We start from the raw sequence: 114914 nt of genomic DNA on the forward strand, positions 1-114914 counted from the left end.
CACCGTATTGTGCTTGTTGTTCGCGTAATCCCGGAAATTGACCGTATTTAGCTCGACTAAGCCTTTTTCCCGTGCCTTCCCCAAAATACTCGAAGTAAAGACCCCGTCGAACATCGCTGGAAAAAGCGTCAGCACATCGATTCTCATAGGTCAAGCAAGCCTTCCATCAGGCGGACCGTAACCTTCTTCTCGTTTATGTCGACGTTCAGCACGACATCGTCGATATAAGGAAGCAGCAGCGGTTTGCCGGCCGGACGCTTGATGACCCATACGTCATTCGCTCCGGGCGACAAAATTTCCGAGATCGCACCCAACTCTTCGCCTTCTTCCGTAATGACTGTACAGCCGATAATTTCGTGATAGTAGTACTCGTCTTCGGGAAGCTCGGATAAGTATTGTTCTTCGACTTTTAACAGCCAGCCTTTATATTTTTCCACTTCGTTGATGTTTGTGAAGCCCTGGAATTTGATGATGAACATGTTTTTTTGCTCTCGGGCCGCTTCTACCGTAACAGGGAGCTGCGTCCCTTGCTCGGGATGGACAAAGACCAGCTTGCTGCCTTTGGCAAAGCGCTCGTCCGGAAAATGCGTTTCCGGTACGATTTTAAGCTCGCCGCGGATGCCATGCGTATTGACAATCTTTCCAACCGTATACAACTTTTCGCTCATAGGACCCTCCCGGGTTTGGAATAGGAGCTTATAGGAAGAGAAAAGAGTTAGGATCAGCTCCTAACTCTCATGTTTCCCTTATGACACGATTTCAACCGAAACACGTTTCGGTTCTTTCACTGCAGCGGATGTGACTACGGTGCGAAGCGCCTTGGCAATACGTCCTTGCTTGCCGATCACCTTGCCGACATCGTCAGGGTGTACCGACAGCTCAAATGTAATGCTGCGGTCATCCTCGACCGTATTCACGCGTACTTCTTCAGGATGATCCACCAACGCCTTGGCGATAACGGTAATAAGATCCTTCATCGTACCCTCCGAATCTTACAGATTACTTCTGCAGTTTAGACTCGTGAAATTTTGTCAAAATGCCAGCTTTGCTGAACAGGCTGCGAACCGTATCGGAAGCTTGTGCACCGTTTTGGAGCCATTTCAGTGCTTTTTCCTCGTCGATATTCACAACGGCTGGTTGAGCAACCGGATTGTATGTGCCAATCTCTTCAATGAAACGACCGTCACGCGGGGAACGGGAATCCGAAACCACCACGCGGTAGAAAGGAGCTTTGTGAGCACCCATACGCTTCAGACGAATGCGAGTTGCCATGTATATCACCTCCTCAATAGAGTTAAATATCGTTTATCTCAAAACGGGAATTTCATCCCGCGTCCGAGCTTCTTGAGGTTCTTCAGCTGCTTGGCCCCTTTGGGCCCCATCATGCCGGAGAACTGCTTCATCATCTTGCGCATATCTTCGAACTGCTTGATAAACCGGTTGACATCCTGCACGGAATTGCCGCTGCCCGCAGCCAGACGCTTGCGTCGGCTCGGACTGAGCAGATCCGGATTTTGCCGTTCTTCTTTCGTCATCGATTTGACGATCGCAGCGACGCGAGACATTTGCTTATCGTCGACTTTGACGTCTTTCATGCCCTTGATCTTACCTGCGCCCGGCAGCATGTCGAGCAATTGGTCCAACGGACCCAGCTTCTTGACCTGCTCCATCTGCTCCAGGAAATCGTCAAATGTGAATTCCGCGGTACGCAGCTTGCGTTCCATTTCCTTCGCCTTGTCGGCGTCGATGCTCGCTTGCGCTTTCTCAATCAGGGTGAGCATATCGCCCATGCCAAGAATCCGCGAAGCCATCCGCTCCGGATGGAACGGTTCGAGCGCATCCAGCTTCTCGCCCATCGCGGCAAACTTGATCGGGCAGCCGGTAACGGCTTTGACCGAAATCGCCGCACCCCCGCGTGTATCGCCGTCGAGTTTCGTCAGTACGACACCCGTCAGCTCCAGTTGTTTATGGAAGCTTTCGGCTACGTTGACCGCGTCTTGCCCTGTCATCGCGTCGACCACCAGCAAAATCTCGTCGGGGCTGACCGCTTCGACGATTTGTTTCAATTCGTCCATCAAGCTTTCATCGATGTGAAGACGGCCCGCGGTATCGACGATCAAATAATCGTTGTTATGATCCTTCGCATGCTGCAGCGCCTGCTTCGCAATCTCAACCGGGCTTACTTTGTCGCCCAGCGAGAACACCGGAACCTTCAGCTGCTCGCCCAGCACTTGAAGCTGTTTGATCGCAGCCGGACGGTAAATGTCGCCTGCCGCCAGCAGCGGCCGGTGGTTTTGCTGGAGCAACAGCTTCGCGAGCTTGCCGGTCGTCGTCGTTTTCCCCGCGCCCTGCAGACCGACCATCATAATGACCGTCGGCGGCTTGTTCGCCCGCGCCAGCTTGCTTTGCGTCCCGCCCATCAAGGCCGTCAGCTCTTTATTTACAATATCGACGACAACCATCGCCGGAGTAAAGCTTTGCAGCACTTCTTGCCCGATCGCCCGTTCCTTCACCTTGGCGATGAATTCCTTGACGACCTTAAAGTTGACATCCGCCTCAAGCAGCGCAAGCCGTACTTCCCGCAGCGCCTCGTTTACATCGTCCTCGGTCAGCTTGCCTTTTCCTCTTAGCTTACTGAATACACTTTGCAGCCGGCTGGATAGTCCTTCGAATGCCACAGGTCGTCACCACCTTTCGGAGGGAATATGTTAGTCCAATTCGTTAAGCTTTTCCACAACGGCCTGAATCTCCATGCGTTGAGGCTCCGGCAGACTGCCGCTAAGCGCCTCAAGCTGCCGCAGAAGCCGCTGCCGTTCTTCATGCTTCTCCAGAAGCCGCAGCTTGCCTTCGCAATCCTCAAGTACCGATTCGGCCCGTTTAATATGTTCGTAAACCGCTTGACGGCTGATGCTGAATTCCGATGCGATCTCGCCAAGCGAATAATCATCGTGAAAATAATGCTTCAAAAACATTTGCTGCTTTTCCGTCAGCAGCCGCTCATAGAAATCGAACAGCAGATTAATCCGATTCGTCTTTTGAAGGACATTTTCCTCCGTCATTCGTGCCTCACCCCCGTTAAGGTAAAACACTTTACAGCAAATCAACCTCACTTATCATACTGAAACTGAAGAGGGATGTCAAGCTTTTCTCCTTGTCAGGCAAAAAGCCGGCTTATTGACCGGCTTTTTCCTCTTCTTTTTCCGACTCGGCAATCCATTTGCTGAACAGCGCATGCACGAACTGATCGGAGTCGAACGCTTGCAGATCGTCCATTTTCTCGCCGAGGCCGACGAATTTGACCGGCAGCTTCAGCTCCTGACGGATCGCGACGACAATGCCACCTTTTGCCGTTCCGTCCAGCTTGGTCAGCACCAGGCCGCTCAGACCGGATTTCTCATCGAACAGCTTCGCCTGCTGCAAAGCGTTCTGTCCGGTCGTCGCATCGAGCACCAACAGCACTTCGTGCGGCGCTTCCGGCACCTCGCGGCGGATGACGCGGTAAATTTTATTCAGCTCTTCCATCAGGTTGACTTTGTTCTGCAGCCGGCCCGCCGTATCGCAGAGCAGCACGTCCACGCCGCGCGATTTGGCCGCATGCAGCGCGTCGTACATGACCGCTGCCGGGTCCGATCCCGCCTGCTGCTTGATCACGTCGACGCCTACGCGGCGTCCCCATTCTTCCAGCTGCTCGATCGCTCCGGCACGGAACGTATCTCCGGCGGCAAGCAGCACTTTTTTACCCTGGGATTTCAGCATATGCGCCATTTTGCCGATCGTCGTCGTTTTGCCGACGCCGTTGACGCCTACGAACAAAATGACCGTGAGGCCGGATTCGGCCATGCGCAGCCCGGTTTGCTCCTGCCCTTTGAGCAGCGCGATCAGCATCTCGGACAAAATCGGCTGCAGCTCGCTCGGGTTCTCGATTTTGCGTTTGCGGACTTCGGCCCGCAGATCCTCGATCAGCTTCAGCACCGTGTTCACGCCCACATCGGCGCCGATCAGAATTTCCTCCAGTTCCTCATAAAAATCCTCGTCGATTTTTTTGCGGCGGGAGAACAGATCCTCTACGCGCTCGACAAACACGTCTCTCGTTTTGGCCAAGCCTTCCTTGAATTTATTCGTCACCGTTTCGGCTTTGGTCGAAATCGCTTCTTTCAATCGTTTAAAAAAGCTCACGGGGCACCTACCTCAATCTCAATATATCGGCATCAGCCGGCTTCCATAATGGCTTCGTCATCTTCCAGACGGACGGATACGAGCTTCGAAACGCCGCCCTCTTCCATCGTCACGCCGTACAGCACGTCGGCTTCCTCCATCGTGCCTTTGCGATGCGTTACGACGATAAATTGCGTCGACATCGAAAATTCGCGCAAATATTCGGCAAAGCGCGTCACGTTCGCCTCGTCCAGCGCCGCTTCGACCTCGTCCAGCACGCAGAACGGCACGGGTTTGACGCGGATGATCGAGAACAGCAGCGCAATGGCCGTCAGCGCCCGTTCGCCGCCGGAGAGCAGCTGCAAATTTTGCAGCTTTTTACCCGGAGGCTGCGCTACGATCTCAATGCCCGTATCAAGCAAATTGTCCGGCTCCGACAAAATGAGGTCGGCCCGGCCGCCGCCGAACAGCTTGCCGAAGACGACGACAAAATGCGAACGGATCGCATCGAACGTGGAGCGGAACCGTCTTCCCATCTCCTCGTCCATCTCGCGGATCACGAGATAAAGCGCTGTTTTGGCCTCCACCAGATCGTTCTTCTGCTCCGCCAAAAACAAGTATCGCTCGTTAACACGCTGATACTCTTCAATCGCCCCGAGGTTGACTTCCCCGAGAATGGCGATTTCGCGCTTCAGCTCGCGAACTTTATTTTGGGTGCCCAGCACATCCTCCGGCACGGGATAGCGCTCTTTCGCCAACTCATAGCTGAGCTCGTAATCTTCGGAGAGCTTTTTGAGCAGGTTCTCCAGCTCCACGTCCAAGCGGTTCACCCGAACCTCCGTCTGATGGAGCTGTTCTTCGATCTGCCTGAGCTGGGTGCGCTGCTCCTTGGTTTTGCTTTCCTCGGCTTCGAGCTTGGCCACCCATTGCGCCCGCTCCGCGCGCTTCATGTCCAGCTGCTCCGCGCATTGCTGCTTCTTCAGCTTCAGATCGTTCAACTGCTCGATCTGCTGCACGGATTCCTGCTCGTGATTCGCCATGTCGGAGTCGAGCTGCCGCTCCAGCTCGCAGTTCGTTTCCAGCTCGTGCTTGATCGTCTCCAGCTCATTGCGGGAACGACGCTCCTGCTCGTGCAGCGACTGCTTCTCCTGCGATTGCGCCGCCACCTTCACCTTCAGATCCGTGAGCTGCGTTTGCAGCTCCTCCTTCTCCGACTCGCTCGCCTTGCGGCGGATTTCGGCGTCGCGGATCGCCTGCTGCAGCTCGGCCTCCTGCCGCTGCAGCCGCTCCTGCGCCTCAAGAGCTTCCGTCCGGCGGCGCTCCAGATCGCTGCGCTCGGCCGCCAGCGTTTCGCCGTCGGCGCCGTACAGCGCAAGCTGCTGGGCCACCTGCTTCGCTTCATGCTCCAACGGCTCAAGCGAGGCGCGAATCTGCTGCTCCTCGATCCGCCGGTTCTCGCCTTCCACCCGCAGCTCGTCCAGCTTGCGCGTCGTTTCGCCGATTTCGCGGCGCAGCTCCTCCGCTTTGGCCCGGAAGCTTTTCAGTTGGGTTTCGGACAGTGAAATGTCCTTATCCATATCTTCAATTTGCCGTTGACGGCTCAGAAGACTGGTCGTTTTCTTCTGCTGGCTGCCCCCGCTCATCGAGCCGCCGGGGTTCACGACATCGCCCTCCAGCGTGACGACGCGGTACCGGTACTGCACCCGGGCCGCGATCCGGTTAGCAACCTCCAGCGTATTCGCAATGATGACATTGCCGAGCAAGCTGCCGGCAATTTGCCGGTACGTATCTTCAAATTGCACCAAATCGACGGCGATGCCGACAAAGCCTTCCATCCCTTGAATCTGGCGCTGTTCGCCCTCCGGAATGGACCGGCTGCGAATAACGTCCAGCGGCAAAAATGTCGCCCGGCCGAGCTGCCGGCGCTTCAGGAAAGCGATCGCATCCCTGCCGTTCGCCTCGTTATCCACGACGATGTGCTGAAGCGCTCCGCCCAGCGCCGTCTCCATGGCAACCTCCACATGGGCTGGCACCTTGACGAGCTCCGCCACCGCGCCGCGAATGCCGCGCAGATCGCCGCGGTCCTTCGCCTTCAGCACTTCCTTGACGCCATGCATAAAGCCGTCATAGTCGTTCGCCATCTCGCGCATCGTATCGCGCCGCGACACCATGGAATCGATCTTCTGCTCCCACTTGCGGACGGCGGCCTGCGCCTCTTCCGAAAGCGTCTGCTTCGATTTCAATCCTTGGCTGAGCTCCAAATACTGATTCCGCACCTCCGCGATCTCGGCCACGGCTTCTTCGAGCTTCTTCTCCAGAGCCGCCTTGCGCTCCGCGATGCTCTCCTGCTGCTCCTGCCACTTGCGGTGCTCGTCGTCGAGCCGGTCCAGCCGGCGGCCAAGCGCTTCAAGCTGCTGCTCGGCATACCGCGCTTCATTGCGGGCATTGGCGGAGTCGTTCAGCACTTCGAGCAGCTCGCCCTTCAGCCGCTCTTCCTCCGCGCTGCTGATGCCTCCCGTCACGCCGAGCAGCCGGTCTTCCTCGGCTTTCAGCCTGACCTGCGTCTCCGCAAGCTCCGCTCCGATCACCGCAATTTTGTTGCGCAGTTGAGCAATTTCAGCCTCTTTATCAAGCACCCGCTGCTCTTGCTGGACGACAGAAAGCCGAATCTGGTTTTTATTGGAAGCGTAGTTTTTTTTCCGCTCCTTCAACACCTCGCCCTGGCCTTCGCATTTCTCAAAATCCTCACTGAGCTGGAGCAGGTGCTGCTGCAATCCTTCAATCTCTTCCTCCAGCCGCCGTGTTTCCCAGCGTTCCTTCTCCAGCTCGGCGTCCTGCTTGCTGATCACGCCGGACAATTCACGCTGCGATTCGCGAAGCTTCTCAAGCTGTGCGTTCGTCTCCGTCCAGCTTGCGTAAATTTGCTCGATCTGATGGACATACATCGCGATCTCGCTGGATTTGAGCTCTTCTTTCAGCTCCTTGAAGCGCACTGCCTTCTCCGATTGCACGCGCAGCGGATCCAGCTGGTCTTCCAGCTCCGACACCAGATCGTGGATGCGCAGCAAATTTTGCTCCGTTTCCTGCAGCTTCTTTTCCGTTTCGCGCTTGCGCGATTTATATTTGACGATCCCCGAAGCTTCTTCAAAAATACCTCGGCGGTCTTCCGATTTCGTGCTCAAAATTTCTTCAATGCGCCCCTGCCCGATAATCGAGTAAGCTTCCTTCCCGATCCCCGTGTCCATAAAGAGCTCGGTAATATCCTTGAGCCGGCAGGGCTGCTTGTTGATCATATATTCGCTTTCCCCGCTGCGATGCACGCGCCGGGTAACCGTCACTTCGCTGTAATCCAGCGGCAGCGACTGGCTCGCATTATCGAGCGTCAGCGAAACTTCGCCGTAATTGACCGCTTTGCGGGCATCGCTTCCGGCGAAAATAATATCTTCCATCTTGCCTCCGCGCAGCGACTTGGCGCTTTGTTCGCCAAGCACCCAGCGGATGCCGTCGGAGATATTGCTTTTTCCGCTGCCGTTCGGCCCGACCACCGCCGTAATTCCTTGAACGAATTCCAGCTCGGTCCGATCGGCAAACGATTTGAAGCCCGAGAGCTCGATACGTTTCAAAAACAACTTGGCTCACCTCTTACGGCTATTGTACCATATTCCGGACCTATAGTAGATACCGTCCCATACAACAGTTCGGCGATCTACTCGCAGGCTGCGATTGACTGGCTGTCGTCTGAACCTGAACGAGATCGTTTTCGACAAACAGTCACGTTTTCCTGCAAAAAAAAGAGTGACGGCCCGCTATACGGCCGTCACCTTCTGCGAACTTGCTTTATGGCTGATCCACCTTGACCTCTAGCTTCGTGAGCGCTTCGGCGGCCGCGTGCTGCTCCGCTTCCTTCTTGGAGCGGCCGAGTCCCCGACCGAGCATTTCCTCATGAAGATATACTTCCGCCGCGAACTCCCGCTCGTGCGCAGGTCCGCGTTCGTCTACGATTTTGTATTCCAAGGGGCCCATATTATGCTGCTGGGTATGCTCTTGCAGAATCGTTTTGTAATCCGCCGTTAACAGACGCCCTTGCTGAGGCAGGCTTGGAAACATATGGCGGCTAAGAAAAGCGCGCACCGGCTCCAAACCTTGGTCCAAGTAAAGTGCACCGATGAACGATTCGAACACATCTGCGAGTAGTGCCGGACGGGTTCGACCGCCGGTCAGCTCCTCTCCTTTGCCGAGCAGCACATAAGATCCGAAGTCGAGCTGCTCGGCGAAGCCGACGAGCGAGGGCTCACAGACGATGGAGGCCCGCAATTTGGTCAATTCGCCTTCCGTGCGATCCGGATATTTGTCGAACAAATATTCCGATACGGTCAGCTCCAGGACAGCGTCGCCGAGAAACTCCAGCCGCTCGTTGTCCTTGCATTGGCCGATGCGATGCTCGTTCACGTAGGAAGAATGCGTAAATGCCTGCCGTAGAAGGTCGGGACGCCGGAATGAAATCCCCAGGTCCGCTTGCAGCTGTTTTAAGTTGCGATGCATATCTAATCACCTTCGTATAAGCAATTTGTTTCGTGGAGATTGAATACATACAACCAACTCCACGAAACAATGTTATAGTTTGGCCAACCCCGTGAAGTCTATGCCCTTAAGCCTCGTACTTTTGCAGGATGACCGTTGCGTTGTGGCCGCCGAAGCCGAACGAGTTCGACATCACGATTTGCAGATCGGACGGGCGCGGCGTATTCGGCACGTAATCCAGATCGCATTCGGGATCCTGATTGTCGAGATTGATCGTCGGCGGGATAACGCCATGCTTCAAGGCCAGTGCGCAGATGAGCGCTTCCACGCCCCCCGCTGCGCCAAGCAAGTGACCCGTCATCGACTTGGTCGAGCTGACGGCCAGCTTGTAAGCGTGCTCGCCGAACGCCTGCTTAATTGCGGTCGTCTCCGATTTGTCGCCGATCGGCGTCGAAGTGCCGTGCGCGTTGATATAATCGATCGCTTCAAACGGAATGCCAGCGTCTTTCACGGCTTTGACCATGCAGCGGGCAGCACCGTCCGGATCCGGATCGGTCATATGATGCGCGTCTCCGCTCATGCCGTAGCCGATCACTTCGCCGTAAATGCGGGCTCCGCGCTTCTGCGCATGCTCCAACGATTCCAGAATGAGAACGCCGGCGCCTTCGCCCATGACAAACCCGTCGCGATCCGTATCGAACGGACGGCTCGCTTTTTCCGGCTCGTCGTTGCGGGTCGACATGGCGCGCAGCGCGCAAAAGCCTGCAACGCCCGTCGGGCTGATCGTCGCTTCCGCGCCGCCGCAGATCATGACGTCCGCATCGCCGCGAAGGATCGTCTTGAAGGCGTCTCCAATGGAGTGCGTACCTGTCGCACAGGCGGTTACAGCCGTGCTGTTCGGTCCTTTGGCTCCCGTTATCATCGAGATTTGCCCTGACGCCATATTGGCGATCATCATCGGAATAAAGAACGGGCTGACCCGCTTCGGTCCCTTTTCGAGCAAAATCTTATGCTGCTCTTCCCAAGTCGACAAGCCGCCGATCCCCGAACCGACATAAACGCCGACCCGTTCCGGATCGGTATCTTCTTTCACATTCAGCCCTGCATCCTTCAACGCTGTCATGGTGGCTGCTACGGCAAATTGCACGAAGCGGTCCATGCGGCGTGCTTCTTTTTTGTCAATGTAATCTTCCGGATTGAAATCTTTAATTTCGGCGGCGATCCGTGTCGGATATTCGCTGACGTCAAACGATTCAATTGCGCTGACGCCGGATTTTCCGGACATCAGGTTCCCCCAAAAGGTTTCAAGATCGCGTCCAAGCGCAGACATCACGCCGAGACCCGTAATAACGACTCTTTGTTTCATGCTGTAATTCACCTCTATCGTAAATAACCTTCGTTATGTACTTCATTCGTAAGGGGGTAAGCTTGCTAACGCGCAGTTAGGCACGGAATGGAGATAAGTCCCGTTTATCCAAGAAAAACGGGACTTATGCATTTACGTATGAGATTTTATGTACTCAACTACTTGACCTACAGTAGTGATCTTCTCTGCATCTTCATCAGAGATTTCCATATCAAACTCATCTTCCAATTCCATAACCAATTCCACGACATCGAGAGAATCGGCACCTAAATCATCTTTAAAAGAAGCCTCAAGGGTCACTTCCGCTTCGTCAACGCCGAGACGGTCCACAACGATGCGTTTTACGCGATCCAAAACGTCGGACATCCGGTTCACCTCCTCTTTGGTATTATACTTAACTTATGGACAAAATGCCATAGTAAAGCCTCGCTGAGTGCGAAAAGAAACGATTTTCGCCAAAAAATTCAATTTTTGCGGCAACTCTGGCAGTGCGATTCAATTGCCCGCACCTCCGCCCATTGTTGCCGCAAGCCGCGCTACATATACATGCCGCCGTCGACATGAAGCGTTTGTCCCGTCATATAGGATGAATCGTCGGACGCCAGGAATACCACCGCCTTGGCAATGTCCTCCGGCCGGCCGAGACGCGCGAGCGGAATTTGCGTCATGAGCTGCGAGCGCTGATCTTCCGACAGCTTGTCGGTCATATCGGTCTCGATGAAGCCGGGCGCCACACAGTTGACGGTGATGCCGCGGGAAGCAAGCTCCTTCGCCGCCGACTTGGTCATCCCGATGACGCCTGCTTTGGCAGCGGCATAGTTCATTTGCCCGGCGTTCCCCGTCGCTCCGACAACGGACGAGATGTTGACGATCCGGCCGAAACGCTGCTTCATCATCGGGCGCGTAGCCGCTTTTACACAGTTGAATACGCCTTTCAGATTCGTCTCGATCACTTGATCGAACTCCTCTTCCTTCATGCGCATAATCAGGTTATCCCGCGTAATTCCCGCGTTATTGACCAAAATATCGATTCGGCCGAACGCTTCCAGGACGAGCTTGAACATCTCTTCGACTTCCTGCACGGAACCGACGTTCGCCTTCACCTTAAACGACTTCCGTCCCAGCGCTTCGATGGCCTGCACAACTTCCGCCGCTGCCGCTTCGCTGCCCGCGTAGTTGACGACCACATCGGCCCCCGCTTCCGCGAGCCCGATGGCGATGGCCCGGCCGATGCCGCGAGAGGCGCCGGTAACCAGTGCTACCTTACCCGTTAGCATGCGCTAATCCCTCCCATGAATAATCGTTTATTCCGTCGTTTCCAGCTGAAATTTCTCGATGGCTTCCAGACTGTTGATGGAATACACTTTCGCGCTGCGGTCGATCTTCTTGATCAGCCCTGCCAGAACGGTGCCGCTGCCGATTTCGACAAATGTGTCCACGCCCTGCCCGAGCAGCCATGCAACGCTGTCTTCCCACAGCACGGAGGAATGTACTTGATCGATCAACAGCTGCTTAATTTCGGCCGGTTCCTGCACCGGCAGCGCCGTCACGTTGGCAACGACCGGAACAGCCGCCGCTTTCATTTCAACGGACTCCAGCACGCCGCCAAGACGCTCGGAAGCGGGTTTCATCAACGATGAATGAAACGGCCCGCTAACCTCAAGCGGAATCACGCGTTTCGCGCCGGCTTCTTTGCCGCGTTCGGCGAGGGCCTGCACCCCTTCTTTGCTGCCGGAAACAACGATCTGTCCCGGGCAGTTCAGGTTCGCAAGCTCGACGACGCTTCCTTGCCCGCTGATGTCCGAGCACAGCTGCCGCAGCGCTTCGCGCTCGGCGCCGAGCACGGCTGCCATAGCGCCTTGTCCACTTGGCACCGCCTGCTCCATAAACTCGCCGCGTGCACGTACCGTACGGACCGCGTCTTCAAAGCTTAGCACGCCTGCAGCCACCAGCGCACTGTACTCTCCGAGACTGTGCCCGGCGGTATAATCCGGCTGAAGGCCATGGCGCGCACGAAACAACTCCAGGTAGGCTATGCTGGTTGTAAGCAGCGCAGGCTGCGTATTAACGGTAAGCTTCAGCTCTTCCTCCGGACCATCGAAGACGATGCGGCTGAGGGGGAAGCCGAGCGCCTTGTCGGCCGATTCGAAAATACCCCGCGCGGCGGCATCCGCTTCATAAACGTCTTTCCCCATCCCTACCGCCTGGGCCCCTTGACCCGGGAATACGAATGCGATTTTACCCATGTCTGATTCTCCTTTATTGCTGACTGCAAGCCGTTCAGGCGGACCGAAACGGCCGGTCCTGCACAAAGCTATCTAGATTCAATTCCATATCCGGAACATTTACCATACCAAGACGGAAGCGCCCCAAGTCAAGCCCCCGCCGAAGCCGACGAGCACCAGACAGTCGCCCTCTTTGACCCGTCCGGACTCCGCCGCCTCCGCAAGAGCGATCGGAATCGATCCGGCCGACACGTTGCCGTATTTGTGCAAGTTGATCATGCATTTGTCCTCGCTCAAATTCAGCTTTTGCAGCGCGGACTGAATGATGCGGATATTCGCCTGATGCGGTACGAGCAAATCCACCTCGGACTTGTCGATTCCTGCCTTGCGCAGCGCCTCTTCCGCGGCGCTCCCCATAATGCGGACGGCGAATTTGAACACCTCGCTGCCGGCCATGTAGATGAAATGCTGCTTACCTTCCAGACTCTGCGGCGATGCCGGGCAGCGGGAGCCGCCAGCAGCGACATTCAGCAGCGTGCCGCCCGCGCCGTCCGCGCCAAGCTCGAACGATTTAAACCCGCGGCCTTCCGGCACCGCTCCGAGCACAACCGCGCCTGCACCGTCTCCGAACAAAATACATGTGTTCCGGTCGGTGTAGTCCGTAATTTTAGACAAGCATTCCGCGCCTACGACAAGCGCATATTTATAGGTTCCGGTGGCGATGAAATTCGAGGCGTTGGCCAAGCTGTAGATAAATCCCGAGCAAGCTGCCGACAGATCGAAGGCGGCCGCTTTTTTGGCTCCTAGCTTGTCCTGCAAAATACATGCCGTCGACGGAAACGCCATATCCGGGGTAACGGTCGCCACGATAATTAAATCGATCTCTTCCGGCGCGATGCCCGCGTTCTGCAGAGCGATTTTCGAAGCTTCATAGGCCAAGTCCGACGACGCTTGCTCCGTGGAAGCGATGCGGCGTTCACGGATGCCGGTACGGGTGACGATCCATTCGTCGTTTGTGTCCACCATTTGTTCCAGCTCGAAATTGGTCAGTACCTTCTCAGGCACATATTTTCCCGTTCCGAGAATGCCTACAGGCTTTAAGCTGCTATTCATAATTACTCGCTCCCGTTGCTGATTTCCGCAGAAATGCTGCGGACCAAATCGTTTTTCAAAGCGACCCGGGCTTGACGCACCGCATTTTTAAAAGCTACGCCGTTGGACGAACCGTGGCTTTTGAGCACCAGACCGTTAATGCCCAGCAGAGGCGCTGCGCCATGTTCCGTGTAATCCATTTTTTTACCCAATTGGCCGAGGCCCTTCTTCACCGCCGCCGCCGCTAGCTTCGTGTACCACGTACGCATAAATTGTTCTTTTAAGACGGAAAAGATGACCGAGGCCGCCCCTTCCATCGATTTAAGCATAATATTCCCCGCAAAGCCATCGCATACGATAACGTCGCAAGGCTTCCGGAGCACGTCGCGCGACTCCACGTTGCCTATGAAGTGGATCGGCGCTTGCTCAAGCAGCGGAAAAGCCGCCTTCGTCAATTCATTGCCTTTCATCGCTTCCGTGCCCACGTTAAGGAGACCGACGCGGGGCTCGGCCAACCCATGCACCTTGCTTCGATACAAACTGCCCATGATGGCGTACTGCACCAGATGCTCCGCCGTCGCGTCCATATTCGCTCCAAGGTCGAGCGCAAGAATCCCTTCCCCGTCAACCGTCGGCAGCATCGGCGCAAGCGCCGGACGTTCGATCCCTTTGATCCGGCCGACGACCAGGAGGCCCGTCGTCATCAACGCTCCCGTATTGCCCGCCGAGATCATGGCGCCTACTTCCTGCTCCTTCACCATACGGCCGGCCACGACCATCGAAGCGTCTTTTTTGCGCCGCACCGCTTTAACCGGCTCGTCATCCGCTTCGATCGTCTCGCTTGCGTGTCTCAACTCCAGATTCGCAAGCTTCTTGCCTTGAAGCAATGGCTCCAGCACGCTTGTATCTCCAACCAGCACAATCGTCGTATCTGGCCATTCTTCGGCCGCCGCGATCGCGCCATCCACCGCTGCCTGCGGCGCATGGTCTCCGCCCATCGCGTCAATCGCTATCCGCATGAAGCTCTCCTCCTTCATGCCGATCTTTGCTCGCATGATAAATGATGAAATTCCCTTGGAATACCACTTCGTCTCCGACGTATGTAAAAACTTCGACCTTCGCCTTGCCTTTGGAGATCGAACGGACATAAGCCTTGGCAATGCACTTCTCCTGCAATCGGACCTGCCGCACGAAGCGGATGTCCGCAGCGGCGGTCAGCGCCACCTTATCGTTGATTAGCGCAACGGCCAAGGAATTGGCCTGAGAAAATATATGATGACCCCGGGCGATTTTCGTCCGGGAGAACACATGCTCTTCTCGAATTTCGAACATGGAAATGCCGCTCTTGTCGAGCTGCAGATCAATGACATCCCCGATGACTTCATGCAGCGGAAGCGAACGCACCTGATCGTACGATTGCTCCGCCATCAGCTTCATCCGCTCGCGCAGCTCGGGAATGCCAAGCTCGAGCCGGTCCAGCCGAATCGTCTGGATGCTGACTTGAAACAGCTTCGTCAACTCTTCATCCGTTATAAACGGGTTTTCTTCGATCGCTTTGGCCAACTGCTGCTGGCGCTGTCGTTTCGGAAGGCGTTCGATAACGAGCACCACCTTTTTTAGCTTGAACTAGGGAGGCCCCCACCTGATGCATATGACATGTCACTATCTCTTATGACCAAGTCACAAAGCAAAGTATACTGGATTCTGCTTGAAAAGGGAAGCGCAGGCAAACAAAAAAAATAGCACTGCACCCAAAGGTGGAGTACTATCTCTTTTGTCTGCAGGGAGATTATTGGCTAATAATCTCTCTTTTCTTGTATTGACCGCAAACCTTGCAAACTCGGTGAGCCAATTTCAATTCACCGCAATTGTCACACTTTACCATGCCCGGTACTTCCAATTTAAAATGAGTACGACGCTTGTCGCGGCGCGTTTTGGATGTTCTCCTTTGAGGTACTGCCATATTTCCCACCTCCTTCAACGAATTCAGCCTGCGTTCCTGGTTACGATCGGTCTTTAAAAAAATCCGCAAGTCCGGCCAAACGCGGGTCCACCTTCTCCGTCTTGCATTCGCAAGCCTTTTCGTTCCGGTTCGTTCCGCACACGGGACACAGTCCTTGACAATTTTCACTGCACAGCGGGATGAACGGCAGCGCCATCAGGACGCTTTCCGCCAAATAGGGCTTCAGCTCAAACCGGTCCTCGGAGACATACAACACGTCTTCCTCGTCCTGTTCCTCATCCTCGGACTCTTCCAGCTCTTGCTCTTCGCCCTTCACAAACGTCTCATGAAACGGAATCGTCAAATGCTGTCCGACCGGGGACAAGCAGCGCGAGCACGATTGCTCCACGTCAATGTCCAGTTCGCCGGTGACTTCGGCCGTGCCGGCCTTGTCCCGAGCTTCCAAACGCACCTGCAGCGGGCCGTACCCGAGCAGACTTCCGGACTTCGGCAGAATGCCTGTCAAATCTTCCGTGCCTTCGATCCGGATCGTACCTTTGGATGCCAAATCTTTCAAATGTATAAACATGAGTATCACCCCAAACAAACAAAGATTATTATATCGACTTCGGTTCCATTTTGTCAACATTTTCAGTTCATGCTATAGTGATTAATCATAATCGTAATGGCAAAAGAAGCCTGAAACCCTGAACGGGAGGAATCTTCCGCATGTCAACCGTCGGCCTTGTCGTCGAATACAACCCGCTGCATAACGGTCACTACTATCATTACCAACAATCGAAAAAGGTAACGGGAGCGGACAGCGCGATTTGCATCATGAGCGGGAATTTTCTCCAGCGCGGCGAACCGGCGGTCGTGAACAAATGGGCGCGGGCCGAGATGGCGCTCCGCATGGGAGCCGACCTCGTCCTGGAGCTGCCGGTCGCTTATAGCGCCCAGCCGGCGGAATGGTTCGCCTTCGGCGCCGTCTCCGCGCTCGACGCTACCGGGCTCGTCGACAGCCTTTGCTTCGGCAGCGAAAGCGGCGACATCAGCTGGCTCGAAGCAGCAGCCGATGTTTTGCAGGACGAGCCCGCTCCGCTGCGGGAGCTGCTGCAGCAGGAGCTGAAAGCCGGCGTCCCGTATCCGGCCGCCTACAGCCGCGCCGTAGCGCAGTTCGTACCGGGCGCAGAAAGCGAGCTCGCCAAGCCGAACAATACGCTCGGGCTGCATTACCTGATCGCCCTGCAGCGGCTTCGCAGCGGCATCCGGCCGCAAACGATTGCAAGGATGAAAGCCGAATACAATCAGACCGACATTACGGACGGGCGTATTGCAAGTGCTACCGCTCTGCGCAAGCTGCTTTTTGAGGAACGTACTTTGCATGCCCTCCGTCCTTATGCGCCTACGGCAACGCTGGATGTTTTGGAGCGGGAATGGCAGGCCGGACGCGCTCCGGTCGATTGGGAACGCTTTGCGAAGCCCCTGATGCTGCAGCTCATGCACCATACTCCGGAGCAGCTAGCGACCTTCCATGAGGTCACGGAAGGGCTGGAGCACCGCATTCGGCAGGCCCTGACCGAGACGGCAGCTCCTGGAGAGGGCTATGTCGCTTCGCTGCTGGACCGGCTCAAAACGAAGCGCTATACGCGGACCAAGCTGCAGCGTACCTTGCTGCGTATTTTGCTGAATCACACCAAAGAAGAGCTCTCTGCTGAAATACTCAGCCGAGGCGTGCCGTACCTGCGCGTGCTGGGCTTCCGTCCCAAAGGGAGGGAGCTGCTCCGACGAATGAAAACAACGGCGAAGGTGCCCGTCGTCACCAAAGTAACGGACACGCTTTCGCCGCTGCTCGCGATGGATATTCGCGCTACCTCTGTCTATGCGCTCGGATATGAAACGCCTACTCCCCGCGATTGGTTCGCGGATTACTACGAACCGCCGGTCATTGTGACGGATTAATAACTTAACTTCCCGTTTTCGCCGGCAGCTTCGCCAAATAATCCAATGCTTCGCCCATCGTAGCCACCGGAACGACGGTCATCTTGGTCCCCAATTCGTCGGCACGCTTCTTCGCGTCCGAATAATTGGGGATCGTCTGCCCGGTCGGAGCTTTATAATCCGCGGGGCTGAAAAAGATTTCGGCACCCGCCCGATCGGCCGCTACGATTTTATGCTGAATGCCCCCGATGACGCCGACATGGCCTTCTGGATCGATCTCCCCGGTTCCCGCCACCTTGTAGCCTTTCGTAATATCGCCGGGCGCCAGCCGGTTATAGATTTCCAGCGAAAACATCAGGCCCGCCGACGGCCCTCCAATGTCTCCCGCTTGAATGGTAACCTGCTGCTCTTCCGACTCGGCCTTCACACTGTGCAATTCCGCCAAGACGACCCCGAGCCCGACCCGCGAAGCTGCGGGTGCGGCGTCTGCCGGTTGTTGTGCGCTTGGGTCGGCAGGCAGCGCGGCCACAGCAATATCCTTCGTCTGGATCACGCCTTTGCGCTTGTAGCTGACCGAGACGGTGTCCCCCGCTTTTTTGCCTGCGACGCCGCCTCGCACCTCTTCCATCGTTTGAATCGGTTTGTCGTCGATTTTCACGAGGGTATCGCCTGCCTGAAGCAAGTCATGCGCCGGGACATTCGGATACACCTGCTGGATGACGACGCCATCCTTGCTGATATGGTAAGGAATTTTCAGCCGGTTATACACCGCCTGAATCGCATCCGCCTGCGAGGTGAGCATGACCACTTCCTGCCGCTGCGAATATTCCGCCTCGGACTCGTTGTTGCGGAGCAGATCCCGCTTCAGGCGCAGCTCTTCGTAGGGCCGGATGTAGGACATCAAATAGCCGAATACGGTTGCATCGGCCACCTGCACCGTGGTCAGCATGAACTTGCCTTTTTCCTCCGAAGCCTGCTTGACGTGAACCATCGGATGAATATCCTCGGCCGTCCCCGGTTTAAAAATGTAGAGCGGCAAAGGCATAAAATAAACAACGTACAAAAGCGCTATCGCTGTAAAAACGGAAAAAACGACGCGTGACGCGCGTTTCATGTGTCTAGCCTCTCCCATTGGTAGCTGTCCCCCCAGCCGTTCGCAAATGTCGTATCTCTATAAGTAGCGTACGCCTGTCAGGTCTATTCCATGCGGACAAAGCGTAAACATGTACCACTACCCCAAGCTGGAGTGATGAATCGGATGCAACGGTTACAGGTTCTCTTCTCCCCGCGCTTTACGACGCTGCTGCTTGGCGCCGCCGCGCTTGCTCTTGTCGTCAGCATCATCGCATTTCCCGACGAAGCGTTTCGCTCGTCGCTCCAGGGGCTGCAGCTCTGGTGGAAGCTGGTCTTCCCGGCCCTGCTGCCCTTTCTGATCGTAACCGAGCTGCTGCGCGGGATGGGCGTACTGCACGGACTTGGCGTACTGCTCGAGCCGCTGCTGCGCCTTTTGTTCAGGCTCCCGGGAGTCGCCGGCTGGATCGTCGCGCTCGGCTTCACGGCAGGCATGCCGGCCGGTGCCGCAGCCGTGGGCCAGCTTCGTAAGGACGGCACGCTGACCCGCGACGAAGGAGAGCGGCTGCTCTCGGTCTCTCACCTGCTGAATCCGGTCTTCCTCGTAAGCGTGGTCGGCGTCGGCTTCCTGCAAAGCGCGACGGCCGGACTTGCGCTTGCGGTCATCCATTATGCCTCTACGCTGCTCTTGGCCATGCTTCACCGCTTTCGCAACGCCCCGGCACCTCATCCACCGCCGAAATTAAAATCACGGGACAAGGGGGGCTCAGGATGGCTCAGCCGAAGCTTCGACGCATTTCAAGACGCCCGGACGCGCGACGGCCGGACGTTCGGGAAGCTGCTGGGAGATTCGGTGACGTCAAGCGTTCAGCAGCTTTTTTTGATCGGCGGATGCATGATGATGTTCTCCGTGCTGCTTCACGCCGTTTCGCTTTCGGGGCTTGTCTCCGCTGCCGCTTCCCTCGCCTCCGCACTTGGGCTTAACCGCGACAACGCTCTGACGCTTGCCCAAGCGCTGCTGGCCGGCTTTTTCGAACCGCATCTCGGAGCGTATGCCTTGTCGCAATATACAGAAGCAGCTTCGTCGGCCTTGCCGTATGCGCTGCTCAGTCTGCTGCTCTCGTGGGGAGGCTTGTCCACGCACGCCCAAGTCAAAAGCTTGACCGCGGCTTCCGACTTGCGTTACCTGCGCTTTCTGCGCTCCCGGCTTGAGCACGGCGGGATTGCTTTTGTGCTTACCTGCTTAGCTTGGAAGCCGCTCACCGATTCGCTGGGCGGAGAACAGCCCGTGCTTGCGCACTATACCGCGGTTCGCAGCGGCTGGTCTTTCGAGCACGACAGTCTGTGGCCCTTGGTCAGCCCGATGATGCTGCAGTTCGGCACAATGCTGCTTGTCCTGCTCGTGCTTTCGGTATTTGCCGCTTTTCTCTTCCATCGCCGCCGCCATCAGCGGTAAGCTTTCCTTCCGAGCTACAAGCTTCCGCTGCCGTATTTACCACGTAAGGCCCGCTCCACTTCCGGCGGAACCAAATCGACCACGGGTCCATGGAAACGGGCGATTTCTTTCACAATGCTGGAGCTTAAATACGAGTATTTCGGCGTCGACGTCATAAAGAACGTTTCGATGTCTTCGCACAGCTTGCGGTTGGTCGAGGCCAACTGCAGCTCGTATTCAAAATCGGAAACCGCGCGCAGTCCTCTTACGATGAGGTGCGCGTTTTTTTGCTTCATATAATTAATGAGCAAATCCCGGAAGCTGTCGATCTCGACGTTCGGCAAGTCTCTGGTCGCCTGCCGCAGCAGCTCCGTCCGCTCCTCCACCGAAAACAGCGGATTTTTGCTCGTATTATTGAGCACGGCAACGATCAGCTTATCGAACACCTTAGCCGCGCGATGAATAATATCCAGATGCCCGTTCGTCACCGGATCAAAGCTGCCGGGATACACAGCCACCCGCATCCCGGGGTGATCTCCAATCTCGATAATCGGATTCATTGGTACAGTCAGCTCCCTCTATTGTCGAGTTTAAATCTCTTTACCCTCGGAGCGGGTACGGTAAATCGTAATGGCAGTATCCCCATACTCGGCCCGCCTCAGCCACTCGAGCTTCCCGAAGTCCCCCTCATGGCGATCCTCCGCGTCATGCTCGACCACGATCCGCGCTCCGTCGGCCAGCAATCCGCCCTGCTGCAGCTCCTCCAGCAGCTCCCCGATCACCTTCAGCTTGTACGGTGGGTCCAAAAACACCAGATCAAAACGCGCTTCCCGCTTGGAAAGCGCTTTGAGCGCGCGCATCGCATCATTGCGGTACACTTCGGCCCGCTCCGTCATCCCGGTCGCCTGAAGATTGTGACGAATCGTGTCGATGGCTTTTTTGTCAACGTCCGTGAGCACGGCATGGTCCATCCCCCGGCTCAACGCTTCGATACTCAGCCCTCCCGTGCCCGCAAACAAATCCAGCACTTGTCCGCCGTCGAAATAAGGGCCGATCATGCTGAATACCGCTTCTTTCACTTTATCCGTCGTGGGCCGGGTCCCCATGCCCGGTACCGCCTTCAGCGGCCGCCCTTTGGCACTTCCCGATATGACTCTCATGCTGTATAGCCTTCTTTCCGCCAACTTAATATTGATATCGTATCACAAACGGAATCTTTTGCACAAAAAATCCAAAAAAATTTTGCCAGCGGATGTATATCTTTCTGCAAAAAGGATCATCCTTATATCATCGACATCCGAAAATGTCGTAGACAACCGCGGAGAAGACTTACGTTCCCCATAAGCTCTTCGTCCGGTTTCTCCTCTCCCATGAAAGGGGCTCGTCGTGAGACGGGCCCCGATTTTATTTAACACCCCTTGATCAAAAAGGGTTTGTTTAATATCTGGTCGCTTTCTTGGGGAAGCGAGATAAGAGAATAAAAATGGGACGTCGCAAAACTGCTGCCATTAACAGCAATTTGCATCGTCCCAATAGGACGTTTTACTTCTTTTTCTATCATAGAGTTGAAGCCACCTCAAGCAATAATTCCAGCAGGACGCAGTCGCCCTTCTTCCATATTACGATAGGCGGGCCCTGCCTCCGGGATCTAACTAGTGGGATGTAGACCCTCGCTTATCATATCTCAGGGTAATAAAGCCACCCTCTATACGTACCAACCCAGCCACCATATTGTGGCTCATAACGTTGTTTATATTTTTTCAAAATACCACTACACTTGCCATACCAGAATTCAAGTTCCTCCGGAACATCGTTTTCGTTCTTGTACACATCTTCTACGGTATCAACATATAAGCATTCTTCACGCTTTTTAACATGTTCTCCATATGCAGCTGGTGCAATGGAGCTAATAACTAATGCCGACAGCAAAGCCAAAGATACAATTTTTTTCATATAAAACTCCCTTCAAAAAATAAAGTATAGACAATTTAAAATATAAGATGAACACTGTACCAGCCTGTATTGGCAGCGGCATGATATTTATGATCCGCAAATAGATACATTTTGTATCACGAACAGCAGGGCAACCCGTTTAGCCAGGTCTGATCATTTTAATGTGCGTAAGTAACCTGAGCCGTTACATGCGTTGTCGGAACTCCAGGCCCAACATTATATAGTAAGAAAACAAGAATCCGATTTCGGCGCAATCAGCTCTCCTCCGGCTTCGCCCCCTGCACGGACATTCATAGAAGCAACTTGTGTTCATGACCCCCGTCGTCATGTGAAAGTAAAATTTCCGTGTATGAATAATCAAAGGGTTTTTCCGTTCTAGTATCCTTGTAATGATATGAAATTACGTTCAGTTCGGGAACATTAAGGTGAACAGTGTTCTGGTACGTTGAAAGTCCGGGCACCAGATCGGCTGCTTGATAGTCATAAAGCTTATCGCAGCAATCCCAAAAAGTCTCAGAGGGCCAGGCCAAAGCCTCCCTCGTGCCCAAGCCCGTGAAACAAACTGCTCTCAGAAGTAATGCGACTAACTTTTTTAACCCTTGCCCTTGAAAGTTAAAGCTTATCTCAAACCCTCCCGCATATTAGATTTGAAATCGTTAAGCTGCATACGTTATATCGGAAACGGACGGCGCCTTGTCCGTGTTCCTTCGTTCCGCGAATAATTAATGTAAATTATGGATTTATAGTTTAATATTACCTTTAAATATTTATAAGTAAATATGCCTCTGGGATTAGGCTTATAGTTTCAAATCAACCGTCGGAAAAATTTTAAAATAATTACTCATTAATTTTGAAAATACAGGGTAAATATAAACTCTTTGGATGCCGATATTACATTGCTGGTATTTATTCTACGAGGAGGTACATCATGTTATTAATTATTGCTTTGTTATTAATAATTGCCGGCATTATGTATTTTTTGCTCTCTTTCAGAAAATCTTACAATATTAAAGTAGTTAAAGGAGTACAGCAGCCCGGGGAAACAGACCAACAATACGAACTGCGACTAAGGAAAAAACTTAAGAGGCACGGCACAACCATATTCTTCTTGGGAGTTTTTTGTCTGGTCATGGACAGCATTTTCAAAGTTTTAGATCTAACAGAGTTTCGTTAATTATTTCTTCGCGATTTTCTTCTCAATCGTTTTAAAACCCTTCGTATCATTCCACATTTTCTCGAATTCATCTGAAAATGTTTTTGCTGCCCCTTCCTCCCGAATCACGACCAGGACCTCATCATTCGTTGTGCTAGCGGCCTTGGAGTAGTTATACGAGCCGGTGGTTACGACCTTCTTGTCCGCGATCGTCACCTTCAAGTGCATCAGGCCACTATGGCTGTTGATCTTCATAGGAATCCCGGCGCTGCCAAGGATCTTCAATGCCTCTCCCTGCGTTTTCCCTTCGGATTGAGTCTTGTCCGTAATCACACGTACTGCTACGCCGCGTTTCTTTGCATCCCGGATAGCTGCTACAATATCCGGATGCGTAATGCTGTGGATCGCAACATCTAGTGTCTCCTTCGCCGAGTTAATCACATCGATCAGAATCTTTTCAGGGTGCTGCTCCGCTTTCGTAAAAGCAGACTCTACATTCGTAGACACAGGCTGCTTCACTGCTTCTTTTGCTGTTTCTTGTGGAGTCGAAACCGGTACGGTATTCTGTTCTGGAGATGCCGCTACTTCTGGGGGTTTTGCTTGCATACAGCCTGCATTCATGATCATTATCACCAGGGCAAGGAGTCCGAGATATTTCTTCATGGCCTGTCTCCTTTACATTTTTTACCTATCGTATCACGAACTCATACAACTCCACAAATTCGACATTATGTAAAAAAATTCTCCCTAGCACGAAAGCCCAAGGATCAATCCCTTGGGCTCTCCACTTTCATGATATCCAAATAAGGAACTTTCAGCGTATCGCCGTCACGCTCTATATGTACCAGCCGGGTTCGTGGGTCCATGTTGGTGATTCGTCCCCGCACCTGCTCATCCGTCCCCCACACGGTCAAAAAAATCTCGGTCCCCTCTTCTTGAGCCTCGAACAATCGGTCACCCAGCTCCTCCAATTCAAATTCGTCTCTTGCCGGGCGTTGCGCAGCGTGTTTTTTGCTTAACGTCGGTAAGCCTATCATGATTTTCATCTCCTCTTCCAATCCATCTTCAATCCATGGCTGTCTACTGAGGTGCCCTTTGCTCCAAGCCTTGTATGACCCGAAGCTCATCCCTGCGAACTTCTACATAACCATCCTTGACGAGGCACAATACAATTTTTCGTAGTTGCTCCACCGTACGTCCGGATAACCATGAAATCCTTTTAACGTCAGGCCTTACCCAAGCTGTTTTGTATAAATTCCACAGGATTCGAAGTACGTTCTTTTCAACATCTGTCATCAACGAATTCCACTCCGATCACGTCTGCAAATTCAATTATCTGCCATTTTCATCTTAATCCTACTTTTATGTTCTAGCTTTCGACGGTTGTCGGACCCTACAGTGCATCAGCTCATGATACCCTCGATGACACGGAAACCTGCTTCACAGCTAAAATATTTTCGATCCGAATCATCCGCAGCGCTTGCCGTTGATGACAAAATGCTTTGACGATACCGTTCTCAACCGTCAACACCTCAATTCTCCGCTGCTTGGTCTTATTGTCGATATCCAAATAAATAACTTCAATAATATGGCCAATGTATCTTTCCATTCACGTTCGCCTCCAAATGAGAACATTTGTTTGTATTATATACGAACAAAATACGAACACGCAATAGTCCATTTGGTTTATACTGGATAATACAGCATAATGATGCACATCGGAGAGAAGATAACGATGTTACGAAACAGAAACGTGCATAATAGGAGATGAGTCCCAATTGCAATACTGTGTATTCTTATGAAGGAAGTGTCGCGAAACGGGCTCGAATGGTTGGTTTGTCCAAAACAAAAAAGCACCCTTTAGGCGCTGAGCTTGTTGAGAAAGAGGTCCATGGAATAGTGCCAGCAGGTGTCTCGCTAAATGGAAAAGGATAGCCCGCCAGAAGTTGATTCTGACAAACTATCCTTGTTAATAAATCTTGTCCGATTACTTCAACAACCACAGCGAAGCTGCGTTGGGCGGCTCCCAGCCGACCAGCGAAGTGTGGGCCTGACGGCACTCGTACGTTTTGCCGTTGTACGTGACAAGCGTGCCTACCGTGTAAGCCGTGTTCGGCGCCCATGCGGAAACCGCCGGACCGGAAGCCGTCTTGGCATTTACGGCATTGCTGTCGGCCGATACGTTGCCGGCAGCGTCAATCGCGCGAACCGTAAACGTATAGGACGTATCGGGCGTCAGCCCGGTAACCGTATATTCGAGCGTCGTCCCCGAAACCGTAGTCACTAAAGTCGTTCCACGATAGACCCGGTAGCCCGTTACTCCGACATTATCCGTCGATGCGCTCCACATCAGATGAACGCTGGAGGAAGTCGGCGTGCCCATCACATGCAAGCCGGTTGGAGCTGTAGGCGCCTCATTGTCTACAGGTACGGCCGGAGTCGTCACCGTGACGGCGTTGCTTGCGCCGGAGGCGTTGCCTGCGGCATCCTCGGCGCGAACCGTAAACGTATAGGATGTATTCGAAGTCAGCCCCGTAACGTTGTAATTTAAAGTCGAGCCGGAGACGGCGGCAATCAGCGTCGAGCCGTTATAAATTTTGTAGCCGGACACTCCGACGTTATCGCTCGATGCGTTCCATGCCAGCGATACGCTCGTAGCTGTAAGATTGGAAGCGCTTAAGCCCGTCGGTGCAGTGGGAGGTTGCGTATCCCCAGAATCTCCTCCGAAATTCACGTCGATAACATTATAGAAAGCATTGGCCGTATCGGCAATTTCCCAAACAGCCAGGATGACTTGATATCCGGTACGGCTAGGAACGTTGCACGTATCGGAATACGTGGAAGGAGGCTGCTTTCCGCCGTAATTTACCGAGCAGAACGGCGTAAGGTCGAACGAAGCCCGGCTAAGCGGGGCGTTCTGATCCCAGTTTTGCTTCGTAATGTAATACTTCCAGCTGGAAGTCGCATGAGCGGCAGTCAGCTTCCATGTAAACGTTTTCGTACCTGCCGTCATCGGGACCTTTGCCCAACGTGTAGCGGATTGCTGGTCAAGCTCCGGAAAAGCTCCGGCTGCGCTGGCGATTTTGCCGTCGGCAGGCCCGGCCTGCGGGAATCCTTTCGGCGCTTCCAGACTTTGCGGCTCATAAATAATCGCTCCGCAGTTCTTATTTTGCCCCAGCTTGCACAAATAGGCGCGGCCGCCCGGCGATTCAACATAACCATGGGCAAAAGCCCGGTCCGAGAACAACAGCATGATAATGGCCATCAGCAGCATCATGCCGCTGGCAACGAGCAGTTTGGATAGGGAATGATGGGGTAAACGAAGCTGTATCATATATGTTACCTCCTTATTTTTGGGGTCGGTAAGGATACTACGATCAGGCATTACCCTTTCAATCGTTCGCAATTGTCCGTTCGATCAAACCTCCTCTCCACCTAAAATAAAGCTGTGATCCCGTTTGCGGAATTTCTTGTGAGTATTGCATATCCTCCTTTCTATCCCATGTTTTTATATAAACTCGTAACGAGTCTATATATGCCGATATTCTACGAATGCCATCCATGTTCGATCTTGCTGTCAGTAGAATTGAAGGAGTCAAGTAGAGGAAAGGACACGTTGCGCATGTCTTCGGTGTCCTGTAGCTTTCAAAAGATATGACGCGATGCGGGGAACTTGATGTAAGCGATTGCGTTAATATGATCGCATGGCCGACAGATCATAACGGACTATGTAATCCACTCATAGTAATTGGAATTATATGAATAGTAAATATATAGTAATAATAATATATTACTTAAAAAATTACAATATAGTCCATGATCTAACACGAAATTACTTTTCTCCACAAATTCAACAACATAGAACGACAGACCCAAGTCCTACTGCCTAATAAACGAAGAGCGCAATCGAGCCCTTCTTTCCATAAAGGCAGCTCTCCTGCGCAGTTGCAATCAAAGACAGAGCTTGGTAGATTTAGTTTAAGCCAAAATACGCAGCCGGGAGCGAATGACGATGAGTTTTACTTTAGACAGAATCGAGAATAAAATTGAATTTTTCGAAGCTTACGATTTGAAAACGCTCGAAACCAAAATCGACGCGCAAATCGAGAATAACAAAGCGCTGCTGCTGGATGTTTTCTCGATCAGCCATCAAGTGGTGTTCGATCCGAATGCCGGGAAAATGCTGTACAGCGCCGTCGTTCATTTTAAAGTCAAAAAATAACGAATTCCGCCAAGAAAAAAGCTTCAACACACAAAGAAACCATCGGCCCCTCCGGCCGATGGCTATGATTTAAATAAACAACGCGATGCCGTCCATGACCAGTCTGAACCAGCCGACCACCGACAGCCACAGCGGAACGCTCAGCAACACCCCGAACATGACTCCTACCGAAAATCTTCCTTCCATACGCTGCACCTCCATCATTGTCCCCTTGCGCCCAAGAGCTTCTGTGATGATAAGGTAAGCTTAACAAAGTTATGTTTGGAATCTTTTAGGTCCTTGTTAGATTTTCATGAGCTTTTTGAACTAAGTCGAACTAAACTTACAACTTTTTACCCATTTTTATACGTAACCAAACCCGGCTTGCAAAAAAAAGACCCGTGCACAGCGCACGAGTCTTGCTTCTTGCGTTACTCTATTTTTCGTACAGCTCCAAGGGGAGCCGGTCCGGATCGAAAAAGAACGTAAATCGTTTTCCCGTAGTCTCGTCGACACGAATTGGCTCCACGGCGATTTCTTTGGCTTCCAGAGCCTTGACAGCCGTTTCGAGGTCGTCAACCTCGAAGGCCAGATGCCTCAGACCTCTTGCTTCCGGATAGCTTGGCCGCTCCGGCGCATTCGGGAACGAGAACAGTTCGATCTGATGACCTTCGCCGACCTGCAGATCGAGCTTATACGACTGGCGTTCCGCCCGGTACGTTTCCCGAATGACCGTCAATCCGAGCACGTGGACGTAAAAATGCTTCGACTTCGCGTAGTCCGAGCAAATGACCGCGGCATGGTGAATGTTATTCAGCTTTAGCATGACGTTGAGCACAGCCTCCTTCGGAACAAAACTTTATGTAGCCGATCAATCAATAGCTGATTAACGACGCTAGCAGCAGACCCGACGCCAGGCTCAAACAAAACGAAAAAATACCAACAGACACATTGCCCTTCGGAATTTCGGCCAGCACTTTAAACGGGGTCAGCAGTTCGAACAAGTAGAACACGATAATCTGGAACGCGATCCCGATGAGCCCCCAGACGATTAAATCGACGAGACCGACCGAATGATATACGGCGGACGCAAGAACGAGCACTTGACCGATAATTTTGCCTCCAAGATCGTATGCCGCAGCTTTGGCGGCAGCCGCTTTGGACGGATCGGACAAATCGCCGCCCTCCCGGATGAGCGCAAATTCATTGTACGGCGTCGTCAGGTTGAAAAACAAAATACCGAGTCCCATAAGCGGGACGGTCACGCCCAAATACATCAAAAAGTTAAGAATATTCCCAAACTGATCCAACGAACTCCAACTCCCCAATAAATGTTGTAATGTCAGGCTGTACTTATCTGCAGGTCTAGCCTATGACCGACGATGGCAAATAATAGGACAAATTGTTCGTAATGCTCCCGCCGACGCGCGCAATGACGGCAGAGCTTCGGCCACCGATCAAAAAGCAGCCCCAGAGCAGCCGGCCGTCGTACGGGCCGTTTAACGTTTCCACCCGGATGTGGGGCAGCTCGGCATATTGCTGGTAGACCATCGGCTGATCCCCGTATTCGTCTTCCCCGCTCGCCTCTGCAATATCTCCGCTTTCCGCATAGATCGTGACCCCGCTGCCTTCGCGTCCAAGAATCGGCTTCACCACATAAGGCGTGCCTTCGGGGAAGCACGGCTCCATAAACGTCGGCAGCATGTAGGCTTCGATCGTCTCATGCTCCTCTTCCGTGTAAAACTCCCCCGCTTGATGCAAATTCCAGATCAGCGCCTGGACCGCCTTCGTCTGGGCGGCGAACCCCGAGGGCGGATTAATGATCGCCAGCTTGCCGTCCGCTATTAATTCCAGCACATGCTCACCGGTCGGATAGCCGTCCGTATCCCGGTCTTCAGCCAGCTTCTCGATCGCATGCAGCCGGTACAACACATCGATCGGACATCTCACCGCTTCTTCGTCACCGGCTTTGGGCTGCACCCATATCCGGTCTCCCTCCACGCGGAGGTCGGATAGCGCTGCAAATTCAGCGCCGTCAATCCCGGATTGCTTCAGAAGATAGCGAGTCGTTCCGGCATCTTCCTCATGCCAATCCAGCGAGCTGAAGACGACATGCTCGGACGCATAGCCCGCTTCGCGGTACAGGTCAAGCATCCGCTTGAACGCCTGGCGGAAATCCCCGCTGCAGCCTTCGTTCGGATCTTCTTCGCCATAGGCGGCGCACACCCGGCCGTTCGCATGAAAGGCTTCGACGATCCCTGTCGGCGTATCGCTGTTAAACTCAAGCATCTTGAGCCCTTGCGGCGTCAAGGCAAAATCGAACCGCCCGATCAGCGTCGGGATGTCTTCATCGAACCGGAGACGGATGGCGCCGAACGACGCGGGAGGCAGTCCCAGTTCAGCCAAAAGCGCCGGTTCGCCCTGCTGGACGATCCGGACGGTCTTGGCATAGATACATCCTAACGCTTCGGCGGCTCCGCGCATTTCTTCTAACTGCGCACGCTCCAACCGGTATAAGCCGGCGAGCGCATATTCCTGATCGTATAAGCAGTCCCATGTAAATATACCTTCTTGCCGCAGCGGCCCATAGATCGCTTCCCGGCGTTCCTCATAAGAAGCGTCCGGCCGCAGCGTCTTTGCCATGCTCATGTCCGCACGCCTCCTCTCTGCTCGTTGCTTTTTGTCATCGTCGGACCGCCCATGGCAGCTCTGACGCTAGGAGCTTGAACTGCCGCTGCCGCCGATGCCTCCTTTGCTGATCCCGGAAGAGCTGCCCGAAGATCCTTTGTAGGAGCTGCTGCTCGACCCCGAGCCGCCGTAGTAACGCCCTCCGGACGAACCGCTGCTGCTGTCGTCACAGTAACCGTCCCCGTTACGGTCGGTACATTTCGAATCGGAGCAGCCCGCCGTACCGCCGAGCACCAGTGTCGACGCCACGAACAGCGCTACCAGTTTGCGTGTCCTGCTGCTTTTTTGCTGTTCCATTTTTCGTCACTCCTGTTTTTCCCGGTTTGAATTGCGGCTACACCGGCACGGCGTAATATACATACGTCTCCCGGTCTTCGTCGATTTCGGCGGAAGTGCGCTGCCATTCCCGGCCCTCCGCATACAAATAATTCGCCTGAAGGTTCAGCATCGCCTCCAGCGTATCGGGAAATGTAAACGTATGCACCAGCCGGTAATCTGCCGTCCATTCGCGATATTCCCTCAGCTCCATGCGAACGCCGCGGGGACCTTCCGGCTTGCTCCATAGCATCGTCCGCTCGTCAAGCGCTTCCTGCACATAAACGACATAACATTCCGGCTCCACAGCGCACGAGGTTTTCTCGTACACCTTGCCGTCCTTAATAAAATAGTCGCACGCAAATCGCAAAGCGACCTCGTCCCGGCCGATCCGGTCATAATAATACAGCAGCGGGAACGTCTCGCTGCCCTCGGCATACAAACGGTATTCCAATCGTGTCATCATGCTTCAGCACTCCTTTTCTCTCTCTCGGAAACGGGCCCTTCTCACGGAGATTCACCAAACATATACGTACAACGTGGGAAAAGGATTCGCAGTCCGCCAGTGCGGTTTATCCCCCGGCCCGGAAGCTGCATCCAAAATCGATTATAGGGTTCTGACGCGGTACGTCAAGCAAAATTTGCCCCGGATTCAGTGAAGCAACAAAAAAAGAGGCCTATGCCTCTTATCTTTGAACTTATCGAGAATGTTAAGAGAATGTTAGAAAATCCAATAAGCCAACACAATTAACTCCCGGACGCCTGCCCTTTCATGACACATACCCCGCCGATTAGCTTGCATAAGCGTGAAAAAAGCGCCGCACCAATGAACAATCCATGGCTCAGCGCTTCGGATGAATTTTTTAAATAAGCGGCTACTATCCGGGCATCCTTTTAAACGCCAAGAAAAGAAGCAGGATCATCCCGAGATAGCCGAACAGAGGATAAAGGTAAGAAAGCAGCGGAGTATAGCCGATCTGGCTGATCAGAAAGCTTCCGAGCAGAATCGTTAACACCAGCCAGTGGGTCGGGAGAACGAACAGGCTTTGAATTTGACGCGCGATCCCGAATACGTTGCCGATGATCGTCGTAAAAATTTCCCCGTAGATGACCAACAGAAACAAAATATGAACCGCTCCGCCCAGATCCCGAATAATTTCGGCCATCGGAATATCGAACGCTGCAATTTCCGGCATCCTGGAATTCATGGCCCAGTGGCTGATCAGCAGCATGAATCCAAGGGCTACGCCACCCCAGAAACCGCCCCATTTCAAGGCGCTTTCGTCCTGTACCTCGCTGCCGAGAGGCACCATCACCGCTTGGACAAAGGCAAAATTCAATGCCGCGTAGGCAAACGGGCTAATCAGCCAAGTTAGGTCACACCATGGCAGGTTTCGCCAACCGATGCTTGGAGCCGCCCCGCTTTCTCCGAACACCTGCAAAGCAATGAGAAGCATGAAACAAAGCATTAGAGGCACTACCACCGAATTTACCGCCAAAATTCCCTGCATGTCTCTGGTCATCACCAGATAACAAAGGACGATGCTGATAACAATGCCCCACTGATACGGCAGACGAAGCTGTTCCTCAAAAATGGAGCCGGCGCCCGACAGCATCACCGAAGTCATCCCGAATAAAATCGCGAACGTCGCAGCATTGGCGATTTTGCCGAACAAGCTGCCGAAAAGATAGATGTTAAGCTCCTGATAAGAAAAAGCCTGGATCCTATGCGCCAAAACCATCATCCTGGTTCCAATCCACATAAAAAGAAACGTACTGATCAAGATGCCTACGGCTCCCCATGTCCCGTAGACCGTAAAAAACTGCATAATCGACTGACCGGAAGCAAATCCGGCTCCCACCACTGTCCCAGCATATGTGGCTGCAATTTGCAAGATCGAGACCGATTTTTTAACCATAAATCCTCCGGGGGCAACCGCTTAGAATAATCTTATGCTTCATTTTATGTCCGGCAGGCTTGTATATTCCCGCTTTGTCCGACTCCTTGGGACAAACTTTTCATCTTGCTGCGGCTTCCCCACTCGTTAAAATTACGCTCCAAATATTCCTTGACAGGAATATTCCATCTAAGGTATATTTAAAACAAGATAACGGTACCGACAAACGAAACAAGACACCAGGGGTAACGCGTACCGAAAAGTACATTAGGAGGAATTTGGATGTCGAACCCAATGACGATCAAGGTAGAAGGTCAGGAACTTATTCTGGAGCGTGTGTTCAATGCGCCGCGCGAGCTTGTATTTAAAGCGTTCTCACAGGCCGAGCATCTCAAGCACTGGTGGGGACCGCGCGGCTGGACGCTTACGGTTTGCAACGTTGATTTTCGTCCAGGCGGCATCTGGCATTACTGTATGAAATGTATCGATCAGAACCAGGGCGATTTTTACGGATTCGAATCTTGGGGCAAAGCCGTGTATCAGGAAATCGTCGAAGCGGAGAAAATCGTCTACGTGGATTACTTCTCGGATGCCGACGGCAATGAAGCGGAAGGAATGCCTGCGCCTCTCATTACGATGACTTTCACAGAGTTCGAAGGCAAGACGAAGCTTGTCAACCGGGCCCAATACCCTTCTGCCGAAGCGCTCAAAACCGTTATCGATATGGGGATGGAGCAAGGAGTCACCGAAACCTGGGATCGTCTCGCCGAGCATTTGCAATCCATGCAATAAAACAAATTTTGTTATCAGCAAAGCCGTCGGCCCGGAGCCGGCGGCTTTATTTTTTAAGTATAGCGTTAAATCCACCTTGCTTTAGTTTATTAAATAAACATCCAATTACGAATTACTTAAAAATTGAATGTTTTTTATGATAATATTTAAAAAATAAAATTCATGATTATAATTATATTTATAAATTTAATTACGAGGTGGTTATTTTGGACGCAATTGATTTAACGATACTTGATGCTCTAAAAGAAAACAGCAGGATGACGGCTTCCGAAATAAGCAAAAGAGTAAATCTGTCCATTCCGGCCGTATCGGAACGAATTCGAAAAATGGAAGAAGCGGAAATCATAGAAGCCTACACCATAAAAATTAATCGGATGAAGACGAACTGCAAGCTAATGTCCTTTATTTTTGTCAATATTGATCAAACCGAGCATATCGAGGAGTTCAGAAAGTCTATTGTTCAATGCAGTTCTGTCCTGGAATGCCATCATGTTGCCGGCGAATATGATTATTTGTTAAAAGTCCTTGTGGAAGATACTCGGGCGTTGGAACATTTTATTTCCAATACGTTAAAGAACATCAAGGGTGTACTTAAAAGCAATACCATCATCTCTCTTTCTTCCTTGAAAGAAAATATAAATATTTAAAGAGGTGCTAAACATTTTTGCTAAAGGGTTCAAATTTGGAATGATGTTACAATTGGCCGTAGGCCCCATTTGTATTTTTATATTTCAAATAGCTTCATTGCGAGGATTTTTCGCGGCCGAGACCGGCGTACTCGGTGTTACTTTCATGGACGGGCTCTTTATTGTGGCCGCCATTCTCGGCATCGCAACTGTTATGGAGAAACAAAATATTAGATCGGGTATGAGACTGTTCGGGGCCGCCGTCTTATTTATGTTTGGATTGAACCTGGTGTTTAGCCTGATTGATATTCGTCTCCTGCCCAGCTTCGGTATTGCAGACTTTGGGGATACAAACCATGCATTTGTCTATGCAATCCTTCTGACGGCATCGAATCCTCTAACTGTCATTTTTTGGGCAGGTGTATTTTCAAGCAAGGTAGCCGAAGAAAATATGAAACGGAATGATATTTATGTATTCGGTTTTGGAGCATGGTTTGCAGCAATATTCTTTTTAACTCTGGTGGCATTCATGGGCAGTTTGACTCGTGAATTCATTTCGCCTTTGGTACTTCAAGTTTTGAATGTATCCGTAGGGGCAGCATTTATTTATTTTGCCCTAAAAATGGTTTTGCAAAAAAATGGTTGATCCGTTCATCGATTCGGAAATCAGACAGTTAAAGAAACCAGACGACAAAAATTATGTCTTTTATAACACAGTTGACACTCTCATCGAAAAAAACAACAAGCTTAAGGACGAAGTGCTGAGCATAGTTTTATCGCCGAAATTAAAGGATCTTCAATCCAAGTTCGTCGATGCTTTGACCTACCGCGGCAAATATTTGACGGAAATGCAAGCTGCGCATGAGGCTGCAGATAGTTATAAATATAACGAAAGCAGTTACGAAGACAATATCTCCGACATCAAGACAAACAAGCAACTGGCGCAAAAGAATACATATCCCCGCGAATTTATCAACGCTGCCTACAAGGCTGCCGATAACGCAGAGTCCAATAGAAAGTATTTGGAAAAAAGGGGGGCCGAGCAAAAAAGTCATGCAACCGAAGCCGCCAACATGCTGGCCAAGTATGTGGAATTGACGGGGGCCGAATCCGCCGATCTAACTAAAAGCGAGATCACTCCCAAACCGCTTCCAGAGAGTCCGGCGAAGCCATCCGGCGATGCGGAAAAGGCCAAGATGATGGTCGAGATTTTCCTGACGAAAAATATGTGGGCCCTCTCCTCAGACAACATCCAGGTAGTGACGCCGTATTTGAGTTCAAAAAAACACCAAGAACAGGCCAATTACATGCAATACCTGAAAAGCAAAGAGATCAAGGAATCCATGACCCTTGCCGAAGCCAAGTCGGCAGAAAAACTGGACGATTCCACCTTCATCGTTACGACATCGGAGAAGTACAACATCTCTTACGGCGATGGCAGCCGTAAAACAAAGAGCTTCACTTCCAAATATAAAGTCGTGAAAACCGATTATTACGATTATAAATTCGTGATTGACGAATTGTTCGAAGCGAAGGAAACGGAAAGCATAGACAGCTAGGATTGCTTCGACCCTCGCCTGCGAAAAACAGCCATACAAACCTCCGGATTTTGATTCCGGAGGTTTTTTGACGAAGCAAATGCCGAATGTTCCTTTACAAGAGCTTCAAACTAGTGAAGTTGAAGTGAATGGTGATAGTTTCATCAAACCGGCTGCATCACCTGCATAAACCTTCCCATCCGCTCCAGCGCCTTCTCCAAATCGATGAGCGAGGTTGCATAGGAGCAGCGAATAAAACCCTCTCCGCCCGATCCGAATACATGTCCCGGCACGACCGCCACCTTTGCTTCCTCCAGCAGCCGAAGAGCGAACTGCTCAGATGACATCCCAGTAGAAGCAATGGAAGGGAAGGTATAGAAAGCCCCCTCAGGCTCGTGACAGGACAGCCCGATTGCATTCAAGCCGGCTACAAACAGCTTGCGGCGTTCATTGTAGCTCGTCATCATCTCATCCTTGGCAGCCAAGCCATGACGCAATGATTCGAGCGCGCCGATCTGTGCAAGGGTAGGGGCGCACATGGCCGTGTACTGGTGGATTTTCAGCATACCGGCTATCAACTCGCGCGGGCCGCAAGCATAGCCTACCCGCCAGCCTGTCATCGCGAACGCTTTGGAAAAGCCGCTGATGACAATCGTACGCTCCTTCATGCCCGGCAAGGAGGCGATACTGACATGCTTTCTCCCATAAGTCAGCTCGGCATAAACTTCATCCGAAATGACAACCAAATTATGTTTGATAATGAGCTCTGCAATCGACAGCCAATCCTGCTTTGTCATAACTGTTCCGGTCGGATTACACGGATAATTGATCATCAAAGCCTTGGAATGAGGCGTAATCGCCGCTTGCAGTGCTTGCGGGGTCAGCTTGAACTTCTCCTCTGCCGTAGCCGCCACCTCCACGATTTTACCGCCATGCAGATGGGTAATCGGTTCATAGGCGATATAGCTTGGGGCCGGAATCAGCACCTCATCACCCGGATTGATCACTGCCCGCAGCGCCAGGTCGACGGCTTCACTGCTCCCTACCGTCACGATGATTTCCTGCCCGGGGTCGTAGGAAAGCGCGAAGCTGCTGGCAAAATAAGCCGCAAGCTCCTCCCGCAGCTCGATCAAGCCGGCATTTGAGGTATATTTCGTCTGCCCTTCCCGCAATGCCTGAAAGCAAGCTTCACGTACCTTTTCCGGTGTAACGAAATCCGGTTCTCCGACTCCAAGAGCGATTGTATCTCCGCCTGCTGCATTCAGATCAAAAAAAGCGCGAATTCCCGATGGCCGAATATCCCGTACACGCGAGGATAAAAACCGCCCTGTACTATCTTCACTAAACATAATGCCCCATCCCCCATTCCTGTTTCCGCTCATGGAGCGAGCTGGCAATAATACGGTCCAGCAGCTGTGTAAAGGTCATACCTGCTGCAGCTGCGCTCTTCGGAAGCAGGCTATTGGCGGTCATTCCCGGTAAGGTATTTACTTCCAGCACGTAAGGAACATCCTGACACACAATCATATCGATCCTTGCATAGACCTTGCACTGCAGCAGCCGGTAGCTGGCAAGCGCCGCCTCGCGCACACGCTGCTCAATCACGGGAGGAAGCTGGATCACCTTCTCCTCAGCGCCGCCGGCCTCATATTTCGCTTTGTAGTCGAACCACTCCGAATGAGCGGAGCGAATGCCGATAAACGGTAATGCCTCGCCATCCACAATCGAGCAGGTAAGCTCCGTCCCTTTAATATAAGGCTCAATCAAGATCACCTGATCCAAACTGCAAGCCTCCTGAACAGCCGGCAGCAGCTCCTTCTCATTATGCACAAGCTGGATGCCGATGCTGGATCCCCCCATATTCGGCTTCACAATAACCGGGTAACCCAGCTGCCCCACCGCCTGCGGATCATAATCGTCCATCCCCTGCCAGTGAAGGCCTGCAGGCGTATGCACACCCGCTGCCTTCAGCAGCATCTTGGACAGCTGCTTATTCATGCATAGGCTGCTTGCCAGGACACCGCTGCCTGTATATGGAATGCCCAGTGTCTCCAGCGCTCCCTGCACCGTGCCGTCCTCGCCATACTGGCCATGCAGCGCCAGCAGCGCGAGATCGATGCCTGCCTGCTGAACCTGCGCGATTAAATCCGCCCGCTGCTCGATCACAATTGGAACCACTTCATATCGGCTGCGATCCAAATGATGGATCATCTCTTGACCTGTCTGCAGAGAAACCTCACGCTCAGAGGAAATACCACCCATAATAACGCCAATCTTCATATGACACCTCATTTTTAAAAATCGTTATGCCTTAAGAAAGCTGCGCGCCTGTTTGCCGATGATCTGAATCCCCCGCTCGATATTTTCATCCGTTACTCGTGAAAAACCAAGCCGCAATGTATTCGTCCCTTCGCCTTCATGAATAAAAAACTTGTCTCCCGGTGTAAAAATAACACCCTGTTCTGTGCAAGCTTCCAGCAGCTGGCGTGTACTTACTCCTGACGGGAAGGTAAGGAACAAATGCAAGCCCCCGTCGCCAGACAGCTGCGCCTCAGGGAGATGCGCTTCACAGCATGCCTTCGTCAGCTCATATTTGCGCTTATATTCCATACGTGCTTTTTTTATATATTTATCAAAATTTCCATTGAGCAAATATTGATATAATATCGATTGATCGATTGTTGATGTATGAATGGTGCGTGCACGTTTTATGCTTTCCAGATTGTCGATCAGCGCCCGGTCTCCAAGCACCCACCCCACTCGCAAGCCAGGGAACAGCACTTTGGAGAGGCTGCCAATATAGATTACTCCGTTCCCTTGCCCTGCTGCCGCTATTAATGGCGCAACATGCGCTCCCGAGTAGCGCAGCTCCTCATTGAATCCATCCTCGATCACCGGAATCTGATAGCGCATCATTATTTTCATAACGGCGCTGCGCTTCGCCGGCGACATGACGATGCCTGTGGGATTGTGATAGGAAGGAGTCAAATAGGCCAGATCGAAGCTGTTTGTCTGCTTCCGCAATACCGCCTCAAGCTGCTCCACATCCATACCGTCACGCTCCATCGGAATGCCGGTAATCTCAAATCCTTGCAGCTTCAAATTTTTGATCGCTGTATGATGGGTCGGATTTTCACAAATCACCGCTCCGCGGCGCGCAGAAGGGCGCAGTGCCGACAGCACAATGTCAAAGCCTTCTGTAAACCCGCTTGTAATCAGCATATCCTTGCCGCTTATATCGACGCCCTTATTCTCCATATAACGCATCAGGTAATCGATCAGCGGCTTGTAGCCCTTGGCATAGCCGTAGTTGAGCAGCACCTGCCCTTCGATTGCCATCCGATCCATAAAGGCTCGCCTTACATCCCCCAGATCAAACAGCTGCTCATCCGGAGCGATGCTTGTGAACGAGATGGTTCCTTTTTTGGCGCGAATGCCCTGCTTCATCCTATCCAGCTCTACAGCCGATACAGCATACTCGTTCATTCTTGCCTTCCAGTCGATCTGCCAGGCGGCGGAGCCGTCAGCTCCTCCGTGATCTGCAGCCAAGTGGCCCACCATAGCGGCCACATAGCTGCCTTTGCCGGGAATCGCATACGTAAATCCGTCATCCTCCAGGCCTTCATAGGCTGCAATGACTGTATTGCGGCTCACCTTTAGCAGGCCGCTCATTTCTCGTGTGGAGGACAGCTTCTGATCCGCCTGAAGCGCTCCTTTTATAATTAAACGTTTGACGTATTCTTTCACTTGTATCGCGACCGGACGGTCACCGACGAGCTTGAAATCCTGGAACATCCTTCATCGCCCCCATCTATAATGATGGCATAGGAGACGAGAGAAAAAAAGAACCACCGCACTGGATTTTTGATCCTTCGGTGGTTCCTCCGCATTTTATCCCCTGTACTTGTTATCATCTTCCCGGCAATTTCAATTATTTACCTTTGCATAAGGAACGTGTGTTCGGTATATAATGGTTATATACGAACACATATTCGCAGGTGATGAAATGCAACGAACTGTTCTCATGGCAGATGGGCAAAGTTTTTACGCGAGTATCGAAAAAGCAGCGCACCCGGAATATCGAGATAAACCCGTTGCGGTTGGGGATCCGGCACGCAGAAGTGGAATTATCTTAGCTGCCTGTCCGGTTGCAAAATCACGCGGTGTGACTACGGCCGAAAGAGTCGGTGAAGCACTGGCCAAATGCCCGGATTTGGTCGTCATACGGCCACGAATGCAAACGTATATCTCGGTATCCCTACTCATTACGGAAATTTTCGAATCCATTACAGATCAAGTTGAACCGTTCTCCATCGACGAACAGTTTCTCGATGTGACGGGATCTTTGGCCTTGTTCGGTTCTGCTGAAGAGATCGCCCGTTTGATACAAACGCGGGTAAAGCTTTCAACCGGAGTATGGTCCCGTGTCGGTATCGGCCCCAACAAAATCCTTGCCAAAATGGCTACGGATAATTTCGCAAAAAAGAATCCTACAGGTATATTTGAACTTTCACATGACAATATCGAACAAAAACTTTGGTCCCTGCCTGTCCATCAAATGTTTATGGTAGCCGGGCGCATGACTTCCCATTTTGCTCGAATGGGCTTACACACCATTGGCGATATAGCGCGTCTCGATCTCGGTGAATTCAAAAAACGGATGCGTTTCCGGATGGGCCGGCAAAGTGACATTCAAGCGGAATATTACTGGCAAACGGCGAACGGCATCGACCCGAGTCCCGTTGTCACCGGAATGCGAAGTCAAATTAAAGTAATCAACCACGGCAGGGCATTAAAATGGCAGACCTATCGAACGATCGAAGATATTGAACCGCTTATGATCGAACTTATCGTGGAGGTTTGCCGCCGTGCTAGGCGCTACGGATATATGGGCAGAGTCGTTGCAGTGGGAGCCGCGGAAACCGACGGCTACCGGTCTTCAGGTTTCGGGAGGCAAAGAACATTGCCGCGTCCTACCCATTTGGAACATGAAATCGGCCCTGTTATACGCTCGCTCTTTTTGGAGCACTGGAAGGGCCTGCCTCTTACTCATTTGCATATTACGCTCACGGACCTTTCGAGAGATAACGTTTATCAGCTTGACTTATTTGAGGATCGAGAACGGTTGATTCGCCGTGAAAAAGCAGTCGATGCGCTAAAAGAGAGGTTTGGACCAACGGCTATTATCCGTGCATCGTCCTTGTTAAAAACGGCTCAGGCATTTGAAAGGGCAGCTCAAATAGGGGGTCATTGGGCATGAGTAAACTAGACGGGAATGGCCGCTGGCAGTCGAAAATGACGCTCACGGAACACATAGAGCAATACGAGGCGCGTAATGAACCCAAAGCTTCTCGACCGACACCTGAAGAATACACCATGGCTCGGGATTACATTCTGCTGCCTCATATGTTAACCATGATTGACCGGAATATTGAGGAAATAAGAGCCTCAACAAATATCTTAAAGCGGTTATATTTGATCGCTGCGCAAACCGTTATGAATCAAATCCATAAAGAAATGCACTCGCTGCGTCGGGAATTAAGCAAACGAAACATTAAAGTGATGAACGACGAGCAGATCGACCTCGTTATTTATTACAAAATCATATGCCGAGGTTACGAAGAACGATTCGGTATCGTTCGTGATGTCGTTCGATCGGAGATCAGTGTGCGTTTAACCAATTATGTAAAAGACGTTGCAAAATGCCTAGAGCAATACGGCAAATGAATCTTAATGAGTTGACGTGCTTAATATTAGCTATTTTGATCAAGACGTACACTGTCTTTAGACCGGGACTCCTTATCTATCAAAAGATCCCGGTCATTTTAGTTGTCACCTTGCCTTTTCCAATCATTCTAACCGCCTCCGTAAGTTCGCCAACACAATATGGAATTTATTGTAAATAAATAAGATCCGATCACTTCCTTAGGTCAAGTTCACTATGAGCATATCCTCAGATCGTGCTATAATCGGAAAAAGAAAAGCGTCCCGCCTCGGCAGAGACGGAACGCTGAAAATGGAAGCAAAGGTGAAGACGCATGCTGCTGCATAAAGGCGAAACGTTGTTTCGCCAAGGAGAAACCGGACCGCTGTACCGCATCAAGAGCGGCCTGCTTAAGATTGTCCGCATTCATGAGGACGGAAATCCCGTCTTGGTCAATATTATCGTTCCCGGCGAGACGATTCCTCATCATTCCTTGATCAGTCCGAAAGAATATTACGGGACCGCGATTGCGCTTATGACCTGCGAGATCGAAACGCTTCCCGCTCAAGAATGGTATGCCAAGCTCCAGCGGGAACCGCAAACGTGCCTTGAGATCGCCATGCTGCTGGAGAGCAAGCTGCGGATGATGCAGCAGCGAATCGATCAGCTGACGCAGATTACGCCGGCAGACAAGCTGGCGAAGCTGCAAACCTGGTTCGAAGCCTATATTGCCCCGGCCCGTTTGACCGATCTGCTAACACAGGAAGAGATCGGCCAGTTTATCGGGCTGCGCCGCGAGACGGTCAATCGTTTGCTTCGCGCTCAAGCAAGTAACCGCACCGCCTTGCAGGCCCGGGACAATAACAAGCGCTGACCACTAAGCATACAGTTCCTCTGTTGATCTGAACCGCATTTTAGCGCTGTGCCGGAGTCGTTGGTTCTCCGGCTTCCTCCAGCGAACCCGACGGTCCGAAAAATTCGTAACGCGCGTCCTCCTTGCGTACGCCCCATGCTTGCAGCATCCGGTTGACCGTCTTCATGAACGGCACCGGTCCGCAGAAATAGAACGCCGCATCCGGCGAAGGAACGACGGATTGCAGCCACTCCAGATCGATGTAGCCCTCCTTATGAAACGTCTGCTCCGTCCGATCGGCAGCGGTCGGCGATTGGTAACAAAAACGGTACGAAAAGCCCGGATGCCTGCGAGCCAGCTCTTCCACCTCGGCGCGCATCGCGTGCGTCTCGCCGTTCAGGGCTGCGTGAACAAACGTGACCTGCCGGTCCGGCGCCGTTTCGCCAAGCGCTTTCAGCATGCTGAGCAGCGGAGTTAGACCGACGCCGCCGCTGAGCAATACGACCGGGCGCAGGTCGGAGGTGTCGAGCGTAAAGTCACCGGCGGGAGCCGTCAACCATAGCGTATCGCCTTCGTTCACGTGCTCGTGAAGGTAGACGGACACTTTGCCGGCCGGGCGGTCCAGCGCACCGTCCTCACGTTTGACGGAAATGCGGTAATACGGCTTCCCCGGCGCATCGGACAAGCTGTATTGCCGAATATGCGTGTACGTCTCGCCGGGTATCTCCAGCTTCACGCTGACGTACTGCCCAGGCTCGAACGAGGCAATCGCGCCGCCGTCAAGTGGAACCAAATAAAACGACGTAATGACGCTGCTTTCCTTTTGCTTGCGCTCCACCCGGAACGCTCGGAATCCTTCCCAGCCGCCCGCCTGACGCTCGGCCTGGACATACATTTCCGCCTCTACGCCAATGAAGGCGTCGGCAATGATGCCATAGGCGGTTTCCCACGCCTGAAGCACCTCGTCCGTAGCTGCCTCGCCGAGCACCTCCCGCATGGCCGTCAGCAGCGTCCGGCCCACGATCGGATAATGCTCGGGCTTTACTCCAAGGCTCCGGTGCTTATGCCCGATCTGCTTCACCACAGGCAGAATGGCAGCCAAATTATCGATATGCACGGCGGCGGCATATACGGCATTAGCCAGCGCGGTCTGCTGACGTCCCTGCTTTTGGTTCGTATGGTTGAAGACGTTCAGCAGCTCGGGGTGCTCGGTGAACAAAATTTCATAAAATCGTTTCGTTACTTCAGTCCCCTTCGATTCCAGAATCGGGGCCGTCGATTGAATAATGCGGATCGTCTGTTCGTTTAACATCGTTATCCCTCATTTCATAAATAGCGAATTTCGTTACCTTCATGAGAGAGTATACAAGGACGCCCGGAGTGTCTTTGTGATCTAAATCACATCAAAATAAAACGATTTGTGGCAAGACAGACAGCCGGTCGGGATGTTTCATTTCTCCGACCGGCTGTTCGCTTGCCGAGTTATTTGATTCCGGGATTATATGCTTCAGAGGTTAAAAGCCCGTCTTCGACGTATCCTTCCCTTGATCGGCCAGCGTTTCGCCGTTACCCGTACCGGCATTGCCATATACCGTGTTATTTTCGCAGCGGCTGCCGGCGATCTGGATGGCGGCCGCCGAACAGCGGGACAGCATATTGCCTGTAACGAGATTGTGCCTGCTGAAGGAGCCGTCGGCATTTCCGGATGTTTCAAGCGTAATGCCGGTTTGGACCCGGCGCACATCGTTGCCCGTCACCGTAGTGACGTCGCTGTTCAGCAGGACGATGCCGCGCTCCGTCTGATCGATTTTGTTGCCGGAAACGATGTTGCCGAACGGCCGCTCGTCGTCTGCCGCGCCGTCGCCCGTCAGCGAGATGCCGGATTCTTTTGCCCGGGAAATGAGGTTATGGACGATCACGTTGTCCGTACAGTAATCGCGCAGCACGATGCCCTGCTTGCCGGCATAAGCGCCGTTTTCCAGCCCCTCCGCCGACAAGATGTTGCCTTCGATCCGATGGTACGAGCTCGGCTTCAGCTTGGAGGATATCACGATAAAAGCATCTTCGCATTGCTGCGCCACGTTATCGGAGACGATCGAATACGAGCTGCCTGCGGAAATATAGATGCAGGGTCTTTTCAACAAATGAAACCGGTTATCCGTCAGCCGGAAATTCGCCGCCGACTCGGCAAAGATCCCATGACCTTCGTAAAAATTTTCGTAAGCGAATAGCTGGGAGAACGAGCTTTGGCTGACCGAGACATGCCGGCTGTCGTTGAACCATACACCGTTGACGATAGTAGTGAAATGACAATTCCGGACGGAGACGTGTTCGCATTTTTCAAAATAAACGCCGCGTTCCGTCATCTTGAAATTTGCCAGCGATAAGGCGCCCATGCCTTCGAAACCGAGTCCCTCGACCGCATTCTTCTTCGTGCCGAGCCCCATCACCATGGATAGATTCGACTCAGCCGCTTTCAGTATGGATGCGCCCGGCCCGTCTCCCACCAAACGCACATTCGGCCTCAGCATAATGGAGGATCGCAGAATGTAGCGCCCGGGCGGAAAATAAACGGTCCCTCCCATAGGCGCCGCCGCTTCGACGGCCGATTGAATCGCCGGCGCGTCGTTTTGATCCAAACGTCCCGAGCCTTGGGCTCCATAGTTTTTTACGTTAATCCAGGCAACCGATTCCGGGCGAAATCCCGGATTCTGCATCGGATTGGGCATCGGCTCCGCCGCGGCCGTGCCGCTCCAGCCCGTACCGGCGGCCAGGATCATTCCGGCCGTCGCCGTGCCCATCGTAGCCAGCAGCTCGCGGCGGGACATTGCTTTGTCTTTGGATGAAGATGAAGATTCCGAAGTAGACATATCGTATATCGTTCCCCCTTCCACAATCTAGCAATCTATCAGCATTATAGCCTTCTCCGCTTCATTTGACAATTGGGCCGGGGCCCGGCGTTCCGACAAAAAAAAGAACATGCCCGCTTAGCGGAACATGCTCCACAGTTTAATCAGATGAAACGCATTGTTCGGATCGATTTTTTGCGAGATAACGAACTGAACGAGCTGCTCGGTCTGTTGTTCGGTAACTCTTTCTCCGAGCACCTTCGTCAGCATGCCGACGAACCGACGAACCTTCACGCGGTCCTGCAAATCGTACTTCGTAACACCCTGCAAAATCATTTTGACCCGTTCTTTCGTCTCCGGATTTTTCATCTTCAGCTTGATCCGCTCGACCTGCGCAGGGTCAAAGCCGTACTGCGTGTAGCTCATGCCGCACACCTCCGCGTTCTTGCTATAGGACTTACAACCACCATACAGTAAGTCTATGTCGGAGAGCTTGGCCTTGTGTACCTATTTCTTGCGCTGTCTTTCCCTCTCGCCCCGCAGGCAGAGCGTCAAACAGGCTATCGTCTAATCGAGCATCTCGCTTTCGAAGATGTGCTCGCGCTGCAAATAGTGACGGAGCGGCACGTAGTCGGCCTCGGTCCAAAAATCCGGCTGCTTGACAAGCTCCGCTGCATCGTCTCTTGCCTGTTCCATCACTTCGAAGTCGGTCACCATGTCGGCGAGCCGGAAATCCGGCACCCCGCTCTGCTTCGTCCCGAAAAAATCTCCAGGTCCCCGCAATTCGAGGTCGCGGCGCGCAATCTCGAAGCCGTCGTTCGTGTCCGTCATCGCCTTCAGCCGTTCCTTGCCGACTTCGTTCTTCGGATCGGCAATCAGCACGCAGTACGACTGGTGCTCGCCCCGTCCAACCCGGCCCCGCAGCTGGTGAAGCTGCGATAATCCGAACCGGTCGGCGTCATAGACGACCATCAGCGTCGCGTTGGGCACATCCACGCCGACCTCAATAACGGTCGTCGAGACCAGTACATGAAGCCGGCCTTGGCTGAACTCGCGCATCACATCGTCCTTCTCCGCCGGGGCCATCCGTCCGTGCAGCAGCCCGACTTTGTACTCCGGAAAAGCAAATTGAAGCTGCGCGTGCACGTCAATCGCGTTCTGCACGTCGAGCTTCTCAGATTCTTCGATCAGCGGACAAATGACATACGCCTGCCGCCCTTCGGCCACCTCGCGGCGAATAAAGCCAAGGACGCGCTCCAGCATATTATGCGTCACCGCATAGGTCTGAATCGGCTTGCGTCCCTTAGGGAGCTCCCGCAGCGTCGAGACGTCCATATCGCCAAAAGCGGTAATCGCGAGCGTCCGCGGGATCGGCGTCGCCGTCATCGTGAGCACGTCCGGATTCATCCCTTTGCGGCGCAAAATGCTGCGCTGCTGTACGCCGAAGCGATGCTGCTCGTCCGTCACAACAAGTCCGAGCCGGCGGAAAAACACATCCTCTTGAATGAGTGCATGCGTACCGACAACGATGTCGATCATCCCCATCTGCAGCGAGCCGAGCACATCCCGGCGCTGCCGCTCCGTCAAGCTGCCCGTCAGCAGCGCCGTCTGAATGCCGTACGGCTCGAACAAGCGGTCGAGCGAGCGTTTGTGCTGTTCCGCAAGAATTTCCGTCGGCACCATTAGTGCACCTTGATAGCCGGCTTTGACGACGGCAAAAAGCGCCACCGCCGCGACAACGGTTTTTCCCGCGCCCACATCACCCTGCAGCAAACGGTTCATGCATAAAGGCTGCTGCAGATCATGAAGAATTTCGGCCAGCACGTTTTTCTGGGAAGCCGTCAGCGTGAACGGCAGCGCACGTACAAACGCGCGGACAGCCGGCAAATCTACGGGGTGCGCGACCCCGTCCGCCCGCTCGTGATTCAGCGTGCGGTACGCCTGCATCTTGAGCTGGAACAAGAACAGCTCCTCGTACACCATCCGGCGTCTCGCCCGCTGGCCCTGCTCCATACTGCCCGGCAGATGCAGCAGAGCGACCGCCTGTTTGCGTGGCAGCAGATTGTATTTGCGCAGCAGCTTGCCCGGAAGCACCTCGGGAATGAGGTCGCCGAATTGCAGCAGCGCTTGCTTCGTCGTCTGCCGGAACCATTTTTGCGTGATCGAGCCCGTCACCGAATAAACCGGCTGCAGCGTACCGGTCTGCGACGTACCGCGGCCCGGGAATTCTACCTCCGTCACGGTCAAGTGCAGCCGCTTCTGGTCCCATTTTCCGGTCAAGACGATATCCGTACCGGCTGTCAGCTTGTCCTTCAAGAAATGCCGGTTGAACCAGACGGCCGTAATGAAGAGCGGATCGACCACGATTTTGCAGGTCATGCGCGATTTGGTGCGCCCGTACATTTGCACTTGGGGAACCCCTGCGACCGTGCCCTGCACCGTAATCCGGTCTCCGTCCTTCACCTGCGTCAAATCGCGAAGCGTGTAATCCTCGTAGCGGAAAGGATAATAATCGAGGAGCTCTCCGACGCTCGAGATGCCGAGCGCAAGCAGCTCCTCGGGCTTCTTGCCTTTGACGCCGGACACCTTCGTGACCGGAAGCGAATAAAGATCCAAGGTCATATCAGCCCGGTATGACAAAGGCCGCTACGGTTCCGGGTCCGACATGCGCTCCGATGACGGGCCCGATATGCGTGTATTGCACGCTTTTTACATCAAAATGCTGCTTCAGCAGCGAGAAAAATTCCTCCGCCGTCTCGCGGCCGGTCGTATAAGCCATGATCAAATCGATCGGCTTGCCGGCAAAATCCTTCTGCAGCAGCTCGACGATCCGGTTCATCGCTTTCTTCTGTCCACGAACCTTATCGACGGAGTACACGACTCCGTCATCGTTGACCGACAGGATTGGCTTAATATTAAGCAAGGAGCCGAAGAGCGCCGCAGCCTTGCCGATCCGTCCGCCCTTATGCAAATACTCGAGCGTATCCACCAAAAAATAGAGCCCGATGTTTTGGCGCAGCGACGCAATCCGTTCCAAAATTTCCGACTTGCTCTTCCCCTGTTTTGCCGCCTCCGCGGCAGCTACGACGAGCATGCCGATGGCGCAGGAAGCCGAACGGCTGTCCACCACCTCGATATCCGCCTTCTCGTCGATCATCGATTTCGCCACGAGGGCGGACTGGTAAGTGCCGCTCATCTGTGATGACAAATGAATCGAGATGATCGAGTCGGCGCCTTCGTCCGCCAGCCTCTCGTACACTTGAATGAAATCGGCCGGCGACGGCTGCGATGTAGTAGGAAAAATTCCGGACGAGGCCAGCTTGTCATAAAATTGCTCCGGACCCATATCGACCCCGTCGCGAAATGACTCCGGGCCGAACAATACTTTAAGCGGCACCATCTCAATGCCGAGCCGCTCCCGCAGGTCGGCCGGAATATCCGCCGTGCTGTCCGTTACAATACGAACCTGGCTCAATAGCCTCCCTCAATTCTTTGCAAAATTTTGATCTATAAGACATAGCGTCGAAATCGAATCGTTTACTCTGCGGAAATAATGTAGTAATAGAGCGGCTGTCCGCCGTCCTGAACTTCCACTTCCACCTCTTGATACGTTTGTTCGACATACCCGACAAGCTCCTCGGTCTGCTCCTGCACCGCGTCTGCTCCGGTATACAGGGTCACGATCTCGGCACCCGCATCCAGCATGGAGTCAATCAGCTTTTTGCAGGAATCGACGAGATCCGGAGCCGAGGAAACGATGCGACCGTTGTGAATGCCAATATAGTCGCCCTCTTTAATATCGATCCCGTCCATTTGCGTGTCGCGAACGGCATGGGTGATTTGACCCGCCTGTACCTGCTGCAGCGCCTGCTCCATTTCACCGATGTTTTCTTCGGGAGCCGCCTCCTCCTGGAATGCGATGACAGCGGCAATGCCTTGCGGAATCGACTTGCTTGGAATAACGACAACCTGCTTATCCTCCACAAGCTCCACAGCCTGCTGAGCAGCCAGGATGATGTTCGAATTGTTCGGAAGCACGAACACGGTTCTCGCTTCGACCTCGCTGACGGCGCGGACGATATCTTCGGTGCTCGGATTCATGGTTTGTCCGCCGTGCAGAATCCGGTCGACGCCCAAGCTGCCGAAAATACCGGAGATGCCTTCCCCTGCGGATACGGCGACAAAGCCGTATGGCTTGAGCTGGCGGGACGGATCGTTCGCCGCAGGGACGGACGGTTCGCCGAGTTCAAGCTCTCTGGCCGCGTCCAGCAAATGCGTCGCCTTGGCCAATGCCGCGACCGCGCCGGACGGTCCGGCCTCCTCCATCAGAAGATGCGTGTGCTGATCGCGCATATTTTCAATTTTGATCCGGCTGAGATCCCCGTAGTTCTGGGCCAAATTCATAACGCTGCCTGGGAATTCGGCATGGATATGCACTTTAACTAGATCGTCGTCGGCCACGACAAGCAGGGAATCGCCGAAGGCGGACAGCTCCTCGCGGAACATGGCCTCGTCAAACTTGCGGCCGTTCAGCTTGCCCGGGTTCAGCGTCACCATAAACTCCGTGCAGTACCCGAACTCGATATCCTCCGTCGCCAGCTTCGCCTGAACGCGCTCATGACCGGTAAAATCCAGCGGCGTCGCCGCAGGCTCAAGCGTCTCCTCCAGCGGCTGCACCGCGCCAAAAGCAACATACGGCATATCGGCCGGTTCCTCCGCCGGCGCTTCCTCCTCCATGTCCAGAACGGATACAAAGCCCTCGTAGATATACACAAGCCCCTGTCCGCCCGAATCGACGACACCCACCTGCTTCAGAACGGGAAGCATGTCCGGCGTTTTGGCCAGCGCCTCTTTCGCTTTATCCAGCAGTTCCGCTATGACGACAGCGACATCCGGCTGCCGTTTGGCGGTCTGTACGCCCTGCCTTGCCGCTTCCTTGGCTACGGTCAGAATCGTACCTTCCACAGGCTTGACGACGGCTTTGTAGGCCATATCCACGCCGTTCTGAAACGCTGCAGCCACCTGCTGGGCATTGGCCGAAGGCAGGTCGGATACGGCTTTGGCGAAACCGCGGAACAACTGCGACAGAATTACGCCCGAGTTGCCACGGGCGCCCATCAGCAAGCCTTTAGCAAGCGCTTCCGCTGCTTTACCCAAGTGGTCCGACGGACGGCGGCGAAGCTCTTCCACCCCGGAAGTCAAGGTCAAATTCATATTCGTGCCCGTATCGCCGTCCGGTACCGGAAAGACGTTGAGCGCATTGACCCGCTCCGCGTTCGTCGTCAGCCTATGCGCTCCCGCTTCTACCATTCGGATGAAATCGTGTCCATTCATTTCTTTTAAGCGCTTACTCAAAAAGACCGTTCCCCTTTCGCTATAACCCTGTCGGCGATCCATAACATGTTTCGGCCACAACCGCTGTCATCACAGGTCTCATTCCGCAATCCTCACACCTTGGACAAAAATGTTCACGTTAGCCACTTGCAGACCCGCCACTTCCCCGAGCATGTATTTTACTTTGCTCTGCACGTTATGCGCCACGACCGAAATTTTCGTGCCATAGCTGACGACGATATATAAATCAATAGTCAGGACATCCTGCTCGTCGCGGTGAACCTCGACGCCCCGGCGCAAATTGTCCCGGCGCAGCAGTTCGGCAATACCGTCTTTGAATTGATTGCGCGAAGCCATCCCGACAAGTCCGTAGCAGTCCAGCGCCGCCGAACCCGCAAGTACGGCGATTACTTCGTCCGTAACGTAAATTTTTCCATATTCTGAAGCCAGTTCGATTGTCATCTCCATACAGCTCCTTCGATCCCAAAATTAGCATGGACTACGAATCATTGTACTATATTCGCCGCAAGAAATAAATAAAACTCGGGCCGCAGGGGAAGAAAACGAAGAAGCTGCGTTGACGACGTTTAGGCCGCTGTGATATGATGTTTAAGTGTGTTTTTGAAGCGTGTATGCTTTAAGGAGGTGTAATCAATGTCCCGCAAATGTTTTATCACAGGTAAAGGCCCGGGTACCGGCAACCACGTATCCCATGCGAACAACAAAGCGAAACGCACTTGGGGTGTCAACGTTCAAAAGGTTCGCATTCTGGTCGACGGCAAACCGAAACGCGTTTGGGTGAGCACGAAAGCTCTGAAATCCGGAAAAGTAACTCGCGTGTAATCTGCGTTCGCAGACAAAAAGCACCTGGCTCAGGTGCTTTTTTTAGTTGATAAGCAGGAATTCGCATCAACCTTAACAAAACGTCCTTGTCTTGCAAGACAAGGACGGCTGAGCCGTTGATCATGGGTGTAGCGCCCGCCCTAGCCCGGCAGCCGGCGCCTAAGTATGATCGAGCGTACCTTCAGTTTTTGCTGAATGTATTAAGTACTGCTTTCACAAACCCACCCAAAAACTTCGGAAGCTTGATAGTGTAAAATTTCATTTTGCACCCTCCCTCCAGACTTTGCGCAGCAAAGTCAGCATCGCTTGGCTTTGCGACGCAAAGCCGACCTCGAGCCATGCGCGCAGTAAACCACCTCGTTAAAAGTATATTCCGCTGCTCCCCAAAACGTGCCATGCAAATTCCGGACACCGAAAAAACAAAAAAGGCTACAAAAGCCGGAAGCCGTACTTTTGTAACCATGTGTATGCGAACCGCGGGCCGGTTATGCATGCCCGTGCTCTTTTTCTTAGACCGCAGCCTGCTGCTGCTGAATTGCCAAATACAACGCGTAGAATACCGTATAAATAAAGTAGAATAAGATCGTGGTCAAGACGAATGCAATGCGCGGTCCGCGCGTCTCGTATCGCTTAAAAAACTGGATACCGACATATAACGCCCCCAGCGAAAATGCAAACTTCACCACGCCGTCGATAATGGAAAACACAAACAGCAGGGCGGCGCATAGTAAACAGAAGGCAAAAATTTTAAGCGCCCGCATTTACCGGCCGCTCCCGGCTTCCCGGATCGCGCGGATCGCCTCGGCGCGGTCTGGCCGGTTGAACACCGCATTCCCCGCAACGAGCACATTGGCGCCCGCTTCGGCAACGAGCTTGGCCGTCTCGGTATTGACGCCTCCGTCAACCTCGATGTCCACGTGCTGAAGCCCGTGCTCGTCCAGCATGCGGCGCAGTCCGGCGATTTTGGGCAACACGGCGGAGATAAACTTTTGCCCGCCGAAGCCGGGGTTGACCGTCATCAGCAGCACGTAGTCGAGCAGACCTTCCTCAAGCACATACTCCAGGGCATGGAGCGAAGTGGCCGGATTCAGCACGACGCCGGCTTTGACGCCCTGCTCCTTAATATAATGAAGTGTCCGGTGCAGATGGACGCATGCCTCGGCGTGAACCGAAATGAGGTCTGCGCCCGCCTGAACGAACGAGGTGATGTAGCGATCCGGCTGCTCGATCATCAGATGCACGTCGAGCGGTAATTTCGTTATCGGACGGATCGCCTCCACCACCAGCGGTCCGATTGTAATATTCGGCACGAAATGTCCATCCATCACGTCGACGTGAATCCAGTCGGCCCCGCCGCGCTCGACGTCGGCAATTTCTTCGCCCAGCTTGGAGAAGTTCGCGGATAAGATCGAAGGAGCAATACGCAGCATCTCAGTACCTCCTTTTTTTGTCTTTGATCTCGTTCAAAAATTGAATGTAATGGTCGTACCTCGATGTGGCGATATGGCCCGTTTCTTTGGCTTCCTGAACCTTGCAGCCCGGTTCGTGCAGATGCAGACATCCGCGGAAGCGGCAGGCTGCGGCATAAGGCGCGAATTCCCGAAACGCCCCGCTGAGCCCCTCCGCATCCACCTGCAAAAAATCGAGCTGGCTAAAGCCCGGCGTATCGGCGATAAGTCCGCCGTTCTGCAGCCGGATCAGCTCGACGTGGCGCGTCGTATGCTTGCCCCGGCCGAGCTTCATGCTGATTGCGTTCGTTTCGAGCGACAGCCCCGGCACCATGGCGTTAAGCAGCGACGACTTCCCGACGCCGGACTGCCCCGCAACCACCCCGATGCGGCCCGCAAGCCGATCGTATACTTCGCTCACGCCGATGCCTTCTTTGGCGCTTGTCACAAGCATGGGGTAACCGATCGACTCGTAGAGCCGGATCACCGGCGCCAATTCCTCGGAAACGCCGTCAGACAAACTTCCTTCGGACAGAAGATCATGCTTGGTCAAACAGATCAGCGTATCGAGTCCGGCGCTTTCCGTATGGACCAGAAACTTGTCCAGCAGCGGCAAATTAAGCGCCGGCTCGGTCACCGAGAACACCAGTACGGCCAAATCGATATTTGCCACCGGCGGCCGGATCAGCTCGGAGGAGCGGGGAAGGATTTCGTCGACCGTTCCTTCCCCGTTCTCCGTCAGCCCGTACACCACGCGGTCGCCGACGAGCGGCGAAATTCCGCGCTTCTTGAAAATCCCCCGCGCCCGGCATTGCACCGATTCGGTCGTCTGCGCGTCGTCGGCAAGCACGTAATAGTATCCGCTTAGCGCCTTCACGATTAACCCGGTTGGCATTATGGATTCTTGCCTCCTGTGCCTGTCGTATTCCCGGCCGGAGCCGTCGCTGCGCCTCCGTTCTGCCCGGTCGGCGGCGTCGTCGTTCCGCCGCTTCCCTGCTGCGTCGGCTTGCCGCTCTCGGCCCCCGTGCCGGAAGCCGGCGTTGCCGGCGGCTCGGTCTTGCCGCCGCCGTTCGTCCCGGTGCCTGTATTCTGCTGCGTACCGGTACCGTTCGACTGAGTCTTGCCGCCTTTTTGATCTTGATAATCCTTATAGGTGATCGTCATCGAATCGTTCTGAATGTTATCCCCGCGAATCTGGATCGTCGCATTTTTGTCCGGCGAAACGACCAGCTTCACTTCAAGCGTTTCCGTCTTGGTTACGTTCGTAAGCTTCTGGTATTCCGCGTTTTCGACCGTCGCATCGCTCAGAATGACTTTGGCCGTACCCGCCTGCCCTTCCTTAGACGGCTTAATCTGCACGGGAACGGTCATCTGTCCCGCTTCCGGCGGAAGACCGGAGCTGACGGTCAGCGTTATTTCCGTACCAGGAGTTACATCGTCATTCGCCTCGAACGGAAACTGCTCGGTTACGCGGCCTTTGCTCTGCTTGTAGCTCGGCTGACGGGAGATGCCGTCCTTGGCCAGCTTCAAACTTTTGACGCTAAGGGTCGTTTTGGCTTCATTCTCCGTCATGCCGATCAGGTTCGGCATTTTGAACGTTTCCCGTCCTTTGCTGACATCCAGCGTGACTTTTACGTCGGCAGGATTCGTGTACGTCTGATCGGGCGAAGGCTGCTGAGCCGTCACCGTTTCCGGTTCGGCTTCCATATATTTTTGATCGATCTTGATGTTTTCCAGCTTAAAGCCAAGGGAGGTCAGCTTCGTTTTGGCTTCTGCCAGCTTCAGCTTGGTTACGTCGGGCATTTTTTTACTTTCGGGCCCCTCGCTGACAGTCAGCTTGATCGTCGCGCCCGCATTAACCTGCATATTCGACTGGCTCTGCCGAATGACGATATCTTTTGGCTTAACCTCATCCTTCTGGAACTCCACTTCCGGTACGAGGTTACTATCCCTTAAGATTTTCTCGGCTTCAGCAAGCGGCTTATCCACCACATTCGGGATATCGACCCGCTGTACCGACAATTTCTCCTGCACGTACTGGACCGCATACCACATGCCGCCCACGAGCGACATAAGTACCACGAACCAGACCAGCGGCTTGACCCAGCCCTTTTTCTTCTTCTCGGGCGGAACCGGTTCCTTTGCGCGGGGCACATCGTCGTCATCCTCCACAACGACGTATTGTCCCGGCCGCAGCGCAGGCATGACCCGCGTCTTTTCCTCGTCCAGCTCGTCGTCGTCCAGAAAGTTGACTTTCGGCTCGTTGCGGCGGTGCGGCAGCAGGCACGACTCGAGGTCGCTCAGCATGTCTTTGGCCGAACGGTACCGCTCGGACGTGCTTTTGCGCATCGCGCGCAGAATGATATTTTCCACGCTTTGCGGGATGAGCGGGTTTACCTTACGGGGCTCCTCGACATCCTCTTGCAAGTGCTTCAAGGCTACGCTGATCGGACTTTCGCCGAGAAACGGCAGACGGCCCGTAAGCATCTGGTACATGACAATCCCGAGAGAGTACAAGTCCGATTGCTCGCCGGTCGGCGTTCCTTTGGCATGCTCGGGCGAAAAATAATGAACCGAGCCGACGACGGAGCCGGTCTGCGTAATCGTGGAAGAAGTGACCGCGCGGGCGATCCCGAAGTCGGTCACTTTGACGCGGCCGTTTTTGCCGATCAAAATGTTGTGAGGCTTAATATCGCGATGAATGATTTGATTATGATGCGCGTGATCGAGGGCGTCGCAAATCTGGCCCGCAATATGAACGGCTTCCTCCACCTGCAGCGGAGCCTTTTCCTTAATCTGCTCGTTCAAATTCGTTCCCTCGACATACTCCATCACGATGTAATGGATGTCTTCCTCTTGGCCGACGTCGTATATACTGACTACGTTCGGATGCGACAAGGAGGCTGCGGCTTGCGCTTCGCGGCGAAAACGCTGAATGAATTCTTCGTCGTGCACATACTGCTGGCGCAGTACCTTCACGGCGACATGCCGATGCAATAAAATATCGAGTCCTTTGTATACGATGGCCATTCCGCCGCCGCCGACGCGTCCCAAAATCTCGTAGCGTCCTCCAAGCTGCTTACCGATCATTCCTTCCTCACCCCGCTTCTCCGTCGTCATGTACCGCCGAACCCGGCCCGTTCTCGATCAGCAACACCGTTACGTTGTCGTCGCCCCCGGCATCCAGCGCAGCCTGGACCAAACAGTCCACCTTGCGCTCCAAACCGTCCGTCTCCTTCACGGTTTGGAGCATTTGGCCCGGCTCAACCAGGCTGCTTAGTCCGTCGCTGCACAGCAGCAGCAAATCTCCGGGGCTCCAACCGATTTCCTGAACATCCACCTCGATCGTCGGCTCGGTGCCGAGCGCCCGCGTCAGAACGTTGCGCCGCGGATGGTGGCTCGCTTCCTCACGCGTGATCTGGCCGCTTTTGACCAGCTCGTTGACAAGCGAATGATCCTCCGTTAACTGCTCGATCTGCCCGTCGTGAATCCGGTATACGCGGCTGTCGCCGATATGCGCCACGACAGCCCGCTCGTCGTTCGCCAGCACGGCAACGACGGTCGTCCCCATCCCGTGGTAATTTTCGCGTCCGGACGCAAATTCGAAAATGTTATCGTTGGCGGCTTCGATCGCTTCTTTCAATTTATGCTGCCGCTCCTCGGACGACCGGTTCGGATCCAAGGACTTTACCTGCAGCGGGATAAGCTCCACCGCCATTTGACTTGCGATATCTCCGGCCTGATGGCCTCCCATGCCGTCTGCGACAATGGCGAGGGTCCAGCCGTTCAAGTCCTCTTGAACGGCTGCGCGGTCCTCATTGACCGCCCGCACCCGGCCGATATCGGATTGATAAGCCAATCTCAGCATCGCTTGCTTCACCTCGCACCCGACTCCATATGCTTCGCCCGCAGCTGCCCACAGGCGGCCGCGATATCGCTGCCCTGCTCCCGGCGTATGGTGGCGTTGATTTTGTTGCGTTCCAGAATGCGTTGGAACGTGAAGATATCATTCCGGGGCGTACGCACATAGTCGCGCTCCGAAACGAAATTGACCGGAATCAAGTTCACGTGCGCCATCGGAAATGCTTTTAATACTTTCGCCAGCTCCTCCGCGTGTTCGGCCTGATCGTTTACGCCGCCCATCAGCGCGTATTCGAACGTTATACGCCGTCCGGTTTTTGCAACGTAATATTGACAGGCTTCGATCAGCTCGGCAAACGGATAGCGGCGGTTGACCGGCATCAGCTTGGAACGCAGCGCATCGTTCGGCGCATGGATCGAAATCGCCAAATTGATCTGCGTATCCTCGTCGGCAAACCGGTAAATGTTCGGAACGATGCCGCTCGTCGATACCGTAATGTGCCGCTGGCCGATATTCAGCCCCTTCGGATGGATCATCACCTTGAGAAACTTCATCACCGCGTCGTAATTTTCGAACGGCTCGCCGATTCCCATGATGACGATGCTGCTGACCCGCTCCTGCGTTTCGTCCAAGAGCTGCTGCGCTTTGACGACCTGAGCGATGATCTCGCCGGACGTCAAATTCCGCTTCAACCCGCCAAGCGTCGAGGCGCAGAACGTACAGCCGACCCGGCAGCCGACCTGCGTCGTTACGCAGATACTGTTCCCGTAGCTGTGCTTCATGATGACCGTTTCGATCGCATTCTCGTCGCTAAGCTCGAACAAAAACTTGACGGTCCCGTCCTTCGAACGGTAGTGCGCCACTTCCGTGAGCGTGACGAAGTCGAACTGCTCCATAAGCCGATCCCTGAGCGTTTTCGGAAGATTCGTCATCTCGTCGAAGCTTGAAACTCTTTTCACATACAGCCAATCGAAAATTTGGCCGGCGCGAAAGCCCGCCTCTCCGTTGTCCTTGACCCATTGCTGCCAATCCTCCAGGGTAAAGTCGTAGACGTACGGCTTTTCGTTTTTCGGCTGCCATCTGGTTTCTATTTCGTTCATTGTATGCATCACAACCTGTTTAGTCTATAGTGAAGCCCTTTCGGGGACAATCCGCCGAAAAGGCCACGTTTTATTTTACCACATTTTGCGGTTCTATGCTCGCTTGCGCAGCCGGGCGATGAAAAAGCCGTCTGAACCGTAATCGTATGGCATAATCCGCACCGCAGCAAGTTCCACGTCCAGCCGCTCTTGGAGCGTCTCCGGCACTTCGGGCAGCTCCGCCTCAAACGAAGGATGGTTCGCCAAAAATTCGCGGATCATGTCTTCGTTCTCGGCCATCTCCACCGTGCATGTGCTGTACACAAGCACACCGCCCGGCTTCAGCAGCGGATGTACCGCCTCCAGCAGCTCCCGCTGGATATCGCAGATCTCCGTTAGCTCCGCTTCGCTTTTGCTCCACTTCATATCCGGCTTCCGACGGATGACGCCAAGCCCCGAGCAGGGAGCGTCAAGCAGGATGCGATCGAAGCTTTCCGGGGCAAAATGCTCCGCCAGCTGGCGCGCGTCCGCCGTCAGCGTCCGAATCGACCGCAGCGCGAGGCGCTCCGCCTGCTCCTCGATGAGCTTCCGCTTATGCTCGTGAACGTCGCAAGCGACGATTTCGCCGCGGTCGCCCATCTTCTCCGCAAGGTGCGTCGTCTTGCCGCCGGGCGCGGCGCAGCAGTCCAGCACCCGCTCGCCCGGCTGCGGGTCCACCCATTCCGCGACGAGCATGGAACTCTCGTCTTGGACCGAATACAGGCCCGCCGCGTAGTCCGGCGAGAGGGCCATGTTGCCGCCGCCGCGCACGATCACGCCGGCGGGCGCAACCGCGGAGGGCTCCGCTTCGAGCCCTCCTTGCCGCAGCCGCTCGGCCAGCTCGTCCGGGCCGAGCTTCAGCGCATTCGCGCGAAGGCTCACGCGCGGCGGCGTGTTGTTGGCCTCGCAGAGCCGTTCGGCCGTCTGCTCGCCGAACTCGCGGATCCAGCGCCGTACCAGCCACTCCGGGTGCGACTGCGCAAGCGCGATGCGCCGCTCGGCCGGCAGCCCGGCGGGCAGGACGAGCTCGCTTTTGCTGCGGAGCACGCTGCGCAGCACGCCGTTGACCATGCCGGAGATGCCTTGGTGACCCTGCCGCTTCGCGATATTGACCGCTTCGTTGACGATCGCATGGTCCGGAATCCGGTCCAAATAGTGCAGCTGGTAAAAACTCAGCCGCAGCAGGTTGCGAACCCACGGCTGCAGCTTCGCCAGCCCTTTGCTGACGAACCGCTCCAAAAAAAAGTCGATCGTGCCGAGCCGCTGCACCGTTCCGTATACAATTTCGGTCGCTAGCCCTGCATCCGGCTTGTCCAGCTTGTACTTCTGCAGCGTCTGGTTGAGCAGCAAATTGCTGTACGAACGGTCCTGCTCGATCCGCACCAGCACGTCGAGGGCCGCTTCCCTGGCCGAGCCTTGAGCCGGGCCTTTGCTTGCCCGGGGAGCATTCCCGTGACGGCTCCCCCGGGCTCCACCCGAAGCCGAGCCGCCGGTACGTTTGCCTCCTGCCGCTCCTGCCTGCTTGGTCCGTCCGGAGGACGGTTGATTCGTTTCGTTCATAATTCCTCCGCTTTTCTTCTATAGCTCATAGCAGCTCACAGCTCAATCGCCCGATGTCCCAAGCACAGTGCCCGGCGCCAGCTGTCCGCTTCGCGCGAACGCGGCGGCGTCCATGGCCTTCTTGCCCGCCGGCTGCAGCTCCGTGATCCACAGAACGCCTTGTCCGGTAGCTACGGCGATTCCTCGTTCTCCCGCTTCCAGCACAGTGCCCGGCTGTACGCCATCGGGTACTTGATCCGACTCGGCGGGCTTGGCGCACGTCCATATTTTCAATACTTCGCCGTTCCACAGCGTATAAGCTCCCGGCCGGGGATGCAGCCCCCGCACCAGATTCCATAGCTGCTCCGCCGGCTTAGTCCAATCGATCAGTTCCTGCTCGCGGGTAATGTTCGGCGAATAGACCGCCTCCGCATCGTTCTGCGGCACCGGCTGCACGCGGCCCGCCAGCAAATCCGGCAGCGTCTCCTCCAGCAGCTTCGCTCCGGCCAAGCTCAGCTTGTCGAACATCGTGCCGGTCGTATCGCTGTCCTCGATCGGCACCTCGATCTTGCTGATCATGTCGCCGGTATCCAGACCTTCCGCCATGTACATGATCGTGACGCCGGTGACGGCGTCGCCGTTCATCACGGCGTAGTGAATCGGCGCCCCACCCCGGTATTTGGGGAGCAGCGACGCGTGGATATTAATACAGCCCAGCTTCGGCAGCTCGAGTACCGATTTCGGCAAAATTTGTCCGAAGGCCGCCGTCACGATCAGATCCGGCTGCAGGGCGCGGATCGCCTCGACGGACTCCGGGCGGCGCAGCCGTTCCGGCTGAAGCACGGGCAGGCCGTGCTTCTCCGCCTCGACCTTGACGGGGGTCGGCGTCAGCACGCGTTTGCGCCCGACCGGACGGTCCGGCTGCGTGACGACCGCGACGACTTCCAGATTTTTATCGTTCAGCAGCGTCTGCAGAGATGGCACGGCGAAATCCGGCGTGCCCATAAAAATCACTTTCATGCGTCATCACGATCCTGTTGCTCGCTGCGATACATTTTTTCCGCCAAATCCGTATACAGCACCCCGTTTAGATGATCCACCTCATGCTGAATACAGCGGGCCAGCAGCTCGGTCCCTTCAATGACGATCTCATCGCCGTTGCGGTTCAGACCTTTCACCTTCACATGTGCAGCCCGCTTCACATCGCCCGTAAATCCGGGAATGCTTAAGCAGCCTTCCGGTCCGAACTGCTCCCCTTCTCGCTCGATGATCTCCGGATTGATCAGCTCGATCAAGCCGTGCTCGTCACCGACGTCCATCACGATTACCCGCTTGAGAATGCCGATCTGCGGCGCGGCCAATCCTACGCCCTCCGCATCGTACATCGTATCCGCCATGTCATTCAGCAGCTTATGAATGTTCGGCGTAATTTTGGGAACGGGCTTGCATTTTTCACGCAGCACCGGGTCCGGGTCCTTCACGATGATTTTGATTGCCATATATAAGCACCATCCTTTTCATTTCAGGAGAATGAACCGGCCAATCTGCAGCCGGCTGATACGTTATGTATATTCCGGCCGCATGGGCCGGTTGACAGCTCCGTTACATTAACACTTGGGGATCGACATCGATCGCCACCGTCAGCTTGTGCTGCTTCACGGTATCGTCAAGCACGGCGGCCGCTTTCTGGACCAAGGCGGAAATGTCCGTCTCTCCCCGATATTTTATCATGCATTGAAACCGATATCTATCTTTGATCCTTGAAATCGGTGAAGCGACGGGCCCCAGCACCTCCAGCTCGATTCCGTCCGCTTGCATCGTCTGCGCCAGCTCCTTGAGACGGGAAGCCAGCATTTCGCCCGCGCGAAGCAGCAGCTGCACCTGCTCGTGCGACAGCGTAATCAAAACGAGCCGGTGAAACGGCGGGTAATTGTGCAGCTTGCGCATCAGCATCTCTTTGCGCATAAAGCCCATATAATCATGCTTGCTCGCGCTCATAATGCTGTAATGCTCCGGCGTGTACGTTTGTACGAACACCTCGCCGGGCAGCTCGTGCCGTCCGGCGCGTCCCGCCACCTGCGTCAGTAGCTGAAACGACCGTTCGGCCGCACGGAAATCGGGCAGGTTCAGAACGGAATCGGCAGCGAGCGCGCCGACGAGCGTCACGTAAGGAAAATCAAGCCCCTTGGCGACCATCTGCGTGCCGAGCAGCACGTCGGCCTGACGGTTGCGGAACATCGTAAGCCATTTTTCGTGCGAGCCCTTTTCCGTCGTCGTGTCGACGTCCATGCGAATGACGCGAATGCCTGGGAACAGCTTGCCGAGCTCCTCCTCGACCCGCTGCGTTCCCGTGCCGAAATGGCGGATATGCTCGCTGCCGCAGTCCGGACAGATGGCCAATTCGCGCTCCGCGTAGCCGCAGTAATGACAGCGGATCGCCTTGGAGCTTTGATGGTACGTCAGCGAGATATCGCAATGCGGACAATCCGCCACATAGCCGCAGGTGCGGCACATGACGAACGTCGCGTACCCGCGCCGGTTCAGCAGCAGGACGACCTGTTCCTTCTTGTGTAACCGATCTTCGATCGCTTTATACAAAGCGCGGCTGAACATCGACCGGTTGCCGCTCTTCAGTTCCTCGCGCATATCAATGATGTTCACCCGCGGCAGCGGCCTTCCCTCGACGCGTGAAGGCATGGAAAGCAATTCGAATGCCGGACGATCGGGGGTTGCCAAAGCGGCGGCTTCGACGGAGGTACGGTACATGCTTTCCAACGATGGCGTAGCGGAGCCCAGCACGACCGAGGCCCCGTGCTCGCCCGCCCGGGCGATCGCCACATCGCGGGCGTGATATTTCGGGCTTTCTTCTTGCTTATAGGTCGATTCGTGTTCTTCATCGATAATCATGAGTCCAATATTCGTAAATGGCGCGAAAATCGCCGAGCGCGCGCCTATCACGACGCTGACTTCCCGGCGCACGATTTTGCGCCATTCGTCATAGCGTTCGCCGTTGGATAGACGGCTGTGCAGCACGGCGACCCGGTTGCCGAACCTTCCTTTGAACCGCTCCACCATCTGGGGCGTAAGTGAAATTTCCGGGACGAGCACGATCGCTTCTCGGCCTTGATCCAGGCAGGATTGGATCGACTGGAGATAGACCTCCGTCTTGCCGCTGCCGGTCACGCCGTGCAGCAAAAAGACGCGCCGCGTCCGTCCTTGCGCCGCCTCCCTGATCCGTTCGAATACCGATTGCTGCTCGAGCGTGAGCGGGAGCGGTGAGGTCGGCTTGAAGGTGCGCGACGCATAGGGATCGCGCTGCACCTCGGTTTCCTCCAGCCGAAGCCAGCCTCGTTCGGCGAGCCCTTTGACCGCCGCGGCAGTGATTTGAAGCTTCGTCAGCAGCTCCGTCAGCTTGATCGGCTCGGGATGCTCCTGCAGAAAAGCGAGCACCTGCTTTTGCTTGGCCGCGCGGGCCGGCAGCTCGGCTTGCCACGCTTCCAACTGGTCGGGATCGTTCGGCGGAAACACATAAAGCGCTTTTTTCGTAGACATCCGGTCTTTGACCATTTGAATTTCCGTGAGCCGTCCGTCTTCCAGCAGTTGCTTGATCAGTGCGCCTTTTTCCGAAAATGTTTGCAGCAGCGATTCCAGCTCGACCGATTCGTGCTTGCGGACATAAGCGAGGATTTCTTCCTGCTCGGGGAGGAGCAGAGGCAGCAGCTCCGGCTGCTTTTCTTCGGTCTCCAGGTCGGCGGCCGCCTTAACATGCCGTTCGTACTTGGCCTTAAGCGCGCCGGGGATCATCGCTTGCAGCGCAATAACTTCGTGGCAAAGGTACGTGCGGCTGATCCAGCGGCCCAGCTTTACCAGCTCGGGGGTTAGCGGAGGAGTGACGTCCAACGTCTGGCGGATCGGCTTCAGCTTCTCCGGGTCGAGGTCCGTTCCTTCGTGAAGCTCCACGACAAACCCTTGTACGGTCCGCGGGCCGAAGGGAACGCCGACGCGGCTCCCCACGGCGATGTAGTCCCGCATCGTTTCCGGTACTATATAGTCAAATGCCCGGTTCGTAGGCCGGGCCGGGACATCCACAATGACTTTGGCGTACATTCGTCGGTCATCTCCCCTTTCCGAGACGATCCGCAACTAGCGCGAGCAATCTGGCCGCGACTTGTCCTTTCGACATCAGAGGCAGCGCTTCAACCAGCCCCTCGGAATCATAAATCCGTACGACGTTCGTATCCGTGCCGAAGCCTGCCCCTTCCATCGTCACGTCGTTGGCTACCAGCAGATCGCAGCGCTTCTTCTTTAGCTTTTCTTGCGCAAACGTCTCCAAATGCTGCGTTTCGGCCGCAAAACCGACGAGAAGCTGCGACGGTTTCTTCCGTTCGCCGACCGCTTGCGCGATATCCGGATTTTTCACCAGCCGCATCGTCATTTCGTCTCCGCTTTTCTTGATTTTGTGCTCCGCCTGCTCCGCGGGCCGGTAATCGGCCACGGCCGCCGCCTTGATAATCACATCCTGCTCGGGCAGTCGGGAAAGGACCGCTTCCATCATTTCCAGCGCGGATTCGACTTTGACCACGGTCACGCCGGCGGGTGCGGCAATCGAAGCTTTGCCCGTGACGAGCGTCACGTTCGCCCCCATCCGCTGCGCTTCCTCGGCGATCGCGTACCCCATTTTGCCCGAGGAATCGTTGGTCAAATACCGGACGGGGTCAATCCGTTCCACCGTTGCGCCGGCCGTAACCAGGACACGCCTGCCTTCAAGCAGCCGCTTCTCCTGAAAAAAACGTTCGACCGCCGCCACGATCTCTTCCGGCTCCGCCAAGCGGCCCTTGCCCACGTAGCCGCAAGCCAGCTGACCCGTGCCCGGCTCGATGAACCGCACGCCGCGCTCCGCCAGCTTCTGCATGTTGGCCTGTACCGCCGGGTGCGCATACATATGTACGTTCATGGCGGGAGCTACGAGAATCGGCGCCGTGGTGGCCAATAGCGTCGTGCTGAGCATATCGTCGGCGAGACCCAGCGCGATTTTGCCGATGACGTTGGCGGTGGCCGGGGCGATCACGACGACGTCCGCCCTGTCGGCCAGATCGATATGCGATACGACGGAAGCGTCCTTTTCGTCGAACGTATCGACGATGACATCGTGTCTCGACAACGTTTGGAACGTTAGCGGCGCCACAAATTTGGTCGCCGATTCCGTCATGATCACCCGCACGTCGGCTCCCGCCTGCGCCAGCTTGCTGCACACCGCCGCCCCTTTGTAAGCGGCAATGCCGCCGCTGACCCCGAGCAAGATCGTTTTTCCGTTCAACATGGGGCATCGCTCCTTTCCCTTACGGGCAATGAATCGTATCCTTGCGAAAAAAATAACAACCACGAGGGTTGTTGTTTACTTTAAGGACTCTTTGTTTTGCAATTTCTCGTAGGAAATATGGTCTTCATAGATTTCTTCCAGAGCCAGACCTACATATTTATGCGACTTCTTTTGCTTTACTTCGGTTTTAGAACCGTCACGCAGCATGCGCGCCCGTTTGGCGGCCGCTACTACGAGCGAATATTTGCTATCTACCTTGTCCAAAAGTTTGTCGATTGAAGGATACAACATGTTATTTTTTCACCTCAGCCATCCAATGTTGAATTTTGGAAACCATCCTGTCTTTGCGGCAGTGCTCCGCCGTCAAAATGCTGCGGATGCGAGAACAGGCGAGGTCTACTTGATCGTTGACGATAGCGTAATCGTAATGCTCCATCATCGCGATCTCGTCGACCGCCACCGACATGCGGCTGCGAATCGTTTCCTCGGATTCCGTACCGCGCCCGACGATGCGGCTTTCAAGCTCCGGCAGCGACGGAGGCAGCAGAAAAAGGAATACCCCTTGCGGGAACTTCTGCTTCACCTTCAGCGCACCCTGCACTTCGATCTCCAAAATAATGTCCTTGCCTGCGTTCAGCGTTTCTTCTACAAACTTGCGCGGCGTTCCGTAATAATTGCCTACGTATTCCGCCCACTCCAGCATTTGGTCCTGCGCAATCATTTGCTGGAATTGTTCTCTGGTCTTAAAGAAATAATTGACCCCATCCATCTCGCCCTGCCGCGGAGCCCGCGTTGTCGCGGAGACCGAATACACGATATCCGGCGCGCAGTTCCGCAGCGCTTTACAGACGGTACCCTTGCCGACGCCGGAAGGACCGGAAAGCACGATCAAAATTCCCTTATCCGCAGGGGTATATCCTACATTACTCGTCATGATCATCGTCCTTATTGGAAAGTCGATGCGCCACCGTTTCCGGCTGTACCGCGGACAAAATGACATGATCGCTGTCCGTGATAATGACGGCGCGGGTGCGGCGACCGTAAGTCGCATCGATCAGCATATGGCGGTCGCGCGCTTCTTGGATGATCCGTTTGATCGGTGCCGATTCCGGGCTGACAATGGAAATGATTCGATTCGCAGATACGATATTCCCGAAACCGATGTTGATTAGTTTGATCGCCATGTTATAGGTTCCCCCTGGAACTTTCTTTTAAAATGAGAGGTTGTTCGTCAGTGGCTGCGAATCAGCAGCATCTGCCTCCGGCCGCTCTTGAAATCGGGTTCTTCATCAACTTCCCTTGCGGTAAGAACCCGATTTCAAAGGCGGCACGTAGACTCTCCGGCAGATCCTCTATTCTCCGCCAACCGCAACAAACAAAAATCATTTCAAAAGAAAGAGTTAATTACTAAAATTACTCGATATTTTGAATCTGCTCCCGCATTTTTTCGAGCTCCGCTTTCATGTCGACCACCACGGAGGCCAGCTGGGCATGATTCGCTTTGGAACCGATCGTATTCGCTTCCCGGTTCATCTCCTGAACGAGAAAATCGAGTTTTCGGCCCACCGGTTCGGTTGATTTCAACAGTTCCCGGAACTGCTTGCAGTGGCTCTGCAGACGGGTCAGCTCTTCGGCGATACTGGCACGGTCGGCGAAGACGGCGATCTCCATGGCAAGCCGCTGCTCGTCCGGAGCCGCTTGCTGCAAAAGCTCTTCGATCCGGGCGCGGAGCTTGCCGGCATAGTCTTGGACCACTTGAGGCGCGATCCCCGACGCTGTGCTGCAATAATGCTCCATCGTCCCGATACGCTGCATCAGATCGCTCTGAAGAAAGGCGCCTTCCTTTTCGCGCATGTCCGAAAGCTCTCTAGCCGCTTCTACTGCGCAGGCAACGAGCTCCGCTTCCATCCGCTCCTCGGCCATCTCCTGATGTTGCCCGATCGCAACCAGGCCGGGAATGGCAAGCAAGTCGCGCAGGTTCAGCTCGTCCTTAAGGGATAACCGCTCCCGCAGCTGTTCGGCCGCCTGGACATAGCCCATCGCCAAGCTCCAATCGATCTCGACGGCTTGTGGTACGTCGCGGTCGCGTTCAACCGTAACGAACGCATCGACACGCCCGCGCCTTACATGCTGCTGAACGGCGGCCTTAACCGCGTTCTCGTAACGGGCAAATTCCCGGGGCATCCGTACCACGATCTCGCAGTAACGGTGATTGACCGATTTCAGGTCAATCTGGATCCGGAAGCCGTCCGTCGTACGTGCGGCTTGTCCGAAGCCGGTCATACTGATGACCATGGCCTTCACATCCATTATCCTATTCTAATTCATTTTGATAGTGGGTACAAGTGGGAATCAAGCCGATGCGCTTTCTCCCAAACGTACTCCGTCAACTGTACGGTCATCTCGTAGGCAAGGAACGGCGTCATCAGGTAAATTCCTTTAAAATAACGCATCGCCGCATCGAGAAGTTCCTTGGCGATCTGCACGCCCATGGCCCGTCCTTCCTCGCCCTTGAGCCCGCTCATCCGCTGCCGGACTTCGTCCGATAGCTGAATGCCCGGAACCTCATTGTGCAGGTATTCGGCGTTGCCCCCGCTGGCGAGCGGCATAATGCCGATAAAGATCGGAACGTCCAGATGCTTTGTCGCCTCGTACACCTTCTCGATCAGCTCCGCATTATAGACCGGCTGGGTCATGATATAATCGGCGCCGGACTCGATTTTACGCTCAAGCCGCTGCACCGCTTTATCCAAGTGCTTGACGTTGGGATTGAAGGCGGCGCCTACGACGAAATTCGCTTTTTTCTTAAGCGACTTGCCAGAAAAAGCGATGCCCTCGTTCAACTGCTTGATCATCCGGATGATCTCAAACGACGTCAGATCGTACACGGAGCTCGAACCCGGCAAATCGCCGAATTTCGCCGGATCGCCCGTCACAGCCAGCACATGGTCGATGCCGAGCGCATGCAGCCCCATCATATGCGATTGGGTGCCGATCATGTTGCGGTCCCGGCAGGCGATGTGAATAAGCGGCTTCATGCCGATTCTCTCTTTCACCAGACTGCCGAGAGCCAGATTGCTCATCCGTGTGACGGCGAGCGAATTGTCCGCCATCGTCAGCGCGTCGACTCCGGCATTTTTGAGCGCCTGCGCCCCCTGCATGAACTTCTCGATGTCCAGATCCCGTGGCGGGTCAAGCTCCACGATGACGGTATAGCGCTCCTTCGCGAGCTCGGCGAGATTCGGCTCCGGAGCGGGAGGCGACGATACGGGCTGCAGACGCGTCACAATGCGGCCGGTCTCGCTTCCCTCGCCAACTTCCTGCAGCAAGCGCAAAGCATCCGGATCGGGCGCATAGTTGTGAAGCGACTGCGCCATAGCGGCGATATGCTCCGGCGTCGTGCCGCAGCAGCCGCCGACGATGCGCGCTCCCAAGTCGACGAATTTCCGGGCGGTTTCCCCGAAATATTGCGGAGTAGCCGCATAAGTATACCGTCCGTCCACATAGTCGGCGATCCCTGCGTTCGGGAACACCGAGAACGGCGGCGCCCCTTCCATGCCGGCGACCCGCTGGAGCGAACGCATCAGCCCGTTCGGACCGCTCCGGCAATTGAAGCCGACCACGTCGGCCCCGGCCGCCGTCAGTTTCCGGAACGCTTCCGTCAGCAGGATGCCATCATGCGTCGAACCCGTGCCTTCGGTGGCAAACTGGCAAATGACCGGGAGCTCGCTGACCTTGCGGATCAGCTTCAGCGCGATCAACATTTCCTCCAAATCGTAGAACGACTCGAGCAGCAGCCCATCCACCGGCGTATCGACAAGCACCTCGATTTGGTCGCGAATATCTTCCTTGACCTTGGCGGTGCGGACATTTTTTCGTTTGCCCGCCCGGATCGAGCCGATAGCGCCGACAACATAGGCGTCGTCTCCAACCGCTTTTCTGGCCAGCTCGACGCCGGCGCGGTTGATCGCCTCCATCTCCTGCTCCAGCCCGTATTTGGACAGCTTTTCGCGGTTCGCCGAGAACGTATTGGTCTCGATTAAACGCGCTCCCGCTTCATAATAACGCCGATGCACGTCCACAATGACATCGGGCTCCAACAAATTTAATTCTTCATAAGAAATGCCGACAGGAAAACCCATCTGATACAGGTACGTACCCATGGCCCCGTCCCCTACCAGCACCTGACGTCTGAGAGCTTCTCGCAAATCCGGTTTCACCAACGGCATCTCCCTTCTCTCCATGATGGACCTTACAGCGTTCCTTTAAACACGATTTCCGCCGGTCCTGTCATATAGACATGGTTATCCGACTCGTTCCATTCAATCTGAAGCTCGCCGCCTTTTAAGGAAATGACCGCTTCCCGGTCCATTTGTCCGGTAAGCACCCCGGCCACCAGCGTGGCGCAGGCGCCCGTTCCGCAGGCGAGCGTCGGGCCCGCGCCGCGTTCCCACACCCGCATATCGGCATAATCGCGCCTTTGGACCGTCGCAAACTCTACATTAATTTTACGTGGAAACAGCGCGTGTGTTTCGAGCTTTGGGCCCCAAGCGTGCAGATCCGTTCCAACGGCATCCTCGACAAAAATGACGCAGTGAGGGTTGCCCATCGATACGGCGGTGAACCGGAATTCGCGTCCGTCGACGGTGACCGGATACCCGATGACCTGCGGCTCGTCGATCGTCGTAGGAACTTCGAGCCCGTTCAATACCGGCGCGCCCATATCGACGCGTACCGCAGCGACGCGCCCTTCCTTGACCGTCAGCTGCACCGCCTGCGCCCCGGCTCCGATCGTTTCGATCGTCAGCTCCGTCTTGTCCCGGGGAACAAGCTCGTGATCGTAAATATATTTGGCCGCACAGCGGATGGCGTTGCCGCATTGCTCCGCCTCCGAGCCGTCGGAATTGATGATTCGCATCATATAATCGGCTTTTGCCGAAGGAAGCAGGTAGACAAGACCGTCCGCGCCGATGCCGAAATGGCGGTCGCACAACCGGATCGCTTGCTCGGATGCATCCACAGGCAGCTCCTTGTGGCCGTGCAAGACGATAAAATCGTTGCCCAACCCTTGCATTTTCGTGAAATTCATCGTTTTGGCTCCCATTTCAGCGTTTTACACCCTACTATATCGCAAATTCGCAGCTATGCATAGCGGTTCCGCAAAATTTTATCCGAATTCGGGCGAAAATGCAAATAGCCGAACCCTCTGCTTTCGCAGGGGTCCGGCTCCCATTCCCTTTAACGTATGACCGGCTTCATCGCCTTCGCCCCGCCGCCTCCGTAAGACGCGGGCTTGCGTTTTCGCGGCTTGCTCATCAGGCTTCCGATGCCCATCAGGAATGTCGGAATGCCCGCAAATACGAGCACAAGCACCCAATCCGCAACACCGAGCGGCACCGTCTTGAAAATCGGCTGAAGCTTCTCCACATAAAGCACCGGCAGCATCAGCAGCAGCGAAGAGACGACCGCCATCACAAGCCACTTGTTCTGCAGCGGGTTCCGGTGAAAAATCGAGCGCGAGCTGCGGCAGTCGAACACGTGGATGAGCTGCGCCATAACCAGCGTGACGAAAGCGACCGTCTGCGCCTTCATAAGCGCGCCCGAGCCGTCCCCGCCCTGCTTGAGCGTAATGTAGAACGCCGCCAGAGTGCATAGTCCGATCAGGATGCCACGGCTGATAATTTTCCACCCGAGGCGGCGAGCGAAAATATTTTCTTTGGCCATGCGGGGCTTCTGCTGCATCAGATCTTTCTCCGCCTGATCCACACCGAGCGCCATGGCCGGCAGGCCGTCCGTCACCAGATTGACCCATAAAATCTGAATCGGCACGAGCGGCAGCGGTAGCCCGGCCAGCATGGCGAGAAACATCGTCAAAATTTCGCCGACATTCGAAGCGAGCAAGTAGCGGATAAATTTGCGGATATTTTCGTAAATCCCGCGTCCTTCTTCGATAGCCGAGACGATCGTGGCAAAATTATCGTCGCTGAGCACGAGCGCGGATGCTTCCTTCGATACGTCCGTCCCGCTGATCCCCATGGCGATGCCGATATCCGCCGCCTTGATCGCCGGCGCGTCGTTCACGCCGTCGCCGGTCATCGCAACGACGTGGCCTTGGCGCTGCAGCGATTTGACGATGCGCAGCTTATGCTCCGGCGACACTCGTGCGTACACGTACACCTCGCCGATTCGCTTATCCAGGTCGTCGTCGCTCATCGCGCCAAGCTGCTGGCCGTTCAGAGCGAGGCCGTCCTGCGGCAAAATGCCGATCTGCCTGGCGATGGCTTCCGCCGTCGTCTGATGATCGCCGGTGATCATGACCGTTTTGATGCCGGCCTTGCGGCATTTGAGAATCGCTTCCCGCGCTTCTTTGCGCGGCGGGTCGATCATCCCGGTCAGACCGACGAAAACAAGCTGGCTTTCCACCGCCGTCTCTTCCTCGCTCCGTTCCGTCGGCTTCAAATCGCGGTAAGCCAGGCCGAGCACGCGGAGCGCGTTTTTGGCCATCCCTTCGTTCGCGGCCATCACCTTCTGCTTGAGCGTCGGAGTGAACGGGATGATTTTGTCGTCCCACAGCACGTAGGCGCACTGCTGCACCAAGACGTCGGGCGCTCCCTTCGTGCAGACCATCCGGCCGCCCTGATGCTCGACGATGACCGACATCCGCTTGCGCTCCGAATCGAACGGGAACTCCACGACGCGCCGATACAAGCCTCCGAGCGATTGCTGCGTGACGCCGGCTTTGGCCCCGAGCACGACAAGCGCTCCCTCCGTCGGATCGCCCTTGATGTTCCACACGCCCTCCGTCTCGGCTTCCGACTGTTTTGTCTTGGACTCCGCCCGCTCCTCCCGCAGCTCTGCGTTGTTGCAGAGCACGGAAACCTGCAGCAGCCGGCGCAGCATCTGATTTTTCCGCACATCGACGTGCTGCCCCTGCTTCAAAATATCGCCGCGCGGGTCGTAGCCGTTCCCCGTCACCTCAAGCAGCTCGCCGCCCGTCCACAAGTGCGTCACGGCCATTTTATTTTGCGTCAGCGTGCCGGTTTTGTCCGAGCAGATGACCGAAGCGCAGCCGAGCGTCTCGACGGAAGGCAGCTTGCGGACGATCGCCCTGCGCTGAATCATCCGCTGTACCCCAAGCGCCAGCGCGATGGTCACGATCGCCGGCAGCCCCTCCGGAATCGCGGCAACCGCCAGGCTCACCCCGGCGAGGAACATGCCGTACGGCTCCTGTCCGTGCAGGATGCCCGCAACCACGACCATTACCGTCAGCGCTAGCGCGACGATGATCAATATTTTGCCGAGCTGCTCGAGCCGGTGCTGCAAAGGCGTCTCGGTGGCATCGGTGTTTTGGATCAGGTCGGCGATCTTGCCCATCTCCGTCGCCATACCGGTACGGACCACGACTCCTTTGGCCGTTCCTCTCGTCAGCATCGTTCCCATAAAGCCTACATTGCGCTGGTCCCCCAGAGGGATGTCTTCTCCCTCCAGCGGCGCCGTATGTTTGGCGACCGGTACGGATTCCCCGGTCAGCGCGGACTCTTCCGCATAAAGGCCGTTCGTCTCAATGAACCGGACGTCCGCCGGCACCCGGTCGCCGCTTTCCAGCACGACGATATCCCCGGGAACAAGCCATCTTGCCGGTATGAGCTCCACGCGGCCCTCCCGCAGCACCTTGGCGTTCGGCGCCGACAGCTCCTTCAGCGCCCGCAGCGATCGTTCCGCCCGGAATTCCTGCACGAAGCCAAGAATGCCGTTCATGATAATAATCGCAATGATCGCGACCGCGTCCAAATATTCGCCCAGCAGACCCGAGACCAGCGTCGCTCCGGCGAGCACGAGCACCATGAAGTCTTTGAATTGGTTCAAAAACAGCGTCACGGGAGACACGCCTTGTCCTTCCGCCAGCTCGTTTTTGCCGTGTGCGGCCAGACGCTTTTCCGATTCCTCCATAGTCAGCCCTTTTGAAGGCTCTGTCCCGGACGACTGCAGGGTTTCTTCCGTCGACATTTGATACCACTTCTTCTGACTCATCTGCTTTTTCCCTCCCAAAAGGTTGTCTACGTTAAATGTATTCAGACAAGCTGGAAATTAGCACCTGGGAAAGGAATACCGGGGCCGCTCTCCGTTCGCCGCACAAATAATTGAAAAAATGCGGAAACGATGTATAATATGACTATATAGTCATATGACCGTGCAGTCACATCCAAAAGGAGCTGTGTTTGATGCCGCATCCGACATTCTTTAATTTGCCTGCCGACAAGCGAAACCTGATCTTCGAAGCAGCCGTGGAAGAGTTTTACGAATTCGGGTACGCCAAAGCCAGCATTTCGCGTATCGTCGCGAAAACCGGTATTGCCAAAGGCAGCTTCTACCAGTATTTCGAAGACAAAAAAGACCTCTACAGGCATGTCCTGGAGGTCATAGGCGGTCAAAAGGCGGACTTCTCGGCCGCAGCCTTCCGCGATCTCGAACGGAATGATCTGCTGCAAACGGTGCGAGAGCTGTTTGTCTCCGGCATTCGCTTCTACCGGGCGCATCCGAAGCTTGCTTCGATCGCGGGAGATTTCGCCAAGCTTCGCGATCCCGGGCTGAAACGGGAAATAACCGGCGATGCCGCGGCCAAAAGCAACGAATTTTTCATTCAGCTCATTGAGCGTCAAAAGGAATCGGGCCGGATCGCCCCCGACGTCGATCCGCCGGTGCTTGCCGATTTGATTGCGTTCCTAAGCGTATACGTCGCAGAGCATTACGCCGATCAAGCCTTGTCCGATAGCGAGGAGCAGGCCATGAAGACGATCGACAGCCTGCTTCGGATCGTGGAAAACGGCATTGCCGCAACGAATCGTTCGGGGAGGTAAATACAAATGCTGGAGGAATGGTTTTTCTGGGCTTATGAACGACATCAAAACGTGTTGAGTTGGTACATTCGCCCGTTATTTCTTCTACCGTTCTGTTTCTTCGCCTATAGGCGCAGCCTAAAAGGAATCGCTGTCGTGCTTCTTCTGCTGCTGAGCAGCATGTTCTGGTTTCCGAAACCGACCGCGGTTGACCCGCACGTGCAGCAATTTTTGCAAATGGAGCAGGATTACTTGCTTGGGGACTGGAACTTGGCGAAAATATTGATGACTCTGCTGGTGCCCGGGTCGATGGCCGCTCTCGCGTATGCGTTCTGGAAACGGTCCTGGCTGTACGGCCTGCTCGTTCTGAATCTGATCGCCGTTCTGAAGATCGTCTGGAGCATTTATTTCGGCGGCGATTCCGGCTTCGTGGTCGTCGCGCCCGCGCTGACAGGTCTTGTGCTGTGCAACGCGGTCATCGCGGCGGCGCTGTATTGGCTCCGGAAGAGGAAACGGTAGCCTCGCCAATATTGACACGAACCGTCCCTCTTCCCGTCGGCTCAGGCCACAAAAACGGGCCCGAAAACGGCATCCGGGTCTTACAGCTTAAAATTTGCCTTAAAATATGGCATGATAGAGGGTAGCACTCAAAAATCGCTTTTGCGCATGAAGAATGGAGTTGTCCCGCATGTCTTTCGACGGTCTCGTCGTTCACAGTCTGGCCCGCGAGCTGCAATGCTGCGTCGGGGCCCGAATCAATAAAGTGCAGATGCCATCGGAAAACGATATCGTCCTGCAAATCCGCGCGGTCGGCCGCAACCTGAAGCTGCTGCTGTCCGCCAACCCCACCTACCCCCGGGTGCACCTCACCGGGCAGAGCTTCCTGAATCCGCTGGAAGCGCCCATGTTCTGCATGCTGCTGCGCAAGCATTGCGAGGGAGGCATCATCGAATCGATCGAGCAGCCTGGCCTCGAACGGATACTGCATCTGAACATCCGGCAGCGCGACGAGCTAGGGGACCTCAGCCTCAAAACCATCGTCGTGGAAATTATGGGCCGCCACAGCAATATTATTTTGAAGGACCCGGCGACCGGCATCATTACCGACGGCATTCATCACGTCACGCCGGCGATCAGCAGCTACCGCATCGTCATGCCGGGCAGCGTCTACACGGCGCCGCCGGAGCAGCACAAGCTGCTTCCGTTCGGAATGAATGAGGAACGTTTCACCGCTCTCCTTGCCGAAGCGGCCGAGGCGGCTGATGAGCCCGCCTCCCCGCGCTTTTGGGAGCAAGCGCTCGTTGGGCATTTTAGCGGGTTCAGCCCGCTCGTTGCCCGCGAGCTTGTGTACCGCGCTGCCAACGGAGGAAGCCTGCCTCTGCCGTCCGAAATGCCCGCGAAGCTGTGGGCTCCGTTCCGGGAGCTCACCGAAAAGCTGCAAGCTGGAGCGGCGGAAGCGGTCATTGTCGAAGAAGCGTCAACGGGCAAAACGTTTTTCTCCATTACGGGGCTGAGCCACGTGCAGGGCGAGACGCAGCGTTTCGCCTCGATCAGCGCCTGCCTCGAGGCGTATTACGGAGACAAGGCCGAGCGGGATACCGTAAAGCAGCGCGTAGCCGATCTGTTCCGGCTGCTCAGCAACGAACGAAGCAAAAACATCAAAAAGCTGGAAAAGCTGGAAGAGACGATGGAGGACGCCCGCGGCGCGGATCGCTTCCGCATCCTGGGCGAGCTGCTTACTGCTTCGCTGCACCAAATTCGCAAAGGCGACAAGCAGATCGAGGCCGTGAACTATTATGATGAAGAGCAGCGCCTCGTCACGATCGAGCTGGACCCGCTGCTGACGCCGTCCGAGAATGCCCAGCGGTATTTTAAAAAATATACCAAAAGCAAAAACAGCCTGATCGCCGTTCAGCAGCAAATGACCGAGGCGCACGAGGAAATCCGTTATTTGGACAATTTGCTGCAACAGCTTGCCAGCGCGGGATTGGCCGATATCGAGGAAATCCGCGAGGAGCTGACGGAGCAAGGATACGTGCGGGACCGCGGCAAAAAAGGACGCAAAAAAAAGTCGAACCAAAAGCCGGCTTTGGCCTGCTACACTTCAAGCGAAGGCATCCCGATCTATGTCGGCAAAAACAACACGCAGAACGAATACTTAACGAACCGGCTTGCCCACCCCGGTGATACGTGGCTGCATACGAAAGATATTCCGGGCTCTCACGTCGTCATTCGCAGCGCCGAGTTCGGCGACGCTACCTTGCACGAAGCGGCCCAGCTTGCCGCCTGGTTCAGCCAAGCCAAGGAATCGAGTCAGGTGCCGGTCGATTATACGCTCATCCGGCACGTGCGCAAGCCTAGCGGCGCCAAGCCGGGATTCGTGATTTACGACCATCAAAAAACGCTGTTCGTCACACCTGATCCGGGGAATATCAAGCAGTTGCCGGTTGCTATTAAGTAAACCGCATAGCGAGCAAAAGCACCTGAATCCGCAGTCTTGCGGACCAGGTGCTTGTTCATTTACGGTACCGCCGGAAGTTCAATAACGACCGTCGTTCCGATCCCTTCCTTGCTCGTTATGGTCATGGACCCGCGATGGTTTTCAATAATTTTGTAGCTGACCATAAGTCCGAGACCCGTTCCTTTGTTTTTCGTCGTATAAAACGGTTGTCCCAGCTTCGCCAGCTTGGTCTCCGGAATGCCGCAGCCCTGGTCGATAAAGCTGATGCGTATGCTGCCCCGCTCCGACTTTTCCGCCTTGACGAGGAACGTACCGCCTCCCGGCATCGCTTCCACTCCGTTTTTCAGCACGTTGATGAATACTTGCTTCAACTGGTTTTCTACGCAGCTTGCCAGCGGGAGTTCATCCTCGATGGCCGTTTCAATGATCACCTTACTGATGATGGCTTGCGTGTCAAGCAGCATAATGACGTCATGCAGAATCGAAGCCACGGATTTCGGCAAAAAGTCTGCCGCCTGCGGCTTCGCCAGCACGAGCAGTTCGCCGACGATTTCTTCGATCCGCTCCAACTCGGCCGCCATGATGGACAAATAGTTTCCGTGCTGCCCTCCCGAGCCCATCAGCTTGGTAAAGCCTTTGAGCGCGGTCAGCGGATTGCGAATTTCATGCGCGATACCGGCGGCAAGCTGGCCGACGGCCGACAGCATCTCCGACTTCCGCAGCAATTCCTCCGTTTGCTTCCGCTCCGTAATGTCCTCGGCGATTTTAAGATAATGAATAACTCGGCCATCCCAATCTTTAATTGGAAAAATTTTGACGGATTCCGAGTAATTCGGCCCGTTTTTGCGCCGGCATTCCAGTTCGCCCTTCCACTCGTGTCCGGACGAGAGCATGCTCCAGATTTCCTCGAACGAGGCAGAAGAGGCGTCCCATTGATTCAGCTCGCGAAGGGAACTGCCCACCACCTCGGCCATTTGGAACTCGGTCATTTCCGTAAATTTGGGGTTACGTATTGGACCTTCCCCTCCGTATCGGCAATGACGGTGACGGAGGGGCTTTGCTCTACAGCATAGGAAAGCTTAAGCAGCTGCTCGTTGACCGATTTCAGCTCCGTGATATCCACGAATGTCAGGACAATGCCTTTGATCACATGATCGTTCGTACGGTAAGGCAGGACGCGCATGCTGTACCACAGCCCGCTTCGGCTCCGAATTTCCCGTTCGACGGGAATCAGCGTCTTCAACACGTTTTGGGCATTGCTTAAGATGCCGTCGTCATCGAAGTTATGCGAGATGTGTCCAAAGGGACGCCCGCAATCGATCTCAAGCAAATTGATTTCCTTCGTGATGGCAGGCGTAAACCGGCGAATGCACATGCCGGTGTCCAAGAAAACCGTCCCGATGCTGGTACTGGTCAAAAAATTGTCCATATCGTCGTTCACTTCGGTTAGTTCCTGGAGTTTAAAACGGTATTCCGAGTTCACCGTAGCCAGCTCTTCGTTCACCGATTGAAGCTCTTCGTTCGTGCTCATAAGCTCTTCATTAGCCGCCACCAGCTCTTCGTTGGTCGCTTGAAGCTCCTCGTTGGACGTCTCCAGCTCTTCAATCGTCGCCTGTAGCGACTCCTCCGCCTGCCGCAGCTCTTGCTCCAACTCGATCATCCGATGATTAACGTTCGGTTCGATTTCGAATTCGTCGGCGGACCGGACCCGGTTGTCAGGATGCTCCGGCTTCTCGAACAAAACGAGTACCAGCTTGTCGAATGTTTTGTTTTTCAATGAAAACGGCTTCACTATCAGGTTAACGGATGACGACAGCTCGGAGCCGCTTACCTTCATATTTTTATAATAAATGGTTCGCTTTTCTTTGCGGACTTTTTGCGTGGCCGTTACAATCGCGACTGCAATATGAGCCTCGACGATTTTGTAGACGTTCCAGCTCGGCCTTCCCTTCGCCAGCGTTACATAAGGATTCACGTTGCCGCTGAGATGAATCACTTCGTTGTTTTCGTCGATCACCATACAAGGCGGCATATGCTCGTCCACGAAAGCCGTATACAACTCGTCCGTTTTCATGAAGCTTTGCAGGTCCTTCGACTGCCGATGCCCCAGCCTTGCCGCTGCCGTCGGACGTGTCCGGAAAGTGCCAGAGTTGCCCTTGTCGATCTCGCTTGCGAACACCGGCCCCGGTCCCGGCGGCCGCTTCTTCCTGAAAATATTCCACTTGCGGTCATAGGGGACAAATAAATGCGTGAGCCGGCCGATCGTTTCGCTCGGTCCCAAAAACATAAACCCATCCGGATTAAGCGCGAAATGAAATGCCGACAGCACCTTCCGCTGCGTCTCGGATTGCAGGTAAATCAGCAGATTGCGGCAGGCGATCAGGTCCAAGCGGCTGAAGGGCGGGTCTTCAACCATATTGTGATGCGCAAACACGACCATCTTGCGAATGTCTTTATCGATGTGATACAGGTCTCCGTTTCGGGTAAAATACCGCCTCAGCCATGGTTTCGGCAGGCTTGTCACCGCCGCTTCGGGATAGATGCCTTGACTGGCCGCAGCGATCGCGTCCTTGTCCAGATCCGTGGAGAAAATTTTGACCGAATAAGGCTCCGCCGAGCTCTCGTTGAATTGATGAAACAGCATAGCGAGGGAATAAGCTTCTTCACCGGTAGAGCATCCCGCAACCCAGACGCGGATATGCCGTTCGTGCCGCCTGCTTTCTGCGATGGCGGGGATGACCTTTTTCTGAATGGTCTCGAATGCCCGCGGGTCGCGAAAAAAATGCGTCACCCCGATAAGCAAATCTTTGCCCAGCTCGAGCAGCTCGTCCGGTTCGTCTGTCAACAGTTGCGCATAATCCTCCATCCCCGTCAGGTTCAGCCTGCCCATGCGGCGTTCGATGCGCCGGATGAGGCTGCTTCGTTTGTAGTTCTGGAAGTCGATTCCGCATGCTTTGTGCAGCAGCCCGAGAATCCGCTGCAGCGTCTGTTCGTCATACGAGAGCTCCAGCTCGCCGTCTTCCGGTCTAACTTGCGGTAGTGCTTCAAGCCTTCCGGCCGGCGCCCCCCTTCCGACGATCTCCCCCCCGGATTCGTACGGACACAGCCTGTACTGCAATGCTTGATTACCGTTCATTCATTTCAACCTCTTTCCCAGCCGGTACATGAATCCCGGTTCCCTTCCACGTTTATCCTTTGCGCCTACAGGATTCCGTATCAAGACTAAAGCTACAGCTCAAGTATACCCGCTTTTTTCCAATTGTGCTCGATTTTTTTGGCGGCACAATGCAACAGCATCCCAAAATAAAAAACCGCCCTTCGGCGGATACGTTACCGCTAGAAGGACGGTCTTCCTACAAGCCTAACCGCTTGCGCAAATAACTTTCGAACGGTCCGCGCAGCTCCTCCCGCTCCAGTGCCATCTCGATCGTCGCTTCGAGGTAACCCAGCTTATCGCCGACATCAAAGCGACGGCCTGGTAATGGGAACATCACCATTTGCCGCAGCCGGTTCAGCACCTGCAGGGCGTCGGTCAATTGAATCTCGCCGCCGCGCCCGGGCTCGCTGTGCTCAAGTATATCGAAAATATCCGGTGTGAGAATATACCGACCGATAATCGCCCAGTTGGACGGGGCTTGTCCGCGTTCCGGTTTCTCGATCAAGCCATCGATATAACGATGCGAATGCTGCCCTGCCAAGGGCGAGATGATACCGTATTTGTCTACGTCGTCCCAGGGCACTTCCTGGCAAGCGATCACCGACGTGTTCGTCGCCTCGTGCAGGTCGATCATTTGCTTCAGGCAAGGCGGCTCCGATTGAATGATATCGTCTCCCAGCAGTACGGCGAACGGCTCATTGCCGATAAATTTGCGGGCGCAGAGCACCGCGTGACCGAGTCCGAGCGGCTGCTTCTGACGAATGTAATGAACGTCAGCGAGATTCGATACGGACTGGACGATGCCGAGCAGCTCCTGATTTCCTTTTTCTTCGAGAATGATCTCAAGCTCCATCGATTTGTCGAAATGGTCTTCGATGGCCCGCTTATTGCGCCCGGTAATAATCATAATATCTTCGATACCGGAAGAGATAGCTTCCTCTACAATATATTGAATCGCCGGTTTGTCGACGATCGGCAGCATCTCCTTCGGCTGCGCTTTGGTCGCCGGTAAAAATCGGGTACCTAGACCCGCAGCCGGTATAATCGCTTTGCGTACGGTCATAACCGCACTCCTTTCCGTTTATATAGTTTGTTTATAACATCTGTTTCGACGCGGCGCGCCCCGATCGGCGCATGGAACACGACACCGCCCCGTTCGCCATGGTAATCCGATCCTGCCGTTACCAACAAACCGTGCTCGGCAGCCAACGCTTCGTAATGCGCTTCTTGGTCCGGGGTATGGTCGGAATGGAATGCTTCCACACCGACGAGCCCGACTTCCGCAAGCAGCGGGATCAGCTCGTCATGCCCGTACAGCCCCGGATGCGCCAGCACCGGAGCTCCGCCGGCCTCCAGAATCCACTCCACCGCCTGCTGCGGGGTGATGCGGGGCGGATTCACATAGGCTGCCGCCCCTTTGGCCAAATAACGGTCGAACGCTTCCGCCATCGAGCTTACATACCCTTTCCGCACCAATGCATCGGCGATATGCGGACGGCCTACGGTGTCGCCCTCTTTTTTCGAGGTCCGCAGCGATTCGAGCACGTCGTCCATCGTGACGGACAGTCCCAGCTCCTGAAGCTTGTTCACAATCATCTCGTTGCGCCGGTTGCGCACTTCTCTCAGCTCTGCAAGCCTCGCCAGAAACTGAGGGTCCGTATCGTCGATCCAATAGCCGAGCACATGAATGTCCTGTCCGGCATGGATGGTGCTGATCTCCACGCCCGGCACGACAGCGATGCCGTACTTCAAGCCCGCTTCCATCGCCTCCCGGAGTCCGCCGACCGTATCATGGTCGGTGATCGCTACCGCAGCGAGTCCCGCCTCGGCGGCCAGCCGGACATTGTCGGCAGGCGGCCTCGTACCGTCCGATGCTAGCGTATGCGTATGTAAATCTGCAAATGCCATAGAACCACAGACCTCCCTTTTTTTCTCACACAAGTCTGTTATAACCACTGGCTTAAATCGCGCTCCCGCAAAAAGGTCATGAAGGTCACGGCCGAGATGGGGAGCAGCGTAGAGCTTAAGTAAATGGCATGAAAACTGCGGGCGAAGGAAACCCCTTCGACGTTCTTCACCTGCAATACGCCGAGTGCGGCTTCATGCTTGACGGAGGATTGCGATACGATCGAAATGCCGAGTCCGGCCTCTACGGCCGATTTCACTGCCCCCGTGCTGCCAAGCTCCATCACGATTTTCAGGTTGGACACATCGAAGCCGGCCCGGGCCAGTTCCTCCTCCATCACCTTGCGCGTTCCCGAGCCCTGTTCCCGCAAAATAAACGGATATTTTGCAAGCTCCTCCATACCGATCTGCTCACGTTCGGTAAGCGGATGACGCCTCGGCACGATCAGCTTCAATTCGTCATTCAACACGGCTTCCGTATGCACGTCCGGATGATCCACCTCGGCCTCCACCAAGCCGAAGGTTAACTGATGACTCAGCACTTCCTCCAAAATTTGCTTCGTATTGATGACCTTCATGCTGACGGAGATGTTCGGATATTCTTGCCCGAACGGTCCGAGCAGCCGGGGCAACACGTATTCCCCCACCGTTAAGCTCGCGCCCAGATGCAGCCGGCCTTCCAGCATATGCGTGAATTTGGACATCCGGATGTCTGTTTCCCTCATCAGCTCAATGCTGCGGGACGCAAATGGCAGCAGCGTCCGGCCGGCTTCGGTCAGCTCGACCCGCTTGGTCGACCGCACGAACAGCTTCGTTCCGAAGTAGTCCTCAAGCGACTGCACCTGCATCGTCACCGCCGGCTGTGTCATATGCAGCGCCTGCGCGGCATAGGAGAAGCTCCCCTTCTCCGCAACGGTATGAAAAATATGAAGCTGATGAAAGTTAAGCGCCATAACGACTCCTCCGCAAGCGTTGTAGCCTCATTATATAAGAAAACCTTCATCGAAGCTATTCGAGGATGGGCGACCGCGGATTAGCGGTAGGTTTTCTTGTGGGCGGGAAAGCGTTCGGCTTCGCCGAAAACTTCTGCTTTCCCGACCGTTAAGAAAACCTTCATCGAAGCTATTCGAGGATGGACGACCGCGGAATAGCAGTAGGTTTTCTTGTGGGCGGGAAAGCGCTAAAAAAGCATGCCGACTACCGGCATGCTCGAATCTTTGTAGCTTATCTTCGTTTACGGCTGTTCTTGATCAGTGTCATGCGCCGCGAATGGCGGAGCCAGGAATAATAGGAGCGCAAATCCCGCAGCTCCATCGTCTCCGACATCCTCCCGAGGAACGTGACGACGATCATTTTGTACGCCTCCGGTTCCCCCGCCGATTCCGTTGTGTCCATCTTGACAAATTCGGCGACCATGACCAAATCCTCATCGATCAGGTAAACATCCTGCTCGTTTTTGTAGTAGGGTTGGATCGAGTTCGACTTCAGCTTGCTCCACAAAAAAGCCGTAATGTCGTGAAAGCCCGTCTTCTCCGTTTCCACCCGATCGACCCATCGGCTGCGAGCGTGATGGGTGACGACGATATCCGCAATCGGCCTGCCTCTAAGCAGCCCGTCGCGCGATACGTTTTTTCGTTCCCGGCCGTCGACTTTCCCTCCGTTCAACTTCCCAACCCCTTTCCTACAAAAATAGTTCCGTTACCCTATGTACACATGAAGCTACCTATATTTTGCCTTATTCCAACCCGAGAATCAAATTAAAAAAACTTTAGAAACCGGAGCCGGAACTTGCTGCTTGCCTAAAGCACACATGCCAAAAAGGAAAAGAGCATCTGCGCACAGAAGCTCTTTTCCTATCGTAAGCTATATTCATATTCTTGCTGCGTGTTAAAGGGAATAGAATCTTGTCTTATCCGGAACGTTACTGTTATACTCGGTTTTGATCTCGTTTCGATACGAGCGTTCCACTTTTTTTACAAACGGTAGCTTCTGAAGCTGCTTCATCGTTTCGTCCAGACGGCTGGAATAAACGTACATCGCGGCATAGTGAAGTCTTTTGGAAATAAAATGGACATTTCCATATTTCTCCAAATGCTTGCCGGCTGCTTTCAAATCGCTTACCCAGACAATAATGCCGCTTCGCTCGGTAAACATGGACAATGACCTTCTTTCTGTTTGCTATAGGATCAGGAAAGGACCGATGAACGATGGGTACACCGGAAAATGAATTGTTAGTCGAAATCTCCCGCGGATCGATGACCGAAAGCGTACACCGTGGCCATATCGCCGTTGTGGATAACAAGCGGAAACTGCTGGCGTATGCCGGGAATCCGGAATTTTGCACGTATGCCCGCTCGACAGCCAAGCTGCTGCAAGCCATCCCGCTGTTGGAGGCCGGCGGAAGCGAACGGTTCGGATTGACGCCATCGGAGACGGCGCTGCTTTGCGCCTCGCACGGAGGGGAACCGGAGCATGCGGCGACCGCTCTGGAGATTTTACGAAAGCTGGGACTGGATGAAAGCGCTCTAGGCTGCGGCCCGCAGGAGCCGATGTATAAGCCCGCGGCCGATGCGATAAAGCGGGAGCGGCGCGAACCCGGACAGCTTCATAACAACTGTTCCGGCAAGCATGCCGGCATGCTGGCGCTTGCCAAGCTCATGAATGTTCCTATACAACAGTATATCGCACCCGAGCATCCTGTCCAGCAAAAAATGCTCCGGACGGTCGCCGATATGTGCGGGGTCCCGCCGGAAAGCATCACGCTTGGAACCGACGGCTGCGGAGTGCCCGTTTTTGCCGTCCCGTTGGCCTCGCTTGCATTCGCTTACGCGCGGCTCGGGCGGCCGGAAGGCCTGTCTCCGGAACGCGCTGAGGCTTGCCGTACGATCATCGGAGCGATTCGGCAAGCGCCGTTCTATGTAGCCGGCAGCGAAAGATTCGATACCCGCCTCGCCGAGCTGACGCAAGGCCGCATCATCGGCAAAATGGGGGCCGAGGGCTTGTATGCAGCTACCGTGCCGGAGCAGGGCATCGGCATTGCCGTCAAAATCGAAGACGGCGCCGGGCGCGCAATCTATCCCGCCGCTGCCGAATCGCTGCTCCAGCTCGGTTTGCTTAGCGCCGAAGAGGCAGCGCAGCTTGCCAGCTTCCACCACCCGGCGGTGAACAACCGCCGCGGCGATCAAGTCGGCGTCGTCCGGCCGGTCTTCCAACTTCATCGCGTCTAAAGCACGGGCCCGGGATATCCCCGGGCCCGTTTTATCGTTTGTTAACCGCACTTGCCGCTGCAGCTTCCTCCGGAGGAGCAGCCTCCCCCTGCTGCAAGCGGATCGTTCGAAGGCACCTTGATCGTATCCGATACGGAACGCGCGATGATCTCCGACACGTCGTGCAACAAGTCGTCCAACCGTTTCTCCGCTTGCTTGAAGCGCCGGACGGATTCTACAGCTTCAAGCCGCTCCTGAACCGCCTTGACCCGGTCAAGCGCCTCATGATAATTCGGATGAAAATGCCCGAAGCGTTCGCACTCCTCGAACAATTCCTTGGCTTTGAGAAACTCCTTCACCAACTGCCGAACTTCCTCGTCGGCATCCTTGCGCTGTTTCCAATATAAATAATCCGCCGTTTCCGCGGAGAACTTGATGCGGTCAGCCAGCTCATATGACCCAAGCAGTATGGCAGACATATCGAGCGTATGCGTCTCCGTTACCGCCATGCGGCAGCACCGTCCTTTCAATCAGGTATGATTCGTCAGACCATGTCAGACATGTTTATCATACCATACTTGAGGACGGTCGTGCTGAATTAATATTTATCGTTGATCCCGGGAAGAATCAGCCTCATTTCCTGCCACTCCTCCGCCAGCCAGCGTACCTCCGACGTTTCGTCCTGCGCACCGCCGGATAGACCGAGTCCCGTCAAGCACCAGGTTCCCCGCGTTTCCTGCACTTTGCGGGGAACGATGCGAAAATCGGTGCCATTTTTGCGGATTTGCAGCACCGACCGCATCTCGATCGCCTTTTCGACGATTTCTTTGCGCGTCGATAAATGATAGTTCCGATAATCCCGGAGCCACGTCGGAGGAATATCCTGCAAAGAAGGATAAACGTCGGAGGCTTCCGGCAGCCGTGTCTGCAATCTGAGGAAAGCGACGGAATTTCTCGAGTAAATAAGCCCTTTGTCCATGGGCTCGACGGAAAGCAAGTTCTTCATGGATGCGGTCTGTTCGGCGGATAGCTTCGGGAAGCGGCTTGCGCTCATTTCCCCCTCCGTTCCCGCCTGCGCCGCCGGGATAGCGGGTAGCCCAGGCATAAAGCCCGCTTTTTCCAAAACAACAGTAAGCGGCTTCGCGTCTTCGGCCGCAATAAGAAAATCCCGTCCGTTCAGCATTTCCTTCACGTACGGGGAAGCGGCGGGCAGCTTGGCCACCGTCCGGGCGGTTTCGTCATCGCCGCAGCGAAGCAGCAGCGCTTGGGTAAAGACGGTTTTGCCGTACGGCTTCGCCCACTGCCCAATGCTTAACCGCACATGGTCTGGTACGCCGTAAAGCGCATGACGCTGCAGAAAATCGCATATTTCCGCAGCCGTACGGCCATTCTCCAGAGCCCGCTTGACGCTTTCCTTCGACAATTTATAGACACTTACCTGATCCCGCGTCACCAGATTGGCCAGGCAGCAAAGCTCCCAGCGCACTTTGCCCGCGACATCCGGCGGTACCAGGATATCAAAATCGGGCTGAACCATAAAGCCGCCGTCTTCCGCTTCATCCTCCCCGGCCGGCTCGTCCCGCAAACCGAGTGAAAATGTCCATCGGTAGGCACCTGGCCCGCAGATCGGATCGGAGCTTTGTTCCAGAAAGCCCAGCGCAGCAAGCGGCTCCAGCCACAGCCTGAGCAAATACCGGGTGCGCTCGGCTCTTTCCCCGCCCTCCAATGCCCCCGACAGTAAGCCGAACGCCTCCAACCGCTCCAGCAGTTGCTCCGCCGTTATCCATGTCCCGCCGTTTACGCGCTCCAGAAGGAGCACGGCATGCTGCAGCCACGCAGAAGCAGGAAGTGACAGAACTTTCCAAACCCCGTACAAACGGCGCATCTGCGCAGCCAGCGGCTGATCCAGAAAAAGGTCTACCGCTTCGACGCCCAGCTTAAGCTCTACGTCTTCCGAAACGATAAGCCGCAAGCGCAAAAGCATATCCAGCACCAACGCGATCTTCGGGGAATACGTATCGGCATACGCATATTTCAGCGAAAGCGGCTCAAGAGCTTCTTCCCGGAGTCGCACCCGTTCGGACAATTTCTGAAGCAGCTTTTTGTGCAAGGTTCCGTTTTTGGTCAGCTTAAGCCCTTGTTCCGCGGCAAATACCAGCGAATGAAACAGATCGTGCGCCAGGTTCGGCTCGCCGGGGAAGGCAGGAACCGGGCTCAATCCCGCGCTTCCCGGCGCTTCGCCGAGCTCGGAGGGCAAGTCGGGAAATAGAACGGTTTGCCAGCAAGCAAAACCGTCCTCGGGCATTAAATACAGATGCTCTCCCCATGTTTTGAGAAACGAAAATACGATGCCTCTGCGAAGCAATCCGGCCAAGCCCATTTTCACCTCGGCCCCGGACAAGGGACCGGCTGCCGCCCGCTCCAATTCCACATCGTCAAACGGCTCGCAGCCGATCCGCCGCACAATCGCCTCAAGCACCGTACGCTCGGAACGGCCCAGCCGGTTGCAGACGGTCTCCATCACGACGGGGTCAGTCCATAGTTGACCAAGCGATGCTCCTTGGCCAAGCCACGGCGCATAGACCGTTTCGGCTTCCAGCCGGCTCTTCAGCTCGTGGGGCATCCGCATCAGCAATTGCGCGTAATTCATATCGAGACCGCCTCCTTCGATCCGTCCGCCCATTCGATCCGGTAGCGGTAGCCCTGCTCGATCAAGAAGAGCTGCCGGTTCAGCGCGAACTCCTGTTCTTTCGTATCCTCGCTGACGAGCGTGTAGAAGACCGCCCGGTTCGTGCCCGCCTTGGGCCGCAATATCCGTCCGAGCCGCTGTGCCTCCTCCTGTCTCGATCCGAAACTCCCCGATATTTGGATCGCCACCGTCGCATCGGGCAGATCGACCGCGAAGTTGGCTACTTTGGATACGATCAACGCCGGAACCGTCCCGCCGCGAAAGCCGGAATACAACGCTTCCCGATCCTCGTAAGGCATTTCGCCGCTTATCATAGGAAGCTTCGTAGCTTCCGAGAGCCGGCGAAGCTGCTCCAAATATTGGCCGATAATTAAAATCTGCTCGCCGTCATGCTTGTCCAGCAGCTCGCGGACGACCTTCAGCTTGCCAGGGTTGACGCTGGCTTCCCGCATTTTCTGTCTTGGCGCCGCGGCATGATAGGCTTCCTTCTCTTTGTCCGCCATCGGAACCCGGATCTCAACGCACTCGACCGAGGCAATCCAGCCTTGCGTCTCCAGCTCCTTCCACGGCATCTCGTAGCGCTTGGGCCCGACCAGCGAGAACACATCCTCCTCCCGGCCGTCCTCGCGGATCAGCGTCGCCGTCAAGCCAAGCCGGCGCGTCGCCTGAATGTCCGCCGTAACACGAAACACCGGAGCCGGAAGCAAATGCACCTCATCGTAAACGATCAGGCCCCAGTCGCGTTTGTTAAACAGGTCCATATGGACGAACGGGTCGTCTTTCGATTTGCGGTACGTCAGGATTTGATAGGTGGCCACCGTAATCGGGCGCACTTCTTTCTGCATTCCCGTGTATTCGCCGACCAAGTCTTCCGTAACGTTCGTTTTATCCAATATTTCCCTCTTCCATTGTCGAACCGAAGTGCTGTTTGAAGTCAAAATCAGCGTCGCACAGTTTAGCTTTCCCATCGCGGCGATGCCGATCACCGTTTTCCCGGCGCCGCAGGGCAGGACCAACACACCGCTGCCTCCATGTAGGCTCCCTTCCCGATAAAAGGAATCGACCGCCGACCGCTGATATTCCCGCAGCTCGAACGCCTGCCCTCCGGCCTCCTCCGCCCTAAGCCGGATAGGAAGCGATTCGCCCCGGCTGTAGCCTGCCAAATCTTCGACCGGAAAGCCGAGCTTAACGAGCTCCTGCTTGAGAAGCCCCCGATACCGGGCGGAAAAACGAAGCGTCTGCGAATCGACCTGACACAGCCCGTACGACCGCAAGGAACGGAAAGATACCATCTCCTTGATCGCTTCCACGTCTTCCGAGATGAGAAGCAAATCGTCGCCCAGCCTTTCCATACGAACAAGACCGTATCGTTCGACGAAACGCCGGATATCTTGTTTTACGCCCGTTGGAACGCCGAATTTCGCATGGCGGTCCAGGAAACCGATAATCTCCTCGGATGTCAGCCCGGCCGCCGCGGCATTCCAGAGCGAAAGGGATGACATGCGGTACGTATGGATGTTTTCCGGGGATTTGACGAGATCCGCGAACTTGGCGAGTCCGGCCCGCGCTTCTTCGAAAGCCGGGTGCCGTACTTCAAGCAGTACGCAAAAGTCGGTTTGCACGATCAATGGGCGGTCTTTATGAAATGTCATCTACCGATCCCTCCACTTGTAGCTGTCAGTTTTAGTATGAGGGTTGCAAGGGGGATTTAAACATCCGCGGGAAATCCGGCCTCTGCCTCATTTGCAACAAGAAGCGGGAAGCTCTACAATAGACGACGTGCCTTTTTGTGATTGGAAAAATGAGAGAGGAGTATGGAGTCATGGGAAACATGGGGAGAAAATCGATAGCGGGGCTGCTCATTTTGGCAATCGTGCTGCTGCTTGCGGCCTGCTCGAAATCGGGGGCGGACGGCGACGCCTTCGCCAAGGAAATCTTGAAGCAGTATCCCGCATTGAAGGACCATAAAATGACGGTAATCGAGGTCAAGCGTGTCGTCGACGGCGATACGTTCGAGACGAAGTCGGGGGACAAAGTCCGCTTAATCGGCGTCAACACGCCTGAAACCGTGAAGCCGAACAGCCCTGTAGAACATTACGGAAAGGAAGCCAGTCAATTCACGAAATCGAAGCTGACCGGCAAAACGGTATACCTCTTTGCGGACGCGGGAGACAAAGACAAGTACGGGCGGCTTCTCCGGTATGTCTTCATTCAAGGCGAGCCCTCGATGTTTAACGAAACGCTGATCCGCGAAGGCTACGCCAATACGATGTCCATACCGCCTAACGTGATGTTCCAGGACAGCTTCGTCAAGCTGGAGCGGGAGGCACGCAGCAAGAAAAAAGGGCTGTGGGCCGACAATAAATAAATCTTGACTGAAAAAAACGGTCCCGGCGCATTCGCCCGGACCGTTTCGCTTCTGGCTGATACCTACTTATTAAATTAATGAGTTCCGCTGACATCCATATGGTCCAGCTTGCGGGTTTCTTTTTTATACGCGGAGCTTTGAATCCGTTCCTGCAGCTTTTCATAATACAAGTCTTCGTCGATCGGAAGATCGACCCAATTGTCGGTCCAGGAGGACAAATGCATCGCGTTAGAAAGGGTCAGTCCTTTGATCCCTTCTTCTCCCGGCGCCAGCAGCGGCGTACCGTGCAAAATGTGATCGACGAAATTTTGCGTAATCCCTTTGTGCTGCGCCCCTTCCGAGGAGCCTACCGGAATCTCGCATTTCCAGCATTCCGGCGCTCCGAAGCCGCCCTTGAAATCGCGGTTGAACTCCGGCTCTGACACCCGCAGCCGCCAGAACGTCAACTTGCCGTCTTCGATGACGATTTTGCCGCGGTCTCCGCTAACTTCGAACCGGTTCGTACCCGGGGCTTCGCCGGTCGTGGTTACGAACAAACCGGTCGCTCCGTTCTCGTATTCCACATAAGCAGTCACGTCGTCCTCGACTTCGATATTGCGGTATTTTCCGAAATGGCAAAACGCACGCACCCGTTTAGGCATCATATCGATCGTCCACTGCCACAAATCGAGCTGGTGCGGGTCTTGGTTAAGCAGAACGCCTCCGCCTTCCCCTGCCCAGGTAGCCCGCCAGCCGCCGGAATCGTAATAGCTTTGGGAGCGGTACCAGTTCGTGATAATCCAATTGGTGCGGCGGATTTCGCCAAGCTCTCCGGAGGAGACGAGATCGCGCAGCTTTTGGTACAACGGGTTCGTGCGCTGATTGTACATGATGCCGAATGCTTTACCGGACCGAGCGGCAGCTTCGTTCATCTCGCGGACCTGTTTCGTATAGACGCCCGCCGGCTTCTCGACCAGCACATGATAGCCGTGCTCGAATGCCGCGATTGCCAAGCTCGGGTGATCGTAGTGCGGCGTGCAGATGAGAACGGCATCGAAGGCTTGCGAAGCAAAAAACGAATCCAGATTATCAAACAGCTGGAACCGGTCTCCGTACTGCTGGCGAACCCATTCTAAACGTTCCGGGTTCGTATCCACAATGGCGGTCAGCTCGCCTCCGGCTACTTCATTTTTGGCAAAATAATTCGTATGGCCCTTCCCCATATTGCCGATTCCGATAAGTCCGAATCGTACCTTGCTCATCGTTTCCCCGCCTCTCATGACATTGTTCTTGCCTAAATTAACTAACCTGCTTTCGACTCCTTCATTATACAGTGCACACGTGAACAAAACAATAAAAAAAATCGTTCCTCCGGCCTTGCGGACGAAAGAACGATTGCTGATTAATGCACCGTTTGCTTATCCTGTTCGGAAATTTGGCTGAGCGCTTCGCCCGCTTCATCCTCGAACTTGTCGCGGACGGCCAGGTCTCCGATGGATACGATCCCGACCAACTCGCCGTTCTCCACCACCGGCAGCCGGCGGATTTGTTCTTTAGCCATAATTTTGGCCGCTTCGTCCACCGTCGTCTCGGGCGGTACGGATACGACTCTGTCGCTCATTACCTGCTTAATCGCCGCGGAGCCTTCCCGCTTCTCGGCATAGCCGCGGATGACAAGGTCCCGGTCCGTCAATACCCCGATCAGCTTCTTCTCTTCGACGACGGGAATAAAGCCCGTATCTTCCTGTTTCATCTTAACGGCCGCCTCGTATACGTTATCCTTCAAGGTGACCGTCGAACAATCGGTCGTCATAATTTCCCGAAGCGTTCTGGTACTCATGGCAAAACACCCTCCTGAGAAAAGGAATTGGCAGCCTGTTGCCGAAACTCTCCGCCAAATTTTCCGTCGAAGACAAGAAAGTCCCCAGGCCGCTGCACGCTTAGAGTCCCCTTTCCCCAGGCTTCCCATTCGTCCCGTCCGTTGTTACTTCCCGGGAGATGCAGTCAAGCTCTCGTCCCATTTTCCTTCATATATTCTTGGATCATTCCGATAAATAACCGGGCCGCGTCTTCCATCGACGTTTCGTCAATATCGAATTTTGGATGATGATGCGGATGCACGACACCATTCGTTTTATTGCCCGCGCCCACGAACATAAAGCAGCCTGGAATTTTTTCCAGGTAATAGGCATAGTCTTCTCCAGCCATAATGAGCGGCGCCGTCCGTCCACCGTCCTCGCCCATAGCCCATGCAGCCGCGCGGTAAAACCGTTCGGCTTCCTTCGCATCGTTGACGACGGGAGGATAACCAAGCTTGTAATCGATCGTATAGGCTGCGCCGTTCATCAGACATGTCTGCTTTACGATCGTCTCCAGCCGCTCTTTCACCTGCATGCGCAGGGCGGAGTCGTAAGTCCGGACCGTCCCTTTAAGCACGGCGGATTCGGCAATCACGTTAAAGCTCGTACCGCTGTGTATCGATCCCACGCTGACGACACAGGGCTTCGTCGGGTCGGCGCTGCGGCTGACGATTGACTGCAAATTGACGACCAATTGCGAAGCGACGTACACGCTATCCACCGTCTCATGAGGCAGACCGCCGTGGCCGCCCTTTCCTTTGATCTCGATCACAAACTCATCCGCCGCCGCCATCATTGGACCGGGCTTGCAATAAGCCGCGCCGACCTCAAACGGCGTCCACAAGTGAATGCCATATATGACATCGACCCCCTCGAGCGCGCCTTCCTCGATCATCCCCAGCGCCCCGCCGGGGGTCATCTCTTCCGCCGGTTGAAAAATAAATACGATGCTGCCGCTCAGCGCTTCCCGGTGGCTGCTAAGGGTTTTGGCGACGCCGAGCAGAGCGGACGTATGGGCGTCATGGCCGCAGGCGTGCATTACCCCCGGCACCGAAGATGCGTACTCGCAGCTTTTTTCATCCTGGATCGGCAGCGCATCCATATCGGCTCTCAGCGCCACCGTCGGCCCGTCCGATGCTCCGCGCAGCTTGGCTACGATCCCGTGCCCGCCAACGCCCGTCCGAACTTCCAGCCCCCACTGCTTCAACAAGTCCGCAACAAAAGCCGCGGTCTTCGATTCTTCGAACGAAAGCTCGGGATGCTGATGCAAATTGCGGCGCCAAGCGATCATATCGGGCACTGACGCTCGCAGCGTTTCTTCTATCGATTTCATAGGTACCCCTCCGTCTCCTCTTACCGCTGTCCGGCGCTTTTTAAATTAGCGCTCGCTGAAATGTAGTATCATTTTATCAAATCCTTTAAACGGTTTCATCCATGTGTCACAAGAATTTCACATCTTTATTCTGGCAGGCAATTTCCCTCCGTGCATTAGGCTTGCACAAGAAAGGGAAACATACTATCATGAATAAAGGGTTAACCGTAGAGTCGAGGTACATATTTCTAGGAGGGTTTTGTTGTGATCATTGAAAATAGTGGAATTAAAGGCATAAAAAGCGACCTTGCGCATTTGGACGAAGTGATGGAGCAGCTCGGTTTCGTACGTTGGCAATGGGAATATTACCGCGCGACGTACGATCTGCAGTTGCCGGATCGCGAATCCACGAACGATTATTTCCTGCGCATCAATACCCGCGTAGAATCCGGAAAATTGGAATCGCCTTATGCCATTCTTTATGTCGAAGATGTCTACATCGGCCAAGCGACGTTCCCGCACGGCGTTAACTATCAGGCCGCCATTCCAGACTACATTATGAAAACGGCTAGCGGCAAGCTCGCTGAACTGAAAGTCAAGCTGACTCAGTAGACGGAGGCCCTATGAGTGCCCCGCGACGAGGAACGCCTGATTTTTTGCTGCTCTTCTTGACGTTTTCGCTCGTGTGCTTCGGGTTGGCGTTTGTTTTTAGCGCAAGCATGGCGTATAGAGCTAACGATCCCTGGTACTTGGCGGCGAAGCAGGCAATATTTGCCGGTCTCGGTACGATCGTTATGTTTTTTTGCATGAATGTGGATTTCCGGAAATTTCAGAAGTGGGTCGTACCGGCTCTTTTCGTTGTTTCGATGCTTCTTCTGCTCGTTCCGCTTGTCGGTAAAGATAAGAACGGCGCTACGAGCTGGCTTAATTTCTTCGGCTTCTCCCTGCAGCCGACCGAATTCGCCAAGTTTGTGATTATCGTATATTTGGCTTCGATTATCAGCAAAAAAGGCGATCGGTTCCAGGACTTCAAACGGGGGCTTATGCCGCCGCTCGTTGTGATCGGTTTCATCTCCGCGCTGATTATGATGCAGCCCGATCTCGGTTCCACGATGGTGCTGGTCCTTTGCGCCATGTTGATTATCGTTGTCGGCGGGGCGCAGCTCAAGCATGTATTTTATTTGGGTGCCGGCGGCATCGTGTTCTTGACCATGGTGGGCATGATTTATTACATCGCTACGGACGGAACCAGTCATCACTTTGCGCGGTTCACGGCTTATTGGGACCCAACCAAAGATCCGAAGGGAACCGGCTTTCAACTTATGCAATCGCTGTATGCGTTCGGACACGGCGGCCTGACAGGCGCCGGCTTCGGACAAAGCGTGCAGAAGCTGCACTATTTGCCGGAGGCGCACAACGACTTTATTTTTGCCATCATTGGCGAGGAGCTCGGATTCATTGGCACAGCCCTCTTTCTGCTGATTTATCTCGCTTTTCTTTGGCGAGGGCTGATCGTAGCGCTCCGCTGTCAGGATACGTTCGGGATGCTGCTGGGCGTGGGGATCGTCGGAATGATCGGCATTCAGGCGTTCATCAACATGGGCGGGGTCACCAATACGATTCCGATGACCGGCGTCACACTGCCGCTAATCAGCTATGGCGGCACTTCAATGTTGACGACGCTGGCCAGCCTCGGCGTTCTGCTCAGCATATCCCGGGAATACAATAAACCGGAAAAAGAACGGGAAACGAAAAAGAGAGCCTGATTCAAGGCTCTCTTTCTTGCTTTTACTTGACCCGGTTATTCGGGTCTTCCACGACAGCTTGCTCTTCCTCGCGAAATGCGACGCCCTCAACCTTAATATTGACTTCAACGACCGTCAAACCGGTCATGTTCTCCACCGCATCGCGCACATTTTCTTGAAGATCCCGACAAACCTCATGGATTTTACTTCCGAAATTAACAATTACACGAAGATCGATAGCCGCTTCCACTTGGCCCACTTCCACCGAAACGCCCTTCTGCACGTTTTTGCCACTGAGACGCTTCGCCAATCCTTCGGAAATGCCTCCCGACATGCCGGCAATCCCTGGAGTCTCCACCGCAGCCAATCCTGCAATAGTCGCTACGACATCATCTGAAATGCGGATAAGACCTGTTTGAATTTCTTCGCTCATGAGGATCACTCCTTCAAGGATTATAGCTCTATTGTAATAACTTCCAAGCGGGAAAGCAAATGTACCGCGCAACCATTTGACAGTTTTCGACAACACCCGACTTCGCAGGAACTACAGGCCGAACCAAGCCGATAATCCCCCGCCTGAAAATACCTCTAAATGGCCTTAACCGACCCGCCGTCGACATAAAAGACCGAACCGGTCATGTAGCTGTTGCGCGGCGAAAGCAGGAATGCCGCCGTGGCAGCCAGCTCCTCCGGCTCGCCGTAACGGCCGAGCGGAATGTCCTTGACCATGCTCTCCCGTATCTCTTCAACCGTCACCTGATCGCGGGCCGCTTTGGCCGAATCCAGCTCAACCAGACGATCGGTGCTGATTCGGCCGGGACATACGGTGTTCAGCAAAATTCCGTCCGGACCCCACTCGACCGATAACGTCTTTATTAGACCGACGATCCCCGTCCGCAGCGTATTGGACAGCACCAAACCGGGAATCGGCACTTTCACCGACGACGAGGCAACCGTGACGATCCGTCCTCCCTGCTCCTTCATCAACGGATGGAAGCCTTTTACAAGCCTGACAACGCTCATGAGATTCACTTGAATGGCATGGAGCCATGCCTCCTCGTCCAGCGATAGGAAGCTGCCGCTTGGCGGCCCTCCGGCATTGCACACGAGAGCGTCAACCCGGCCGAACCGGTCGGCGGCCTGCTGGACGAGCCAGCCGATTTGCTCGGGGCTGCTTAGATCGACAGCCATGCCAACGGCCGATACGCCGTATTTTTGCGCCAGTTGGGCCGCTACGTCGCTTACAGTCTGCTCGTCCCGGCTGCAGAGCAATAGATCGGCCCCTTCCGCGGCCAACTGCTCAGCGATCGCCCGGCCCAATCCCTTGCTGGAAGCGGTGACGACAGCTTTTTTACCTTTTAAATATAGATCCATGAAAAACTCCTCCCTAAAGTATTTTACTTTGTCCGAAAATTGATTATATTAGAATAGGTTTAATTCGAGTTAGGTATACTTTACCACATGAGGTGATCCTTTTGAAACGCCACGGTTTTACGATCGGTTTGCTTGCAAGCTTCGCCCTAAGTGCAGTGGCCCACTATGTCGGAGCTCCCACATTTAGCCCGACGGTACAATTTTTAATCTCGGCGGTCGCTATCCTTTTTGTTGCCGGTTTCCTGGGAAAAGCTACAGAAAGCGTAGCGCATTATGCCGGCGAAAGATTGGGCGGTTTTTTGAACGCGACGTTCGGCAATGCCGCAGAGCTTATCATCGCCATCTTTCTGGTTAGAGACGGGATGTTCGATATCGTCAAAGCCAGCATCACCGGCTCCATTATCGGGAACATGCTGCTGGTGCTCGGACTTAGCGTGCTGCTCGGCGGATTGAAATTCAAGGAACAGACCTTCAACGTAAAATTGGCCGGTCACAACGGATCGCTCATGCTATTGGCCGTTATCGCGCTGTTCATTCCCGCCGCTTTCGCCCGGAGCTTCACCACTCAGGAAACGTCCAATTTGAGCGTCATCGTATCGGTGATCCTGATCATCGCTTACCTGCTTTGGCTCGTCTTCTCCATGATCACACATAAGAACGAGCTCTCGGACGAGGTCGTCGAGCACGGGGAAGCGGCATGGTCCAAAGGCTTATCTATCGTATTTCTGATCGTTGCCACCGCCATGGTCGCCTTTCAGAGCGAATGGCTCGTACATACGCTGGAGCCGTTCAGCCATCAATACGGACTATCCGAGCTGTTCGTAGGCGCCTTCCTGATTGCCATCGTCGGCAATGCCGCGGAACACAGCGCCGCCGTTATGATGGCCCGGAAAAACAAGATGGGCGCCGCCGTCGAAATCGCGGTCGGCAGCAGCCTGCAAATTGCGCTGTTCGTCGCGCCTGTGTTGGTGCTGCTCTCGCTCCTTTTCGGCAAAACGATGGATCTCGTCTTTACGACCTACGAGATCATAGCCATCGGCGTAGCCGCGTTTATCGCCAAGTCGATCTCCAAGGACGGAGCCACAACATGGTTCGAGGGCGTGCTCCTGCTGGTCGTCTATATCATTCTCGGCATTGCGTTCTTCTTGGTGTAGAAGCCATAAGATACAAAAAAACAAAGAGTAACCTTCCCAGTGAAGGTTACTCTTTGTTTTGACTCATAGCCTCATAGAGCTGGGCTACATTCCGTTCCAGCTTCATCAAAATTAGTTTGCCCGCCGTCTCGGTAATCAGCTCCGCCCGGATCGCAAAGTCAATCTCCCGCGACAACCCGTAAATTTGCGTATCTAACACCTCTTCATACAGAGGACATTTGCGCGTGGTTAAGTTTTCCATCTGCACTTCAATCAGCTTCTCGATCTTGTCCGCATCTTCTTGCAGCAGATGCAGGGCCTTCTGCGACAAGCTGAGCAGCACATCCGACGACATGGTGCTCCCCCCCTGTAATCCAACCATTTGCGTTCACCGGCGGTCAACCGGACGAACATGCGGCCCCGGTTCTTATCCGAAGCAGGCGTTTAAACGCCGATAGTTTTATATTAGTCGAAAACGGCGCAATACACAAGTCGATAGACCAAGATAGGCGCCCTACCTTGAGAATTATTCTCAAAAAACAGCTAAAGGCATCTTCGCCTGCGCGAAAATGCCTTTACCTGGAAATCGTATGGATTAGTCTTGAATGCTGTTGATCTTAAGACCGTGCTTCGCGAACACTTCGGCCATCGCTTTCTTCGCTTCGTCGGCATCCGGTCCGTGAACATGAAGATCATAGTTGCTGGATGTGAGCAGCGTCGTAAACAAGCCGAGAATGCTCTTGACATCGATATACTTGTTATCATACTGAAGAACAATCGAAGATCTGAATTTATTGGCGGTTTGAGAAATTTCCACGATTGCGGCGTTATTGGCGTTTGGCATACAAAATCCCTCCATGCGTCTAGTGACGGACAAGATAAATCGCTTTCTTCAAATATGATACCGTGGAAGGGAATAACATGCAACACTATTTTCGTTACGATTACTTTAAATTTTCCGGGTTAAGCCCTTCCAGCTCCGGAATGACGAAGCGTCCGTCCTTGCGGATCAACCGGTCGTCAAAATAAATCTCGCCCCCGCCAAATTCCGGCCGTTGAATAAGCACCAGGTCCCAATGAACGGCGGAGCGGTTGCCGTTGTCCGCCTGCTCATACGCTTGGCCGGGCGTGAAATGAAGACTGCCATCGATTTTCTCGTCAAACAGCGTATCCTTCATCGGGTATAAAATATGCGGGTTGAACCCGAGGCTGAATTCCCCGATATACCGGGCGCCTTCGTCCGTGTCGAGAATTTTGTTCAGCCGGGCGGTATCGTTTGCGGTAGCCTCGACGATTTTGCCGTTCTCGAACCGGAAGGTGATGTTCTCGAACGTAACTCCGGAATTTTCGGAAACCGTATTATAGGCGATAACGCCGTTCACGGAATCGCGTACCGGAGCGGTATACAGCTCGCCGTCCGGAATGTTGCGGCGGCCGCAGCATTTGACGGAGCCGATGCCTTGGATCGAGAAGGAAATATCCGTTTCCCCCGGCCCCACGATGCGCACGCGGTCGGTCCGGTTCATCAGCTCCTGAAGCGGCGTCATCGCATCGGACATTTTAGCGTAATCCAGGTTACAGACGTCGAAGTAGAAATTTTCGAATTTTTCCGTGCTCATGCCGGCGAGCTGCGCCATCGACGCGTTCGGATAACGCAGCACGACCCAACGCGTATGCTTGATCCGCTGCTCCATGTGCACCTTTTGGCTGTAAATTTTTTTGTAAAGCTTCATCTTATCCTCTGGCACGTCGGACAGCTCGCTTACGTTTTCGCCGGCGCGAACCGCAACATAACAGTCCATATCCTTCATTCGCGACAGATGCATATCGGCCCAATGCTCCAGGAACTCGGGCGTCGCAGAACGAAGCACGGCCGCCGTAATCGCATAGTCCGTCAGCTCCACGTAAGGATGGCCGCCACGGGCATGCACCTCTTGTATGAGACATTTGACAATTTCCCGCTCGGAGCCGATCATCTCGATCAGAACCCTTTCGCCGGGCTGTACATTCAAAGAATAACCTACAAGATTACGAGCCAGTTGTTCTAAACGGGGATCACGCATCGAATCTTCTCCTTTTTCCATTTACCAATGTTAAAATTTGCTGCCGCTTTTGGTCCATTTGTTTTTGTAATAATTCCCGATGATCAACAGGACGAAAAACAAGGCTAATGCGGCAAAAAGTCTTCCTTTGTATCGGCCGAGATGGAGCAGGTCGTGCCCGATTACCGATTCAAGGAAAATCATCGGCGCTTTGCCGATCAACGTGCCGATCACAAAATCCCTTGGTTTGACCTTCATGACCGCAGCGCCCAGGTTGATGCCGAAGGAAGGTATCACCGGAATAATCCGGCTGGCTGCGATGTACCAAAGTCCGTGCCGCTCCAGTCTCCCGCTCCATTGCTCGATGAAATCGTACTTCGCGAGCTTACCCTGTACCCATGCCCTTCCGTAATTTCTCGCCGTATAATACGCAATAAACGCTCCAAGGCAAGCAAACACATAGTTGACCAGAAACCCTCGCCACAACCCGAAAATCAAGACGTTAGCCCCGGCTACCAAGACAAAAGGCACAACGGGGAACAGCGTCTGCAGCACAGCGAGCAGCGCCCCCGCGACATGACCTATCCATCCGAGAGAACGGAGCGCTTCCGACAACTGGTGGACATTCCAATTGGCCAATGGTCAAGCCTCCCTTCGCATATCATATTGTACCAGAAATTGCTTCCGATCACGAACCTATTGGAGCGATAGCTTGCAATAAAAAAGCATATTTTCGTAAACCAGCCCCATATTCCTATGCTTGACACAACCATATCCATCTTATAAAATAAGAAGTCGAGAATAAGCATTGGAATTGCTGCTCTGACAGCCCGTGCTTATGGTGGAAGCTTGCGTCACCCTCTGTATGATTTTGCTGCCGACAGGACCGCGGCTGGTTCTTCTTGTCGGGTGCGGATCGTTAAGAAACGCTTCAGGCAAAATCGGGCACACGCTTCACCCGTTTATTAACTTAACCAAATTATTGATAAAAGGAGCTTCCCAACTTATGGCACGCTACACTGGTCCTAAATTTAAATTAAGCCGCCGCCTCGGCATTTCCTTGAGCGGTACTGGTAAAGAATTGAAACGTCCTTTCCCTCCGGGGCAGCATGGCCCGGGACAACGCAAGAAGATGTCCGGCTACGGCGTTCAATTGCAAGAAAAACAAAAACTTCGCCACATGTACGGCTTGAACGAGAAGCAATTCCGCAACCTGTTCAACAAAGCTACCAAGCTGCAAGGGATCGCAGGCGAAAACTTCATGTTCCTGCTTGAAAGCCGTTTGGACAACCTCGTATACCGTCTGGGCTTCGCCAACTCCCGCGCCGGCGCGCGTCAATTGGTTTCCCACGGTCACATTACAGTTAACGGCAAGAAAGTCGACATCGCTTCCTACACGGTAAGCACTGGCGACGTGATCGGCCTTCGCGAGAAAAGCCGCAACCTGTCTTCCGTTAAAGAAGCTTTGGCAAACCGCAACTACCTGCCGGCTTACCTCGAATACAACGAAGGCGCATTGGAAGGCAAGTACGTTCGTTGGCCTGAGCGCTCCGAGCTCGCTCAAGAAATCGACGAAAAACAAATCGTCGAGTTCTACAGCCGCTAATTTTTAATCGTAGAAGAGCTGCTTTGCAAACAGGGAAACCTGCTGCGAAGCAGCTTTTTTTGCGCCGCGACTCTGCCCTCCCCTGCCGGAATACCGAAAAAAAGGATGCTTCCGCCGAAGTCGAGACAGACTTGCGGAGCATCCTTTTCTTATATGCTTACCCTAACGTAATGCGGGCGAATTTGCGCTTGCCGACCTGCACGATTTCGCCGCCCTGCGGTGTGAGCTCGGCGTTCGGATCGTCGATTTTCTCCTCGTTGATCTTCACCGCGCCCTGCTGCACGCTCCGGCGCGCCTCGCTGCCCGAGCTTTGCAGACCAAGCGTGACGAGCAGCTTTACAATGCGGATTTTGCCGTCTTCCAGCGCCTCCTGCGGCAAGACTACTTCCTGGATATCCTCCGGCAGCGCGCGCTGCTGGAAGACGGTCACGAAGTGCTGCTGCGCTTCTTCCGCAGCCTGCTGTCCGTGATACATCCGGACGAAGGTGTAAGCGAGCCGCATCTTGGCATCCCGTGGATGAACGGTGCCGTTGCCGAGCCCGTCGCGAAGCTGCTGCAGCTCTTCGTTCGAAAGGTCGGTCGCCAGCTCGTAATATTTGAGCATCAGCTCGTCCGGCACGGACATCGCTTTACCGTAAATTTCATTCGGCTCCTCGTCGATTCCGATATAGTTGCCGAGGCTCTTGCTCATCTTCTGTACGCCGTCCAGCCCTTCAAGCAGCGGGTTCATGATGGCCACCTGCGTATCGACGCCGTACTCCTTTTGCAGGGTGCGTCCCATCAGCAGATTGAACTTCTGGTCCGTTCCGCCCAGCTCAATATCGCTCTTCAGCGCCACCGAGTCGTAGCCCTGCATCAGCGGGTAGAAAAACTCATGGATATGAATCGGCTGGCCGCCGGCATAGCGCCTGGAAAAATCGTCCCGCTCCAGCATGCGCGCTACCGTCAGCTTGGCCGACAGCTCAACGACATCGACGAACGTGAGCGGTCCGAGCCATTGGGAGTTGTAGAACAGCTGCGTTTTTTGCGGGTCCAATATTTTGTAAATTTGTTTCTGGTACGTCTCCGCATTGCGCTTCACGTCTTCTTCCGTCAACTGCTTGCGCGTTTCGGATTTGCCTGTCGGGTCTCCGATCCGTCCGGTGAAATCGCCGATGATGAGCTGTACCTGGTGGCCGAACTTTTGAAACTGGCGCAGCTTGTGCAGCACGACCGTATGGCCGACATGAATATCGGGAGCCGAAGGATCAAGTCCCAGTTTTACTTTGAGCGGAGTTCCCGTTGCGACGGAGTCGATGACCTTCTGCTTCAACTCATCCTCGGGTACGATCTCGACGACTCCGCGGCGAATCGTCTCCAGCTGACGGTTCACCTCCTGCTGCTGCTGCGGTGTCAGTTGCTCCCATTTTGCCATTGCTCGTTCCTCCTGCTTGGTCTCTAAATTTGCAATAAAAATAAAAAAAAGCCTCTCATCCCAAGGGACGAGAAGGCTTTGCTCGCGGTACCACCCTAATTAAAGCCCGGCCAACGAAACGGTATCTATAGAAGAAACCATAGTTCCTACACCGAAAATCGTTGCCTAAGCTTTCACTTCATCGGATAACGGGCTGCTGCCCGATCGGAAGCTACTGACGGACGGCTGTGACATGCCGTTCCGCGGTTCCCTTCCGCTGCTCCGGACGGTAATTCGGTCTAAGGTCGGCTGCCGGTTTGCACCATCCACCGGCTCTCTGCAAGCTTAGTTCCTTATCCTACTAAGTCCATCACTGCATTTCAGCGGTATACAATTATCCCTAGTTATATCACAAGGCCAAAACGATTGTCAAACCCCCGGGTTCGAAGCGGCAAAATCAGGCCGAAATTAGCAAATCGCTATAGAGAACAAATTTGCGGCGGTGTGTAGCGGAGCTCTTTTATGCTATAATGTTTAAGGAATGTTTTCCAATCAGGAGGAACTCGCTTTCATGGAGAAAGAGACAACAAAAAAAAGGCCGAGATATCAAGTCATCTTGCTTAGAACTGGCAAATATACTCTACATACGATCAAGTGGCTTTTTATCGCCGGTTTGTTTGCGGGGTTGCTGGGGGCCGGCGCCGCTTTCGGTTATGTCAGCGCACTAATTAAAGATGATCCGATTCGGAGCAAGGAAACGATGATGGCGCAAATGCAGGACGATGCCTTAACCGGATTCGTGTATTTCCGCGACGATACGGTAGTCGGCCAGCTTCGTACCGAGGAAGACCGGCGGATGGCAGGCTTGAAGGATATCCCCAAGCCGGTGCTGGACGCCGTATTGGCGATCGAGGACAACGATTTTTATCAGCATCACGGCGTGGACATCAAAGGAACGCTCCGTGCAGTGATCCAAAAGCTGCTGAATGAAGACGTTCAGACCGGCGGCAGCACGATTACGCAGCAGGTCGCCAGACGCGTCTTCCTGACGCTGGATAAAGCCGACAGTCGCAAAGCCAAAGAAATTTTGCTCGCCATGCGTATGGAGCGCCTGATGTCGAAGGATGAGATTCTGCTAGCCTATTTAAACAAAATTCCTTATGGCAACGGCTCGTCCGGCTATAACCTATACGGCATTAAAGCCGCCGCCAAAGGGATATTCAACATTGACGATCTCAGCAAGTTGAATATCGCGCAAGCCGCTTACCTGGCCGGTGTGCCTCAGCAGCCGAGCAACTTCTCGGCCTTCACCAGCAAAGGCGAGGTCGACGGCGCCGCTTTCAAGCGTGCGGTTCAGCGTCAGCAGCTTGTGCTGAAGCGGATGCTGGAGGAAGGAAAAATCAACGAGCAGCAGTATCAAGAGGCGCTGCAGTTTGACTTGAAAGGCTCACTTGCCGAGCGTGTCAAAAAAGCGTACTCCACCTACCCTTTCCTGATGATCGAGGTGGAGAAAGAAGCGGCCAAGGCGCTGCTGTCGGTCCAACAGCCGAAGCTGGACCCGCAAGCCAATCCGGAGACGTACAGTGAGGCGCTGAAAAGCGTACAAGCCCAATTGTCCCGAGGCGGCTATCACGTGTATACGACGATCGACAAAGACATCTACGAGTCGATGCGCGACATCGCGAAGGATGGTAATAACTTTACTCCTGACGATAAAGTCAAAGGAACCGAGCAAATCGGCGCCGTTATGATGGACAGCAAGTCCGGAGCCATTCTCGGCATGATGGAAGGCCGCGACTTTTTCAAGGAGCAGTTGAATCACGCGACACAAGCGCTCCGCCAGCCCGGATCGACCATGAAGCCGATTGCCGCTTATTTGCCGGCCATGGAGAAGGGCGCCATTCAACCGGCTTCGGTCATCGACGATGTCCCGATCATTCTCAAGGACGGCAGCAGAGGCTTTCACATCCCGGAAAACTGGGACGACGGCTACCACGGACTCGTCACGGCCAGACGGGCGTTAAACCAGTCGTACAACATTCCGGCGATCAAATTGTTCGTCGATGTCGTCGGCATTAAAGAAGCCTGGGAATTTGCCAAAAAGATGGGGATCGTCTCCATTACCAAGGACGATTATCAAGCACAGACGGGCGTTATCGGCGGTTTGAAATACGGAGTAACGGTCAAAGAGCTGACCAATGCCTATGCGACGATCGGCAACAAGGGCGAGTTCAACGAAGCGTTCATGATCCGAAAAATTACTGATTCCAACGGAAAAGTCGTCTACGAGCATCAGCTGACGCCGACAACCGCTTTTTCCGAACAGACGGCTTATCTGATGACCGATATGATGCGCACCGTCATTACGTCCGGTACAGCAACCGATCTGATGAAAAATTTCAAGCACTACGGCAAAATGCCGATCGTCGGCAAAACCGGCTCGACCCAGGACGATGCCGATGCTTGGTTTATGGGCTATACGCCGGACATTACGCTTGGCGTCTGGGTTGGATATGACCAGCCAATTCATAAGCTGAGCAAGAAAACCGGCGGAACGAACCGGGCCAAAAATATTTTTGCACTTGTTCTAGATGACGCGATTAACAAAAAACCGGAGCTGTTCCCGACAAAAGAGTTCAAACGGCCGGAAAATATCGTCGAGGCGACCGTCTCAAGCCTTTCCGGGAAGCTGCCGAGCGAAGCGACTTCGAAGGCGGGCAAGCTCGTCACGGACGTATTCAATAAAAAATTCGTTCCGACCGAAGAAGACAACGTCATGGTAAGCTTGCCGATTATTACGTATAACGGAATCAATTATATCGCACAAGACGGAACGCCAAGCGAATTTGTTCAGCAGAAGAGCGTGATCAAACGGGAAAAACCGCTCGGAACTTTGTTTAAAGAACTGGCGAACGCCATGGAAAGAGTCAAAGCGGACCGCCGCCGCAGCCTGGATTTTTACCGTCCCAAAGATTATCAGGACGATGCGCCTGCCGAGACCGATCCGCGGACGGACGACGGAAATCCGCCGGCAGCACCAACGACGGTCGTCGCGACCCATGCAGGCGACACAAGCGTCATCACGTTCCAAGCGAGCTCAAGCGCCGATACCGTCGGCTACCGGTTGTACCGTTCCGTGAATCACGGACCGTACCAACGGGTAAGCAAAGTCGTGATCGCCGGCGACGAGGCGAAGTTTACGGATTCCGTCAACGGAGGAAACCTGTACGGTTATTACGTGACCGCTGTCGATGTCGCCGGTAACGAATCCGTACCAAGCAAAGCGGCTTACACGGACGGGACGTCCGTCGATCTATCGTCGCTCCCCCCGGATGGAGGTCAGAAGACCGCTCCGGAGAGCAAACCGAGCGATGGAAAAAATAACGAAGGTACAGGCGGTTCGGAAACGGGCACCAGTTCTGAACCGAATAAGGAGCATAACGCCGGCAGCGGAACTACCGGCAAGGAAGATCAGACGCCCGTCAAGACGCCTCCGGCTGCGCCTACCGGCTTGTCGGCCAAGTCCACCGGCGGAGGCGTCGAGCTGAACTGGAAGGACAATGCCAGCAAAGAAAAGGTTAAGGAATATACGGTATACTATAGCGAAAAAGAAAACGGCAAGTTCGAAAAAATCGGCACGGTAGCAAATGCAACACAATTCAAATACTATGCCGTCTCCTATGACGGCTATTACAAAGTATCCGCCACAAATGAATTCGGCGAATCCAAGCCTTCGGCGGCGGTGAAGTTTAAGAAATAGCAGCAGTGAAAAAAGGGATACGGACCGCTACGATTCGTATCCCAAAGCTTGTTGAAAAACCCGCTTCGCGTAGAAAACTCTCTGCATACGACGGTGGGGTATGTCCCTCCAGCCGCTCTTGAAACCCGTGAACTTGATTAGAATTAGCGGTATTTTCACGGGTTTCAAAGGCGGACGTAAACTCTTACGGGACATCCCCCACCTCTATTTGTCTGAGATTTTCTAAATCTAGGGTTTCTCAACACTCTGAGGGATACAACCACTTGCTCGGTTCGTATCCCTTTTTTTGATAATAAAAAGGGAGGATTTCCGCTACTTGAAGCAGCGGAAATCCTCCCTTGATTAATGAACAATATAAAGCCAATACCGGACAAGCTTCCTAGTCTTCGATGGTCGACAAGTCGCCTGTCGGCAAATTAAGCTCCCATGCTTTCAACACGCGGCGCATAATTTTGCCGCTGCGGGTTTTCGGCAGCTTGTCTTTGAATTCGATCTCACGCGGTGCGGCGTGGGCGGACAAGCCTTCTTTGACGAACTTGGAAATATCCGTTTTCAGCTCTTCGGACGGCGTATAGCCTTCGCGCAGGGCAATGAACGCTTTGATGATCTCGCCGCGCATCGGGTCCGGTTTCCCGATAACCCCCGCTTCCGCAACCGCCGGATGTTCTACCAGCTTGCTCTCCACCTCGAACGGACCTACGCGCTCCCCGGCCGTATTGATGACGTCGTCGACGCGACCCTGGAACCAGAAGTAGCCGTCTTCGTCCATATAGGCGGAATCGCCCGAAATGTACCAGCCCGAAATCCGGAAATACTCTTCATATTTCGCCGGATTGTTCCAAATTTTGCGCATCATCGACGGCCAAGGCGTCTTGATCGCCAGATTGCCCATGCGGTACGGCGGCAGCACGTTGCCTGCATCGTCGATGATCGCCGCTTCGACACCTGGAATCGGCTTGCCCATCGAGCCCGGACGGATCGCCATGCTCGGATAGTTACAGATGAGATGTCCGCCTGTTTCGGTCATCCACCACGTATCGTGAATGCGTTGATTGTACACCTTCAGTCCCCACCGGACGACTTCCGGGTTCAGCGGTTCGCCTACGCTGAGCACGTGACGAAGGGAACTCAAATCAAACTGTTTCACTGTATCGTCGCCGGCGCCCATCAGCATGCGGAATGCCGTCGGTGCGCTGTACCATACCGTGACCTTGTATTTCTCGATCGTGCCGTACCAGTTCTGCGGAGAGAAACGGCCTCCGCGGATGACGTTGGTCGCACCGTTGAGCCATGGCGCAAAAATACCGTAAGACGTGCCGGTAACCCAGCCCGGGTCCGCCGTACACCAATAAATGTCCTGCTCCTGAAGATCCAGCACGACACGCCCGGTATAGTAATGCTGCAGCATGGCGTTATGGACGTGGAATACGCCTTTCGGCTTGCCGGTGGAGCCGGATGTATAGTGAATGATCAATCCGTCTTCGCGGTCCACCCACACGATCTCGAGCTCTTCGGAAGCGGCGGCCATTTCTTTATAATAATCGACTTGGCCTTCGGATAAAGACAGATCTTCTCCGACCAAGATCACATGCTTCAAATGCGGGAGGTCTTGAACGGGCACACGCGAAAGCTGCGAAGGCGTCGTAATGATCGCCACGGCCTCGCTGTCCTCCAGACGATCCTTGACGGCCGTCTCCATGAACGCTTCGAACAACGGACCGACCACGGCTCCGACTTTGATCGTGCCGAACAAGGCAAAGTAAAGCTCCGGCGAGCGCGGCATGAAGATGAAGACCCGGTCGCCCTTCCCTACGCCAAGCTTGCGCAGAATGTTGCCGAACCGGTTGGATTGGGCTTTCATTTCCTTGAACGTGTACTTTTCGTCTCGACGGTCATCGCTGTAGTACAGAGCGATCTTGTCTCCGCGCTGCGAATCGGCATGGCGGTCAATCGCTTCATAAGCGACGTTCACCTTACCGGTTTGGGACCATGTGAATGCTTTCTCGATATCCGCCCATTGAAATTGGGCGCGTTCTTCCTCGTAGTTTTTCATGTTGGGCGATGTTGCTACGGGTGCAATGATTTCGACATTCGTATGATCCATGACCATTTCCTCCCCAAAGCTCTCTTTTTTTCACTTTGATGAAACGCTTTCATACGCACTAAAACATATTATACCACAACACTTTTTATCCGACTATTTTTTTGTTATTCTTAAAGTGAAGTTCTGGAAGGGAGTGAATCGCCGCAGATGGAGCATGTTAAATTGTATCATTCCCAAGTTATTCCGTATCAGAACGGCGAAATCATTCTGGAGGGCCCCGTGCCGCCCGAGCAGCTCCGCGACTATTCGATGCATCCGGATCTGGATGCGTTCCGAAGGCCCAAAGAGCAGTTCGAGGCGCTTGTCGAAATTGCCGGGCTGCCGGAGGGACGAATCGTTCTGGCGAGGATTTCGACGCAGATTGTCGGCTACGTCACATTCCATTATCCCGACGAGATGGAACGCTGGTCGGAGGGAAATATGGAAGACTTGGTCGAGCTGGGCGCGATCGAGGTGGCGGACGACTATCGGGGGCTTGGCCTTGGTAAGAAGCTGATCCGACTGGCCTTCGAGGACGGACAGCTTGAGAATGTCATCACGTTTACGACCGAATATTACTGGCATTGGGACTTGGAAAAAAGCGGGCTTACCGTTTGGCAGTACCGGGATATGATGGAGAAGCTGATGAAAAGCGTCGATATGGTCTGGTATGCTACCGACGATCCGGAAATCTGCTCTCATCCGGCCAACTGCCTGATGGTGCGCATCGGCAAAAACGTGCCGCTGTCTTCCGTGGAGCAATTCGACCGGGTTCGATTCCGGCAGCGGTTTATGTACTGATGGGAGCGCGAATAGCATGAGTGCAAAAGCTTTGTTTGTTTACGACGAGAATGAAGTCGCCTACAAGTTCAACGACAGTCACCCGTTTAACCAGCAACGACTTGTGCTGACGGTCGACCTGCTGCGCAAGGCGAAAGCGTTGTCCGGCGACAGCTTGATTCGGCCGATGGCGGCCGACGAAACGCAGCTTTGCGCGGTGCATTCGCAGGAATATGTCAATGCCGTCAAGGCATTAAGTGCCGACCAGCCGGCAGAAGAGTGGCTGCATCAGGCAGGAAAATACGGGCTGGATACGGAAGATACGCCCTTTTTCCCGGGAATGCACCAGGCCACATCCTTTCTGGTCGGAGGCTCGATTCGGGCGGTCGATGCCGTGCTCGGCGGAGAAGCCGGGCACGCGCTGCATTTGGGAGGCGGGCTGCACCATGCCATGCCGAACAAAGGGGCGGGGTTCTGCGTCTACAACGATGCAGCCGTAGCCATCGCGCATGCCAAGAGAAAGTATGGCGTGCGCGTCCTGTACATCGATACCGACGTGCATCACGGCGACGGCGTTCAGTGGAGCTTTTACACCGACCCGGACACCTGTACGTTCTCGATTCATGAAACGGGCAAATATTTGTTTCCCGGTACGGGAGCGGTAAACGAGCGCGGCGACGGGACGGGCTTCGGAACGACGATCAACGTGCCGATGGAGCCCTTTACCGAGGATGAATCGTGGTTGGAATGCTTCGAGGACGTGCTTGTCAAGACAGCGGCGCAGTTTAAACCGGATCTTATCGTTTCCCAACACGGCTGTGATGCCCATGCCTACGATCCGCTGGCTCATATTCACTGCAGCATGGAAATTTACCTGGCGATGCCGCGCATCATCCACCGACTGGCACATGAGCACTGTCATGGCCGGTGGGTCGCGCTTGGCGGCGGAGGCTACGATATTTGGCGCGTCGTTCCGAGGGCCTGGAGCCTTCTATGGCTGGAAATGAGCGAGCATCCCCTACTCCAGCAGCTGGAGCAGAACCCGGAGATGGCCCTCCCGGCCGACTGGGTAACGAAGTGGCAGCCGCATTGTGGTGAAGCGCTTCCAACTACGTGGCTGGACGCGGTGCACACCTGGGATCCGATTCCGAGGCGGCGGGAAATTACCGAGAAAAACCGGCACACCAAAGAAATTGCTTCGCTTTACTTGGCCTAATCCTTTATTAACAGTGCAGTTTTCGCGGCATACCTGCCGTACAAGCACCTGGTTCGTTCCATAAAAATGCAAACAGCCCGCGGCCATATTGGCGCGGGCTCAGAGTGTTGAGAAAGTGATTTTTGACAAAAATAAAGAAACATACGGAGGTGGGTATCTACTGGAGGAGCGATAGCGTTCGCCTTTGTCTGCGGGAAATAACCGCTACTAAGCGGCTTTCGATAAAAATTTCCTGCAGACCCGGGGTCCCCGCAAAGTACTCGGACTGGCTTCTCTGATTCCACTTCACTTTGCGGGGTGGAGCAGCGACCGGAAGTAGATACCCCACCCCCTCGTACATCTCTAATACCTCAATAGACCACTTTCTCAAAGCTCAGCCCGCGGCCATATTGGCGCGGGCTGTTTCGTGTCTTGGAGATTAGAACTGCACTTTCGACTCGATAAACGCTTTGAGCTCGCTGATCGGCATCCGCGTCTGCTCCATCGTATCGCGGTCGCGAACGGTCACTTGACCGTCCTGCTCCGACTCGAAATCGTACGTAATGCAGAACGGCGTACCGATCTCGTCATGACGGCGGTAACGCTTGCCGATCGAACCGGCTTCGTCATAATCGACCAGGAAGTGCTTCGCCAAATCGGCAAATACTTGGTTGGCCCCATCGGACAGCTTCTTCGAGAGCGGGAAAATCGCCGCTTTATAAGGCGCCAGCGCCGGATGCAAATGCAGTACCGTCCGGCTGTCGTCGCCTTCCAGCTTCTGCTCCTCGAACGCGTCAATCAGGAACGCCAGCGTTACCCGGTCCGCGCCCAGCGACGGCTCGATGCAGTACGGAATATACCGCTCGTTTGTTTCTTGCTCGATATAATTGAAATCTTCGCCGGAATGGTTCATATGCTGCTTCAAATCGTAATCCGTGCGGTCGGCGATACCCCACAGCTCGCCCCAGCCGAACGGGAATTTGTATTCGATGTCTGTCGTCGCATTGGAATAATGGGACAGTTCGTCGTCCGAGTGGTCGCGCAAACGGATGCTCGCTTCCGTGATGCCAAGGCTCAAGAGCCAGTCGCGGCAGAACGCACGCCAGTACTCGAACCATTGCAGGTCTTCGCCCGGCTTGCAGAAAAATTCGAGCTCCATTTGTTCAAACTCGCGCGTACGGAAAGTGAAGTTCCCCGGCGTAATTTCGTTCCGGAAGCTTTTGCCGATTTGGCCGATGCCGAACGGCAGCTTTTTGCGCATGGTGCGCTGTACGTTCTTGAAGTTGACGAAAATGCCCTGCGCCGTCTCCGGACGCATATAAACGACATTCGCGCTCGATTCGGTCACGCCTTGGAACGTTTTGAACATCAGGTTAAACTGGCGAATTTCGGTGTAATCCAATGCTCCGCAGTCCGGGCAAACGATTTTATGCTCGGCGATCAGTTTCTCCATCTCGGCAAACGACAGGCCGTCGACGATCATCTCGATGCCTTTTTCCGCCAAGGCGTTCTCAATCAATTTGTCCGCGCGGTGACGCACTTTACACTGCTTGCAGTCGATCATTGGATCATTGAAGTTGCCCACATGACCGGATGCGACCCAAGCTTGAGGGTTCATTAGAATAGCCGCGTCGAGACCGACATTGTACGGGGATTCTTGAATGAACTTTTTCCACCAGGCGCGCTTAATGTTATTCTTCAGCTCAACGCCGAGCGGACCGTAGTCCCATGTATTGGCAAGACCGCCATAAATTTCGGAGCCCGGGAAAATAAAGCCTCTGTGCTTGGCCAAAGCGACCAATTGTTCCATCGTTACGGATGACATCGTTATATTCTCTCCTTCTACTTCTCTGGTTTGGACCGCTTCCGGTGTCCGTCAAACCTATGACAGACGCTTGATAATCTGATCCACGATGCGGTATGAGTTCTCGGAAGCCTGCACGGTGAATTCCGCAAAATTGACGTGTGCCGATCCGTCCGCCTTGTCGGACATGGAACGAATGATGACGAACGGGATACCGTTCATGGAGCAAGCCTGTGCGACCGCCGCGCCCTCCATCTCGACGCATGCGCCTTCGAGTTCCTTATGCAGCATTTGGACCGTCTCCCGGCTGGCGATAAATTGGTCGCCCGAAAGCACCCGTCCTTCCTTAACCGCCCCGAACAGCTCACGGCTTGCTCCGGCCGCGGCGCTGCGCAGCCCCGTATCAGCAGCAAAAACCGACGTCGCCGCGTAAGGAATCGTCCCCCGCGGAAATCCAAGGGCCGTTACATCCATATCGTGCTGAAGGCATTCCGTCGACACCACGATATCGCCGACGTTCAGCGACGGGTCGACCGCCCCTGCCACTCCGGTGAAGATGACGGCTTCCACGCCGTATGTATCGATCAAAATCTGCGTCGTTACGGCAGCATTCACTTTGCCTACGCCCGATTTGCACAGAACGATGCTTTTACCGTGGAAAACGCCTTCGTAGAACGTAATCCCTGCTTTCGCGGATTCCCGCACCTGCTCCATATGCTCGTGGAACAGCTCAATTTCTTCCTTCATCGCGCCGATGACGCCTAGTTTACCGTACGTCAACCCAGAATCCCCCTTTTACAAAAGAAAGTGGCTCATATTAGCGATGAGCCACCGAATTTCTATAAATCACTTCATGCGGCAAAATAACCTGCGACAGCTCCGAAGCATCCTTCGTTTCTTTATTCATCAGCTTGGTCAACAGCCGCATCGCTACGGCACCGATGTCGTACATCGGCTGAGCAACCGTTGTCAGCAGCGGACGAACCATCGAAGCCATCCGAATGTTGTCCACACTGATGACAGACATATCTTCCGGAACCTTCAAGCCGTTATCCTGCAGCGTGTGAATCGCTCCGATCGCCATCTCGTCCGTTGCGGCAAAGATCGCCGTAGGACGGTTGTCCAACTCCAGGAAGTACTTCGTCACTTCAAGACCCGATTCATAGCGGTAGTTCCCGATGCGGACCAGCTCTTCGCGCAGCGGAATGTTCGCGGCTTCGAGCGCTTTCTTGTATCCTTGGTAACGGGCAAAACCGTTGGCGGGATCCTGCAAAGTACCGGAAATCATGGCGATATCGCGGTGTCCGTTCTCCAGCAACACGTTCACGGCATCAAACGCCGCCTTCTCATGGTCGATGTCGACCGAAGGAATCGTCCGCTGTTCATCCGCCGTCGCACACAGCACCACCGGTACAGAAGACGTCTTGAATGCCTGAATGTGTTCCTCGGTAATCGCCCCGCCCATGAAGAGCAGCCCATCCACTTGCTTCTCCAGCAAGGTGTTAATCACACGGATTTCTTTTTCTTTCTTCTTGTCCGCATTAGATAAAATAATATTGTAGTGATACATATTCGCGATATCTTCGATGCCGCGCGCAACCTCGGAAAAAATCGAATTGGAAATATCGGGAATGACCACGCCGACCGTTGTCGTTTTCTTGCTGGCTAAGCCTCTTGCTACGGCATTCGGACGGTAGCCTAAACGCTCAATCGCCTCAAACACCTTCTTGCGCGTTTGCGGCTTCACGTTTGGGTTATTGTTGACAACCCTGGAAACGGTTGCCATGGAAACGCCTGCTTCTCTGGCTACATCATAAATTGTCACAGTCACGGCCATTCTCTCCATTGTTTTAAAAAGTATAATGCGATCATGTCATTTAGCCTTATCATACGACAAAATGCTTGTTTTCGCAACGAATTGGTCATAGTCCTATGAATATAGTATCAAAAAGACACAAAAAAAGCCAACTGCGGAGCAGCGGCTTTCAAAAATCGTGTACCGTGACCGAATGCTTGGCGATTTGCGACAGTCTTTTGCGGACGTCGTCAATCCATCCTCCGTCGTCGAGCGACTGGGCCAACAGCAGCAGATCAAGCAGTTCGTTGATTCTTTCTTGGATTATTGTCTCTACAGGGTCGGCTGCCCTTTTTTTCTCCGTTACTTTGACCATCAAATGGGCGATTTCGCATACATCGTCAAATTGAAGCGCCTGTTTCTCCGGCTCGCTGCCGAGCTTGCCGATGAGTCCGGTCAATTCCGGCTTCACTTCGGCAAACACCTCGCTGCGGTTGCAGGTGTCGCACGAGAAAATCGGAACGTTCCCGATCTCGACTTTGTTCTGGTAAATGACGGTACGAAGACGAATGCTCATAGCCTTTCCACACTTGCACGGCTTATGCAACAACTACCACTCCTTTTGGCAGCAACGCCAAACCTTTCTCAAACGATCGGAATCCGTTGATTCCGACGGTCCCGACAAACGAGCCACCGTCGTCTATGACGGCACATTCGTCCATCCTGCTTATGTACAAATATTCTACCTTCGCGAACAAACTCCTGCCGCCGCGAGGCTAGTAATATTTAGCACACAGGCGCTCGTAAGCGCGCCGGACAAAAGGCAGCGACAGCGCAAGCATCGCCAGAGTGGCTCCAATCCCATCGTTTCGTATGTCCATTATATCCGGCGTGCGCCCGGGTACGAACGATTGGTGATATTCGTCCGTCAACCCATAAAGCACACACAGCAGCACGACCGTGAACTTCGCCAGGAAGGTCAGCCGCTTCGGACGAAGTGCCCATAAATAAGTCCACGCCAATATAAAGTAAGAAACGAAATGACCCCAATCGAACCCTTCCATCGCAGGAATAATCAGTCGGATTTCATCCAGCCATCCCCCAAGATCGTCGCCGGTCCGCGAGGACAAATAAAAAATAACTGCCATCCACAGGACGGAAGGCAGCCACCTGACGATCATGTTCATCCTTTATGCTCCTCGGCATATTGCGCCAAACGGTCGACGAACGCTTTGGTAAACGCCGGAAGATCCGGAGGTCTGCGTCCGGACACAATGTGCCGGTCGACCACTACTTCTTGATCGACCCAAATTGCGCCCGCATTTTCAAGATCGTCCTTGATGCCCGGTGTGGAAGTCATCGTGTAGCCCTGGCATATTTTCGCCGAAACGAGCACCCAGCCGGCATGACAAATGTGCGCGATCGGTTTTTCCGCTTCGTGAAATTCTCGGGTCAGCCGCAGCACCGAAGCATAGCGGCGCAGTTTGTCCGGCGCCCAGCCTCCCGGCACGTAAAGCCCGATATAGTCTTCAGACTTCACTTCGTCCAAGGCATATTCGGTCGTCAGAGGAACGCCATATTTTCCGTGGTAGACGGTACCCACCTTAGGGCCGGCCAGATGTACCTCAAGCCCGGACTCCCGCAGCCGCAGCACCGGGTACCACATCTCCAGATCTTCAAACTCTTCGTCGACAAACGCAAGCACTTTATGTCCCGCAAGATTCATCCTATTCTCCCCCAACTATGGCTAGTATCATAAAGTCAACAACGCTTAAGAGAAACCGCAAGCGGGTCGTGTGCGCCCCGACTGATCAGCGATATCCGTCTCCAAATATTTGGTAAGGACGGTCACCACTTCGGCACTGCTGGCACAGCCGGCCAGCTCCTCCCAAATCTTCTCGCCGTCGCTGTGTCTGCTTTGGAGCAGGCTGTTTTTCACCTTCAATATCGATTGCACCGACATGCTCAGGTCGGTAATGCCGAGCGCAATCCAAATCGGCAAAGCGCGGACATCCCCTGCCAGCTCGCCGCATACGCTGATATGCGTCCCGTGCTTGTGGGCATGATCCGCCGTAATCTTCAGCATGCGGAGCACCGACGGATGAAACGGGTCGTACAAATGCGCCACCGTTTCGTTCATCCGGTCGACGGCCAGCACGTATTGGACCAGATCATTCGTTCCGATGCTGAAAAAGTCGACCTTTTGCGCAAGCAAATCGGAGATCATGACCGCGGCCGGAAGCTCGATCATAATGCCAACCTTAATATCTGAGCTAAACGGGGTTCCTTCGGCCGCAAGCTCCTTTTTCGCGTCCTCCAGCACTTCATTGGCTCGGCGCAGCTCGTCTAGCGAAGAAATCATCGGATACAGGATTTTAACGTAGCCGTAATGACTCGCCCGCAAAATAGCCCGAAGCTGCGTTTTGAACAAATCCGTCCGGTCCAGCATAATCCGGATCGCGCGGTAACCGAGCGACGGATTCTCTTCCTCCGGCAGGGCCAGGTAGTCGAGATGCTTATCTCCTCCGACGTCCAGCGTCCGAATGACGACCGGCTTGCCGCCCAGCCGCTCGGCCACTTCACGATATACAGCAAACTGCTCCTCTTCTTCGGGGAAGCTGCTGCGGTCCATGTACAAAAATTCCGTCC

114 protein-coding genes and 1 other annotated feature (2 of these 115 cut by a window edge) are annotated in these 114914 nt (G+C 54.4%); of the genes, 24 read left to right on the forward strand and 90 right to left on the reverse strand.

Annotation, left to right across the window (positions count from 1 at the left end):
• The 18 genes from trmD to NI000_RS01705 all read right to left on the reverse strand — a co-directional run.
• A protein-coding gene (trmD, locus tag NI000_RS01620; RefSeq protein WP_253407081.1) for a tRNA (guanosine(37)-N1)-methyltransferase TrmD crosses the window boundary here: on the reverse strand, positions 1–147 show its beginning. Its footprint begins 621 nt before the window's first position; 147 of the gene's 768 nt are visible here — the first part of the coding sequence; it begins with the start codon at positions 145–147; its stop codon lies beyond the left edge, outside the window.
• Entirely contained in the window at positions 144–668 is a 525-nt protein-coding gene (gene rimM, locus NI000_RS01625; RefSeq protein WP_253407085.1) for a ribosome maturation factor RimM, read from the reverse strand. The genes trmD and rimM overlap by 4 nt, the downstream gene beginning before the upstream one ends.
• 78 nt (positions 669–746) lie before the next feature.
• On the reverse strand, positions 747–977 hold the full coding sequence (locus NI000_RS01630; protein WP_010501094.1) for a KH domain-containing protein: 231 nt from the start codon (positions 975–977) through the stop codon (positions 747–749).
• 22 nt (positions 978–999) lie between these two features.
• Positions 1000–1272: a 30S ribosomal protein S16 gene (rpsP, locus tag NI000_RS01635; protein WP_010501096.1), complete on the reverse strand. Its 273-nt coding sequence runs from the start codon at positions 1270–1272 to the stop codon at positions 1000–1002.
• Positions 1273–1310: 38 nt separating this feature from the next.
• Positions 1311–2678 (reverse strand): signal recognition particle protein, encoded by a 1368-nt coding sequence (gene ffh, locus NI000_RS01640; protein ID WP_253407087.1) that lies wholly within the window; start codon positions 2676–2678, stop codon positions 1311–1313.
• 30 nt (positions 2679–2708) lie between these two features.
• Positions 2709–3059, reverse strand: coding sequence for a putative DNA-binding protein (locus tag NI000_RS01645; protein WP_253407088.1), 351 nt, complete (start codon positions 3057–3059; stop codon positions 2709–2711).
• Between the two features lie 112 nt (positions 3060–3171).
• A complete protein-coding gene (gene ftsY, locus NI000_RS01650) occupies positions 3172–4176 on the reverse strand; it encodes a signal recognition particle-docking protein FtsY (RefSeq protein WP_054974207.1) in 1005 nt (334 codons plus the stop codon).
• A 32-nt stretch (positions 4177–4208) separates the two neighbouring features.
• Positions 4209–7784, reverse strand: coding sequence for a chromosome segregation protein SMC (gene smc / locus NI000_RS01655; RefSeq protein WP_253407090.1), 3576 nt, complete (start codon positions 7782–7784; stop codon positions 4209–4211).
• 208 nt (positions 7785–7992) lie between these two features.
• A complete protein-coding gene (gene rnc / locus NI000_RS01660; protein WP_253407092.1) occupies positions 7993–8697 on the reverse strand; it encodes a ribonuclease III in 705 nt (234 codons plus the stop codon).
• Positions 8698–8803: 106 nt separating this feature from the next.
• Positions 8804–10042, reverse strand: a complete 1239-nt coding sequence (gene fabF / locus NI000_RS01665) for a beta-ketoacyl-ACP synthase II (protein WP_253407094.1) — start codon at positions 10040–10042, stop codon at positions 8804–8806.
• Positions 10043–10174: 132 nt separating this feature from the next.
• A complete protein-coding gene (gene acpP, locus NI000_RS01670; RefSeq protein ID WP_010501107.1) occupies positions 10175–10408 on the reverse strand; it encodes an acyl carrier protein in 234 nt (77 codons plus the stop codon).
• 170 nt (positions 10409–10578) lie between these two features.
• Positions 10579–11319, reverse strand: a complete 741-nt coding sequence (fabG, locus tag NI000_RS01675; protein WP_253407096.1) for a 3-oxoacyl-[acyl-carrier-protein] reductase — start codon at positions 11317–11319, stop codon at positions 10579–10581.
• A gap of 27 nt (positions 11320–11346) precedes the next feature.
• A complete protein-coding gene (gene fabD, locus NI000_RS01680; RefSeq protein ID WP_253407098.1) occupies positions 11347–12288 on the reverse strand; it encodes an ACP S-malonyltransferase in 942 nt (313 codons plus the stop codon).
• A gap of 99 nt (positions 12289–12387) precedes the next feature.
• Positions 12388–13380, reverse strand: coding sequence for a beta-ketoacyl-ACP synthase III (locus tag NI000_RS01685; RefSeq protein ID WP_253407099.1), 993 nt, complete (start codon positions 13378–13380; stop codon positions 12388–12390).
• A gap of 2 nt (positions 13381–13382) precedes the next feature.
• The gene (gene plsX / locus NI000_RS01690) at positions 13383–14378 is read right to left on the reverse strand and encodes a phosphate acyltransferase PlsX (RefSeq protein WP_253407100.1); all 996 of its coding nucleotides are present in this window, start codon (positions 14376–14378) and stop codon (positions 13383–13385) included.
• A complete protein-coding gene (fapR, locus tag NI000_RS01695) occupies positions 14362–14970 on the reverse strand; it encodes a transcription factor FapR (protein WP_253407102.1) in 609 nt (202 codons plus the stop codon). The genes plsX and fapR overlap by 17 nt, the downstream gene beginning before the upstream one ends.
• Positions 14971–15148: 178 nt before the next feature.
• Positions 15149–15322, reverse strand: coding sequence for a 50S ribosomal protein L32 (rpmF, locus tag NI000_RS01700; RefSeq protein ID WP_010501119.1), 174 nt, complete (start codon positions 15320–15322; stop codon positions 15149–15151).
• Positions 15323–15362: 40 nt separating this feature from the next.
• Positions 15363–15890, reverse strand: a complete 528-nt coding sequence (locus tag NI000_RS01705) for a YceD family protein (RefSeq protein ID WP_253407109.1) — start codon at positions 15888–15890, stop codon at positions 15363–15365.
• Positions 15891–16030: 140 nt separating this feature from the next.
• On the opposite strand from NI000_RS01705, the gene NI000_RS01710 reads away from it, so the two are divergent.
• Positions 16031–17263, forward strand: a complete 1233-nt coding sequence (locus NI000_RS01710; RefSeq protein WP_253407111.1) for a nucleotidyltransferase — start codon at positions 16031–16033, stop codon at positions 17261–17263.
• Between the two features lie 4 nt (positions 17264–17267).
• On the opposite strand, the gene NI000_RS01715 is transcribed toward NI000_RS01710, so the two are convergent.
• Positions 17268–18356, reverse strand: coding sequence for a SepM family pheromone-processing serine protease (locus tag NI000_RS01715; protein WP_253407113.1), 1089 nt, complete (start codon positions 18354–18356; stop codon positions 17268–17270).
• Positions 18357–18500: 144 nt separating this feature from the next.
• Between NI000_RS01715 and NI000_RS01720 the strand changes: the two genes are divergently transcribed.
• Entirely contained in the window at positions 18501–19769 is a 1269-nt protein-coding gene (locus NI000_RS01720; protein WP_253407115.1) for a nucleoside recognition domain-containing protein, read from the forward strand.
• 14 nt (positions 19770–19783) lie between these two features.
• Here NI000_RS01720 and coaD read toward each other — a convergent pair whose 3' ends face one another.
• From coaD to NI000_RS01740, 4 genes are all read right to left on the reverse strand, one after another.
• Positions 19784–20308, reverse strand: coding sequence for a pantetheine-phosphate adenylyltransferase (gene coaD, locus NI000_RS01725; protein WP_253407124.1), 525 nt, complete (start codon positions 20306–20308; stop codon positions 19784–19786).
• Positions 20309–20338: 30 nt separating this feature from the next.
• On the reverse strand, positions 20339–20908 hold the full coding sequence (rsmD, locus tag NI000_RS01730) for a 16S rRNA (guanine(966)-N(2))-methyltransferase RsmD (RefSeq protein ID WP_253407125.1): 570 nt from the start codon (positions 20906–20908) through the stop codon (positions 20339–20341).
• A 248-nt stretch (positions 20909–21156) separates the two neighbouring features.
• Positions 21157–21309 carry a hypothetical protein gene (locus NI000_RS01735; RefSeq protein ID WP_253407127.1) on the reverse strand — a complete coding sequence of 51 codons (153 nt, stop codon included), beginning with the start codon at positions 21307–21309 and terminating at the stop codon, positions 21157–21159.
• Positions 21310–21425: 116 nt separating this feature from the next.
• Positions 21426–21701, reverse strand: coding sequence for a hypothetical protein (locus NI000_RS01740; RefSeq protein WP_253407129.1), 276 nt, complete (start codon positions 21699–21701; stop codon positions 21426–21428).
• Between the two features lie 928 nt (positions 21702–22629).
• Between NI000_RS01740 and NI000_RS01745 the strand changes: the two genes are divergently transcribed.
• A complete protein-coding gene (locus NI000_RS01745; RefSeq protein WP_253407131.1) occupies positions 22630–22875 on the forward strand; it encodes a hypothetical protein in 246 nt (81 codons plus the stop codon).
• On the opposite strand, the gene NI000_RS01750 is transcribed toward NI000_RS01745, so the two are convergent.
• The 4 genes from NI000_RS01750 to NI000_RS01765 form a co-directional block, all read right to left on the reverse strand.
• On the reverse strand, positions 22876–23517 hold the full coding sequence (locus NI000_RS01750; protein ID WP_253407133.1) for a phospholipase D family nuclease: 642 nt from the start codon (positions 23515–23517) through the stop codon (positions 22876–22878).
• Between the two features lie 104 nt (positions 23518–23621).
• Positions 23622–23891, reverse strand: a complete 270-nt coding sequence (locus tag NI000_RS01755) for a YolD-like family protein (RefSeq protein WP_253407134.1) — start codon at positions 23889–23891, stop codon at positions 23622–23624.
• 371 nt (positions 23892–24262) lie between these two features.
• Entirely contained in the window at positions 24263–24463 is a 201-nt protein-coding gene (locus tag NI000_RS01760) for a hypothetical protein (protein WP_253407135.1), read from the reverse strand.
• A gap of 378 nt (positions 24464–24841) precedes the next feature.
• A complete protein-coding gene (locus tag NI000_RS01765; protein WP_253407140.1) occupies positions 24842–26188 on the reverse strand; it encodes a lytic polysaccharide monooxygenase in 1347 nt (448 codons plus the stop codon).
• Positions 26189–26866: 678 nt separating this feature from the next.
• Here NI000_RS01765 and NI000_RS01770 point away from each other — a divergent pair.
• On the forward strand, positions 26867–27076 hold the full coding sequence (locus tag NI000_RS01770) for a YrzA family protein (protein WP_253407141.1): 210 nt from the start codon (positions 26867–26869) through the stop codon (positions 27074–27076).
• 415 nt (positions 27077–27491) lie between these two features.
• Here NI000_RS01770 and gloA2 read toward each other — a convergent pair whose 3' ends face one another.
• From gloA2 to NI000_RS01800, 6 genes are all read right to left on the reverse strand, one after another.
• A complete protein-coding gene (gene gloA2, locus NI000_RS01775) occupies positions 27492–27881 on the reverse strand; it encodes an SMU1112c/YaeR family gloxylase I-like metalloprotein (protein ID WP_253407142.1) in 390 nt (129 codons plus the stop codon).
• A 49-nt stretch (positions 27882–27930) separates the two neighbouring features.
• A complete protein-coding gene (locus tag NI000_RS01780; RefSeq protein ID WP_253407143.1) occupies positions 27931–28365 on the reverse strand; it encodes a DUF350 domain-containing protein in 435 nt (144 codons plus the stop codon).
• Between the two features lie 55 nt (positions 28366–28420).
• On the reverse strand, positions 28421–29704 hold the full coding sequence (locus tag NI000_RS01785; protein WP_253407144.1) for a glutathionylspermidine synthase family protein: 1284 nt from the start codon (positions 29702–29704) through the stop codon (positions 28421–28423).
• A gap of 66 nt (positions 29705–29770) precedes the next feature.
• Positions 29771–30040 (reverse strand): hypothetical protein, encoded by a 270-nt coding sequence (locus NI000_RS01790; RefSeq protein WP_253407145.1) that lies wholly within the window; start codon positions 30038–30040, stop codon positions 29771–29773.
• 37 nt (positions 30041–30077) lie between these two features.
• Positions 30078–30521: a hypothetical protein gene (locus NI000_RS01795; protein WP_054974182.1), complete on the reverse strand. Its 444-nt coding sequence runs from the start codon at positions 30519–30521 to the stop codon at positions 30078–30080.
• 415 nt (positions 30522–30936) lie between these two features.
• The gene (locus tag NI000_RS01800; RefSeq protein WP_253407147.1) at positions 30937–31977 is read right to left on the reverse strand and encodes a YkvI family membrane protein; all 1041 of its coding nucleotides are present in this window, start codon (positions 31975–31977) and stop codon (positions 30937–30939) included.
• A gap of 261 nt (positions 31978–32238) precedes the next feature.
• On the opposite strand from NI000_RS01800, the gene NI000_RS01805 reads away from it, so the two are divergent.
• The 4 genes from NI000_RS01805 to NI000_RS01820 all read left to right on the forward strand — a co-directional run bounded on the left by NI000_RS01805 (position 32239) and on the right by NI000_RS01820 (position 34933).
• The gene (locus NI000_RS01805) at positions 32239–32748 is read left to right on the forward strand and encodes an SRPBCC domain-containing protein (RefSeq protein ID WP_253407148.1); all 510 of its coding nucleotides are present in this window, start codon (positions 32239–32241) and stop codon (positions 32746–32748) included.
• A 197-nt stretch (positions 32749–32945) separates the two neighbouring features.
• A complete protein-coding gene (locus tag NI000_RS01810) occupies positions 32946–33395 on the forward strand; it encodes an Lrp/AsnC family transcriptional regulator (RefSeq protein WP_253407149.1) in 450 nt (149 codons plus the stop codon).
• Between the two features lie 40 nt (positions 33396–33435).
• Complete coding sequence (locus NI000_RS01815; RefSeq protein ID WP_253407150.1) at positions 33436–34020, forward strand: LysE family transporter; 585 nt, start codon at positions 33436–33438, stop codon at positions 34018–34020.
• Positions 34013–34933: a TcaA NTF2-like domain-containing protein gene (locus NI000_RS01820; RefSeq protein ID WP_253407152.1), complete on the forward strand. Its 921-nt coding sequence runs from the start codon at positions 34013–34015 to the stop codon at positions 34931–34933. Before NI000_RS01815 ends, NI000_RS01820 begins: the two co-directional genes overlap by 8 nt.
• A 143-nt stretch (positions 34934–35076) precedes the next feature.
• Here the strand turns inward: NI000_RS01820 and NI000_RS01825 are convergent, their stop codons facing one another.
• From NI000_RS01825 to NI000_RS01835, 3 genes are read right to left on the reverse strand one after another with little or no spacing between them, the layout of a single operon-like run.
• Complete coding sequence (locus tag NI000_RS01825) at positions 35077–36261, reverse strand: aminotransferase class I/II-fold pyridoxal phosphate-dependent enzyme (RefSeq protein ID WP_253407156.1); 1185 nt, start codon at positions 36259–36261, stop codon at positions 35077–35079.
• Positions 36254–37192: a D-alanine--D-alanine ligase gene (locus tag NI000_RS01830; RefSeq protein WP_253407157.1), complete on the reverse strand. Its 939-nt coding sequence runs from the start codon at positions 37190–37192 to the stop codon at positions 36254–36256. The genes NI000_RS01825 and NI000_RS01830 overlap by 8 nt, the downstream gene beginning before the upstream one ends.
• A gap of 24 nt (positions 37193–37216) precedes the next feature.
• Entirely contained in the window at positions 37217–38707 is a 1491-nt protein-coding gene (locus NI000_RS01835; protein WP_253407158.1) for an aminotransferase-like domain-containing protein, read from the reverse strand.
• 211 nt (positions 38708–38918) lie between these two features.
• On the opposite strand from NI000_RS01835, the gene NI000_RS01840 reads away from it, so the two are divergent.
• The 3 genes from NI000_RS01840 to NI000_RS01850 all read left to right on the forward strand — a co-directional run bounded on the left by NI000_RS01840 (position 38919) and on the right by NI000_RS01850 (position 41490).
• Positions 38919–40172, forward strand: coding sequence for a DNA polymerase IV (locus NI000_RS01840; protein ID WP_253407422.1), 1254 nt, complete (start codon positions 38919–38921; stop codon positions 40170–40172).
• Complete coding sequence (locus NI000_RS01845) at positions 40169–40639, forward strand: hypothetical protein (RefSeq protein WP_253407160.1); 471 nt, start codon at positions 40169–40171, stop codon at positions 40637–40639. The genes NI000_RS01840 and NI000_RS01845 overlap by 4 nt, the downstream gene beginning before the upstream one ends.
• 311 nt (positions 40640–40950) lie before the next feature.
• A complete protein-coding gene (locus NI000_RS01850; RefSeq protein WP_253407162.1) occupies positions 40951–41490 on the forward strand; it encodes a Crp/Fnr family transcriptional regulator in 540 nt (179 codons plus the stop codon).
• 40 nt (positions 41491–41530) lie between these two features.
• On the opposite strand, the gene hmpA is transcribed toward NI000_RS01850, so the two are convergent.
• The 7 genes from hmpA to NI000_RS01885 form a co-directional block, all read right to left on the reverse strand.
• The gene (gene hmpA / locus NI000_RS01855; RefSeq protein ID WP_253407164.1) at positions 41531–42781 is read right to left on the reverse strand and encodes an NO-inducible flavohemoprotein; all 1251 of its coding nucleotides are present in this window, start codon (positions 42779–42781) and stop codon (positions 41531–41533) included.
• A 202-nt stretch (positions 42782–42983) separates the two neighbouring features.
• The gene (locus NI000_RS01860; protein ID WP_253407165.1) at positions 42984–44339 is read right to left on the reverse strand and encodes a right-handed parallel beta-helix repeat-containing protein; all 1356 of its coding nucleotides are present in this window, start codon (positions 44337–44339) and stop codon (positions 42984–42986) included.
• 117 nt (positions 44340–44456) lie between these two features.
• Positions 44457–44744: a stage VI sporulation protein F gene (locus tag NI000_RS01865; protein WP_054974171.1), complete on the reverse strand. Its 288-nt coding sequence runs from the start codon at positions 44742–44744 to the stop codon at positions 44457–44459.
• Positions 44745–44885: 141 nt separating this feature from the next.
• Complete coding sequence (recG, locus tag NI000_RS01870) at positions 44886–46940, reverse strand: ATP-dependent DNA helicase RecG (RefSeq protein WP_253407166.1); 2055 nt, start codon at positions 46938–46940, stop codon at positions 44886–44888.
• Between the two features lies 1 nt (position 46941).
• A complete protein-coding gene (locus NI000_RS01875; RefSeq protein WP_253407168.1) occupies positions 46942–47793 on the reverse strand; it encodes a DegV family protein in 852 nt (283 codons plus the stop codon).
• 62 nt (positions 47794–47855) lie between these two features.
• The gene (locus NI000_RS01880) at positions 47856–49652 is read right to left on the reverse strand and encodes a DAK2 domain-containing protein (RefSeq protein ID WP_375540935.1); all 1797 of its coding nucleotides are present in this window, start codon (positions 49650–49652) and stop codon (positions 47856–47858) included.
• A gap of 99 nt (positions 49653–49751) precedes the next feature.
• Entirely contained in the window at positions 49752–50114 is a 363-nt protein-coding gene (locus tag NI000_RS01885) for an Asp23/Gls24 family envelope stress response protein (protein WP_054974167.1), read from the reverse strand.
• A gap of 192 nt (positions 50115–50306) precedes the next feature.
• Between NI000_RS01885 and rpmB the strand changes: the two genes are divergently transcribed.
• Positions 50307–50495, forward strand: coding sequence for a 50S ribosomal protein L28 (gene rpmB / locus NI000_RS01890; RefSeq protein WP_010498258.1), 189 nt, complete (start codon positions 50307–50309; stop codon positions 50493–50495).
• A 181-nt stretch (positions 50496–50676) separates the two neighbouring features.
• On the opposite strand, the gene spoVM is transcribed toward rpmB, so the two are convergent.
• From spoVM to NI000_RS01985, 19 genes are all read right to left on the reverse strand, one after another.
• Positions 50677–50757 (reverse strand): stage V sporulation protein SpoVM, encoded by an 81-nt coding sequence (gene spoVM, locus NI000_RS01895; protein WP_014652194.1) that lies wholly within the window; start codon positions 50755–50757, stop codon positions 50677–50679.
• A gap of 247 nt (positions 50758–51004) precedes the next feature.
• Positions 51005–51256 (reverse strand): hypothetical protein, encoded by a 252-nt coding sequence (locus NI000_RS01900; protein WP_253407174.1) that lies wholly within the window; start codon positions 51254–51256, stop codon positions 51005–51007.
• Positions 51257–51925: a ribulose-phosphate 3-epimerase gene (rpe, locus tag NI000_RS01905; RefSeq protein WP_253407176.1), complete on the reverse strand. Its 669-nt coding sequence runs from the start codon at positions 51923–51925 to the stop codon at positions 51257–51259. It abuts the gene before it with no gap.
• 1 nt (position 51926) lies between these two features.
• Positions 51927–52838: a ribosome small subunit-dependent GTPase A gene (gene rsgA / locus NI000_RS01910; RefSeq protein ID WP_253407178.1), complete on the reverse strand. Its 912-nt coding sequence runs from the start codon at positions 52836–52838 to the stop codon at positions 51927–51929.
• Positions 52838–55033, reverse strand: coding sequence for a Stk1 family PASTA domain-containing Ser/Thr kinase (gene pknB, locus NI000_RS01915; RefSeq protein ID WP_375540936.1), 2196 nt, complete (start codon positions 55031–55033; stop codon positions 52838–52840). Before pknB ends, rsgA begins: the two co-directional genes overlap by 1 nt.
• Before the next feature lie 7 nt (positions 55034–55040).
• On the reverse strand, positions 55041–55811 hold the full coding sequence (locus NI000_RS01920) for a Stp1/IreP family PP2C-type Ser/Thr phosphatase (protein ID WP_253407423.1): 771 nt from the start codon (positions 55809–55811) through the stop codon (positions 55041–55043).
• A gap of 8 nt (positions 55812–55819) precedes the next feature.
• A complete protein-coding gene (gene rlmN, locus NI000_RS01925; protein ID WP_253407182.1) occupies positions 55820–56905 on the reverse strand; it encodes a 23S rRNA (adenine(2503)-C(2))-methyltransferase RlmN in 1086 nt (361 codons plus the stop codon).
• A 93-nt stretch (positions 56906–56998) separates the two neighbouring features.
• Positions 56999–58483, reverse strand: coding sequence for a 16S rRNA (cytosine(967)-C(5))-methyltransferase RsmB (gene rsmB / locus NI000_RS01930; protein ID WP_253407184.1), 1485 nt, complete (start codon positions 58481–58483; stop codon positions 56999–57001).
• 42 nt (positions 58484–58525) lie between these two features.
• Positions 58526–59482, reverse strand: a complete 957-nt coding sequence (gene fmt / locus NI000_RS01935; RefSeq protein WP_253407186.1) for a methionyl-tRNA formyltransferase — start codon at positions 59480–59482, stop codon at positions 58526–58528.
• Complete coding sequence (gene def / locus NI000_RS01940) at positions 59479–59961, reverse strand: peptide deformylase (protein ID WP_253407188.1); 483 nt, start codon at positions 59959–59961, stop codon at positions 59479–59481. Before def ends, fmt begins: the two co-directional genes overlap by 4 nt.
• 103 nt (positions 59962–60064) lie before the next feature.
• A complete protein-coding gene (priA, locus tag NI000_RS01945; RefSeq protein ID WP_253407189.1) occupies positions 60065–62569 on the reverse strand; it encodes a primosomal protein N' in 2505 nt (834 codons plus the stop codon).
• A 7-nt stretch (positions 62570–62576) separates the two neighbouring features.
• On the reverse strand, positions 62577–63782 hold the full coding sequence (coaBC, locus tag NI000_RS01950) for a bifunctional phosphopantothenoylcysteine decarboxylase/phosphopantothenate--cysteine ligase CoaBC (RefSeq protein WP_253407194.1): 1206 nt from the start codon (positions 63780–63782) through the stop codon (positions 62577–62579).
• A gap of 75 nt (positions 63783–63857) precedes the next feature.
• A complete protein-coding gene (gene rpoZ, locus NI000_RS01955) occupies positions 63858–64073 on the reverse strand; it encodes a DNA-directed RNA polymerase subunit omega (protein ID WP_054974465.1) in 216 nt (71 codons plus the stop codon).
• A 1-nt stretch (position 64074) separates the two neighbouring features.
• Positions 64075–64716, reverse strand: a complete 642-nt coding sequence (gene gmk / locus NI000_RS01960) for a guanylate kinase (protein ID WP_253407195.1) — start codon at positions 64714–64716, stop codon at positions 64075–64077.
• Positions 64706–64966: an extracellular matrix/biofilm regulator RemA gene (gene remA / locus NI000_RS01965; RefSeq protein ID WP_009672664.1), complete on the reverse strand. Its 261-nt coding sequence runs from the start codon at positions 64964–64966 to the stop codon at positions 64706–64708. Before remA ends, gmk begins: the two co-directional genes overlap by 11 nt.
• A 229-nt stretch (positions 64967–65195) precedes the next feature.
• Complete coding sequence (locus NI000_RS01970; protein ID WP_253407196.1) at positions 65196–66077, reverse strand: YicC/YloC family endoribonuclease; 882 nt, start codon at positions 66075–66077, stop codon at positions 65196–65198.
• A 29-nt stretch (positions 66078–66106) separates the two neighbouring features.
• Positions 66107–68002 carry a bifunctional homocysteine S-methyltransferase/methylenetetrahydrofolate reductase gene (locus tag NI000_RS01975; protein ID WP_253407424.1) on the reverse strand — a complete coding sequence of 632 codons (1896 nt, stop codon included), beginning with the start codon at positions 68000–68002 and terminating at the stop codon, positions 66107–66109.
• Positions 68003–68034: 32 nt separating this feature from the next.
• Complete coding sequence (gene dapF, locus NI000_RS01980) at positions 68035–68871, reverse strand: diaminopimelate epimerase (protein ID WP_253407197.1); 837 nt, start codon at positions 68869–68871, stop codon at positions 68035–68037.
• 149 nt (positions 68872–69020) lie between these two features.
• Positions 69021–71813: a calcium-translocating P-type ATPase, SERCA-type gene (locus NI000_RS01985; protein WP_253407206.1), complete on the reverse strand. Its 2793-nt coding sequence runs from the start codon at positions 71811–71813 to the stop codon at positions 69021–69023.
• Between the two features lie 191 nt (positions 71814–72004).
• Here NI000_RS01985 and NI000_RS01990 point away from each other — a divergent pair, with 191 nt between their 5' ends.
• The 3 genes from NI000_RS01990 to NI000_RS02000 all read left to right on the forward strand — a co-directional run bounded on the left by NI000_RS01990 (position 72005) and on the right by NI000_RS02000 (position 75080).
• Entirely contained in the window at positions 72005–72640 is a 636-nt protein-coding gene (locus NI000_RS01990; RefSeq protein ID WP_253407207.1) for a TetR/AcrR family transcriptional regulator, read from the forward strand.
• A gap of 6 nt (positions 72641–72646) precedes the next feature.
• A complete protein-coding gene (locus NI000_RS01995) occupies positions 72647–73138 on the forward strand; it encodes a hypothetical protein (RefSeq protein ID WP_253407208.1) in 492 nt (163 codons plus the stop codon).
• A 169-nt stretch (positions 73139–73307) separates the two neighbouring features.
• A complete protein-coding gene (locus NI000_RS02000) occupies positions 73308–75080 on the forward strand; it encodes an Rqc2 family fibronectin-binding protein (protein WP_253407209.1) in 1773 nt (590 codons plus the stop codon).
• Between the two features lie 59 nt (positions 75081–75139).
• Here NI000_RS02000 and NI000_RS02005 read toward each other — a convergent pair whose 3' ends face one another.
• The 7 genes from NI000_RS02005 to NI000_RS02035 form a co-directional block, all read right to left on the reverse strand.
• On the reverse strand, positions 75140–76054 hold the full coding sequence (locus NI000_RS02005) for an ATP-binding protein (RefSeq protein ID WP_253407213.1): 915 nt from the start codon (positions 76052–76054) through the stop codon (positions 75140–75142).
• Positions 76055–76065: 11 nt separating this feature from the next.
• Entirely contained in the window at positions 76066–78216 is a 2151-nt protein-coding gene (locus NI000_RS02010; protein ID WP_253407215.1) for a CheR family methyltransferase, read from the reverse strand.
• A gap of 217 nt (positions 78217–78433) precedes the next feature.
• A complete protein-coding gene (galU, locus tag NI000_RS02015; protein WP_253407216.1) occupies positions 78434–79300 on the reverse strand; it encodes a UTP--glucose-1-phosphate uridylyltransferase GalU in 867 nt (288 codons plus the stop codon).
• Entirely contained in the window at positions 79297–80145 is an 849-nt protein-coding gene (locus tag NI000_RS02020) for a PHP domain-containing protein (RefSeq protein WP_253407217.1), read from the reverse strand. Before NI000_RS02020 ends, galU begins: the two co-directional genes overlap by 4 nt.
• Positions 80146–80183: 38 nt before the next feature.
• Positions 80184–81095 carry a selenium metabolism-associated LysR family transcriptional regulator gene (locus NI000_RS02025; RefSeq protein ID WP_253407223.1) on the reverse strand — a complete coding sequence of 304 codons (912 nt, stop codon included), beginning with the start codon at positions 81093–81095 and terminating at the stop codon, positions 80184–80186.
• 271 nt (positions 81096–81366) lie between these two features.
• Complete coding sequence (locus NI000_RS02030) at positions 81367–81807, reverse strand: hypothetical protein (RefSeq protein WP_253407224.1); 441 nt, start codon at positions 81805–81807, stop codon at positions 81367–81369.
• Positions 81808–82029: 222 nt separating this feature from the next.
• Positions 82030–82296: a YlbG family protein gene (locus NI000_RS02035; protein ID WP_010498293.1), complete on the reverse strand. Its 267-nt coding sequence runs from the start codon at positions 82294–82296 to the stop codon at positions 82030–82032.
• A 53-nt stretch (positions 82297–82349) separates the two neighbouring features.
• On the opposite strand from NI000_RS02035, the gene NI000_RS02040 reads away from it, so the two are divergent.
• Entirely contained in the window at positions 82350–83369 is a 1020-nt protein-coding gene (locus NI000_RS02040) for an asparaginase (RefSeq protein ID WP_253407226.1), read from the forward strand.
• Between the two features lie 41 nt (positions 83370–83410).
• Here NI000_RS02040 and NI000_RS02045 read toward each other — a convergent pair whose 3' ends face one another.
• From NI000_RS02045 to NI000_RS02055, 3 genes are all read right to left on the reverse strand, one after another.
• Positions 83411–83857, reverse strand: a complete 447-nt coding sequence (locus NI000_RS02045) for a YlbF family regulator (RefSeq protein WP_253407228.1) — start codon at positions 83855–83857, stop codon at positions 83411–83413.
• 89 nt (positions 83858–83946) lie between these two features.
• Positions 83947–85998: a helicase-associated domain-containing protein gene (locus tag NI000_RS02050; protein ID WP_253407230.1), complete on the reverse strand. Its 2052-nt coding sequence runs from the start codon at positions 85996–85998 to the stop codon at positions 83947–83949.
• Positions 85995–87689, reverse strand: a complete 1695-nt coding sequence (locus NI000_RS02055; protein ID WP_253407240.1) for a DNA repair helicase XPB — start codon at positions 87687–87689, stop codon at positions 85995–85997. Before NI000_RS02055 ends, NI000_RS02050 begins: the two co-directional genes overlap by 4 nt.
• A gap of 170 nt (positions 87690–87859) precedes the next feature.
• On the opposite strand from NI000_RS02055, the gene NI000_RS02060 reads away from it, so the two are divergent.
• Positions 87860–88405 carry a thermonuclease family protein gene (locus tag NI000_RS02060; protein WP_253407242.1) on the forward strand — a complete coding sequence of 182 codons (546 nt, stop codon included), beginning with the start codon at positions 87860–87862 and terminating at the stop codon, positions 88403–88405.
• Positions 88406–88479: 74 nt separating this feature from the next.
• Here NI000_RS02060 and NI000_RS02065 read toward each other — a convergent pair whose 3' ends face one another.
• The 3 genes from NI000_RS02065 to NI000_RS02075 all read right to left on the reverse strand — a co-directional run bounded on the left by NI000_RS02065 (position 88480) and on the right by NI000_RS02075 (position 91576).
• Positions 88480–89646: a Gfo/Idh/MocA family protein gene (locus tag NI000_RS02065; RefSeq protein WP_253407244.1), complete on the reverse strand. Its 1167-nt coding sequence runs from the start codon at positions 89644–89646 to the stop codon at positions 88480–88482.
• A 140-nt stretch (positions 89647–89786) separates the two neighbouring features.
• Positions 89787–90224 (reverse strand): CBS domain-containing protein, encoded by a 438-nt coding sequence (locus tag NI000_RS02070; RefSeq protein WP_253407246.1) that lies wholly within the window; start codon positions 90222–90224, stop codon positions 89787–89789.
• Positions 90225–90388: 164 nt separating this feature from the next.
• Positions 90389–91576, reverse strand: a complete 1188-nt coding sequence (locus NI000_RS02075; RefSeq protein WP_253407248.1) for a M20 metallopeptidase family protein — start codon at positions 91574–91576, stop codon at positions 90389–90391.
• 243 nt (positions 91577–91819) lie between these two features.
• Here NI000_RS02075 and NI000_RS02080 point away from each other — a divergent pair, with 243 nt between their 5' ends.
• Together NI000_RS02080 and ftsW are read left to right on the forward strand one after the other, a co-directional pair.
• On the forward strand, positions 91820–92167 hold the full coding sequence (locus NI000_RS02080; RefSeq protein ID WP_054974445.1) for a YugN family protein: 348 nt from the start codon (positions 91820–91822) through the stop codon (positions 92165–92167).
• A gap of 11 nt (positions 92168–92178) precedes the next feature.
• Positions 92179–93321: a putative lipid II flippase FtsW gene (gene ftsW / locus NI000_RS02085; RefSeq protein WP_253407257.1), complete on the forward strand. Its 1143-nt coding sequence runs from the start codon at positions 92179–92181 to the stop codon at positions 93319–93321.
• Positions 93322–93343: 22 nt separating this feature from the next.
• On the opposite strand, the gene NI000_RS02090 is transcribed toward ftsW, so the two are convergent.
• The gene (locus NI000_RS02090; RefSeq protein ID WP_253407258.1) at positions 93344–93733 is read right to left on the reverse strand and encodes an Asp23/Gls24 family envelope stress response protein; all 390 of its coding nucleotides are present in this window, start codon (positions 93731–93733) and stop codon (positions 93344–93346) included.
• A gap of 155 nt (positions 93734–93888) precedes the next feature.
• Positions 93889–94674, reverse strand: coding sequence for an SDR family oxidoreductase (locus tag NI000_RS02095; protein WP_253407259.1), 786 nt, complete (start codon positions 94672–94674; stop codon positions 93889–93891).
• 101 nt (positions 94675–94775) lie between these two features.
• Between NI000_RS02095 and cax the strand changes: the two genes are divergently transcribed.
• Entirely contained in the window at positions 94776–95828 is a 1053-nt protein-coding gene (gene cax, locus NI000_RS02100) for a calcium/proton exchanger (protein ID WP_253407260.1), read from the forward strand.
• Positions 95829–95874: 46 nt separating this feature from the next.
• Here the strand turns inward: cax and NI000_RS02105 are convergent, their stop codons facing one another.
• The 4 genes from NI000_RS02105 to NI000_RS02120 all read right to left on the reverse strand — a co-directional run bounded on the left by NI000_RS02105 (position 95875) and on the right by NI000_RS02120 (position 98488).
• Entirely contained in the window at positions 95875–96162 is a 288-nt protein-coding gene (locus NI000_RS02105; RefSeq protein WP_253407261.1) for a YlaN family protein, read from the reverse strand.
• Positions 96163–96402: 240 nt separating this feature from the next.
• A complete protein-coding gene (locus tag NI000_RS02110) occupies positions 96403–96651 on the reverse strand; it encodes an HPr family phosphocarrier protein (RefSeq protein WP_216796880.1) in 249 nt (82 codons plus the stop codon).
• Positions 96652–96751: 100 nt separating this feature from the next.
• Complete coding sequence (locus NI000_RS02115) at positions 96752–97870, reverse strand: aminopeptidase (protein ID WP_216796878.1); 1119 nt, start codon at positions 97868–97870, stop codon at positions 96752–96754.
• 30 nt (positions 97871–97900) lie between these two features.
• Positions 97901–98488: a TVP38/TMEM64 family protein gene (locus NI000_RS02120; protein ID WP_253407262.1), complete on the reverse strand. Its 588-nt coding sequence runs from the start codon at positions 98486–98488 to the stop codon at positions 97901–97903.
• Positions 98489–98855: 367 nt separating this feature from the next.
• On the opposite strand from NI000_RS02120, the gene rpsD reads away from it, so the two are divergent.
• Positions 98856–99455 (forward strand): 30S ribosomal protein S4, encoded by a 600-nt coding sequence (gene rpsD, locus NI000_RS02125; RefSeq protein ID WP_216796874.1) that lies wholly within the window; start codon positions 98856–98858, stop codon positions 99453–99455.
• Positions 99456–99612: 157 nt separating this feature from the next.
• On the opposite strand, the gene tyrS is transcribed toward rpsD, so the two are convergent.
• On the reverse strand, positions 99613–100869 hold the full coding sequence (gene tyrS / locus NI000_RS02130) for a tyrosine--tRNA ligase (protein ID WP_253407264.1): 1257 nt from the start codon (positions 100867–100869) through the stop codon (positions 99613–99615).
• Between the two features lie 60 nt (positions 100870–100929).
• Positions 100930–101231: a binding site (T-box leader), on the reverse strand.
• A 188-nt stretch (positions 101232–101419) separates the two neighbouring features.
• Between tyrS and NI000_RS02135 the strand changes: the two genes are divergently transcribed.
• Positions 101420–104608, forward strand: a complete 3189-nt coding sequence (locus NI000_RS02135; RefSeq protein WP_253407270.1) for a transglycosylase domain-containing protein — start codon at positions 101420–101422, stop codon at positions 104606–104608.
• Between the two features lie 379 nt (positions 104609–104987).
• Here NI000_RS02135 and acsA read toward each other — a convergent pair whose 3' ends face one another.
• Positions 104988–106712 (reverse strand): acetate--CoA ligase, encoded by a 1725-nt coding sequence (gene acsA, locus NI000_RS02140; RefSeq protein WP_253407271.1) that lies wholly within the window; start codon positions 106710–106712, stop codon positions 104988–104990.
• 147 nt (positions 106713–106859) lie between these two features.
• Between acsA and NI000_RS02145 the strand changes: the two genes are divergently transcribed.
• Together NI000_RS02145 and NI000_RS02150 are read left to right on the forward strand one after the other, a co-directional pair.
• The gene (locus NI000_RS02145) at positions 106860–107492 is read left to right on the forward strand and encodes a GNAT family N-acetyltransferase (RefSeq protein ID WP_063177708.1); all 633 of its coding nucleotides are present in this window, start codon (positions 106860–106862) and stop codon (positions 107490–107492) included.
• Positions 107493–107508: 16 nt separating this feature from the next.
• Positions 107509–108687, forward strand: coding sequence for an acetoin utilization protein AcuC (locus NI000_RS02150; RefSeq protein WP_253407272.1), 1179 nt, complete (start codon positions 107509–107511; stop codon positions 108685–108687).
• A gap of 418 nt (positions 108688–109105) precedes the next feature.
• On the opposite strand, the gene NI000_RS02155 is transcribed toward NI000_RS02150, so the two are convergent.
• The 7 genes from NI000_RS02155 to ptsP form a co-directional block, all read right to left on the reverse strand.
• Positions 109106–110491 carry a glycine--tRNA ligase gene (locus NI000_RS02155; RefSeq protein ID WP_253407273.1) on the reverse strand — a complete coding sequence of 462 codons (1386 nt, stop codon included), beginning with the start codon at positions 110489–110491 and terminating at the stop codon, positions 109106–109108.
• 57 nt (positions 110492–110548) lie between these two features.
• A complete protein-coding gene (locus tag NI000_RS02160; RefSeq protein WP_253407274.1) occupies positions 110549–111250 on the reverse strand; it encodes a 5'-methylthioadenosine/adenosylhomocysteine nucleosidase in 702 nt (233 codons plus the stop codon).
• Positions 111251–111287: 37 nt separating this feature from the next.
• The gene (gene ccpA, locus NI000_RS02165; RefSeq protein WP_253407275.1) at positions 111288–112316 is read right to left on the reverse strand and encodes a catabolite control protein A; all 1029 of its coding nucleotides are present in this window, start codon (positions 112314–112316) and stop codon (positions 111288–111290) included.
• Positions 112317–112455: 139 nt separating this feature from the next.
• Complete coding sequence (locus NI000_RS02170; protein WP_253407425.1) at positions 112456–112872, reverse strand: hypothetical protein; 417 nt, start codon at positions 112870–112872, stop codon at positions 112456–112458.
• A 169-nt stretch (positions 112873–113041) separates the two neighbouring features.
• Positions 113042–113452, reverse strand: a complete 411-nt coding sequence (locus tag NI000_RS02175) for a VanZ family protein (protein WP_253407277.1) — start codon at positions 113450–113452, stop codon at positions 113042–113044.
• Entirely contained in the window at positions 113449–113991 is a 543-nt protein-coding gene (locus NI000_RS02180; RefSeq protein ID WP_253407279.1) for a type 1 glutamine amidotransferase domain-containing protein, read from the reverse strand. The genes NI000_RS02175 and NI000_RS02180 overlap by 4 nt, the downstream gene beginning before the upstream one ends.
• 45 nt (positions 113992–114036) lie before the next feature.
• On the reverse strand, positions 114037–114914 hold the end of the coding sequence (ptsP, locus tag NI000_RS02185; RefSeq protein ID WP_253407281.1) for a phosphoenolpyruvate--protein phosphotransferase. Its footprint extends 889 nt past the window's final position; 878 of the gene's 1767 nt are visible here — the last part of the coding sequence; its start codon lies off the right edge, out of view — the gene reads right to left on this strand; it ends in the stop codon at positions 114037–114039.

Origin of the sequence: Paenibacillus tyrphae (assembly GCF_024158745.1) — a bacterium.
In the GTDB taxonomy this organism is placed as follows: domain Bacteria; phylum Bacillota; class Bacilli; order Paenibacillales; family NBRC-103111; genus Paenibacillus_G; species Paenibacillus_G tyrfis_A.

Excerpts from the sequence above, each read along its gene's own strand:
- NI000_RS01720 (WP_253407115.1), top strand. The coding sequence starts at position 18,501 with ATGCAACGGTTACAGGTTCTCTTCTCCCCGCGCTTTACGACGCTGCTG.
- NI000_RS02010 (WP_253407215.1), bottom strand. The coding sequence starts at position 78,216 with ATGAACGGTAATCAAGCATTGCAGTACAGGCTGTGTCCGTACGAATCC.
- tyrS (WP_253407264.1), bottom strand. The coding sequence starts at position 100,869 with ATGGCAAAATGGGAGCAACTGACACCGCAGCAGCAGCAGGAGGTGAAC.
- remA (WP_009672664.1), bottom strand. The coding sequence starts at position 64,966 with ATGGCGATCAAACTAATCAACATCGGTTTCGGGAATATCGTATCTGCG.
- NI000_RS01685 (WP_253407099.1), bottom strand. The coding sequence starts at position 13,380 with ATGAATAGCAGCTTAAAGCCTGTAGGCATTCTCGGAACGGGAAAATAT.
- pknB (WP_375540936.1), bottom strand. The coding sequence starts at position 55,033 with ATGATCGGTAAGCAGCTTGGAGGACGCTACGAGATTTTGGGACGCGTC.
- spoVM (WP_014652194.1), bottom strand. The coding sequence starts at position 50,757 with ATGAAATTTTACACTATCAAGCTTCCGAAGTTTTTGGGTGGGTTTGTG.
- rpmF (WP_010501119.1), bottom strand. The coding sequence starts at position 15,322 with ATGGCAGTACCTCAAAGGAGAACATCCAAAACGCGCCGCGACAAGCGT.
- NI000_RS01970 (WP_253407196.1), bottom strand. The coding sequence starts at position 66,077 with ATGGTCATCAGTATGACCGGCTTCGGACAAGCCGCACGTACGACGGAC.
- NI000_RS01785 (WP_253407144.1), bottom strand. The coding sequence starts at position 29,704 with ATGAGCATGGCAAAGACGCTGCGGCCGGACGCTTCTTATGAGGAACGC.
- hmpA (WP_253407164.1), bottom strand. The coding sequence starts at position 42,781 with ATGTTAAACGAACAGACGATCCGCATTATTCAATCGACGGCCCCGATT.
- NI000_RS01845 (WP_253407160.1), top strand. The coding sequence starts at position 40,169 with ATGAGTAAACTAGACGGGAATGGCCGCTGGCAGTCGAAAATGACGCTC.
- NI000_RS02090 (WP_253407258.1), bottom strand. The coding sequence starts at position 93,733 with ATGAGCGAAGAAATTCAAACAGGTCTTATCCGCATTTCAGATGATGTC.
- NI000_RS02005 (WP_253407213.1), bottom strand. The coding sequence starts at position 76,054 with ATGGCCGAGGTGGTGGGCAGTTCCCTTCGCGAGCTGAATCAATGGGAC.
- coaD (WP_253407124.1), bottom strand. The coding sequence starts at position 20,308 with ATGAATCCGATTATCGAGATTGGAGATCACCCCGGGATGCGGGTGGCT.
- NI000_RS02025 (WP_253407223.1), bottom strand. The coding sequence starts at position 81,095 with ATGGCGCTTAACTTTCATCAGCTTCATATTTTTCATACCGTTGCGGAG.
- NI000_RS01830 (WP_253407157.1), bottom strand. The coding sequence starts at position 37,192 with ATGAAGATTGGCGTTATTATGGGTGGTATTTCCTCTGAGCGTGAGGTT.
- rnc (WP_253407092.1), bottom strand. The coding sequence starts at position 8,697 with ATGCATCGCAACTTAAAACAGCTGCAAGCGGACCTGGGGATTTCATTC.
- NI000_RS02115 (WP_216796878.1), bottom strand. The coding sequence starts at position 97,870 with ATGCGTGATCCCCGTTTAGAACAACTGGCTCGTAATCTTGTAGGTTAT.
- NI000_RS02095 (WP_253407259.1), bottom strand. The coding sequence starts at position 94,674 with ATGGATCTATATTTAAAAGGTAAAAAAGCTGTCGTCACCGCTTCCAGC.
- NI000_RS01735 (WP_253407127.1), bottom strand. The coding sequence starts at position 21,309 with ATGATAGAAAAAGAAGTAAAACGTCCTATTGGGACGATGCAAATTGCT.
- NI000_RS02065 (WP_253407244.1), bottom strand. The coding sequence starts at position 89,646 with ATGAGCAAGGTACGATTCGGACTTATCGGAATCGGCAATATGGGGAAG.
- priA (WP_253407189.1), bottom strand. The coding sequence starts at position 62,569 with ATGTACGCCAAAGTCATTGTGGATGTCCCGGCCCGGCCTACGAACCGG.
- NI000_RS01990 (WP_253407207.1), top strand. The coding sequence starts at position 72,005 with ATGCCGCATCCGACATTCTTTAATTTGCCTGCCGACAAGCGAAACCTG.
- NI000_RS02060 (WP_253407242.1), top strand. The coding sequence starts at position 87,860 with ATGGGAAACATGGGGAGAAAATCGATAGCGGGGCTGCTCATTTTGGCA.
- rpsD (WP_216796874.1), top strand. The coding sequence starts at position 98,856 with ATGGCACGCTACACTGGTCCTAAATTTAAATTAAGCCGCCGCCTCGGC.
- def (WP_253407188.1), bottom strand. The coding sequence starts at position 59,961 with ATGGCAATCAAAATCATCGTGAAGGACCCGGACCCGGTGCTGCGTGAA.
- NI000_RS01765 (WP_253407140.1), bottom strand. The coding sequence starts at position 26,188 with ATGATACAGCTTCGTTTACCCCATCATTCCCTATCCAAACTGCTCGTT.
- NI000_RS02055 (WP_253407240.1), bottom strand. The coding sequence starts at position 87,689 with ATGACATTTCATAAAGACCGCCCATTGATCGTGCAAACCGACTTTTGC.
- NI000_RS01760 (WP_253407135.1), bottom strand. The coding sequence starts at position 24,463 with ATGGAAAGATACATTGGCCATATTATTGAAGTTATTTATTTGGATATC.
- NI000_RS02145 (WP_063177708.1), top strand. The coding sequence starts at position 106,860 with ATGGAGCATGTTAAATTGTATCATTCCCAAGTTATTCCGTATCAGAAC.
- recG (WP_253407166.1), bottom strand. The coding sequence starts at position 46,940 with ATGACCTTGGATCTTTATTCGCTTCCGGTCACGAAGGTGTCCGGCGTC.
- NI000_RS01860 (WP_253407165.1), bottom strand. The coding sequence starts at position 44,339 with ATGTCTACTTCGGAATCTTCATCTTCATCCAAAGACAAAGCAATGTCC.
- NI000_RS01710 (WP_253407111.1), top strand. The coding sequence starts at position 16,031 with ATGTCAACCGTCGGCCTTGTCGTCGAATACAACCCGCTGCATAACGGT.
- fabF (WP_253407094.1), bottom strand. The coding sequence starts at position 10,042 with ATGAAACAAAGAGTCGTTATTACGGGTCTCGGCGTGATGTCTGCGCTT.
- rpoZ (WP_054974465.1), bottom strand. The coding sequence starts at position 64,073 with ATGTTGTATCCTTCAATCGACAAACTTTTGGACAAGGTAGATAGCAAA.
- galU (WP_253407216.1), bottom strand. The coding sequence starts at position 79,300 with ATGACCGTACGCAAAGCGATTATACCGGCTGCGGGTCTAGGTACCCGA.
- rsmD (WP_253407125.1), bottom strand. The coding sequence starts at position 20,908 with ATGAGAGTCATATCGGGAAGTGCCAAAGGGCGGCCGCTGAAGGCGGTA.
- NI000_RS02075 (WP_253407248.1), bottom strand. The coding sequence starts at position 91,576 with ATGAAATCGATAGAAGAAACGCTGCGAGCGTCAGTGCCCGATATGATC.
- NI000_RS02150 (WP_253407272.1), top strand. The coding sequence starts at position 107,509 with ATGAGTGCAAAAGCTTTGTTTGTTTACGACGAGAATGAAGTCGCCTAC.
- NI000_RS01920 (WP_253407423.1), bottom strand. The coding sequence starts at position 55,811 with ATGCTGAGATTGGCTTATCAATCCGATATCGGCCGGGTGCGGGCGGTC.
- fabD (WP_253407098.1), bottom strand. The coding sequence starts at position 12,288 with ATGGGTAAAATCGCATTCGTATTCCCGGGTCAAGGGGCCCAGGCGGTA.
- NI000_RS02040 (WP_253407226.1), top strand. The coding sequence starts at position 82,350 with ATGGGTACACCGGAAAATGAATTGTTAGTCGAAATCTCCCGCGGATCG.
- dapF (WP_253407197.1), bottom strand. The coding sequence starts at position 68,871 with ATGAATTTCACGAAAATGCAAGGGTTGGGCAACGATTTTATCGTCTTG.
- NI000_RS01825 (WP_253407156.1), bottom strand. The coding sequence starts at position 36,261 with ATGTTTAGTGAAGATAGTACAGGGCGGTTTTTATCCTCGCGTGTACGG.
- plsX (WP_253407100.1), bottom strand. The coding sequence starts at position 14,378 with ATGCGGATAGCGATTGACGCGATGGGCGGAGACCATGCGCCGCAGGCA.
- rpe (WP_253407176.1), bottom strand. The coding sequence starts at position 51,925 with ATGCTGCGTATTGCTCCTTCGATCTTATCCGCGAACTTCTCCAAGCTG.
- NI000_RS01835 (WP_253407158.1), bottom strand. The coding sequence starts at position 38,707 with ATGTTCCAGGATTTCAAGCTCGTCGGTGACCGTCCGGTCGCGATACAA.
- NI000_RS02050 (WP_253407230.1), bottom strand. The coding sequence starts at position 85,998 with ATGAATTACGCGCAATTGCTGATGCGGATGCCCCACGAGCTGAAGAGC.
- gloA2 (WP_253407142.1), bottom strand. The coding sequence starts at position 27,881 with ATGCTAAAGCTGAATAACATTCACCATGCCGCGGTCATTTGCTCGGAC.
- NI000_RS01815 (WP_253407150.1), top strand. The coding sequence starts at position 33,436 with ATGATGTTACAATTGGCCGTAGGCCCCATTTGTATTTTTATATTTCAA.
- NI000_RS01790 (WP_253407145.1), bottom strand. The coding sequence starts at position 30,040 with ATGGAACAGCAAAAAAGCAGCAGGACACGCAAACTGGTAGCGCTGTTC.
- NI000_RS01645 (WP_253407088.1), bottom strand. The coding sequence starts at position 3,059 with ATGACGGAGGAAAATGTCCTTCAAAAGACGAATCGGATTAATCTGCTG.
- NI000_RS01740 (WP_253407129.1), bottom strand. The coding sequence starts at position 21,701 with ATGAAAAAAATTGTATCTTTGGCTTTGCTGTCGGCATTAGTTATTAGC.
- NI000_RS02135 (WP_253407270.1), top strand. The coding sequence starts at position 101,420 with ATGGAGAAAGAGACAACAAAAAAAAGGCCGAGATATCAAGTCATCTTG.
- ccpA (WP_253407275.1), bottom strand. The coding sequence starts at position 112,316 with ATGGAGAGAATGGCCGTGACTGTGACAATTTATGATGTAGCCAGAGAA.
- NI000_RS01820 (WP_253407152.1), top strand. The coding sequence starts at position 34,013 with ATGGTTGATCCGTTCATCGATTCGGAAATCAGACAGTTAAAGAAACCA.
- ftsW (WP_253407257.1), top strand. The coding sequence starts at position 92,179 with ATGAGTGCCCCGCGACGAGGAACGCCTGATTTTTTGCTGCTCTTCTTG.
- NI000_RS01995 (WP_253407208.1), top strand. The coding sequence starts at position 72,647 with ATGCTGGAGGAATGGTTTTTCTGGGCTTATGAACGACATCAAAACGTG.
- rpsP (WP_010501096.1), bottom strand. The coding sequence starts at position 1,272 with ATGGCAACTCGCATTCGTCTGAAGCGTATGGGTGCTCACAAAGCTCCT.
- NI000_RS02105 (WP_253407261.1), bottom strand. The coding sequence starts at position 96,162 with ATGTCGTCGGATGTGCTGCTCAGCTTGTCGCAGAAGGCCCTGCATCTG.
- NI000_RS02155 (WP_253407273.1), bottom strand. The coding sequence starts at position 110,491 with ATGTCATCCGTAACGATGGAACAATTGGTCGCTTTGGCCAAGCACAGA.
- NI000_RS02035 (WP_010498293.1), bottom strand. The coding sequence starts at position 82,296 with ATGTTTACCGAGCGAAGCGGCATTATTGTCTGGGTAAGCGATTTGAAA.
- rlmN (WP_253407182.1), bottom strand. The coding sequence starts at position 56,905 with ATGAACGAAATAGAAACCAGATGGCAGCCGAAAAACGAAAAGCCGTAC.
- NI000_RS01630 (WP_010501094.1), bottom strand. The coding sequence starts at position 977 with ATGAAGGATCTTATTACCGTTATCGCCAAGGCGTTGGTGGATCATCCT.
- gmk (WP_253407195.1), bottom strand. The coding sequence starts at position 64,716 with ATGACGAGTAATGTAGGATATACCCCTGCGGATAAGGGAATTTTGATC.
- rsmB (WP_253407184.1), bottom strand. The coding sequence starts at position 58,483 with ATGAACGAAACGAATCAACCGTCCTCCGGACGGACCAAGCAGGCAGGA.
- NI000_RS01750 (WP_253407133.1), bottom strand. The coding sequence starts at position 23,517 with ATGAAGAAATATCTCGGACTCCTTGCCCTGGTGATAATGATCATGAAT.
- NI000_RS01985 (WP_253407206.1), bottom strand. The coding sequence starts at position 71,813 with ATGAGTCAGAAGAAGTGGTATCAAATGTCGACGGAAGAAACCCTGCAG.
- NI000_RS02180 (WP_253407279.1), bottom strand. The coding sequence starts at position 113,991 with ATGAATCTTGCGGGACATAAAGTGCTTGCGTTTGTCGACGAAGAGTTT.
- NI000_RS01795 (WP_054974182.1), bottom strand. The coding sequence starts at position 30,521 with ATGACACGATTGGAATACCGTTTGTATGCCGAGGGCAGCGAGACGTTC.
- coaBC (WP_253407194.1), bottom strand. The coding sequence starts at position 63,782 with ATGTTGAACGGAAAAACGATCTTGCTCGGGGTCAGCGGCGGCATTGCC.
- NI000_RS01900 (WP_253407174.1), bottom strand. The coding sequence starts at position 51,256 with ATGCGGGCGCTTAAAATTTTTGCCTTCTGTTTACTATGCGCCGCCCTG.
- NI000_RS01850 (WP_253407162.1), top strand. The coding sequence starts at position 40,951 with ATGCTGCTGCATAAAGGCGAAACGTTGTTTCGCCAAGGAGAAACCGGA.
- NI000_RS01800 (WP_253407147.1), bottom strand. The coding sequence starts at position 31,977 with ATGGTTAAAAAATCGGTCTCGATCTTGCAAATTGCAGCCACATATGCT.
- NI000_RS02110 (WP_216796880.1), bottom strand. The coding sequence starts at position 96,651 with ATGCCAAACGCCAATAACGCCGCAATCGTGGAAATTTCTCAAACCGCC.
- NI000_RS02020 (WP_253407217.1), bottom strand. The coding sequence starts at position 80,145 with ATGGCATTTGCAGATTTACATACGCATACGCTAGCATCGGACGGTACG.
- acpP (WP_010501107.1), bottom strand. The coding sequence starts at position 10,408 with ATGTCCGACGTTTTGGATCGCGTAAAACGCATCGTTGTGGACCGTCTC.
- NI000_RS01885 (WP_054974167.1), bottom strand. The coding sequence starts at position 50,114 with ATGACAATCGAACTGGCTTCAGAATATGGAAAAATTTACGTTACGGAC.
- NI000_RS02045 (WP_253407228.1), bottom strand. The coding sequence starts at position 83,857 with ATGGCGGTAACGGAGACGCATACGCTCGATATGTCTGCCATACTGCTT.
- rsgA (WP_253407178.1), bottom strand. The coding sequence starts at position 52,838 with ATGCCAACCGGGTTAATCGTGAAGGCGCTAAGCGGATACTATTACGTG.
- NI000_RS01805 (WP_253407148.1), top strand. The coding sequence starts at position 32,239 with ATGTCGAACCCAATGACGATCAAGGTAGAAGGTCAGGAACTTATTCTG.
- NI000_RS02175 (WP_253407277.1), bottom strand. The coding sequence starts at position 113,452 with ATGAACATGATCGTCAGGTGGCTGCCTTCCGTCCTGTGGATGGCAGTT.
- acsA (WP_253407271.1), bottom strand. The coding sequence starts at position 106,712 with ATGGATCATACGAATGTCGAAATCATTGCACCCGTAGCAACATCGCCC.
- fmt (WP_253407186.1), bottom strand. The coding sequence starts at position 59,482 with ATGAAAGTGATTTTTATGGGCACGCCGGATTTCGCCGTGCCATCTCTG.
- NI000_RS01705 (WP_253407109.1), bottom strand. The coding sequence starts at position 15,890 with ATGTTTATACATTTGAAAGATTTGGCATCCAAAGGTACGATCCGGATC.
- NI000_RS01755 (WP_253407134.1), bottom strand. The coding sequence starts at position 23,891 with ATGATAGGCTTACCGACGTTAAGCAAAAAACACGCTGCGCAACGCCCG.
- NI000_RS01865 (WP_054974171.1), bottom strand. The coding sequence starts at position 44,744 with ATGAGCTACACGCAGTACGGCTTTGACCCTGCGCAGGTCGAGCGGATC.
- NI000_RS01715 (WP_253407113.1), bottom strand. The coding sequence starts at position 18,356 with ATGAAACGCGCGTCACGCGTCGTTTTTTCCGTTTTTACAGCGATAGCG.
- NI000_RS02070 (WP_253407246.1), bottom strand. The coding sequence starts at position 90,224 with ATGAGTACCAGAACGCTTCGGGAAATTATGACGACCGATTGTTCGACG.
- rimM (WP_253407085.1), bottom strand. The coding sequence starts at position 668 with ATGAGCGAAAAGTTGTATACGGTTGGAAAGATTGTCAATACGCATGGC.
- NI000_RS01840 (WP_253407422.1), top strand. The coding sequence starts at position 38,919 with ATGCAACGAACTGTTCTCATGGCAGATGGGCAAAGTTTTTACGCGAGT.
- NI000_RS01770 (WP_253407141.1), top strand. The coding sequence starts at position 26,867 with ATGAGTTTTACTTTAGACAGAATCGAGAATAAAATTGAATTTTTCGAA.
- fabG (WP_253407096.1), bottom strand. The coding sequence starts at position 11,319 with ATGCTAACGGGTAAGGTAGCACTGGTTACCGGCGCCTCTCGCGGCATC.
- NI000_RS02000 (WP_253407209.1), top strand. The coding sequence starts at position 73,308 with ATGTCTTTCGACGGTCTCGTCGTTCACAGTCTGGCCCGCGAGCTGCAA.
- NI000_RS01745 (WP_253407131.1), top strand. The coding sequence starts at position 22,630 with ATGTTATTAATTATTGCTTTGTTATTAATAATTGCCGGCATTATGTAT.
- NI000_RS01880 (WP_375540935.1), bottom strand. The coding sequence starts at position 49,652 with ATGAATGGACACGATTTCATCCGAATGGTAGAAGCGGGAGCGCATAGG.
- rpmB (WP_010498258.1), top strand. The coding sequence starts at position 50,307 with ATGTCCCGCAAATGTTTTATCACAGGTAAAGGCCCGGGTACCGGCAAC.